102 protein-coding genes, 4 tRNA genes, 3 rRNA genes, 1 pseudogene and 1 riboswitch (2 of these 111 only partly in view) are annotated in these 115,343 nt (G+C 39.5%); of the genes and pseudogenes, 58 read left to right on the top strand and 52 right to left on the bottom strand.

Annotation, left to right across the window (positions count from 1 at the left end):
• The 7 genes from pepQ to FFU37_RS15535 form a co-directional block, all read left to right on the top strand.
• A protein-coding gene (pepQ, locus tag FFU37_RS15505; protein WP_004335183.1) for a Xaa-Pro dipeptidase crosses the window boundary here: on the top strand, positions 1–935 show its 3' portion. The gene continues 388 nt to the left of window position 1, outside the view; 935 of the gene's 1,323 nt are visible here — the last part of the coding sequence; the start codon falls outside the window, past its left edge; it ends in the stop codon at positions 933–935.
• Positions 936–1,021: 86 nt separating this feature from the next.
• Positions 1,022–1,636: a YigZ family protein gene (locus FFU37_RS15510; RefSeq protein ID WP_004335181.1), complete on the top strand. Its 615-nt coding sequence runs from the start codon at positions 1,022–1,024 to the stop codon at positions 1,634–1,636.
• Between the two features lie 96 nt (positions 1,637–1,732).
• A complete protein-coding gene (locus FFU37_RS15515; RefSeq protein WP_004335179.1) occupies positions 1,733–3,184 on the top strand; it encodes a TrkH family potassium uptake protein in 1,452 nt (483 codons plus the stop codon).
• A gap of 44 nt (positions 3,185–3,228) precedes the next feature.
• Positions 3,229–3,888, top strand: a complete 660-nt coding sequence (locus tag FFU37_RS15520; RefSeq protein WP_039486472.1) for a flagellar brake domain-containing protein — start codon at positions 3,229–3,231, stop codon at positions 3,886–3,888.
• A 465-nt stretch (positions 3,889–4,353) separates the two neighbouring features.
• Entirely contained in the window at positions 4,354–4,566 is a 213-nt protein-coding gene (locus FFU37_RS15525; RefSeq protein ID WP_138489864.1) for an EF-hand domain-containing protein, read from the top strand.
• Positions 4,567–4,706: 140 nt separating this feature from the next.
• A complete protein-coding gene (locus FFU37_RS15530; RefSeq protein ID WP_004335174.1) occupies positions 4,707–4,919 on the top strand; it encodes an EF-hand domain-containing protein in 213 nt (70 codons plus the stop codon).
• Between the two features lie 75 nt (positions 4,920–4,994).
• Complete coding sequence (locus FFU37_RS15535; RefSeq protein ID WP_024597191.1) at positions 4,995–5,210, top strand: EF-hand domain-containing protein; 216 nt, start codon at positions 4,995–4,997, stop codon at positions 5,208–5,210.
• Positions 5,211–5,291: 81 nt separating this feature from the next.
• Here the strand turns inward: FFU37_RS15535 and trkA are convergent, their stop codons facing one another.
• From trkA to def, 4 genes are all read right to left on the bottom strand, one after another.
• Entirely contained in the window at positions 5,292–6,668 is a 1,377-nt protein-coding gene (trkA, locus tag FFU37_RS15540; protein ID WP_004335170.1) for a Trk system potassium transporter TrkA, read from the bottom strand.
• An 86-nt stretch (positions 6,669–6,754) separates the two neighbouring features.
• Positions 6,755–8,050, bottom strand: coding sequence for a 16S rRNA (cytosine(967)-C(5))-methyltransferase RsmB (gene rsmB, locus FFU37_RS15545; protein ID WP_004335167.1), 1,296 nt, complete (start codon positions 8,048–8,050; stop codon positions 6,755–6,757).
• A complete protein-coding gene (gene fmt, locus FFU37_RS15550; RefSeq protein WP_138489865.1) occupies positions 8,043–8,996 on the bottom strand; it encodes a methionyl-tRNA formyltransferase in 954 nt (317 codons plus the stop codon). The genes rsmB and fmt overlap by 8 nt, the downstream gene beginning before the upstream one ends.
• Positions 8,997–9,017: 21 nt before the next feature.
• On the bottom strand, positions 9,018–9,524 hold the full coding sequence (gene def, locus FFU37_RS15555) for a peptide deformylase (protein WP_138489866.1): 507 nt from the start codon (positions 9,522–9,524) through the stop codon (positions 9,018–9,020).
• A gap of 118 nt (positions 9,525–9,642) precedes the next feature.
• On the opposite strand from def, the gene FFU37_RS15560 reads away from it, so the two are divergent.
• The 6 genes from FFU37_RS15560 (at position 9,643) to hemF (ending at position 14,590) form a co-directional block, all read left to right on the top strand.
• Positions 9,643–10,761, top strand: coding sequence for a LysM peptidoglycan-binding domain-containing protein (locus FFU37_RS15560; protein ID WP_138489867.1), 1,119 nt, complete (start codon positions 9,643–9,645; stop codon positions 10,759–10,761).
• 31 nt (positions 10,762–10,792) lie between these two features.
• Positions 10,793–11,884, top strand: coding sequence for a DNA-processing protein DprA (dprA, locus tag FFU37_RS15565; protein ID WP_004335159.1), 1,092 nt, complete (start codon positions 10,793–10,795; stop codon positions 11,882–11,884).
• A 1-nt stretch (position 11,885) separates the two neighbouring features.
• A complete protein-coding gene (locus FFU37_RS15570; protein WP_138489868.1) occupies positions 11,886–12,359 on the top strand; it encodes a DUF494 family protein in 474 nt (157 codons plus the stop codon).
• 114 nt (positions 12,360–12,473) lie between these two features.
• Entirely contained in the window at positions 12,474–13,049 is a 576-nt protein-coding gene (locus tag FFU37_RS15575; protein ID WP_004335155.1) for a DNA topoisomerase family protein, read from the top strand.
• A 25-nt stretch (positions 13,050–13,074) separates the two neighbouring features.
• Positions 13,075–13,638 (top strand): L-threonylcarbamoyladenylate synthase type 1 TsaC, encoded by a 564-nt coding sequence (gene tsaC, locus FFU37_RS15580; protein WP_138489869.1) that lies wholly within the window; start codon positions 13,075–13,077, stop codon positions 13,636–13,638.
• A gap of 1 nt (position 13,639) precedes the next feature.
• Positions 13,640–14,590 (top strand): oxygen-dependent coproporphyrinogen oxidase, encoded by a 951-nt coding sequence (gene hemF / locus FFU37_RS15585; protein ID WP_138489870.1) that lies wholly within the window; start codon positions 13,640–13,642, stop codon positions 14,588–14,590.
• 63 nt (positions 14,591–14,653) lie between these two features.
• Here hemF and FFU37_RS15590 read toward each other — a convergent pair whose 3' ends face one another.
• Positions 14,654–15,091, bottom strand: a complete 438-nt coding sequence (locus FFU37_RS15590) for a group II truncated hemoglobin (RefSeq protein WP_004335148.1) — start codon at positions 15,089–15,091, stop codon at positions 14,654–14,656.
• A 53-nt stretch (positions 15,092–15,144) separates the two neighbouring features.
• Between FFU37_RS15590 and aroE the strand changes: the two genes are divergently transcribed.
• Together aroE and FFU37_RS15600 are read left to right on the top strand one after the other, a co-directional pair.
• Positions 15,145–15,969: a shikimate dehydrogenase gene (gene aroE / locus FFU37_RS15595; RefSeq protein ID WP_138489871.1), complete on the top strand. Its 825-nt coding sequence runs from the start codon at positions 15,145–15,147 to the stop codon at positions 15,967–15,969.
• Complete coding sequence (locus FFU37_RS15600) at positions 15,966–16,220, top strand: DUF1488 family protein (protein WP_004335144.1); 255 nt, start codon at positions 15,966–15,968, stop codon at positions 16,218–16,220. Before aroE ends, FFU37_RS15600 begins: the two co-directional genes overlap by 4 nt.
• Here FFU37_RS15600 and FFU37_RS15605 read toward each other — a convergent pair.
• Positions 16,212–16,757, bottom strand: a complete 546-nt coding sequence (locus tag FFU37_RS15605; protein WP_002959868.1) for a gamma carbonic anhydrase family protein — start codon at positions 16,755–16,757, stop codon at positions 16,212–16,214. The genes FFU37_RS15600 and FFU37_RS15605 overlap by 9 nt on opposite strands.
• A gap of 584 nt (positions 16,758–17,341) precedes the next feature.
• Between FFU37_RS15605 and FFU37_RS15610 the strand changes: the two genes are divergently transcribed.
• The 7 genes from FFU37_RS15610 to FFU37_RS15640 all read left to right on the top strand — a co-directional run bounded on the left by FFU37_RS15610 (position 17,342) and on the right by FFU37_RS15640 (position 25,064).
• Positions 17,342–18,877 (top strand): 16S ribosomal RNA (locus FFU37_RS15610).
• A 76-nt stretch (positions 18,878–18,953) separates the two neighbouring features.
• Positions 18,954–19,030 (top strand) — tRNA-Ile (locus FFU37_RS15615).
• A 50-nt stretch (positions 19,031–19,080) separates the two neighbouring features.
• A tRNA-Ala gene (locus tag FFU37_RS15620) sits at positions 19,081–19,156 on the top strand.
• A 306-nt stretch (positions 19,157–19,462) separates the two neighbouring features.
• Positions 19,463–22,352: ribosomal RNA gene (locus FFU37_RS15625) — 23S ribosomal RNA — on the top strand.
• A 144-nt stretch (positions 22,353–22,496) separates the two neighbouring features.
• A 5S ribosomal RNA gene (rrf, locus tag FFU37_RS15630) occupies positions 22,497–22,611 on the top strand.
• The 16S, 23S and 5S rRNA genes sit together here with 2 tRNA genes alongside, the layout of an rRNA operon.
• Positions 22,612–23,409: 798 nt before the next feature.
• On the top strand, positions 23,410–24,603 hold the full coding sequence (locus tag FFU37_RS15635) for a TonB-dependent receptor (protein WP_138489872.1): 1,194 nt from the start codon (positions 23,410–23,412) through the stop codon (positions 24,601–24,603).
• Positions 24,603–25,064: a hypothetical protein gene (locus tag FFU37_RS15640; RefSeq protein ID WP_138489873.1), complete on the top strand. Its 462-nt coding sequence runs from the start codon at positions 24,603–24,605 to the stop codon at positions 25,062–25,064. Before FFU37_RS15635 ends, FFU37_RS15640 begins: the two co-directional genes overlap by 1 nt.
• Before the next feature lie 40 nt (positions 25,065–25,104).
• Here FFU37_RS15640 and FFU37_RS15645 read toward each other — a convergent pair whose 3' ends face one another.
• Positions 25,105–27,198, bottom strand: a complete 2,094-nt coding sequence (locus tag FFU37_RS15645; RefSeq protein ID WP_138489874.1) for a putative bifunctional diguanylate cyclase/phosphodiesterase — start codon at positions 27,196–27,198, stop codon at positions 25,105–25,107.
• Between the two features lie 259 nt (positions 27,199–27,457).
• Here FFU37_RS15645 and FFU37_RS15650 point away from each other — a divergent pair, with 259 nt between their 5' ends.
• The 8 genes from FFU37_RS15650 to FFU37_RS15685 all read left to right on the top strand — a co-directional run bounded on the left by FFU37_RS15650 (position 27,458) and on the right by FFU37_RS15685 (position 33,482).
• The gene (locus tag FFU37_RS15650; RefSeq protein ID WP_033020991.1) at positions 27,458–28,390 is read left to right on the top strand and encodes a hypothetical protein; all 933 of its coding nucleotides are present in this window, start codon (positions 27,458–27,460) and stop codon (positions 28,388–28,390) included.
• Between the two features lie 26 nt (positions 28,391–28,416).
• Positions 28,417–29,316 (top strand): DUF350 domain-containing protein, encoded by a 900-nt coding sequence (locus tag FFU37_RS15655; RefSeq protein ID WP_024597420.1) that lies wholly within the window; start codon positions 28,417–28,419, stop codon positions 29,314–29,316.
• A 3-nt stretch (positions 29,317–29,319) separates the two neighbouring features.
• The gene (locus FFU37_RS15660; RefSeq protein WP_138489875.1) at positions 29,320–31,041 is read left to right on the top strand and encodes a polyamine aminopropyltransferase; all 1,722 of its coding nucleotides are present in this window, start codon (positions 29,320–29,322) and stop codon (positions 31,039–31,041) included.
• Between the two features lie 79 nt (positions 31,042–31,120).
• Positions 31,121–31,534, top strand: coding sequence for a YjfI family protein (locus tag FFU37_RS15665; protein ID WP_004335098.1), 414 nt, complete (start codon positions 31,121–31,123; stop codon positions 31,532–31,534).
• Between the two features lie 24 nt (positions 31,535–31,558).
• On the top strand, positions 31,559–32,251 hold the full coding sequence (locus tag FFU37_RS15670) for a PspA/IM30 family protein (protein WP_004335088.1): 693 nt from the start codon (positions 31,559–31,561) through the stop codon (positions 32,249–32,251).
• A 74-nt stretch (positions 32,252–32,325) separates the two neighbouring features.
• Positions 32,326–32,964: a DUF4178 domain-containing protein gene (locus FFU37_RS15675; protein WP_138489876.1), complete on the top strand. Its 639-nt coding sequence runs from the start codon at positions 32,326–32,328 to the stop codon at positions 32,962–32,964.
• Entirely contained in the window at positions 32,961–33,281 is a 321-nt protein-coding gene (locus FFU37_RS15680) for a hypothetical protein (protein WP_138489877.1), read from the top strand. Before FFU37_RS15675 ends, FFU37_RS15680 begins: the two co-directional genes overlap by 4 nt.
• A gap of 15 nt (positions 33,282–33,296) precedes the next feature.
• Entirely contained in the window at positions 33,297–33,482 is a 186-nt protein-coding gene (locus tag FFU37_RS15685; RefSeq protein WP_033020990.1) for a hypothetical protein, read from the top strand.
• 29 nt (positions 33,483–33,511) lie between these two features.
• Here FFU37_RS15685 and FFU37_RS15690 read toward each other — a convergent pair whose 3' ends face one another.
• The 5 genes from FFU37_RS15690 to FFU37_RS15710 form a co-directional block, all read right to left on the bottom strand.
• A complete protein-coding gene (locus FFU37_RS15690) occupies positions 33,512–33,913 on the bottom strand; it encodes a hypothetical protein (protein WP_138489878.1) in 402 nt (133 codons plus the stop codon).
• A 10-nt stretch (positions 33,914–33,923) separates the two neighbouring features.
• Positions 33,924–34,457, bottom strand: a complete 534-nt coding sequence (locus tag FFU37_RS15695; protein WP_138489879.1) for a hypothetical protein — start codon at positions 34,455–34,457, stop codon at positions 33,924–33,926.
• A gap of 109 nt (positions 34,458–34,566) precedes the next feature.
• Positions 34,567–35,943, bottom strand: coding sequence for a class II fumarate hydratase (locus tag FFU37_RS15700; RefSeq protein ID WP_138489880.1), 1,377 nt, complete (start codon positions 35,941–35,943; stop codon positions 34,567–34,569).
• 11 nt (positions 35,944–35,954) lie between these two features.
• Positions 35,955–36,320: a hypothetical protein gene (locus tag FFU37_RS15705; RefSeq protein WP_239022706.1), complete on the bottom strand. Its 366-nt coding sequence runs from the start codon at positions 36,318–36,320 to the stop codon at positions 35,955–35,957.
• Positions 36,321–36,421: 101 nt separating this feature from the next.
• On the bottom strand, positions 36,422–36,607 hold the full coding sequence (locus tag FFU37_RS15710) for a hypothetical protein (protein ID WP_004335065.1): 186 nt from the start codon (positions 36,605–36,607) through the stop codon (positions 36,422–36,424).
• Positions 36,608–36,807: 200 nt separating this feature from the next.
• Here FFU37_RS15710 and FFU37_RS15715 point away from each other — a divergent pair, with 200 nt between their 5' ends.
• On the top strand, positions 36,808–37,398 hold the full coding sequence (locus tag FFU37_RS15715) for a DUF938 domain-containing protein (protein WP_004335062.1): 591 nt from the start codon (positions 36,808–36,810) through the stop codon (positions 37,396–37,398).
• On the opposite strand, the gene FFU37_RS15720 is transcribed toward FFU37_RS15715, so the two are convergent.
• The 4 genes from FFU37_RS15720 to FFU37_RS15735 form a co-directional block, all read right to left on the bottom strand.
• Positions 37,375–38,514, bottom strand: a complete 1,140-nt coding sequence (locus tag FFU37_RS15720) for a GNAT family N-acetyltransferase (RefSeq protein WP_138489881.1) — start codon at positions 38,512–38,514, stop codon at positions 37,375–37,377. The two genes, FFU37_RS15715 and FFU37_RS15720, sit on opposite strands and share 24 nt — an antisense overlap.
• A 6-nt stretch (positions 38,515–38,520) precedes the next feature.
• Positions 38,521–39,909 (bottom strand): alpha/beta hydrolase, encoded by a 1,389-nt coding sequence (locus FFU37_RS15725; protein WP_138489882.1) that lies wholly within the window; start codon positions 39,907–39,909, stop codon positions 38,521–38,523.
• Positions 39,899–42,619, bottom strand: a complete 2,721-nt coding sequence (locus tag FFU37_RS15730) for an ATP-binding protein (protein WP_138489883.1) — start codon at positions 42,617–42,619, stop codon at positions 39,899–39,901. The genes FFU37_RS15725 and FFU37_RS15730 overlap by 11 nt, the downstream gene beginning before the upstream one ends.
• Before the next feature lie 72 nt (positions 42,620–42,691).
• On the bottom strand, positions 42,692–43,147 hold the full coding sequence (locus FFU37_RS15735) for an Lrp/AsnC family transcriptional regulator (RefSeq protein WP_024604725.1): 456 nt from the start codon (positions 43,145–43,147) through the stop codon (positions 42,692–42,694).
• A 136-nt stretch (positions 43,148–43,283) separates the two neighbouring features.
• Between FFU37_RS15735 and FFU37_RS15740 the strand changes: the two genes are divergently transcribed.
• Together FFU37_RS15740 and FFU37_RS15745 are read left to right on the top strand one after the other, a co-directional pair.
• Positions 43,284–44,453 (top strand): PrnB family protein, encoded by a 1,170-nt coding sequence (locus tag FFU37_RS15740; protein ID WP_138489884.1) that lies wholly within the window; start codon positions 43,284–43,286, stop codon positions 44,451–44,453.
• A 1-nt stretch (position 44,454) separates the two neighbouring features.
• On the top strand, positions 44,455–45,579 hold the full coding sequence (locus tag FFU37_RS15745) for an aminotransferase class V-fold PLP-dependent enzyme (protein ID WP_138489885.1): 1,125 nt from the start codon (positions 44,455–44,457) through the stop codon (positions 45,577–45,579).
• Here FFU37_RS15745 and FFU37_RS15750 read toward each other — a convergent pair.
• The 4 genes from FFU37_RS15750 to FFU37_RS20325 all read right to left on the bottom strand — a co-directional run bounded on the left by FFU37_RS15750 (position 45,563) and on the right by FFU37_RS20325 (position 46,769).
• On the bottom strand, positions 45,563–46,051 hold the full coding sequence (locus tag FFU37_RS15750; RefSeq protein WP_024604723.1) for an RNA-binding protein: 489 nt from the start codon (positions 46,049–46,051) through the stop codon (positions 45,563–45,565). The genes FFU37_RS15745 and FFU37_RS15750 overlap by 17 nt on opposite strands.
• A 124-nt stretch (positions 46,052–46,175) precedes the next feature.
• Positions 46,176–46,268: transfer RNA gene (locus FFU37_RS15755), tRNA-Ser, on the bottom strand.
• A gap of 51 nt (positions 46,269–46,319) precedes the next feature.
• A tRNA-Ser gene (locus FFU37_RS15760) sits at positions 46,320–46,410 on the bottom strand.
• Between the two features lie 218 nt (positions 46,411–46,628).
• Positions 46,629–46,769, bottom strand: a complete 141-nt coding sequence (locus tag FFU37_RS20325) for a hypothetical protein (protein WP_004335040.1) — start codon at positions 46,767–46,769, stop codon at positions 46,629–46,631.
• A gap of 325 nt (positions 46,770–47,094) precedes the next feature.
• Here FFU37_RS20325 and FFU37_RS15765 point away from each other — a divergent pair, with 325 nt between their 5' ends.
• The gene (locus FFU37_RS15765; protein ID WP_033020981.1) at positions 47,095–47,964 is read left to right on the top strand and encodes a diacylglycerol/lipid kinase family protein; all 870 of its coding nucleotides are present in this window, start codon (positions 47,095–47,097) and stop codon (positions 47,962–47,964) included.
• 37 nt (positions 47,965–48,001) lie between these two features.
• Here the strand turns inward: FFU37_RS15765 and FFU37_RS15770 are convergent, their stop codons facing one another.
• On the bottom strand, positions 48,002–48,931 hold the full coding sequence (locus FFU37_RS15770; RefSeq protein WP_138489886.1) for a DMT family transporter: 930 nt from the start codon (positions 48,929–48,931) through the stop codon (positions 48,002–48,004).
• Between the two features lie 103 nt (positions 48,932–49,034).
• Here FFU37_RS15770 and FFU37_RS15775 point away from each other — a divergent pair, with 103 nt between their 5' ends.
• Positions 49,035–50,477 (top strand): aminotransferase-like domain-containing protein, encoded by a 1,443-nt coding sequence (locus FFU37_RS15775; RefSeq protein WP_138489887.1) that lies wholly within the window; start codon positions 49,035–49,037, stop codon positions 50,475–50,477.
• Positions 50,478–50,714: 237 nt separating this feature from the next.
• Here the strand turns inward: FFU37_RS15775 and FFU37_RS15780 are convergent, their stop codons facing one another.
• The gene (locus FFU37_RS15780) at positions 50,715–51,509 is read right to left on the bottom strand and encodes a YggN family protein (protein WP_033030970.1); all 795 of its coding nucleotides are present in this window, start codon (positions 51,507–51,509) and stop codon (positions 50,715–50,717) included.
• Between the two features lie 387 nt (positions 51,510–51,896).
• Between FFU37_RS15780 and FFU37_RS15785 the strand changes: the two genes are divergently transcribed.
• Positions 51,897–52,082, top strand: coding sequence for a PA3496 family putative envelope integrity protein (locus tag FFU37_RS15785; protein ID WP_007579801.1), 186 nt, complete (start codon positions 51,897–51,899; stop codon positions 52,080–52,082).
• Positions 52,083–52,200: 118 nt separating this feature from the next.
• Here FFU37_RS15785 and FFU37_RS15790 read toward each other — a convergent pair whose 3' ends face one another.
• The 3 genes from FFU37_RS15790 to FFU37_RS15800 all read right to left on the bottom strand — a co-directional run bounded on the left by FFU37_RS15790 (position 52,201) and on the right by FFU37_RS15800 (position 53,772).
• The gene (locus tag FFU37_RS15790) at positions 52,201–52,698 is read right to left on the bottom strand and encodes a glutathione peroxidase (protein ID WP_138489888.1); all 498 of its coding nucleotides are present in this window, start codon (positions 52,696–52,698) and stop codon (positions 52,201–52,203) included.
• A gap of 73 nt (positions 52,699–52,771) precedes the next feature.
• On the bottom strand, positions 52,772–53,071 hold the full coding sequence (locus FFU37_RS15795; protein ID WP_004335020.1) for an AzlD domain-containing protein: 300 nt from the start codon (positions 53,069–53,071) through the stop codon (positions 52,772–52,774).
• Positions 53,068–53,772, bottom strand: a complete 705-nt coding sequence (locus FFU37_RS15800) for an AzlC family ABC transporter permease (RefSeq protein WP_033030968.1) — start codon at positions 53,770–53,772, stop codon at positions 53,068–53,070. Before FFU37_RS15800 ends, FFU37_RS15795 begins: the two co-directional genes overlap by 4 nt.
• Before the next feature lie 107 nt (positions 53,773–53,879).
• Between FFU37_RS15800 and FFU37_RS15805 the strand changes: the two genes are divergently transcribed.
• The 4 genes from FFU37_RS15805 (at position 53,880) to FFU37_RS15820 (ending at position 58,044) form a co-directional block, all read left to right on the top strand.
• The gene (locus tag FFU37_RS15805; RefSeq protein ID WP_138489889.1) at positions 53,880–54,536 is read left to right on the top strand and encodes a cytochrome b/b6 domain-containing protein; all 657 of its coding nucleotides are present in this window, start codon (positions 53,880–53,882) and stop codon (positions 54,534–54,536) included.
• Positions 54,537–54,624: 88 nt separating this feature from the next.
• Positions 54,625–54,712: riboswitch (cyclic di-GMP riboswitch) on the top strand.
• A gap of 96 nt (positions 54,713–54,808) precedes the next feature.
• Positions 54,809–55,372, top strand: a complete 564-nt coding sequence (locus FFU37_RS15810) for a hypothetical protein (protein ID WP_004335009.1) — start codon at positions 54,809–54,811, stop codon at positions 55,370–55,372.
• Between the two features lie 137 nt (positions 55,373–55,509).
• Entirely contained in the window at positions 55,510–57,585 is a 2,076-nt protein-coding gene (locus FFU37_RS15815; RefSeq protein WP_138489890.1) for a S9 family peptidase, read from the top strand.
• Positions 57,586–57,645: 60 nt separating this feature from the next.
• Complete coding sequence (locus FFU37_RS15820) at positions 57,646–58,044, top strand: hypothetical protein (protein WP_033020977.1); 399 nt, start codon at positions 57,646–57,648, stop codon at positions 58,042–58,044.
• A 22-nt stretch (positions 58,045–58,066) separates the two neighbouring features.
• Here FFU37_RS15820 and FFU37_RS15825 read toward each other — a convergent pair whose 3' ends face one another.
• Entirely contained in the window at positions 58,067–58,819 is a 753-nt protein-coding gene (locus tag FFU37_RS15825) for a LytR/AlgR family response regulator transcription factor (protein ID WP_004334999.1), read from the bottom strand.
• 238 nt (positions 58,820–59,057) lie between these two features.
• On the opposite strand from FFU37_RS15825, the gene FFU37_RS15830 reads away from it, so the two are divergent.
• Complete coding sequence (locus tag FFU37_RS15830) at positions 59,058–62,000, top strand: TonB-dependent receptor domain-containing protein (RefSeq protein ID WP_138489891.1); 2,943 nt, start codon at positions 59,058–59,060, stop codon at positions 61,998–62,000.
• Between the two features lie 283 nt (positions 62,001–62,283).
• Here FFU37_RS15830 and FFU37_RS15835 read toward each other — a convergent pair whose 3' ends face one another.
• Positions 62,284–62,757 carry a Dps family protein gene (locus FFU37_RS15835; protein ID WP_004334993.1) on the bottom strand — a complete coding sequence of 158 codons (474 nt, stop codon included), beginning with the start codon at positions 62,755–62,757 and terminating at the stop codon, positions 62,284–62,286.
• Positions 62,758–63,091: 334 nt separating this feature from the next.
• On the opposite strand from FFU37_RS15835, the gene FFU37_RS15840 reads away from it, so the two are divergent.
• The gene (locus tag FFU37_RS15840) at positions 63,092–63,301 is read left to right on the top strand and encodes a hypothetical protein (RefSeq protein WP_024597139.1); all 210 of its coding nucleotides are present in this window, start codon (positions 63,092–63,094) and stop codon (positions 63,299–63,301) included.
• Here FFU37_RS15840 and FFU37_RS15845 read toward each other — a convergent pair.
• Together FFU37_RS15845 and FFU37_RS15850 are read right to left on the bottom strand one after the other, a co-directional pair.
• Positions 63,298–63,903, bottom strand: coding sequence for an alpha/beta fold hydrolase (locus tag FFU37_RS15845; protein ID WP_004334986.1), 606 nt, complete (start codon positions 63,901–63,903; stop codon positions 63,298–63,300). The two genes, FFU37_RS15840 and FFU37_RS15845, sit on opposite strands and share 4 nt — an antisense overlap.
• Before the next feature lie 183 nt (positions 63,904–64,086).
• Complete coding sequence (locus tag FFU37_RS15850; RefSeq protein WP_024593828.1) at positions 64,087–64,623, bottom strand: YaeQ family protein; 537 nt, start codon at positions 64,621–64,623, stop codon at positions 64,087–64,089.
• Between the two features lie 91 nt (positions 64,624–64,714).
• Between FFU37_RS15850 and ylqF the strand changes: the two genes are divergently transcribed.
• A complete protein-coding gene (ylqF, locus tag FFU37_RS15855; RefSeq protein ID WP_004334981.1) occupies positions 64,715–65,659 on the top strand; it encodes a ribosome biogenesis GTPase YlqF in 945 nt (314 codons plus the stop codon).
• A 440-nt stretch (positions 65,660–66,099) separates the two neighbouring features.
• A complete protein-coding gene (locus tag FFU37_RS15860; protein ID WP_138489892.1) occupies positions 66,100–69,549 on the top strand; it encodes a PAS domain-containing hybrid sensor histidine kinase/response regulator in 3,450 nt (1,149 codons plus the stop codon).
• 22 nt (positions 69,550–69,571) lie between these two features.
• On the opposite strand, the gene FFU37_RS15865 is transcribed toward FFU37_RS15860, so the two are convergent.
• Both FFU37_RS15865 and FFU37_RS15870 read right to left on the bottom strand, forming a co-directional pair.
• A complete protein-coding gene (locus FFU37_RS15865) occupies positions 69,572–70,225 on the bottom strand; it encodes a response regulator transcription factor (protein WP_138489893.1) in 654 nt (217 codons plus the stop codon).
• 100 nt (positions 70,226–70,325) lie between these two features.
• Positions 70,326–72,614, bottom strand: coding sequence for a TonB-dependent receptor (locus tag FFU37_RS15870; RefSeq protein WP_138489894.1), 2,289 nt, complete (start codon positions 72,612–72,614; stop codon positions 70,326–70,328).
• Positions 72,615–72,902: 288 nt separating this feature from the next.
• Between FFU37_RS15870 and FFU37_RS15875 the strand changes: the two genes are divergently transcribed.
• Genes FFU37_RS15875 through FFU37_RS15895 form a run of 5 tightly spaced genes read left to right on the top strand, consistent with a single transcriptional unit; the run spans position 72,903 to position 77,541 of the window.
• Positions 72,903–74,204 carry a GntP family permease gene (locus FFU37_RS15875; protein ID WP_138489895.1) on the top strand — a complete coding sequence of 434 codons (1,302 nt, stop codon included), beginning with the start codon at positions 72,903–72,905 and terminating at the stop codon, positions 74,202–74,204.
• Between the two features lie 8 nt (positions 74,205–74,212).
• Complete coding sequence (locus FFU37_RS15880; protein WP_138489896.1) at positions 74,213–75,385, top strand: E22 family MetX-like putative esterase; 1,173 nt, start codon at positions 74,213–74,215, stop codon at positions 75,383–75,385.
• A gap of 9 nt (positions 75,386–75,394) precedes the next feature.
• Positions 75,395–76,156: a 3-hydroxybutyrate dehydrogenase gene (locus tag FFU37_RS15885; RefSeq protein ID WP_138489897.1), complete on the top strand. Its 762-nt coding sequence runs from the start codon at positions 75,395–75,397 to the stop codon at positions 76,154–76,156.
• Positions 76,157–76,165: 9 nt separating this feature from the next.
• Positions 76,166–76,885 (top strand): CoA transferase subunit A, encoded by a 720-nt coding sequence (locus tag FFU37_RS15890; RefSeq protein WP_138489898.1) that lies wholly within the window; start codon positions 76,166–76,168, stop codon positions 76,883–76,885.
• Complete coding sequence (locus tag FFU37_RS15895; RefSeq protein ID WP_138489899.1) at positions 76,885–77,541, top strand: 3-oxoacid CoA-transferase subunit B; 657 nt, start codon at positions 76,885–76,887, stop codon at positions 77,539–77,541. The genes FFU37_RS15890 and FFU37_RS15895 overlap by 1 nt, the downstream gene beginning before the upstream one ends.
• A 287-nt stretch (positions 77,542–77,828) precedes the next feature.
• Here the strand turns inward: FFU37_RS15895 and FFU37_RS15900 are convergent, their stop codons facing one another.
• Positions 77,829–80,807, bottom strand: a complete 2,979-nt coding sequence (locus tag FFU37_RS15900; RefSeq protein ID WP_138489900.1) for a DUF3857 domain-containing transglutaminase family protein — start codon at positions 80,805–80,807, stop codon at positions 77,829–77,831.
• A 239-nt stretch (positions 80,808–81,046) separates the two neighbouring features.
• Here FFU37_RS15900 and FFU37_RS15905 point away from each other — a divergent pair.
• The 3 genes and pseudogenes from FFU37_RS15905 to FFU37_RS15915 form a co-directional block, all read left to right on the top strand.
• Positions 81,047–81,250 (top strand): annotated as a pseudogene (locus FFU37_RS15905) (HTH domain-containing protein); the annotation flags it as partial.
• A gap of 206 nt (positions 81,251–81,456) precedes the next feature.
• On the top strand, positions 81,457–83,541 hold the full coding sequence (gene fusA, locus FFU37_RS15910) for an elongation factor G (protein WP_004334977.1): 2,085 nt from the start codon (positions 81,457–81,459) through the stop codon (positions 83,539–83,541).
• Positions 83,542–83,897: 356 nt separating this feature from the next.
• Positions 83,898–84,329, top strand: a complete 432-nt coding sequence (locus FFU37_RS15915) for a hypothetical protein (protein WP_138489902.1) — start codon at positions 83,898–83,900, stop codon at positions 84,327–84,329.
• 65 nt (positions 84,330–84,394) lie between these two features.
• Here the strand turns inward: FFU37_RS15915 and mdoH are convergent, their stop codons facing one another.
• The 14 genes from mdoH to FFU37_RS15985 all read right to left on the bottom strand — a co-directional run bounded on the left by mdoH (position 84,395) and on the right by FFU37_RS15985 (position 100,898).
• The gene (gene mdoH, locus FFU37_RS15920) at positions 84,395–86,356 is read right to left on the bottom strand and encodes a glucans biosynthesis glucosyltransferase MdoH (RefSeq protein ID WP_138489903.1); all 1,962 of its coding nucleotides are present in this window, start codon (positions 86,354–86,356) and stop codon (positions 84,395–84,397) included.
• Positions 86,328–87,947, bottom strand: a complete 1,620-nt coding sequence (locus FFU37_RS15925; protein WP_138489904.1) for an OpgD/OpgG family glucan biosynthesis protein — start codon at positions 87,945–87,947, stop codon at positions 86,328–86,330. Before FFU37_RS15925 ends, mdoH begins: the two co-directional genes overlap by 29 nt.
• Before the next feature lie 331 nt (positions 87,948–88,278).
• Entirely contained in the window at positions 88,279–91,005 is a 2,727-nt protein-coding gene (locus FFU37_RS15930) for an ExeM/NucH family extracellular endonuclease (RefSeq protein ID WP_138489905.1), read from the bottom strand.
• 127 nt (positions 91,006–91,132) lie between these two features.
• On the bottom strand, positions 91,133–92,143 hold the full coding sequence (gene hemB, locus FFU37_RS15935; RefSeq protein ID WP_024597079.1) for a porphobilinogen synthase: 1,011 nt from the start codon (positions 92,141–92,143) through the stop codon (positions 91,133–91,135).
• Between the two features lie 12 nt (positions 92,144–92,155).
• Positions 92,156–94,009 (bottom strand): sensor domain-containing diguanylate cyclase, encoded by a 1,854-nt coding sequence (locus FFU37_RS15940; RefSeq protein ID WP_138489906.1) that lies wholly within the window; start codon positions 94,007–94,009, stop codon positions 92,156–92,158.
• Positions 94,009–94,794, bottom strand: a complete 786-nt coding sequence (locus FFU37_RS15945; RefSeq protein WP_138489907.1) for a TatD family hydrolase — start codon at positions 94,792–94,794, stop codon at positions 94,009–94,011. Before FFU37_RS15945 ends, FFU37_RS15940 begins: the two co-directional genes overlap by 1 nt.
• Entirely contained in the window at positions 94,794–95,309 is a 516-nt protein-coding gene (locus FFU37_RS15950) for a hypothetical protein (RefSeq protein ID WP_138489908.1), read from the bottom strand. Before FFU37_RS15950 ends, FFU37_RS15945 begins: the two co-directional genes overlap by 1 nt.
• Before the next feature lies 1 nt (position 95,310).
• The gene (tatC, locus tag FFU37_RS15955) at positions 95,311–96,051 is read right to left on the bottom strand and encodes a twin-arginine translocase subunit TatC (RefSeq protein WP_004334958.1); all 741 of its coding nucleotides are present in this window, start codon (positions 96,049–96,051) and stop codon (positions 95,311–95,313) included.
• Positions 96,052–96,099: 48 nt separating this feature from the next.
• The gene (gene tatB, locus FFU37_RS15960) at positions 96,100–96,432 is read right to left on the bottom strand and encodes a Sec-independent protein translocase protein TatB (protein ID WP_024597077.1); all 333 of its coding nucleotides are present in this window, start codon (positions 96,430–96,432) and stop codon (positions 96,100–96,102) included.
• Positions 96,433–96,437: 5 nt separating this feature from the next.
• Positions 96,438–96,686, bottom strand: a complete 249-nt coding sequence (tatA, locus tag FFU37_RS15965) for a Sec-independent protein translocase subunit TatA (protein WP_004334954.1) — start codon at positions 96,684–96,686, stop codon at positions 96,438–96,440.
• An 80-nt stretch (positions 96,687–96,766) separates the two neighbouring features.
• A complete protein-coding gene (gene ubiB, locus FFU37_RS15970; RefSeq protein ID WP_138489909.1) occupies positions 96,767–98,368 on the bottom strand; it encodes a ubiquinone biosynthesis regulatory protein kinase UbiB in 1,602 nt (533 codons plus the stop codon).
• A 9-nt stretch (positions 98,369–98,377) separates the two neighbouring features.
• The gene (locus tag FFU37_RS15975) at positions 98,378–99,061 is read right to left on the bottom strand and encodes a ubiquinone biosynthesis accessory factor UbiJ (protein WP_138489910.1); all 684 of its coding nucleotides are present in this window, start codon (positions 99,059–99,061) and stop codon (positions 98,378–98,380) included.
• A gap of 11 nt (positions 99,062–99,072) precedes the next feature.
• A complete protein-coding gene (gene ubiE / locus FFU37_RS15980) occupies positions 99,073–99,828 on the bottom strand; it encodes a bifunctional demethylmenaquinone methyltransferase/2-methoxy-6-polyprenyl-1,4-benzoquinol methylase UbiE (protein WP_024597074.1) in 756 nt (251 codons plus the stop codon).
• Positions 99,829–99,911: 83 nt separating this feature from the next.
• Positions 99,912–100,898, bottom strand: a complete 987-nt coding sequence (locus FFU37_RS15985) for a GGDEF domain-containing protein (RefSeq protein ID WP_004334947.1) — start codon at positions 100,896–100,898, stop codon at positions 99,912–99,914.
• Positions 100,899–101,232: 334 nt separating this feature from the next.
• Between FFU37_RS15985 and FFU37_RS15990 the strand changes: the two genes are divergently transcribed.
• Positions 101,233–103,011 carry a DUF885 domain-containing protein gene (locus tag FFU37_RS15990; RefSeq protein WP_138489911.1) on the top strand — a complete coding sequence of 593 codons (1,779 nt, stop codon included), beginning with the start codon at positions 101,233–101,235 and terminating at the stop codon, positions 103,009–103,011.
• A 175-nt stretch (positions 103,012–103,186) separates the two neighbouring features.
• The gene (locus FFU37_RS15995) at positions 103,187–104,668 is read left to right on the top strand and encodes an FMN-binding glutamate synthase family protein (RefSeq protein WP_138489912.1); all 1,482 of its coding nucleotides are present in this window, start codon (positions 103,187–103,189) and stop codon (positions 104,666–104,668) included.
• Between the two features lie 46 nt (positions 104,669–104,714).
• On the opposite strand, the gene mtnK is transcribed toward FFU37_RS15995, so the two are convergent.
• Positions 104,715–105,932, bottom strand: coding sequence for an S-methyl-5-thioribose kinase (gene mtnK / locus FFU37_RS16000; RefSeq protein WP_138489913.1), 1,218 nt, complete (start codon positions 105,930–105,932; stop codon positions 104,715–104,717).
• A gap of 129 nt (positions 105,933–106,061) precedes the next feature.
• Here mtnK and mtnA point away from each other — a divergent pair, with 129 nt between their 5' ends.
• Positions 106,062–107,090: an S-methyl-5-thioribose-1-phosphate isomerase gene (gene mtnA, locus FFU37_RS16005; protein WP_138489914.1), complete on the top strand. Its 1,029-nt coding sequence runs from the start codon at positions 106,062–106,064 to the stop codon at positions 107,088–107,090.
• On the opposite strand, the gene FFU37_RS16010 is transcribed toward mtnA, so the two are convergent.
• The 4 genes from FFU37_RS16010 to FFU37_RS16025 form a co-directional block, all read right to left on the bottom strand.
• Positions 107,079–108,143, bottom strand: a complete 1,065-nt coding sequence (locus FFU37_RS16010; protein WP_004334940.1) for a RelA/SpoT domain-containing protein — start codon at positions 108,141–108,143, stop codon at positions 107,079–107,081. The genes mtnA and FFU37_RS16010 overlap by 12 nt on opposite strands.
• Positions 108,144–108,272: 129 nt before the next feature.
• Positions 108,273–108,815, bottom strand: coding sequence for a 1,2-dihydroxy-3-keto-5-methylthiopentene dioxygenase (locus FFU37_RS16015; RefSeq protein ID WP_138489915.1), 543 nt, complete (start codon positions 108,813–108,815; stop codon positions 108,273–108,275).
• Positions 108,812–109,498: an acireductone synthase gene (gene mtnC / locus FFU37_RS16020; RefSeq protein ID WP_004334938.1), complete on the bottom strand. Its 687-nt coding sequence runs from the start codon at positions 109,496–109,498 to the stop codon at positions 108,812–108,814. Before mtnC ends, FFU37_RS16015 begins: the two co-directional genes overlap by 4 nt.
• Positions 109,495–110,124 (bottom strand): methylthioribulose 1-phosphate dehydratase, encoded by a 630-nt coding sequence (locus FFU37_RS16025; protein WP_138489916.1) that lies wholly within the window; start codon positions 110,122–110,124, stop codon positions 109,495–109,497. Before FFU37_RS16025 ends, mtnC begins: the two co-directional genes overlap by 4 nt.
• Before the next feature lie 108 nt (positions 110,125–110,232).
• Here FFU37_RS16025 and FFU37_RS16030 point away from each other — a divergent pair, with 108 nt between their 5' ends.
• From FFU37_RS16030 to FFU37_RS16040, 3 genes are all read left to right on the top strand, one after another.
• Positions 110,233–111,375, top strand: a complete 1,143-nt coding sequence (locus FFU37_RS16030; protein WP_138489917.1) for a methionine aminotransferase — start codon at positions 110,233–110,235, stop codon at positions 111,373–111,375.
• Positions 111,363–112,136: an amidohydrolase gene (locus tag FFU37_RS16035; protein WP_024606305.1), complete on the top strand. Its 774-nt coding sequence runs from the start codon at positions 111,363–111,365 to the stop codon at positions 112,134–112,136. Before FFU37_RS16030 ends, FFU37_RS16035 begins: the two co-directional genes overlap by 13 nt.
• Positions 112,137–112,211: 75 nt before the next feature.
• Positions 112,212–113,627: a mannose-1-phosphate guanylyltransferase/mannose-6-phosphate isomerase gene (locus FFU37_RS16040; protein ID WP_138489918.1), complete on the top strand. Its 1,416-nt coding sequence runs from the start codon at positions 112,212–112,214 to the stop codon at positions 113,625–113,627.
• A 29-nt stretch (positions 113,628–113,656) separates the two neighbouring features.
• On the opposite strand, the gene FFU37_RS16045 is transcribed toward FFU37_RS16040, so the two are convergent.
• Positions 113,657–115,343, bottom strand: partial view of a response regulator gene (locus FFU37_RS16045; protein ID WP_138489919.1) — the 3' portion only. 470 nt of this gene lie beyond the right edge of the window; the window shows 1,687 of its 2,157 coding nt (coding positions 471–2,157); the start codon falls outside the window, past its right edge; the stop codon is at positions 113,657–113,659.

Here is a 115,343-nt window from a genome sequence, read left to right on the forward strand (position 1 = left end):
GTGAATACATTGAAGTAGCGCAAGCTCTTGGTTTTAGTATTATGAACCCTGAGCCTGTACTTAACTATTTTCATTACCACCGCGCTTATAAAACGCAGTACGAACTTGAATGTTTACGCAACGCTAACCGCATTGCAGTAGATGGGCATAAAGCTGCACGCGATACATTCTTTAATGGTGGTAGCGAGTTTGATATTCAGCAAGCGTACTTAATGGCGACACGTCAAAGCGAAAATGAAATGCCGTACGGCAACATTGTTGCGCTTAACGAAAACTGCGCTATTTTGCACTACACGCACTTTGATCCAAAAGTGCCACACACCCACAACTCATTTTTAATTGATGCCGGTGCAAACTTTAATGGTTACGCTGCTGATATTACTCGTACGTATGATTTTAAAAAGCAGGGTGAGTTTGCTGAGCTTGTACAAGCGATGACTGTTCAACAAATCGAGTTAGGTAAAGGTTTAAAGCCGGGTATGCTTTATGGAGATTTACACGTTGAATGTCATAATCGTATCGCACAAATACTTAGTGACTTTAAAATTGTTAACCTACCCGCGGAGGAAATTGTTGAGCGTAAAATTACATCTACTTTCTTCCCGCATGGACTAGGACATCACCTAGGTTTACAAGTGCATGATATGGGCGGTTTTATGAGTGACGAAAAGGGCACACATCAACCATCGCCAGAAGGGCATCCGTTCTTGCGTTGTACTCGCCTGATCGAAAAAAACCAAGTGTTTACTATTGAGCCAGGTTTATACTTTATTGATTCACTGCTTAGTGATTTAGCGCAAACCGATAATAAGCAGTTTATTAACTGGGAAAAGGTAGAGTCATTTAAACCATTTGGCGGCATTCGTATTGAAGATAACATTATTGTTCACGAAGATAGCCTAGAGAATATGACGCGTAATTTAGAACTCGATTAATTTCTATAAAGACGAGTTAGCGAATAAACGTTAAAATATGCATATGAACGGGGCCTTTAGGCCCCATTTTTAATTGAGCTTTTAATATGTCTGAATATAAATATCCTGCTGCTGACGTTTTTCATCAAGAAGAAATAAAAAAAAGTACGTTTATAGTCCACATTGCACACACCCCCGATTTAAATTCAGCAAAAACATTTATTAAAAGCATTGAAGAAAAGTATAGCGATGCACGCCATAACTGCTGGGCACATGTGGCAGGCAACCCCGGTGGCAGCCATGTTTATGGTTTTTCGGACGATGGTGAACCAAATGGCACTGCAGGAAAGCCTATGTTAAATGTGCTGGTGGGTTCGGGCCTTGGCGAAATCACTGCCGTGGTGACACGTTATTTTGGCGGCATAAAATTAGGCACCGGCGGGCTAGTACGTGCTTATGGTGGCTCATTAAATAATGCACTAGTAAAATTGCAAACGGTGCTTAAAGTTCCCAGCGTTGAAATTACTGGGAGTAGTGAGTACAGCATGCAAGGCGCGATTGAGCAGTTATTAAAAACAAAGTATCAAGTGCTTAATATTGATAAGCAATTTACTGCTAATATTGAGTGGGTGATTACAATCGATAGCCGTGAAGCTCAGCAAGCAATCAAAGATATTTTTGATTTAAGTCACGGCGCAGTTGAGTTAACTATTAAAGAGTAATAACCTACACAAATTGCATATAATGCATACTGACCCTATTTAATTTGGTTGATACTACTCAGCCTGAATTTACTAATAATAAAAGCGACAAGCTAAATGCAATTTCGTACCATCATAAAAATTCTTGGCCAACTTGTTGCGCTGTTTAGTATTACCATGGTGCCTCCGGCACTGGTGTCTTTAATATACAAAGACGGTGGTGGTGTTCCCTTTGTTTTAGCATTTATCTTTAGTGTTGTTATTGGCATGATGGCTTATTACCCAAACCGCCATGAAAACGGTGATTTAAAAGCACGTGAAGGCTTTTTAATTGTTGTTTTGTTTTGGCTGGTACTTGGGGCGTTTGCGTCCTTGCCGCTTATCTTTTTACAAGAACCTAACTTATCGCTCGCCGATGCGGTATTTGAAGCATTTTCTGGCTTAACAACCACCGGCGCTACAGTACTTACCGGTATTGAGTATTTACCCAAGTCGGTATTGTTTTATCGCCAGCAACTCCAGTGGTTTGGCGGTATGGGTATAATCGTACTCGCTGTTGCTATACTCCCAATGCTAGGTGTTGGTGGTATGCAGTTGTACCGCGCTGAAATACCAGGGCCTGTAAAAGATTCTAAAATGACCCCGCGAATTGCCGATACTGCAAAGCACCTTTGGTATATTTATGTGTCGTTGACTATTACTTGTATGCTGGCTTATTGGGCTGCAGGAATGGAGTGGTTTGATGCTATATGTCATGCATTCTCAACGGTGGCGATAGGTGGTTTTTCTACTTACGACGCCTCCATGGGGCACTTCGACAGCCCTGTAATTAACTTTATTTGTGTGTTCTTTTTAATTATTGCCGCTGTTAACTTCTCCCTGCATTACGCCGCAGTGGCCAGTCGTAACATACAAGTTTATATTAGAGACCCAGAGTTTAAGGTGTTTTTGTGTATTCAATTAGCGCTGGTGGTTATTTGTTTTACTGTACTTTCCTCTAACGAAATATTTGCTAATGGCGATGAAACCCTCGATCAGGCGTTATTTCAAGCTGTTTCAATGAGTACAACAGCAGGCTTTGCTACTGATAACTTTTCAACATGGCCTTTGTTTTTACCTATTTTACTTATATTTTCGAGCTTTATTGGTGGCTGTGCAGGCTCTACTGGTGGTGGTATGAAAGTAGTGCGCGTATTTTTACTTTATTTGCAGGGCGTGCGTGAGCTTAATCGTTTAGTGCATCCTCGTGCTATATATTCAATCAAGCTGGGTCGTAAGGCGTTGCCAGACAAAGTAGTAGAAGCCGTGTGGGGATTTTTCTCTGCATATGCGCTTGTATTTATTATTATTATGTTAGCGCTTATGGGCACGGGTATGGATAACATAACTGCGTTCTCAGCCACTGCGGCTTGTTTAAATAACTTAGGGCCTGGTTTAGGAGATGTAGCGTCGCATTATGGTGCTATAACCGATGGTGCTAAATGGTTGCTTACCATTGCAATGGTGTTTGGTCGTTTAGAAATATTTACTTTATTAGTGTTATTTACGCCTACTTTTTGGCGTGGATAAACGAGCGGCTTAAGTTTTAAATTACGAACTATTGGGAAAGGGATATGCCAACAAATTTAGAAAAGCTAAAGCATATAAGTGTAGGCAGCTTAGTCGACCTAGAAATATTAACACCTACAAGCAGTAAGCGTGTTAAAACTGAATTAGTTGGTTTACTCGATAAACAGTTTATTATTTTAAATTATCCCAATGCTAAGCGTTTACCTGCAGCGAGTGACTATTTACGTGATGGTGTAATGGTTGTTGTAAGAGCACTGATTGAAGGCAGTGGCGGGCAAGTTATTGCGTTTCGCCAGCAAATTATGTCAGTAGCCTCTCATCCCGCTAAACTCGTCTTTATTAATTTTCCTAAGCAAGTGCAGCTATTTGCGCTACGCTCGCAAACACGCATACCTACCTTGTTACCTGCAAAGCTAAAACTAAGTGACGATAGAGTGCTTGAAGGCCTTATTAAGGACATTTCACTCACTGGTGTAATGTTTGATATTAGAGGCGATCAGCAAGCTGAAGGTATTAAAGATATGCAATGCACTGTCGTACTCAATAGTAGTGATAAAGATTTTGAAGGTGAAATTTGCAGTGTTAAAGAGCATGCCGCAGGTGTGCACTGCGGGATTAAGCTACTAGCAAGCGAGGATGAAATGAAAACCTTTATGAAAGAGCATTTTATAGACCCATCTGCGCTTGAGCCCACCGTTGAATAAATCGTTTTTCGCTTATTTGCAACAAAATGGCGTTTTAAGTGAGTATTTATAAAGTATTTTTTTGTTTTTATATAATTAAAAATATTATTCAAATAAAACAATGTTTTACGTATTTTTTATTATGGCTTGTTTTTTGTTGTTATAGCTACTTCGTTAAAATTAACCTTAACTATTTTTTAAAATCCCTCCTTTTATAGCTCTATATTTTAAAATGTATCTTTTTATATAAACATAACTATTTGTTTTTAATAACTTTAGTTTTTTACCTCTAAAGCGTGTTGCGAAAAGGCAACAGTAATAACTCTGAAAATTCCTACTTATTGTACGTTTTGTTTTTAACTTATTGAAAGTTAATGACTTTTAAATGTTGGCATTTAAGTTGTAATAGTCAGTGTGTACTGAACGAAATCGTGATTCAAAGTGAAATACTTAATCGCACACACATAAATTTGAAGGATACATATTATGAAAAGCATTAATAAAATTTTAGCACTTATCGCTATTGCATCTTCTTCAGCCGCTTTTGCAGCAACAGATTTTGACACACTTGATGTAGACGGCAGTGGCACAATTAGCCAAGCAGAAGCATCAGTAGACGCAAAATTAATGAGCATGTTTTCTGAGCTTGATACTGACCAAAATGGTGAGTTATCAAAAGAAGAATTTTCAGAAGCTTAATTAAAAAGTATTTATCCTGAGTTGCCAAAGACAACCTAAGTAGGCAAGGGAGCTTACGAAAGAGGATAACAAGGAAGTTAAAAATTACGTTTTAAGTTAAACGAAGCAATTTTTTTGATAGAACATTGAAGGATTAAGTTATGAAACATTTAAATAAAGCATTAGCACTTATAGTACTAGCATCTTCTTCCGCTGCATTTGCAGCATCAGATTTTGACAGCCTTGATATCGATGGTAGCGGCACAATTAGCCCAAGCGAAGCGGCAGTCGATACAGATTTAATGGCTGAATTTATTGAGCTAGATACCGACGGTAGCGGCGAGCTTTCTAAAGAAGAATTCGCTAATTACTAATCTTTTTTCAGATTAAACATTTTTCACAGTCAGGGATCTTTGAAAAGGACTTCCCATATTACTAGGAATATTATTATGAAAACATTCAATACAACACTTGCAGTTATCGTTTTAGCATCTTCATCAGCAGCATACGCAGCAGTGGACTTTGCCTCTTTTGATGCAGATGGCGACGGTGCGATTACAATGGAAGAAGCAAAGGTTAACCCTCAGCTTGTAAAGATTTTTGATGATTTAGATACTGATGGAAATGGTGAAATCTCTAAAGAAGAGTTTTCAAAAGTACAGTAATCAATATTCGAAGATACTCCACTAAAGCCGCCTTAGTCAGCGGCTTTTTTGTATTTTAAATTAACTAATTAGCGTAACTAGTTAAAGGAATATAGCACTTACTTGGAATAGTTTTTCTACAACGGTAATATGTTTTTTGTCGATTAAAAACATAATGACATGATCGCCCGACATAATAATTGTATCATCGTGGGCTATCAGTACATCGTCATTACGTACTATTGCGCCAATAGTTGTACCCGCTGGAAGTTTTATGTCGGCAATCGCGCGACCAACAACTTTAGATGTGTTTTCATCACCATGAGCAACCGCTTCTATGGCTTCTGCCGCACCTTTACGCAGTGAATACACGTTAACAATATCACCACGGCGCACATGTGTTAGTAATGCTGATATAGTTGCTTGTTGTGGCGATATGGCAATATCTATTTCGCCGCCTTGTACCAAATCAACGTAAGCTCCACGTTGAATAAGTACCATGGTTTTTTGTGCGCCCATACGTTTTGCAAGCATGGCTGACATAATGTTTGCTTCATCGTCGTTGGTTACGGCAATAAATACATCGACTTGTTCAATATGCTCTTCTGAGAGCAGTTCTTGATCAGATGCGTCACCACAAAAAACGACCGTATTATCGAGCATTTCTGAGAGCTGCTCGGCACGTTCTTTACTGCGTTCAATTAGTTTAACGGTGTGGTTTTTTTCAAGTGAGCGGGCAAGGCCTGCCCCAATGTTACCGCCACCAGCTATCATAATTTTTTTGTACGAACGCTCAAGTTTTTGTAGCTCGTTCATTACTGCGCGTATATGTTTTGTAGCGGCAATAAAGAATACTTCGTCATCGGCTTCAATAACGGTGGTACCCAATGGTTTTATTGCTTTACCTTGACGATAAATAGCGGCAACACGAGTCTCTACATTAGGGATGTGTTCTTTAAGTGCAGATAACGCATAACCTACAAGTAAACCGCCATAGTAAGCTTTTACGGCTACTAAGGAGAGCATGCCATCAGCAAACTGCAATACTTGCAGAGCACCAGGGTAGTCAATTAAACGGCGAATATACTTAGTGACCAGTGCTTCGGGAGCAATGTAATGATCGATTGGTAAATCATCGTTTTGAAATAGTTTTTCGCGGTATTTTAAATATTGCTCTGAGCGAATGCGGGCAATTTTAGTGGGCGTTTTAAAAATACTGTATGCCACTTGGCATGCAACCATGTTCACTTCATCTGAACTGGTTACCGCTATAATCATATCGGCATCTTCAGCACCTGCACGGCGTAATACATCAGGATGCGCGCTGTGGCCCATAACCCCTTGTAAGTCGTACTTATCTTGAAGTTCACGTAATCGGTTACCGTCTATATCAACAACGGTAATTTCGTTTTGTTCGCCAACTAAGTTTTCAGCAAGCGTAGCACCAACTTGCCCGGCACCGAGTATAATTATTTTCATTATTTACCCGTGGTATTGATCATAATTTAATTAAAAAAATAGCCATTTAATGTTTCATAAATGGCTAACTATTTAGTGTACGGCTATTAGGCTTTTTTAACTAGCTTAGCGTAATAAAATCCATCACTTTCACCGGGCAGTAACTGCAAACCTGGCGTTGTTACGGTATCGTTTTCGTGTAGAGGTATATGTTCTACATCATCATTATTAGCTAAAAACTTAGCAACTTGCTGTTGGTTTTCTTGTGGAAGAACCGAACACGTAGCATATACCAATGTGCCACCTGGTTTTAACAGTGGCCAAATGCTATCAAGAATATCGCTTTGTAACTTAGCTAAGTCTTCGATGTCTGATGCGCGACGTAACCATTTTATATCAGGGTGACGGCGAATTACACCAGTGGCCGAACAAGGCACATCAAGCAAAATACGATCAAATAATTTTTCATCCCACCAGGTATGTGGTTGCGATGCATCGCCACATTGTAGGTCTGCACCTAAGCCAATACGAGTTAAGTTTTGCTTAACACGTTCAAGACGAGTTGAGTCGCTATCAAGTGCAAGTACATCTGCATCAGCAAGCTCTAATATATGACACGTTTTTCCGCCAGGGGCTGCGCAGGCATCCAAAATATAGTCGTCTGCTTTAGGTTCTAAAAAGCGGGCTGCCAACTGTGCTGCAGCATCTTGTACTGAACATGCACCTGTATCAAACTCAGGTAACGAAAATACATCACGTGGTTTGGCAAGCTTAATCCCATCAATAAAATCAGGGTTTAAGGTGTGTTCAATATCGTTAGCGCTAAGCATGTCGCTGTATTCTTGCGTGCTAAATTGGGCTTGATTGACACGAAGCCACATTGGCGCTTGTTGCTGGTTTTCTTCAAGTAGTGCTTCCCAGCTATCTGGGTAGGCTGTTTGCACCTGTTTAATAAACCAATTTGGATGGTTGTATAAACATACCGGAATAAGCTTCGCTTTTTCTTCAAGCTCAGCTTGTTGACGCTGAAAGCTACGTAAAATGGCGTTTATCAGCCCTTTTAATCCTAAAGCGCGTAGTTGAGCCAGTGCGTTAACTGTTTCTGAAATGGCAGCATGAGGTGGTACGCGCATATGCTGCAGTTGATAAATACCTACGTATAATAAAAACTGAAATATTCTACGTTTACCTTTTAATGGCTGCTCTACTAAGTGTTGGCAGTAATTTTCAAGGCTCGGTAAGTAGCGTAAAACGCCATAACAAATTTGCTGTAGCAACGCTTTATCTTTAGGCGGCAAGCCTTGGCTTGCAAATGGAAGTTCTTGATTAAGCGATGCGCCTTTATCAACTACGTTATATAAAGTTTCAGCGGCAAGCGCTCGTACGTTTGGAACATTACTCATTGTTTTCGCCTAATATTGTGCCAGGAGTAACCCAGTCACTACGACCATTTAAAAAGTCGTTAATTGCCATTGGTTTTTTACCTTGCGGCTGTAATTGCGTAATACATAAAGCGTGTTCGCCACACGCCACTACTACGCCATTTTTGTCGCTTGATAAAATTTGCCCAGGATCACCTGATTGCAGCATAACCTGCGCTTGATGAATCTTTACTGTTTGCCCACCCATTTGGGTAAAGCACATTGGCCACGGGTTAAAAGAGCGAATGTTTCGCTCGATTTGAAGCGCACTCATGGACCAGTCGATATTAGCTTCCTCTTTAGAAAGCTTTTTAGCGTAGTTAGCAAGTTCATCGTTTTGAGGTTCAGGGGTGATCTCACCATTAGCTAATTTATTAATGGTTTCAATTAACGCATCTGGACCTAGCTCAGCAAGCTTTGTATATAAGCTTGCGCTAGTTTCTGTTGTGCTAATAGGGCAGCGGCTTATATGTAGCATATCGCCGGTATCTAGCCCTTCATCCATTTGCATTATTGTTACGCCGGTTTGTTCATCACCTGCCCAAATTGCGCGTTGAATAGGTGCAGCACCGCGCCAGCGCGGTAATATAGAGCCATGCACATTTAAACAACCTAAACGTGGCGCTTCTAAAATAGCTTTAGGTAAAATTAAGCCATATGCTACAACAATCATAATGTCGGCATTTAAGCTTGTTAGCTCAGCTAGTGCTTCATCATTTTTTAATGACTGTGGCTGAAAAACCGGTAAGTTGTGCTCAAGCGCTAGCTCTTTCACTTCACTGGCTTTTAATTTTTTACCACGACCTGCAGGGCGATCTGGCTGGCTATATACACCCACTATTTGGTGTTCGCTTTGTATCAGCGCTTGTAAATGACGTGCGGCAAAGTCCGGCGTACCGGCAAATATAATGCGTAATGGTTGAGTCACTGAGTTTTCCTAAGGTGCTTATTACTGTTCTGCAAACTTGGCTTCTTTTTCAAGCTTTTTACGAATACGTTGGCGCTTTAATGGAGATAAGTAATCAATGAATAGCTTACCTTGAAGGTGATCTAGTTCATGTTGAATACAAATAGCCAATAATTCATCTGCATCTAGTAAAAATTCTTCACCGTTTTCGTTAAGTGCAGCGACTGTTACTGTTTCTGCGCGATCTACTTTTGCATACGAGTTAGGTACTGATAAACAGCCTTCTTCGCTAACGGTAGAGCCGTCTTTTTTAATGATTTGTGGATTAATTAATACCAGTGGCTCATTGCGCTCTTCTGATACATCTATAACAACGATTCGTTGATGAATATCTACTTGCGTGGCCGCAAGACCAATGCCATTTTCATCGTACATTGTCTCTAGCATGTCTTTTACAATTTGGCGTACTGTGTCATCAACTTGTACAACATCTTTTGCTACAGTACGTAAACGTTCATCTGGAAATCTTAAAACTTCTAACCTAGCCATAGTTACCTTTTTCACTTGTGCTTAATTTAGGGTATTGTATGCTCTTATTTTAGCCATTCGCGTTCACCTTTAACAGGTTTTGGGCAATAATAATGAAAAAACAATACAAGGAAGCTCGATGAAATCTCCACTACTTGCAATCATGCTTACGTTAAGCGCTGCGTTTCCCGCAGTTGCTGATGTACTTAAAATAAAAAAAGACGCACCAAAACAGTATGTTGTAAAAAAAGGCGATACACTTTGGGATATTTCTGGCATCTATTTAGATGAGCCTTGGCTATGGCCTGAACTTTGGCAAATGAATCCACAAATTGACAACCCACACCTAATTTACCCCGGTGATGCATTAGCGTTGATATACGATGCAGATGGAAACCCACGTTTAGTGATCAATAAAGGATATAGAAAGCTATCTCCTCAGGGTCGTATTACACCAAAAGGGCGTGATGCTATTACTACTTTGCCGCTTGAAATGATCAAACCTTATATCAGTTACGAGCAAGCAATGAACAGTGACGATATTAAAGGTAAACCTTATATTTTAGGTGCAAACGAAAATACTAAAACACAAACGCTAGGCCATATTTTATATGTTAAAGGCGACTTACAAGTACATAAAGCATATGCCATTTACCATAAAGGTGACCCCTACACTGACTTAACCGGTGAGGTGTTAGCAACGCGTGCATCTTATGTGGGTATAGCACGTGCTTTTAGAGCGGGCGATGAGAAAAATGGCGTGCCTTCATCATTACGTGTTGAGTCTGTTAAACGAGAAATTCAGCAAGGTGACTTTTTAATGCCGGCAATGGAAGGCCAAATGCTTCCTGCGTACTTTGATATACACCGTCCTTTAGAACCTGTAACAGGTAATATTATTGCTTCACCACGCGAAGTTAGAGAATTCAGCACAATGGATGTTGTGGTGCTAAACTTAGGCAGTGAACAAAATATAGAAGCGGGTCATGTATTAGATCTAGAGCGTCAATCACCAACGGTTATTGATGGTCCTCGTGGCCCTCGTTACCCAGAAGATTCTAGTAAATATGAGAAGCTTTTATCTGATGTGAGCCAATTATTTGGTGATGAGTCTGACGAACAAAACACAACGTGGACCATGCCTAAAGAAAAAGTTGGTGAGCTAATTGTCTTTAAAGTGTATGACAAAGTAAGTTATGCATTAATAACTAAAAACCAGCACCCAATTCGCATTGGAGATATTGCAGTTATTCATTAAGAAGTAGCGAGTCGGTGCTCTAGGAGAGAGCATGGATCAGTCATCTGGCAAGCTAGCCCACTGGCTTGCCTTTTATATGTGTAAAGGGTTGGGTATAAAAACCCTTTTAGCACTATCTACAAACTATTCCCTTGGGTCGTTATTCGACTTATCTCATGACAAGCTTTTACAGCTTGGGTTAACCGCTAATCAAGCGAGTAATTTACTCAACACCAATTGGCAACAAGTCAGTCATTATGAGCAATTAATAGCGCTGAACAACATTACTGTTGTCTGTATTTTTGATGCGCTTTACCCAGAAGATCTCCGGCAGATTGCCAGTGCGCCTTTATTACTATTTTGCAGGGGAGATGTCTCGTTATTATCAACTCCGCAGATTGCAATTGTTGGCAGCCGTAATGCTACACCTACCGGGCTTGAAATAGCCTCAGAATTTGCATACGAGTTAACTTTGGCGGGTATTACGGTTACTTCAGGTATGGCGCGGGGAATAGATGGTGCAGCACACAAAGGCTCTCTTGCTGGTACAGGTAAAACCATAGCGGTGCTTGGTACTGGGGTTGACATTTACTATCCCAAACGCCATAAACTATTAACAGACCAAGTTTTAGAAAACGGCCTGCTGGTGAGTGAGTTTTTACCAGGCACAGCAGCTCATGCGCACAACTTTCCGCGCCGTAATCGTATTATTTCTGGGTTATCGTTAGGAGTGCTTATTGTTGAAGCTGAAATTAAAAGTGGTTCGTTAATTACAGTACGCTATGCGCTTGAACAAAATAAAGAGGTATTTGCAGTACCGGGTTCTATTAAAAACCCGTTAGCGCAGGCAAGTCACTTTTTAATAAAGCAAGGTGCTAAGCTGGTAGAAAACGTGGCTGACATTCTTGATGAGGTGAGTTTCACTTACGACAATAATGTATGTAATAAAGAGCAGCCGATTCAAGCCAATTCTCAATGTGAGGTTTTAAATAGTATTGGCTTTGAAGTAACCAGTGTAGATGACATTGTGCGTCGTGCGCAGTGGCCAATAGATAAAGTACTCAGTAGGTTGCTCGATTTAGAATTAGACGATCAGATTGAGCGAGTGTTAGATGGTTACATCAAGTTAAGCGCAGGAAGGTAATATGTTTGATATTCTTTTGTATCTTTTTGAAAATTACATTCATAGCGAAGCGGATATATTTGCAGAGCAAAATGAGTTAACCGATGAGCTACTGCGTGCGGGCTTTAATAAGCCTGAGATATTTAAAGCTCTTGATTGGTTAGAGCAACTAGCCGATTTACAACACAGCGATGAGTCTCCTTATCTTATTGCTAACCCTAAAGATGCTGTGCGTATATTTACCGATAGTGAATGCAAAAGGCTCAGCACTGAGTGTCGTGGCTTTTTAATGTTTATTGAACAAATAGGCGTAATTAACAATGTAACACGTGAAATGGTAATGGACTGTTTAGCCTCTCTCGATAAACCAACTATAAGCCTAGAAGACTTAAAGTGGATTGTACTTATGATCTTGTTTAACGTTCCTGGCTCTGAAGAAGCATATGAGCAAATGGAAGATTTGATTTTTGATGAACCCAGCGAACTTCTTCATTAGAGATAATTATCTTAATTGTACTCAAATTACTTAAAAGGATAAGCACGGCATTGCTTGTATCTTTAAGTGGTTTGGGTATATTAGGCGAAAATTCACCAACCTATTAGGATCACCATGAGTAAAATCGACCATTCGCTTTTCTCGGCGAACAAGCACGCCCTCGAAAAAGAATACGAGATATGCCCACAGTGTGGTTCAGAGTTAGTGATCCGCAATAGTAAATCTGGCCCTTTTTTAGGATGCGCAAGTTATCCAAAATGCGACTTTATTAGGCCGCTGGCACACCACGACAGTAACGAAATCAAGATATTAGAAGATTCAGCATGTCCTGAGTGTAGCAAACCGCTGGTGGTTAAAAATGGCCGCTATGGTATGTTTATTGGGTGTACGGGTTATCCAGAATGTCATTATATTGCTAACGAAAATGAAGAAAAGCAAAGCGAAGATACTTTGCCTAGTTGCCCTAAATGCAAAAAAGGTCATTTAGTCGCGCGCAGTAATAAGTTTGGTAAAGTATTTTATTCTTGTGATTGCTACCCAAGTTGTAAATACACGCTTAATAATAAACCGGTTGAACATCCGTGTCCTGAATGTGACTGGCCTATCGTCATAGAAAGAAATATGGCAAACGGCATATTATTGCAATGCCCACAAAAAAGCTGCATGCATAAGCTCACCCCAACTGAATAACGTTTAATTATATCTGGAGACTACTTTGTCAGACCTTTCAAATACGCCCACTGCAATAACATGCTTAACGCAAGGCGAAGTTATTTTATACCCAACAGAAGCTGTATATGGTTTAGGTTGTGATCCAGATAATCAACAAGCCGTTGAGGCACTATTAGCTATTAAGCAGCGCCCGGTTGAAAAAGGGCTTATTTTAATCGCTGATAACTACGGACAATTATTAAAATACGTAGATGATGCAAAAATACCAATGGATAAACGCGCTGATATTTTTTCGAGTTGGCCTGCTGCAATTACATGGGTTATGCCTGCATCTAAAAATACGCCTAAATGGCTCACAGGGCAGTTTGATACCATCGCGGTAAGAGTAACAAACCATCCAACAGTAAAGCGTTTGTGCCAAGAGTTTGGTAAGCCATTAGTATCAACCAGTGCAAACTTAACCGGTCAAGAAACGGTAATTAGTATTGAGCAAGCCAAAGCGCAATTTACAGAACAAGTTGGCTTTTACATTGACGAGCCGTTAGGTGGCAATACTCAACCAAGCACAATAAAAGACGCCATGACGGGCAAAATATTTAGAGGTTAATATGCAAAGCGAATTATTAAATCAAGTAAAAGCATACTTTATGGCTTTGCAAGACACTATTTGCCAAGGTTTGGAGGCTGCAGATGGCAGTGCTAAATTTATAGAAGATAACTGGCAGCGAGCAGAAGGTGGTGGTGGTCGTACACGCGTAACCACTAATGGCACTGTAATAGAGCAAGGCGGAGTTAATTACTCTCATGTATTTGGCGCTTCAATGCCAGGTTCGGCAACAGCGCACAGACCAGAGCTTGCAGGACGCAGCTTTCATGCGTGTGGTGTGTCGTTAGTTATTCACCCTAAAAACCCTCATGTACCAACAAGTCATGCCAATGTGCGCTTTTTTATAGCCGAAAAAGAAGGCGAAGAGCCAATATGGTGGTTTGGTGGCGGATTTGATCTCACTCCTTTTTATCCAGTATTAGAAGACGTACAGCATTGGCATCAAGTTGCTCACGACATTTGTGCGCCATTTGGTAGTGAAGTTTATCCAAAATACAAAACATGGTGCGACGAGTACTTTTATTTAAAGCACAGAGATGAGACTCGCGGAGTAGGCGGTTTGTTTTTTGACGATTTAAATGAACTTGGTTTTGAAAAGAGTTTTGCGTTTATGCAATCGGTGGGTAATGGCTTTTTAGATGCTTATTTACCTATTATTGAACGTCGCAAAAATGACGAATACACAGAGCAACAACGTGATTTTCAGCTTTATCGTCGCGGACGTTACGTAGAGTTTAATTTAGTATGGGATAGAGGCACTTTATTTGGATTACAAAGTGGCGGGCGCACAGAGTCCATATTAATGTCTATGCCACCACTTGCACGCTGGGAATATAACTATAAACCAGAGCCAAGTAGCCCAGAAGCTAACCTATATCAGTATTACTTACGCCCGCAAGAGTGGCTAACTAGTAAACCAAGTGAGCTGATAGCCAGAGAATGGCAATTATAAAAATTAAACAATAATCAAAAAGGCGCTAATTAGCGCCTTTTTGCATTGTGGCTAAATATAAATTTAATGCTGATTGATCATGTGCGTTGCTAGTTGAGAGAATGATTGCTTTAATCCTTCACGTAACAACGGATTGTCTATTTCTATATCCAGCGTTTTATTCATGCAGTACATCCACTGATCGCGCAATGCTTTATCTACAGTAAAAGGCATATGTCTTTTACGTAGCATTGGCTGGCCATGTTTTTCAGTAAATAGGTTTGGCCCGCCTAACCAACCAGATAAAAATTCAAAAAATACTTGGCGAATTCGATCTAATGGCAGAGGATGCATATCATATAACGGTTTAGCGTATTCATCTGACTCCATTATGTCGTAGAATCGATTGGAGATAGCTCGCGCCCCTTTCTCTCCACCTATTATTTCATACGGTGTTTTTTCAGGAGTAGGAGCCTGTTGCTCGGGAGCCGGCTTAGATTTAGAAAAAAGTCGTTTAATCATATTACTTATCATTGTTAATAGGCAGTTTATAGCTGCAAAGAGGTTGCTTTAAAATGGACAAATATGCGGTTTTTGGAAATCCAATTAAACATTCAAAATCCCCCGCGATACATAAACAATTTGCTGTATCACTGGGTGAGCAAATCGACTATCGCGCAATATTAGCACCTATCGATAACTTTGAAAAAACAGTATTGTCTTTTTTTGAGCAAGGCGGTGTGGGTGCTAACGTTACAATGCCATTTAAAGAGCAAGCTTATGCGATGGCTGATGAGCTTACGCCATTAGCCAAAATAGTAGGGGCTGTTAATACATTAAAAAAACGAGATGATGGCTCATTACTCGGTGATAACACCGATGGTGTGGGCTTTGTAAATGATTTACTCGCTAATGAAGTAGCCATAAGTAATAAACGCATTTTAATCATAGGTGCGGGCGGTGCTGCTCGAGGGGTTATTTTACCTTTGTTAGAGCATAACCCTCAGGAAATAATAATAGTTAATCGCACAGCACAAAAAGCCAAAGAACTCGCAGAGCTGTTTACCCAATATGGACCAGTATCTGGCTTTGGTTTTGATGATTTACCGGTAAGCGATTACTCATTAATTATAAACTCTACCTCTAGCAGTATGAATAACGAACTTCCAGCACTTGATAAAAAACACATAACTAACTGTGAAGTCGCTTATGACATGTTTTATTCACTGCAAAATACCATTTTTATGAATTGGATTGCACAGCATAATATTAACGCTAAGCTTTTAGATGGCAGTGGCATGTTAGTTGGCCAAGCTGCTCAAGCATATTATGTATGGCGTAATAAAATGCCAAAAATACTTCCCGTCGTTGATGCGCTCAAACAAGGAACGCTTAAATGAATCAGGCAATACAATTTATAGATAGGCTAGAGTTTAGAGAGCCCGATCATCAGTTAGTATTTTTTGCACAAGTTAGTGGCATGCTTGTGGAGTGTGTAATAGAAGTAAATACACTTAAACTAACAGACGAAAGTCACGCAACAGAGTATTTTGAAAAGTATCGTTTTGATTACGAAGAACGTGCCGAGGAGCTTATCGAAGAAGAGAGCTATAACTCGGCAGGCCAAATTGAAGTAAGCTTATTAACTTAAATTAGCTATTTCAGCTAAGTACTCATCTTTAAGTGATACATAGTTATCGGCAGATATTTTTAAAAAGGCAAGTTCTTGCTCCGTTAGAGGGCGGGCTTGCTTAGCCGGACTCCCTACATATAAGTAACCAGACTCTAAGCGTTTGTTTGGTGGTACCAAAGAGCCGCCACCTATAATTACATCATCTTCAACAACCACGTTATCCATAATAATAGCGCCCATACCTACAAGTATACGGTTTCCTAATATACATCCGTGCAGCATTACCTTATGACCTACAGTTACATCGTCACCTATAATAAGTGGATAACCATCTGGATTGCTTTTAGTTGCACGAGATAAATGCAATACACTGCCATCTTGTATATTGGAGCGTTTACCAATACGTATATAGTTAACATCGCCTCGGGCGGCTACTAAAGGCCAAACACTACTATTATCACCTAAAGTAATATCACCAACCAAAACTGATGACTCATCAATATAAACAGACGAATTAAACGAAGGAGTTACACCTTTATAAGAACGGATTGCCATATTTAGTACCTTTTAGATAATAGTTATTAGCTTTGAGTGTATCAGCAAGGTTATTTTTGTACCATAAAAGGCACCGTTTGGTTACAAAACTATCAGTTTCAGGGGGTTTAGTTCAGATACTGACCGAACAGCATCTTTTTTTACTTTTTCTTTAAAAAAGTACTTGCGTAAAAATCTGTTCTCCCTATAATGCGACCCCACTGAGACGGGAAACGCCGAAGCATAGCAAGGCACGAACTACTCACAGAGTTAAATAAAACTTCGGTTTTAAATTATCGAAAGAAAGTTTAAAACAAAGTGTTGACTCGAAAAATAAAGGGTGTATTATTCGCATCCCTTGAGGCGCTAAAGCGGCTCAAACGTTCTTTAACAATATAAAGCAATCATCTGTGTGGGCACTCGTACAGATTGAGTTCTAACAGCCAAACTACTTAGGTAGCGAGGCAAACAAATTAGAGTCTCAATTGAAAACTGAGTGACCAACAGAATAGTTATTTCGGTAATTATTCGGCACAGTCAATTCAATATCGAAAGATATTAAAAAATTCAGAATTCATTGAGCTGTCGAAAGACATAAAACTTTTTAATTGAAGAGTTTGATCATGGCTCAGATTGAACGCTGGCGGCAGGCCTAACACATGCAAGTCGAGCGGTAACAGAAAGTAGCTTGCTACTTTGCTGACGAGCGGCGGACGGGTGAGTAATGCTTGGGAACATGCCTTGAGGTGGGGGACAACAGTTGGAAACGACTGCTAATACCGCATAATGTCTACGGACCAAAGGGGGCTTCGGCTCTCGCCTTTAGATTGGCCCAAGTGGGATTAGCTAGTTGGTGAGGTAATGGCTCACCAAGGCGACGATCCCTAGCTGGTTTGAGAGGATGATCAGCCACACTGGGACTGAGACACGGCCCAGACTCCTACGGGAGGCAGCAGTGGGGAATATTGCACAATGGGCGCAAGCCTGATGCAGCCATGCCGCGTGTGTGAAGAAGGCCTTCGGGTTGTAAAGCACTTTCAGTCAGGAGGAAAGGTTAGTAGTTAATACCTGCTAACTGTGACGTTACTGACAGAAGAAGCACCGGCTAACTCCGTGCCAGCAGCCGCGGTAATACGGAGGGTGCGAGCGTTAATCGGAATTACTGGGCGTAAAGCGTACGCAGGCGGTTTGTTAAGCGAGATGTGAAAGCCCCGGGCTCAACCTGGGAACTGCATTTCGAACTGGCAAACTAGAGTGTGATAGAGGGTGGTAGAATTTCAGGTGTAGCGGTGAAATGCGTAGAGATCTGAAGGAATACCGATGGCGAAGGCAGCCACCTGGGTCAACACTGACGCTCATGTACGAAAGCGTGGGGAGCAAACGGGATTAGATACCCCGGTAGTCCACGCCGTAAACGATGTCTACTAGAAGCTCGGAGCCTCGGTTCTGTTTTTCAAAGCTAACGCATTAAGTAGACCGCCTGGGGAGTACGGCCGCAAGGTTAAAACTCAAATGAATTGACGGGGGCCCGCACAAGCGGTGGAGCATGTGGTTTAATTCGATGCAACGCGAAGAACCTTACCTACACTTGACATACAGAGAACTTACCAGAGATGGTTTGGTGCCTTCGGGAACTCTGATACAGGTGCTGCATGGCTGTCGTCAGCTCGTGTTGTGAGATGTTGGGTTAAGTCCCGCAACGAGCGCAACCCCTATCCTTAGTTGCTAGCAGGTAATGCTGAGAACTCTAAGGAGACTGCCGGTGATAAACCGGAGGAAGGTGGGGACGACGTCAAGTCATCATGGCCCTTACGTGTAGGGCTACACACGTGCTACAATGGCGCATACAGAGTGCTGCGAACTCGCTAGAGTAAGCGAATCACTTAAAGTGCGTCGTAGTCCGGATTGGAGTCTGCAACTCGACTCCATGAAGTCGGAATCGCTAGTAATCGCGTATCAGAATGACGCGGTGAATACGTTCCCGGGCCTTGTACACACCGCCCGTCACACCATGGGAGTGGGTTGCTCCAGAAGTAGATAGTCTAACCCTCGGGAGGACGTTTACCACGGAGTGATTCATGACTGGGGTGAAGTCGTAACAAGGTAGCCCTAGGGGAACCTGGGGCTGGATCACCTCCTTATACGATTTAGAACTTATTTGTTCGTAGTGTCCACACAGATGATTGTTATTGTAAAGAGAACAACACTTATTGTTTTGGGTCTGTAGCTCAGCTGGTTAGAGCGCACCCCTGATAAGGGTGAGGTCGGTAGTTCAAATCTACTCAGACCCACCACTTCTTGTCTAATCAAGAAGATGGTTAAAACAGTAAGTACCAGCATATGTGGGGCTATAGCTCAGCTGGGAGAGCGCCTGCCTTGCACGCAGGAGGTCAGCAGTTCGATCCTGCTTAGCTCCACCACTTTTACTTCTTAAAAATAAATATTCTTTATCGGGCCATTAACCGCCTGAGAATAGAGTGTGTTTAATTTTGAGAGGTTTTTGTATCTCTTGCTCTTTAAAAATTTGGAAAAGCTGATAATAAAATTCTGATAGATACTTTGTATTTATCAAGAGTTTTCAAAAGTAAAAAAAGAATGGTAGCAGTACCATTCAGTGCCATTTAGTTAACTCTTATGAGTTGATTGATTGGTATCTACTTTAGTATTCAATATTAACTTCTGGCGAAGTTAAACTGTCACAAAACAAAGACCCGTTTGGGTTGTATGGTTAAGTGACTAAGCGTACACGGTGGATGCCTTGGCAGTTGGAGGCGATGAAGGACGTATTAACTTGCGATAAGCCTAGTCAAGCTAGTAAAAAGCGCTTGAGACTAGGATTTCCGAATGGGGAAACCCACCTGCTTGCAGGTATCGTTAACTGAATACATAGGTTAACGAGGCGAACGCGGAGAACTGAAACATCTAAGTACCCGTAGGAAAAGAAATCAACCGAGATTCCGAAAGTAGCGGCGAGCGAAATCGGAACAGCCCTTAAGCTTATTATGTGTTAATGGAAGGCTCTGGAAAGTGCCACGATACAGGGTGATAGTCCCGTACATGAAAAGACATTTTAAGTGAAATCGAGTAGGTCGGAGCACGTGAAACTTTGACTGAATATAGGTGGACCATCATCTAAGGCTAAATACTCCCAACTGACCGATAGTGAACCAGTACCGTGAGGGAAAGGCGAAAAGAACCCCTGTGAGGGGAGTGAAATAGAACCTGAAACCGTGTACGTACAAGCAGTAGGAGCCCACTTGTTGGGTGACTGCGTACCTTTTGTATAATGGGTCAGCGACTTATATTTTGTAGCGAGGTTAACCGAATAGGGTAGCCGTAGGGAAACCGAGTCTTAACTGGGCGATTAGTTGCAAGGTATAGACCCGAAACCCGGTGATCTAGCCATGGGCAGGTTGAAGGTTGAGTAACATCAACTGGAGGACCGAACCCACTAACGTTGAAAAGTTAGGGGATGACCTGTGGCTAGGAGTGAAAGGCTAATCAAACCGGGAGATAGCTGGTTCTCCCCGAAATCTATTTAGGTAGAGCCTCGGACGAATACTTACGGGGGTAGAGCACTGTTAAGGCTAGGGGGTCATCCCGACTTACCAACCCTTTGCAAACTCCGAATACCGTAAAGTAATATCCGGGAGACACACGGCGGGTGCTAACGTCCGTCGTGAAGAGGGAAACAACCCAGACCGCCAGCTAAGGTCCCAAAGTCATAGTTAAGTGGGAAACGATGTGGAAAGGCCCAGACAGCCAGGAGGTTGGCTTAGAAGCAGCCATCCTTTAAAGAAAGCGTAATAGCTCACTGGTCGAGTCGGTCTGCGCGGAAGATGTAACGGGGCTAAACTATGCACCGAAGCTGCGGATTCAGAATTTATTCTGAGTGGTAGGGGAGCGTTCTGTAAGCGGTTGAAGGTGTACCGGGAGGTATGCTGGACGTATCAGAAGTGCGAATGCTGACATGAGTAACGATAATGGGAGTGAAAAACTCCCACGCCGGAAGACCAAGGGTTCCTATCCCATGTTAATCAGGGTAGGGTAAGTCGACCCCTAAGGCGAGGCCGAAAGGCGTAGTCGATGGGAAACAGATTAATATTTCTGTACTCGATATAATTGCGATGGGGGGACGGAGCAGGCTAAACAAGCATGGCGTTGGTAGTCCATGTGAAAGTGAGTAGGTTGGCGACTTAGGTAAATCCGGGTTGCTATTAAGACTGAGACACGAGACGAGTCACTAAGGTGATGAAGTTGTTGATGCCATACTTCCAGGAAAAGCCTCTAAGCTTCAGATTATATGGAATCGTACCCCAAACCGACACAGGTGGTCAGGTAGAGAATACTAAGGCGCTTGAGAGAACTCGGGTGAAGGAACTAGGCAAAATCGTACCGTAACTTCGGGAGAAGGTACGCTCCTATCTGTGATGAGACTTGCTCTCTAAGCGGACGGGAGCCGCAGTGACCAGGTGGCTGGGACTGTTTATTAAAAACACAGCACTGTGCAAAATCGCAAGATGACGTATACGGTGTGACACCTGCCCGGTGCCGGAAGGTTAATTGATGGGGTTATCCTTAGGGAGAAGCTCTTGATCGAAGCCCCGGTAAACGGCGGCCGTAACTATAACGGTCCTAAGGTAGCGAAATTCCTTGTCGGGTAAGTTCCGACCTGCACGAATGGTGTAACCATGGCCACGCTGTCTCCACCCGAGACTCAGTGAAATTGAAATCGCAGTGAAGATGCTGTGTACCCGCGGCTAGACGGAAAGACCCCGTGAACCTTTACTACAGCTTGGCACTGAACATTGAACCTACATGTGTAGGATAGGTGGGAGACTTTGAAGCAGCGACGCTAGTTGTTGTGGAGTCAACCTTGAAATACCACCCTTGTAGTTTTGATGTTCTAACGTTGGCCCCTGAATCGGGGTTACGGACAGTGCCTGGTGGGTAGTTTGACTGGGGCGGTCTCCTCCTAAAGAGTAACGGAGGAGCACGAAGGTTGGCTAAGTACGGTCGGACATCGTACGGTTAGTGTAATGGTAGAAGCCAGCTTAACTGCGAGACAGACACGTCGAGCAGGTACGAAAGTAGGTCATAGTGATCCGGTGGTTCTGAATGGAAGGGCCATCGCTCAACGGATAAAAGGTACTCCGGGGATAACAGGCTGATACCGCCCAAGAGTTCATATCGACGGCGGTGTTTGGCACCTCGATGTCGGCTCATCACATCCTGGGGCTGAAGTCGGTCCCAAGGGTATGGCTGTTCGCCATTTAAAGTGGTACGCGAGCTGGGTTTAGAACGTCGTGAGACAGTTCGGTCCCTATCTGCCGTGGGCGTTTGAGAATTGAGAGGGGTTGCTCCTAGTACGAGAGGACCGGAGTGAACGAACCGCTGGTGTTCGGGTTGTCATGCCAATGGCATTGCCCGGTAGCTACGTTCGGAACTGATAAGCGCTGAAAGCATCTAAGCGCGAAGCAGGCCTCGAGATGAGTTCTCACTAGACTTTTAAAGTCTCTGAAGGGCCGTTGAAGACTACAACGTTGATAGGCAAGATGTGGAAGTGGTGTGAGCCATTAAGCTAACTTGTACTAATTACCCGTGAGGCTTAACCATACAACGCCAAACGCGTTTTATGCGACAGTTTAGACAGAAGTTAATATGACTAAAGTAGATATTTACTGAAAGACTTAAAAAATATTATCAGATATTTTCCAAATTCAGTTAGTGCGCAGAAATACGTATTAACGCCCAAATTTGCTTGGTGACAATAGCGTTTTGGACCCACCTGACTCCATGCCGAACTCAGTAGTGAAACGAAACAGCGCCGATGATAGTGTAGCATTTGCTATGTGAAAGTAGGACATTACCAGGCTTCAAATAAGAGAAACCCGTTACAGCAATGTGACGGGTTTTTTGCTGTCTGGGATTTAGTAAATAGCCAAGAGCCCAAACCGCACTCAGCAGTGAAACAAAACAGCTCGAAGGCGAGCCCCGGCCGATGATAGTGTAGCATTTGCTATGTGAAAGTAGGACATTACCAGGCTTCAAATTGTAGAAAGCCCGAATCTAACGATTCGGGCTTTTTTACGTCTGCAGAAAATTGAAATGTGCGCAATTAACATACACTCATATCGCGACACAAAGGTAGTGTAGCATTTCACTGTGGCTCTCCACCGCTGTGGGCACTACGACACTACCAGGCTTCAAATTTTAGAGAGCCCGACTAGAAATAGTCGGGCCTTTTTACGTCTGCAGAAAAGTAAAATGTGGTGAATTACTCACATATCACATTATAATTTAGCTAATTTACACTCTACCAAACACTTATATTAAGCACTCAATCTCGGTGAACGAGATAAATTAAGAATCAGTTTGATCCCCTACTTAGTTGATAAGTATCTATATAAATACAGTTAAGCTCTATCTCAATAATACTAAATGGGATTGAGGTAAAAACAGTGTTACCTAGGTGCTTAATACTCTTATAGAACACATATATTGTGCCAACATGTAATTCATTGACTATAATGATTAATCCTAGGTCGCGGTAAAGAGCGCTACTTAAAATAATTAAATAATTGATTATCCGAACTGGTGAATTATTTCCTTGTCAGCATAATTAATCTTCATTGTACTTTGCATAATTCAACAAAGGATTTAATTTTCTCTGATGCGATATAAAATATCTTGGTGCTTACTTTTTACCACTATGCTTACTCATTTTTCAGCTTTTTCTAATGAGTTAGAATTTTCTGGTTATGCTCGAGTTATTGGTGGTTACTTAGACGAAAAAAATGTCGAATTTAAGGGATATGAAGACAGTATTAAATTTTCTCCATCTAGTTTAATTGGATTCCAAGGCGAGTATCAATTTGATGATAAGTGGTCTGCAACAGCCCAAGTTTTGCTAAGAAGCAATAACACAACAGCTTCTGATAACTCAGGGTTAGAGTGGTTATATTTAACATATACGCCAACTGATAATATTCAGATAAAACTCGGAAAATTACGCACACCTTTTTTTACTATGAGTGACTTTTCTGATGTTGGTTTTGCGTACCCATGGATCAATCCACCTCAACAAGTCTACGATACTTATTTATTTAAAACATTTAATGGCATAGATGCTGTTTATAAATTTGGTGCAGAAAACTTTGATTTGAGCTTTGAAGGTTACTATGGTGAAGAGTCGGGTGATATAGGGATTGGCGCCTTAAGAACGGGCTTTGAAGTTGATAACCTTTTAGGATTCATTGGTAAGATTAATATTGAAAACTTAGAATTTAGAGTCTCCCGTTATAATGGGAATATCAAGCTTGATATTGATGAGATAAGACAGCTAGAAAATGTGCTTAATAGCCTTAATTTTACAAAAAGCGCCAGCTCGGTAAAAACAAAAGGTAGAGCACATGCAGACCAATTTGGCGTAATTTACGACAATTTAGATTATTTTTTTAGAGGTGAATGGGTCCGCATTAAAACTGATTTAGGGATAGTGCCTATAATTCAAAGCTATTATTTAACTGCCGGTGTTAATCATGCTCCTTTTACTTACCACTTAACATTTGCAGATAGCGACGTAGAAACTCGTTCTGCTGAAAATGAAATTCCGTTAGGTATTAATAGCGACTTAGATCAACTTGCATATGGGTACAATCGTATTTTTGATGAATCTACGCCTGATTCAATTAAGAGTTGGACGGTTGGTGTACGCTGGGATGTGTTGCCAAACCTTGCCTTAAAAGCTGAGTTTTCAACCCTAGAAGGCGACGATGTAAAAGACTCGTTTTTCGTTACTCCTGATGACTCTGATTTTGATAAAAAAACTAATCTTTATCTTATTGGTTTGGATTGGGTGTTTTAATGATATTTTTTAAACCTATTAATAACATTAAAAAAATAATGATGCTCTTTGTAGTCGCTAGTAGCCTATTAGGTTTTAGCGTTTCAGTTTATGCAGAAAATACAAACCCCTCGAACGTCATTATTGTAGTAAATACCACAGATAAAAACTTATCTTTTAGTAAGCAACAAATTCGCCATATTTACATGGGCGGAGCTATGAGCAGACAATTTAAAGCAGTTAACCTATTTGTCGGCAATCCGCTTAGAATAAATTTTAACACTAGGATGGTAGGTCTTACTGAATCTAGAATACAAGCTTATTGGGCCCAAATGCGATTCACGGGGCGCAGCAAGCCCCCTGTTGAATTTGAGTCTACAGAAGAGGTTATAGAGTACTTACTAACCGTCGAAGACTCAGTAGCTTACCTTCCAGCAGGAATTACTATACCTAAAGAGCTCACCATAATTTCACTAAATTAAAAGTAAGCCGTTTAGTTAGAAAAGCATCAATTGCACTGAGTTATTTTGAAGTTATTGTTAGTTCTTTAAATAATATTTTCGCTTGTTCAATTGCGTGTGGTAGTTGGGCAATGCACACTGGTTTTGCAAAGTAATAGCCCTGCATTTCATCACTACCATTTGATACTAGGTAGTTAGCTTGATCGGTTGTTTCAATCCCTTCGCTACATATTTTTAAACCAAGGCGTTGGCCTAAATCGAGTATTGCTTGTAATACTGCAGTGTCTTTTGCTGAGCTTGCATATTGATTTACAAACATTCGATCTATTTTTAATGTATCAATTTCAATTTTAGTAAGGTAACTCAATGAAGAGTAACCTGTGCCAAAGTCATCTAATGCAATTGAGCCTCCCATAACTTTAACTTGATTAAAAAATTGATTGGCGTTTTCAAAATTTTCTAAATAGCTTGATTCTGTTATTTCAAACTGAATATTTGAAATATCGACGCTATGTTCAAGTAGTTTACTTTTTACAGTATGAATGAAGTTATGATCTTTTAAGTCATGGCTTGAAAGATTCATGGAGACGAGTACATTATTCCCCATAAGTTGTTTCAGCATTTGCATATCTTTAAATACTTGTGTGATCACCCATTGAGTAATCGCTTTTATTTTACCTGCTTGTTCCGCTATAGGTATAAACTCACCAGGAGAAACAAAGCCTAGCTCTTTGCTTTGCCATCTTATTAAGGCTTCTAAGCCTTGAGCTTCGCCTGTATTCGACATTTTAAGCTGATAAAATAACTCAAATTCATTTTTCGCTATTGCGTGAGATATTAAGTTAGCGACTTGCGCTTTTCGTTTGTTATCTTCAAGCATTTTATGGTGGAATATTGTATATGCGCCTTTGCCTTTTTCTTTTGATGTGTACATTGCAATATCGGCATTACTGATAAATGTATTTATATCAAATTCAGCTTCTTTGGCACTCGCAATACCAATACTAATACCCGCTGGTACGTCCCACTCATTTATAGTAAATGGCTCTTTCATACCCTCAATGATACTTTCAGCAATATCTATAACAATAGATTGCTCAGTGATATTAGGTAGCATAATTAAAAACTCATCACCGCCTAAGCGTGCAATTATGTCGTTACTACGCAGATAACTTTTCACTTTTTTAGCCACAGCTTGTAAAAGCATATCTCCGGTTTCATGGCCTAGGGTGTCGTTAACGCCCTTAAAGCTATCTACATCAAAGAACATAATCGCAACGTCTCGGTCGTTACTTTTACTACTAGCTAGTTCGAGTTTGAGTAGGTCCATAAAAAACATGCGATTAGGTAAACCTGTTAATATATCGTAGTTGGCGAGGCGCTCCATTGAATGCGTTTGTACTAAAAGTTGTGCGGTGTGTTTATGATTGGTTTGAACTTGGGAGTCAATTGTTTGTAGTAATGCATTAATGTCGTTACCAAGTTGAGATACTTCATCATGACCAGTGACTTGGTATTGAAGCTTATAATTTGTTGATTTTTCAACTTTCTGTGTGAACTTCGAGAGCGCTAAAAGTGGGCTTAATAAACGCTGATATATCCAAAATGAAATAATAATGGTGAGTGCAATAATTAAAACAACAAATGGAGCTGCACTATAAAAAAGGCTAATTTTACTTTCATTCAATGGCTTTTTAAAGTCTTGCACAATGAGCAAATATCCAATAGGAAACTGCTCCTCCCCAATTGCCTTTAAGGCCACTAGTCCTTCATTGGTTATTGTAACCGCATAAGGTAAATCTTTTGGTTGAATACTTATAAGTTCAGGCTTAAAGCTCTCAAGCTCTAAATAGTTAGGGTGGACATACGATTGGATTAATTGCCAGTCAGCGTCAAATACATTAACAAACTTAATGTGTTCATATCGATCAAAACCGAGCAATTCGGTGGTTATAGAGAACAAATCAACTTGCTCAGACATAACACGTAATAAGCTATCTGAAATATTTGAAGACATTGCATCTAAGTTTTGCTTAACAGATTGGCGATATAAATCTTCGTGTTCATTAATTGCGAGGAAAAAAACTAAATTTGCGCTAAATATAATTAAAACCGTTGTTATTATAATAAATTTATATCGAATACTATGAAGCATCAAATCTAACCCTTAACCATCATTTAATTATGTTTTAGTTATTATTGTGTAATCAGGCAATCCATAATTACAAAAAAGTTACTGACTACGCCCTTTGTAGCACTAAAAGCCTAACATTGAGAATGCTTTTAAATTCATATACTAAATATAGCTGTTTATTTAATTTTGTACTGACTTACTTTGTTGCAATTTCATTCTTGGTTTAATAAGTGACCTGTGTAAAACTACCTAAGTTAATTTAGTAAATCAGGTGACATGAATGTCGAATATTAAAGCTTGGAAACTTATAAGCCTGTTTTGTTTGTTCGCAGTGCTTATGGGTTGTCAATCTAAAGAAGAGCAGCTGCAACAAACAATTCAAGAGTCTATTAAAAAAGCAGATACAGAGCTGTCACAGCTTGGTACTGCGCTTGATAATGGGAATGTGCGCAATGCTGTATTACTTAAAGAATATGGCGAGCTCCTTAAAAAACAACAACCAGAGCTTACAAAAGTTGTTGATGTAATTACCCTTGATGCAACACGCCGAGGCGCACTTTATAGTGGTTTAACACAGCGACTTAAAGATATTAAAGGAACTTACTTAATTCCTCCTTATGAAGATACGTTGCATAGCATTGATTTGTTGCGTGATGCGTCTAAACCTACGCTATTTTCTGATGCGTTAACCGATCCTATTAATATGCTAGCTGATATGTCCAAAGGCACTTTAGCGCGTGTAGGCGCAATTAGTAAGCAAGCTGAAGGTGAGGGTGTTGGTAACCAAATGGTAGGTAACCCTAACTATGGTAACTGGCAAACAAATAGTAATGGTATTAGCTTTTGGCAATGGTACGGCATGTACCGTATTTTAGGCGATGTATTTGACCGTGTTGAATATGGTAGTTGGAGCAAGCGCCGAAAGTATAGTTATTACAATGACTATGGCCGTTCGCGTTATTCAAGCCCTAAACAAATTAAAACCCAAAGCGCGCTAGAAACACGCACGCGCCAAACATACCAACGCCAAGGTAAGCAGTTTACAAGCCCTTATGCGAGTAAAAAAACAGGTGCATCCGGTTTAAGCCGTAGTAGTTATACGCCACCAAAAAGCCGCAGTAGTTATTCTCGTTCGAGCAGTTATAGCAATAGCTCAGGATCGGTGCGTGATAGCGGTAGCAGAACCTCTCGTGGCGTGAGCCGTGGTAAGTAAAAGAATAAAGTTGGAGTTAGAATAATATGTATGAATTTAATGGAATAACTATGTGGTCGCTACAAGCATTGGCGATTGATTTTGCAATTATTGTTTTATTATTTGTAAGCCTAAAATATATAAAAGGCTGGGTTTCAAACTTACACGCAAATGATGAAATAACAGAGCGTGATAACTTTGCTTTTGGTATTAGCTTTGCCGCTGGTTTAGTGGCACTGGCGATTGTATTAACAGGTGTAAGTAGTGGTGCTTTTGCTGCAACACTGCAGCAAGAAGCACTGCAAATGTTAGCTTACGGCGCATTAGCAATTGTACTTATTAAGTTGGGTCACTTTTTTCAAGATAAAGTAGCGCTTCGTAAAGTAAGCCTGCACGACGAAATAGTTAAAGGTAACGTTACAGCTTCAATTATTGATTTTGGTCATGTTGTTAGCGTTGCAATAGTTATTCGCTCAGCACTTTTATGGGTGGCTACTGATGGCTGGCATGGCCTTCCAATTGTAATTGCTGCCTTTATTATAGGTAGTGTTGTATTACTACTTGTTAGCCAATACCGAGTGCAGTTATTTAAGCGTACAAACAAAAGTGGCGACTGCCTACAACAAGCAATTGTTGATGGTAACTTAGCTGTGGGTATTCGTTACGCTGGATTTTTAATAGGTAGTGCATTAGCTATTACAGCTGCAACGGGTGTTGCGCCATACGCTGCTGATAACATTAATGCGAGTTTACTATACTGGGCTATTAGCGCTGTAGTGAGCCTTGTCGCATTTATTATTTTGCACTTAGTGACAATTAAAATAATTTTATCTGGTTGCGATATTTCCGATGAAGTTAATCGTCAAAAAAATGTAGGTGTAGCAGCTATTTCTGCGGCAGTATCATTTGCTGTAGGTATCACTATGGCAACCTTACTAGGCGCATAATCAGTGTCATCAACCAACACTCCCCCAAGTAAGTCTCGCTTACTTGGGCACGATATATTACTAATTACTGTTATGGCCGTGCTTGCTGGGTGCGGCCTTATTTATGAATACTTACTATCTCATTATGCGGGGCGTGTACTTGGCTCAGTAGAAAGCGCTATTTACGCCATGATCGGTACTATGATTGTAGCAATGGGCTTAGGCGCTTTTTTAGCGCGCTGGTTTAAAGATGCATTTACCGCTTTTGCTTGGCTAGAAAGCATTATTGCTTTGGTTGGCATGGGCTGCATTTTAGCGATAGCGGGTGTAATAGCTGTAAGTTATTCTCTTCCTCATTTATTTTCGAGCATTTTTAATTTACCCCCAGATGTTGTACTTAATGGTTACGTATTTCAAAAGCTACAAGAGTGGTCACGTTTTCTACCTTATGTTTTTGGTTTAATACTGGGCTTATTTATTGGTATGGAAATACCGCTTATAGCGCGTATTCGTCAGCATGTTTATGGTCGTTTTTTAGAAAACAACGCAGGGACTATTTATGGTGCCGATTATATTGGTGCTGGTATTGGAGCCGCCATTTGGGTAAGCATCATGCTCTCAATGCCTATAATGCAAGCTGCGGCGTGGACGGCGTTATTTAATATTATCGCTGGGCTCGCGTTTTTATGGCGTTACCATGCCCATGTGCGCTTTGCTAAGGCACTTTTAGTTTGCCATATAGTACTGTTGGCATTGTTTGGCTTTATTTTAGTATTTGGCAGTAGCTGGATGAACAATCTAAGTAATGTTTTATACAAAGATAAAGTAATTTATTCGCAAGCAACCAAATACCAGCACGTAGTTTTAACCGAAAGATTAAGCAAAAACCAACCTCAGCCAATTACAGATTTATATTTAAATGGGCGTTTACAGTTCTCAAGTATTGATGAACAAATATATCATTCAATGTTGGTTTATCCTGCAATGCTTGCCTCTAACAGACACGACCGTGTATTAATAATTGGTGGTGGTGACGGGTTAGCGCTTAGAGATGTTTTAAAATGGCCTGTAAGCGAAGTAACGCTAATAGATTTAGACGCGCAGCTTCTCAATTTATTTGGTCATAAAGACGGTGACTTTACGCCACCAGAGCACATCAATAAGCGATTACTACAGCTAAACAATAAATCGATGCATGACTCGCGGGCCAACATAATTGTGGGTGATGCATTTTTAGAAGTTGAAAAGCTACTTGACCAATCTAAGCAGTTCGACACCATCTTAATTGACTTACCGGACCCAAATCACCCTGATCTAAATAAAATGTACAGTGACTACTTTTATAATCATGTACGTCAGTTATTAGCACCCGATGGCGCAATGGCGGTTCAATCAACTTCACCTTACCACGCTAAAAAAGCGTTTTTAAGCATTGCTAAAACAGTTAAAGCCGCAGGGTTTGAGTATGTTGAGCAGTATCAGCAAAACATACCTTCGTTTGGGCAGTGGGGCTGGACTATAGCCACTAAAATGGGTCAGTCGGCCAGTGGCCGTATTAATGATGCGACGGCTATGCCTGTGCCATCAAGGTGGATCAGTAAAGAATATTTATTGGCAAGTTTTGTATTTCCTAACCACTACTTTGAACAAGTTAAAAGTATTGAGGTCAATAGGTTAGGATCTGGTCAGTTGTATGATTACTACCGAACTGCATGGCAAATAGAAAGCGAATTGTATAAAAACTAATAAAACATGGTTGACATAATATGTCGACCGTGAGAATCTTAACTCAGACATAATATGTCAAACGACAAAAGGCAGAGACATGGAATTAAATGAACTTTCAATAAAATTAGCTTCTTTTGAAACTGAAGGCGCTAACTTTGAGTCTTTCTTGATTGCCAACCCAGGCGAGCAAGATGTTTTACAAGTCATTGTTGATGGAAATGATGAACTTCCAATTTTTGTTACACAAACGCAAGAGCAGTTGTTATGTATTAGCTACTTGTTTGACGAAGATGAAGTTAAGAGTGAATTACGCAACGAGTTAAACGAAACATTACTACGTTTAAACGTGCCAATTCCACTGAGTGCATTTGCTAAAATCGATAACAAATACGCGATTTTTGGTGCACTGTCGGTAAATTCATCATTAGATGACGTTACCCACGAACTAGTGACATTAGCCGATAACGCTATCGATGCACTAGAAGCCGTGACCTTGTATTTAAACGATTAATAGCCAGTTAGTGGAGTTAAGATTATGAGTATTTTAAAAAAATTATTTACAGCAGTACGTGGCGGCGCTCGTGAAGCAGGCGAAGCAATTGTAGACAAAAATGGCATCCGTATTTTTGAGCAAGAAATTGCAGACGCGCAAAATGCACTTCACCGCGCTAAAAAAAGCCTTACAGAAGTAATGGCTAAAGAAATGCAAACTAAGCGTAAAATTAGCGCTGTAGATGCATCAATCGCGGAACACGAAGCGTATGCAGGCCAAGCGCTTGAAAAGGGCAACGAAGCGTTAGCATTAGAAATTGCAGAAAAAATTGGTGACTTTGAAGCTGAAAAAGCCGAAAACGAGCAAGTATTATCTGGCTTTAGTAACCATATCGTTGCGCTTAAGCAGCAAGTTAAAGATGCTGAAAAATCAATTAAAGAGAATCAGCGCCAGCTTACAATGGTTAAAACCACTGAAAGCGTACAGCAAGCAACAATGGCTGTTAACAGCACGCTTAATACAAACAGCTCGTCTATGACATCGGCTCGTCAATCGCTTGAACGCATTAAACAGCGTCAACAAGATCGTAGCGACCAGCTTGGTGCTGCAAAGCAACTTGAGTCAGACGTAAATGGCGATGACTTAAAAGCAAAAATGGCTGAAGCAGGCATTGGCGACACAAGTCCAAAAAGTGCTGATATTTTAGCTCGCATCAAAGCGAAGCAAAATAGCTAACCATTACGTTTATACTTTAAAAAGGTAACCGAGTTTTGCTCAGTTACCTTTTTTGCTTAGAAGGCAGCCTTCCTATGTTTAATTTTTTCAAATCTAAAAAAGAGCCAGAGCGTCAGCTTAATCATCCGAGCGAGCTTAAAAAAGGCGACATGTTTAGCGTTATCGACTCATTTGCTTATCCGGCATGGTTAAAAGGTGAAACGCTACGTGTTACTGATATTCAGACTTACCAATATCAGCACAGCAGCGATACTGAATTTGTACTTGAGACAAATAGCGGCCAAGTTGTATTTTTACAAATTGAGCAAGATGACGGCGAGCAGTGGGCTAACTTTTCTATAAAAATTCAGCGAAACGAAGTTGAAGAGATATTTGGCCTTGATGAGTTTGCGCGTATTTTTGATGAAGAGTCGTTAACCCACATTACAGTGCAAAATACACCAGAGCGCTTTATGCCGTTTTTAGCTAAAAGTTATCAACAAAGCGAGTCGCCTTATGTGTGTTATTTCCATAATAAAGATTACCGCAACCAAACATTGCCTCGCTATGAGCAAGAAGGTGGTGAACCATGCGAAATGATTTGTTTAGCATCAGATAATGAAGGCTTTGGTTTAAATATCGAAATTTGGGATGGCGGCGAAACCGAAGTATCGCTAACGCTCATGCGTCCAATGTCAGACATTATAGACTTGTTTCCTGGAGATGCTAAGTGAGTGATGCTAAAGACAAGTGGTTGCGTCAGGAACAAGCTGTACGTGCCACACAAATGGCATTTGATCTAAGCAGCGAAGTTCAAAAGCTGATAAAAAAGCAAGCTATTGACCAAGAGTTAACGCCGTCAGATATGATCCGTAAAATACTTGGCTTAGATGTAAAATCTAAAAAAACGCGTCAACGTTTATCGTTTAATTTAAATGATGATGAGATTGCGCAACTAGCCAGTCGCTTTGATGTCCCAAGTGATGATAAGCGAGCCGTAAAACAAAAAGTAGCTGACTTACTAATTGCTCACACTAAAAAAACTAAGTAGTTGCACTAGATTATTATGAATATTACTCTAATTGCTTATCTACTTATTTTTGCGTTGTTTGGTACTGCGGCGAGTTATTTTGTACGCTTTATTTATGCATATTGGGTGCTTAAAGCAATGCCCATGAAGTACATTATAAAAGCGGGTATTTGCGTAGTGCTGGTTGTTGTAATTTCAGCGTTAATTCCGTATTTAAGTTAACGCTGAGATTAAATTATACGCGACCGTTTTTATTTTATATCAAACGACTGGCATTGGTGATTAATACACAGCGATTGCACTTCAAGTACAGGAGAACAATCGGTTAAGCCTTGTGCTTTATTTTGTATTTTTTCTTGTTTTGTTATTTGTTGAGCAAGCTGTTCTGCTTCTTCTTGAGATGTGTTCAGCGTTGAATAAACAGCATACTTACTCGGTCCGCCGCATGCGCGGGCGCCCACTTCAAGTACTTTACACTGAAAGCTTGCGGTGCAGCTGTTATTACTCACCATGTTACTAAGATCATAGTTTAAGTCAGACAAGTTTTTATTTTGCTCATTTGACGTCACAGTACTAGCACAACCACTTAGTAATAAAATGCTGCTAGCAATGCTTAAAATTGATAGTTTAATTGCTGATGGTAAACAACTCATAACGTTATCCTTAAAATGCACTTACCGCTGAACCTTCAAGTTTAACACATTTATTTTCAACACACTGCGTGCTTGGCGTTGTTAAATGCTGACAAATGCTCATCATCCCTTTTTGTGAATTATAACTACTTTCAAGCTTAGTAATTTTGTCGCTAAGGGCTGCTACTTGTTTTTCAGACGCTGATTTTGTTGAATACACAACAAAGCTGCTTGGCCCGCCACACGCGCGACTGCCTACTGCACTTATTCTGCATTGAGTGCTGGTATCACATTGCTTGTCTGTAATTAGCGTATTTAATTCGGCTTTAGCTGTTTTTATATCGTCTATTGAAACGTTTTTTAAATCAGCTTTTGGTATTTTTTCAGCAACTACGTTCTTTTTAGTATTTTCTTGTAATTGAGTGTTTTCTTTTAGCTTTTGTAGCTCTTGCTTTGGCGCTTCAGTTTCTGAGGTTATTGTTACTTGCTGCGTTTCAGTTGGCGTTTTATCTAAGCATGCAGTTAAACAAAGTGGTAAAAGTATGGCTAACAATGGGGTACGCATAACAAACCTTGATAGTGATGAAATATTCATCACTATCATACACGGTGCATTTTTTACGGCAATAAAAACTATATTATCAAGTAATTAAAGCCGTGCAAAATATCGTTTATTAAAGTCCACCCTGCGTTAGTTTGGTGGGATTAAGTAGCTTTTCGAGTTCACTGCGTGGTAAATCGGTTTCTTGTTCGGCTACATCAATAATAGGGCGGGCTTCCTTATAAGCCTGCTTTGCTATTTTTGCTGCTTTTTCATAACCGATCACCGGATTGAGCGCAGTCACTAAAATTGGATTTTTAGCGAGTGCTTTATCTATATTAGGCTGATTTACTTTAAAGCTGGCAATGGCTTTATCGCCCAATGCTTGTGCGCTATTGGCAAGTAATTCTATGCTTTGCAAAATATTATACGCAATGACTGGCAGCATAACGTTTAGCTCAAAATTACCCGCTTGGCCTGCTACTGTAATGGTCGCGTCGTTACCGATTACTTGTGCGCTTACCATGGCTGCGGCTTCTGGTATTACCGGATTTACCTTGCCAGGCATAATAGACGAGCCTGGTTGAAGTGCTTCTAACTCTATTTCGCCTAAGCCCGCAAGTGGCCCTGAGTTCATCCAGCGTAGGTCGTTCGCTATTTTCATTTGTGCTACAGCGAGTACTTTTAATCGCCCCGAAAGCGCTACTATGGCGTCTTGTGAGCCGATGTTATAAAAAAAGTTACTACTAGGCGTAAATCTAATGCCTACATTGGCACTCAGGTTTTCTGCAAATTTGGCTGCAAACTTAGGGTCTGCATTTATTCCTGTTCCAACAGCTGTACCGCCTTGTGCCAGTTCGCATACACGCTCTAAGCTATGTCTAATTCCTGCTGCGGCATGATTAACTTGTGACTGCCACGCACTTAGTGTTTGATCAAATGTAACAGGCATTGCATCCATTAAATGCGTACGGCCCGTTTTAACTATATGGCCTACTTCAGCTTTTTTCTTTTCTAGGCTTTGCGATAAGTTTTCAAGCGAAGGAAGTAATTCATACACTACATTTATTGCGCTACTGAGTGCGATAGCAGTAGGGACTACATCGTTAGAACTTTGCCCCATGTTTACATCATCATTAGGGTGAATGCTTTCACTGCCTAATCGGCTAGCAAGCGTTGCAATAACTTCGTTGGCATTCATATTTGAGCTTGTGCCCGAACCTGTTTGAAAAATATCAACGGGGAAATGCTCAACATGCTCGCCATCAATAATACTTTGACAAGCTTGCTCAATAGCATTTGCTTTGTCTTTACTTAAATGGCCAAGCTCGCAGTTACTTTGCGCAGCAGCTTGTTTTATATAAGCCAGTGCAGTGATAAATTGCTTTGGCATAGATAAGCCACTAATGGCAAAGTTATTAACTGCTCGTTGTGTTTGCGCCTGATAAAGCGCATCAGTAGGTACTTGTAGCTCGCCCATGCTGTCTGATTCTGTTCTAAAGTTGCTCATAAGTGTGCTCCTTAAAAAGGGTTGAATTCGTGACTAAGAATACGAGCTTCACGCTCAAGTATTAAAAATTGTGCAGTATTGTTATGCACCTTATAAAACCGTTTTAATGCTAATAATGGTTTGTATAGCTGCTCTAAACATTGTTTACGAATAGCATTATGTATAAGAGGGTCGCACATTTTGTTCATAATTTCATGGTGTGTGCGCCTAAGATAAAACTCTTGAAGCAAGGGATTATGTTGTTGCTCAAATTTTTTGGCGACGTTAAGGGCGGTTTCTATGTAGTCGGCAACGAGCATGGGTGCATGCATGCCAGGTCTTAAGCAATGACAAGAGCGTTCTTGATGGTAACGATGCTGGGCATAATTTGAAGACATAAAAAAACCGACTCAACTTAACGATAATAGTTATCATTACATTTAATCGGTTTCAGTGTAAACAGTTATTATAAAAATTATTTGCGATACTAATTTGAGTATTAATTGTAGCCAAGAATAAATATCTGATCTGTTTCATGTTTTGTCATCGCCTGTTGATTATGTTTAGGGTGCGAAAGTAAATCGATTACTGTAGCTCTCATATCAACGGCGTAACTATGATCGTCGGCGGTTTTTTCGGTTATAGCAATGGCCGCGTCTACAGCGGTATAAGGGGGTATATGCATAATTTTATCCTTTGAAATTTAATATAAGTTAAACCCTTTAGTGGGTTAACAATATAAAAGCATATTACGTACCAACCATAATGAGCCAGCTCAACCATATGATAGTTATAGTATTTAAAAATTACCTTTTTTTCATCACGACAAAATAAGCTAAATTTGCTTTACTGTTGTGCATTAATCTACAATTTTGGTGCACAGTAATGACAAAGCCATTTTCACAAGCCTGTGAAAACAATAAAACCCCTATTTTAGAGCAATTAAAGGACGTATTAAAAAATACTAAAACAGTACTCGAAGTCGGATCAGGAACCGGCCAGCATAGTGTGTTTTTTGCAGAGCAATTACCACATTTACAATGGCATACAAGTGATCGCGCTATAAACCACGAAGGGATTAATTTATGGCACCGCGAAGCTAATTTAGCTAATTTACATGCACCACTTGAGCTTGATTTAAATAATGAATGGCCTGTAGATAAGGTTGACGCTATTTATACTGCAAACACATTTCATATTGTAAGTTGGCAATTAGTTGAACGTTTTTTTGACGGTGTTAAACGTCACTTAAATAGCGACGGTATGTTGTGTATTTACGGACCATTTAAGTACCAAGGTGAATTTACCAGCCCAAGTAATGATGACTTTAGTGCCTTTTTAACAGAGCGCGATCCGTTAAGTGGAATAAGAGATTTTGAAGCAGTTGAACAGCTAGCTAAGCAAGCAGGGCTTACGCTTATTAGCGATACTGCCATGCCTGCAAATAATCAGTTACTCGTTTTTAAACGGCAGTAATGAGCTACATTGCTCTTTATATATATCAATATGGCCGCGTTCACGCTTTAAGTAGTCGCTTATTGCATTACTGAAATCGCCATCAACAATATGGTGAGCAGAGTAGGTAAGTACGGGTTCAAATCCGCGTGCTATTTTGTGCTCACCTTGTGCTCCCGAATGAAAGCAGCTGAGTTTATGCTTTATTGCAAACTCAATACCTTGGTAATAACATAATTCAAAGTGAAGCGAATCTACTTCCTCACTTGCTCCCCAGTAGCGCCCATAAAGCGTATTCTCACCTACTAAACTAAGTGTTGCAGCAATCACGTTGTCGTCTTTTTTGGCCAGCATAATAACGAGGTTATTAGCCATTAATGCATGTAAAAGCGTAAAAAACTCCATATTTAAATAGCCCAAATGACCAGATCGCTTTAAGTAGGTACGCTGATAAAACTCACAAAACAATTGCATTATCTCGGGCGTAATTTGCGTTCCTTGCAGCCATTCAATATCAATATTTTGTTGCGCTATTTTAGCTCGCTCTTTTTTAAGTGACTTACGTTTTCGTGAGTTAAGTATTTGCAAAAAATCGTCAAAGGTTTCAAAACCTTTATTAAACCACTGAAATTGCACACCCACTCTTAGCATGGCATGTTGCTCAGTTAATGATGTTGCTTGGGCTTGGTCGCAAAAATTAACATGCCACCCCGACCACCTTTGCTCAGCACTGTGTATATTAAGTTGCTCTGTAATGTACTGATACACCGCATTTGGGTTAGCGTGCTCGATAGCAATACGCTTGCCTTCAATAGGGCTAAAGGGAATGCCAGATAGCCACTTGGGATAATATTCTAAACCGTGTTTTTCGTATGCCTCAGCCCATGCCCAGTCAAATACGTACTCGCCGTATGAATGACTTTTTAAATACCCAGGTGCAAGCGCAATGAGCGTATCATCTTCAAAAATAGCGAGGTGATGGGGCTGCCAACCGCTTTTTTGTGTTACGCATTGGCTTTGCTCAAGGGCATATAAAAAAGCATGTTGAGTAAATGGTTCATCACCAAATAAACGTTGCCACTGCGCCTGATCAATCTCATTAATACTGCTAAACCATTGGTGCGAAAACGTTCCCATGACTACTTACCTTGTAGTTGTTCTAAGCTGTTCTACGTTTTTAATAAACGTACTAATTTGCTTTTTAAGCTCGGTAAAATGAGGATTATAAGTTAAGCGTTGTAAAGCCGGATAGTGTTTTAAGTTGGCGCTTGTACGCTCTCCTAGTTGTGGATTTTTTGTTGTTTTACATGTTTTATACAGGGACTCGTCGTTAATAAAGCTGCCACAATTACGATAGGTTGCGTTAATTCCATAATGTGGATTTTGCGGTGAGTTAACAACAGCAATATGCGACATACCATGAACTTTTTTACACTGAGGCGTTGTGCACTGCGGATTATTTACTGTGTAGTCACTAGCAAAGTCTGGCGGTAAAATATCAGTGCTTCCATAAAGTACTAAAGTATCGAGCGGCTTATATTTTACTGAATTATCTTTGTGTAATGCACTTAATAATTTTAGCGTGGCACGCGTATCTATCGTGGTATCAATATCGCTAAGTACACTAAAAATAGGTAATTTAAGTGCAGAGCGTTTGTTTAAGCTACTTACGCTTGCAAGTGACATTGCATCGTACGATGCGGCAGCTGCATTTAAAGGAAATGATTCATACTTAGCAAAGTCTACATCGGCGTCTTTATCTATCCAATTAACAAAGGGTATGGCATCAATCCACTTTGCTATCCAGCCGTACTTATTATGTGGCTCAGAGCCTGGCGAATAAAGCATAAGCGCTTTAATTTTGGGTGAAACAATGTGCTTGGTTGCGTAATCAATAAGTAACGCTGCACCGGTAGAGTAACCTGCGAGTATCACCTCATCAAAGTCTTGTACCGAGCGTTTAATACCGTATTTTATTGCCTGTTGCCATTGGCTAACCTCTACATTGAGTAATGCACTTGCGGCGCTTCCATGTCCTGGTAATAAAATAGTACGCACAGTATAGCCTTGTTGATAATACACTTGTGCTAAATCGTGATACGTAAAGGGGGAGTCAGTTAGCCCGTGAATTAGTAGTGCAACTTTATTACTATTTGGATGCGTAAGCTCAAAAGGGGTAATAATATCTGCAATAGTAGGGTCAGGTTTTCGCGTACCTTGTGTTACTAATTGCTGGTACGTTTGTGTAATAACAGGGCATGGCATATCTGCACGTGGATTGGTTTTATTTATATGTTTATATGCAAAATCTAAGTAATCGTTAAATGGTAAAAGTGCGTGGTAATTAAAGCGCTGGTGGTTGTGCTCTTTTTCAAAGCGTAATAAGCCTTGTTGCTTACTTTTTGTTATAAATTTAAAGTCGCTCGCCTGCGAGATACAGTTTTGAGCGACAGCAATATGCGAAAAAACACTTAAAACAAAACCAAAAGCGACTCTTAAAACTATTCTTAAAATTAAACCACTATTGTTCATTAACTTCTGCATATTGGACAAGACACTCGGTTAGCTTAATGAGTTCAAGCGGTTTTGCAAGGTGCTGGTTAAATCCAACGGCTTGTGCATGTGCTTTATCCTCTGGCATAACGTCGGCAGTTAAAGCAATAATCGGGAGCTCTTGTTCAGTTTTAAACTGGCGGATCAGTGCCGTTGCTCTATAGCCATCCATTACAGGCATTTGGCAATCCATAAGCACTAAGTCAAAATGCTGCTTTTTAACTATATCAACGGCCAGTTCGCCATTTTCTACTATATACGGCACAATTCCTAACGAGCCAAGCATCGCTTTAATAACCATTTGATTTACTGGGTTATCCTCTGCGACCAAAATATCTAGCGAAGTAATATTAGTATTATCAAATGTAATAACATGTTCTTTTTTAGGTTCTGTTGTTTCTAATCGCATTGAAAATGTAAAAGTAGAGCCTTTATTTACTTCACTTTTAAGTGTTATGTCAGCCCCCATTAATTGGCTTAACTCTTTCGCTATGGTTAAGCCAAGGCCTGTACCACCAAACTGCCTTGAGGTAGAACTATCCGCTTGGGTAAATGCGTTAAATAATTTTTTATGTTGGCTCGGTTTTATACCTATGCCGGTATCACTAACGGTTATAACTAGCTGTACTTTATTGGCGGCAGTAAACTCTGTTTCTATGTTTAAAGTAACGCTGCCTTGGCTTGTAAATTTAATCGCGTTACTACATAAATTAAGTAATATCTGCTCAATTCGCATAGGATCACCAATAAACCAGGTATCTAAAGGTAGCTTTGAGTTAACTTGCCATTTAATACCTTTGTTAACGGCGCTTTGCTCAAACATATTGTTTATGCGTGTTATTAAAGCACCTAAGTCGAATGCAATAGATTCAATAACTAACTTTTGGGATTCTATTTTTGATATATCAAGAATGTCATTAATTAAGTTTAATAAGCTTTTAGATGCTGAGTTTATTTTATCTAAATAGCCAATGAGTGTACTTGCATTGTCTGTTTCTCTAGCAAGTGAAGAAAAACCAATAACGGCGTTTAATGGTGTGCGTATTTCGTGGCTCATATTCGCTAAAAATTGGCTTTTAGCCTGATTAGCTAAATCGGATTGCTTCTTTGCTTGTGCGAGTGAGTGTGTACGCTCTGCAACTTGACGTGTAAGCGCTATTTGTTGCTGATTAAACAGCAGTAAAACCATTAAAATTAAAGAACATACGGCAACTTGAAGTATGAGTAATAATAAAGTTAGTTGACTATTATGTTGTGTTAAAAAGCTTTCTTTAAGGGCTAGTTTTACAATCCATTTTTGCCCTGCAAAGTCCACATCAAACGACATTAAGCGGCTGCCTTTCGCTTGCTGAACATTTTGAGAGTAATTACTATAAAACGGCGGAGTGTTTGTATCTTCGTATATACCAATCGAAAACATATCAGACTGTTCTTTAGAAATTGCCTGCTCAATAATACTACGCACTAAAAACACACCAGTGGCATAGCCTTTAATTGTTTTTTCATCACTATGCTGGGAGTACACAGGGGCAAATAATAAATAGGCTGGTTTAGGTTGTTTGGTTTGCACCAACTGAATTATTTTAGTTCCTACTGGCATGTACTTTATAGCGGGGTTAAGCAGAGAGTTTTTTCGATCAGGGTTTGAAAATACATTAAAGCCAATAGCTTTTTGATTACCATTAAAAGGAGCTATGTATTTTACTATCACAAGGGGATCGCTACTTTCAAGAGGTTCGCCAACTACATCAATATCTAAATGATAAATGTTTGATATTTCTTGGGCAAAGACGTCGCGTTGATCTTGAGGTATTTTTGCGTTCCACGATAAGGCGTTAATAAATGCGTGTTGAGTTAGTAACTGGCTAGCATAAGAATAAAAATCTTGCTGGCTTAGCATGGGAGATGACTGTACCTGACTTGCTAGACTCTGCACTGCGATAATACTACGATTTGTATATCTATAAAGGCTGTTTTCTATAACATGGACTTCACGTTCAGCAATTTTAATAGTGTTTATACGATTTTCTTGATCGTATAACTGCGTTGTTACCGCGACTGATAAAAATAAAATAGAGCATACTGCAATTGTCGGAAACGCCGATATATTATGTTGATTAGACTTTTGTGGTAATAAAGAAAGTAAAAGCGGAGTCGCAATTAATACTCCTAATGTATCACCAAGCCACCAGTAAGTAACATTCTTCCAATGATTATCAACACTGTAAACCGAGTTGAATTGGCTTAAGGCAAATACGCCAAAGTTAGCCGAAATTAAGCTGACCAATATTGCTATAACAAGGATAAAATAAATTATATTCTTGCGCTTTTTAAAGCGCAGTGGGTGCCCAAGCCAATACTTTAAAAGAGCTGCGCCGACCATTGCCTGTATAACAACACCAAAGGCGATATACATAGCCTCGTTAAATGAGTTACCGACCAGGACTAGCTCATGAGCTGAACTGTCAAAAATATTAAGGTTAAAGGCAATTGCAGCTACAAATAAAGGCGGGATAAAGCGCCACCACCAAATATAACAACCGACTAGTGCTATGCCGGCAGGTAACCAAATTGGAATTATTTGCGAGTTAAAAGCAAGTTTAGTGAGTGCTATGCCGACTAAAAAATATGCTAAAGCAAACATGATGTAAAAAATAATGGAATGATTTTTAGAGTTAAAATTTTTCACATAAGGTCCAAGCAATTATTATTGTCGTTTTGAAATATCAGTATAGCTAACAGTAAGTTATTTTGGTTATTTTTATAAAGGTAACTGTTTTTTGCTAAATGACTGCTTTAACACAACTGTTGATTCTATATTTGCGATACAGCTTAAGCCACCTAGTTGATGTTTCACAAACGTTTCGTAGCTCTCAAGATCATGTGCAATGATTTTTAATAAATAATCATAGCTCCCTGATATTACACAACACTCTAATACATGTGGTAATTTTTCTACATGTTGCTCAAATTGCTCTGCAGCACTTACCGAGTTTTGGCTTAATCGTACAAACGCATATACCAACACATTAAGATTAAGTGCTTTGGGATTTATGGCGGCGTGGTAGCCGGTAATAATGTTTTCTTGCTCTAACTTTTTTATACGCCTTAAACAAGGTGTATCCGATAGGTTAATACTGCCAGCTAAATCTGAAACCGACATACGAGCTTGGCTTTGCAGTGCAATGAGTAATTGCTGGTCTTTTTTATCTAACATAGTTGTCGGCTTTTATTAATTATTTTTATATTTGTAGTGATTATTGCTAAGTATTGCAGTTTTTACTAATTTTTTTGGCGTTTTACCCTCATTGAACTCTGTTAGGATTTAACTATAAAAATAATAGAGCACACCAATGAACACACATACCGCTATTTTCGATCACTGGATACGAACAGAGTTTGTCACTTTAAATAGTGAATTAGAGCAGCTTTATTGGCAGCAAACCGATAAAGCATATGTAGAAGGAATAGGTGAGGCCTTAAAGCAACAATTAGAAAAAGAAGGCAACGCACTAATTAGTAATTTATTAGCCGAGGGAAACACAGATCAAGGTTTTGATAGCGCTTTTGACTTACTCGGTAACGTAGGATTATTTATGGCAGCGTGTAGGCGCCATGAAATTACTGAGCCAAGCAGAGAAAGTACTTCTCCACTAATTGAAGCCTCAGCGCTTGCTATGCATATAGGCGCATCCATTGGCGTAACCCCTCGTTTTGCTACCGCCCACTTAACTACTCATAACAAAGCACTTAACGGTATTTATAAACGATTTACCAATTTACCTGATGAAAAGCTGTTTCTTGATTATAACACTCAAGGTATTTTGGCCTATAAACGTGCAAGTGATGCTTTATTAAAAATATTGCCGTTAGGTATTTCACACCCCTTGTGTGGTGAGTTATTAAAAGTAGCTAAACAAGCGCTTATAGATGTAATTGAGTCAAACAATGCACTTTATTCTGAGCTCGATACAGATCGCTTTTTTAACTGCGTTCGCCCTTATTATAAACCGTACCGTGTAGGTAAAGAGGTTTACAGAGGGGCAAATGCTGGTGACTTTGCAGGTATTAACGTGATTGATATGCTGTTAGGGCTGTGTAGTGCAAACGAGCCTAGTTACTCGCAAATGCTGGTGGATAAGTTTTTATATATGATGCCAGAGGATCAACAAATCCTGCGAGAAGCCATGCGTATGCAAAGCTTTATGGATGACTTTTTACAAGCAGAGCAATATAAAAATACAGATTGGTTTAAAAGCCACGCAACGTTATTTATCCAAGTGTGTAAATTACATGGCGACACCGCAGTCGGTCATCATAATCAACTGGTTGAAAAGTTTATTGCTCAGCCCTCAAAAAATATGCAACAGCAGCATATGAGCAAGGTAACAGCAAGTGGTCCGCCGCTTAATGTGTTACTTGATTCGCTCGAAAAATTAAGAGATAGGCGAGCCAGTGCCAAACGCGACGATATAAAAACACGTTTTGACGATCTAAACACACTTAAAGAATGGGTTAAATAGCATGCTTAAAAATGATTTTTGTATGGCTGATGGCTGTTATTTACTAAACCACTCGGTAGGGCGTCCTCTTAAAAATACGCAGCAATATTTAGCACAGCACTACTTTTTACCGTGGGAGAGCTCAAATAAAGAACCTTGGCAACAATGGCTGCCCGCAGTTGAGCAATTTACTACCGCGCTTGGTAAGTTATTTAATGCGCCTAGTTCGCAGTTTTGTCCTCAGGCTAATTTATCAAGTGGCTTAACAAAGTTGCTTATGTCGCACCCTCGATTACAGCAAAAAAATTGTAAAGTGCTTATGGCGCAAAGTGATTTTCCGAGTATGGGTTTTGCAATGCAAAAAGCGTTGCCAAAGTGCGCGCAAATCATATTTATACCTGAGCACGAAAACCTAACTGATATTAGTGTTTGGCAGCGTTATATAACCGCCGACATCGATTTAGTTTTTATAAGTCATGTATATTCAAATACAGGTGTACAGGCGCCTGTGTACGATATTGTAGCTATAAGTAAATTAACCAATAGTTTATCAATAGTTGATGTTGCTCAGTCAGCAGGTGTTATACCGCTTGATTTAAGCGTGCTCGATGCTGACTTTATGATTGGCTCAAGCGTTAAATGGTTATGTGGTGGCCCAGGTGCAGCTTATTTATGGGTTAACAAAAATCAAATAGAGTATTGTGAGCCTAAAGATGTGGGTTGGTTTTCGCATCAAAATCCATTTGAGTTCGATATTAATAATTTTGAATATAACAGCAGTGCGCTTAAATTTTGGGGTGGCACCCCTTCTGTAGCGCCTTATATTATTGCCGCAAATAGTATTACCTACTTTGCAGAGCTAACAGCTCACAAGGTAAGGGTGCATAACTTAGCGATGCTTACGCTTATTCATGAGCAACTAGCTGAATATGTTGCATCACCTATGAGTGGTGATAAATGTAGCGGGACTGTTATTTTGTTTTTTAACAAGCAGCAAGACCATGTACTTACAGAGCTTAATAAAGCGAAAGTCAGTGTAGATGCTCGCAAATTTGGAATACGAGTATCGCCACATGTTTATAATACTCAAGAAGACGTTGCGCAGTTTATTTCTATAGTAAAACGAGCGCTTAAGGGTTTTGGCTAAGCTGCTGCTTTCTTTGCTTTAATGACTCTATTTTTTGCTGCGTTTGACTAATTGATGCGTCGTAGGCTTGTTTTAATGAGTTTGTTTTAGTTGCGATAGCATCAGCAATAGACGAAGCGCCTAAACGATTGGCCTTATCTTGGGTCATATAATCTATTTGTTGTTTTTTAGCTGCGTATTCTTTTTGGCTTTGTTCAATAGATAGCTCAAGGCGCTTTATTTCACGCTCTATTTGCTGAACCTCTAAGTAGTCATCAACAGAGGTATCGGTTATACCTTTACCGGGCGTAGAGCTTTTATATGCTTCAATTACATTTATATCTTTTAGAGTAATAACTTGTGCATCTTTAGCGCAAGGCGTTTGGCTAAAAGTAGGAACGCCCTTAATTACACACTTATACACTGTTGTATTTTGTGCCAAGGTAAAAAATGGTGCTGCCGCGCAAAATGATAGCAATATGAACCGGATCATAGCTAAACCTAAAAGTGGCTAAAGTTGTGTTAATAATGCCCTAAGTTATTACTAGGCACAATTTGTTTAATTTTTATAAAATTTAGGCACAAAAAAACCACAATTAAGTGGTTTAAATTAAGTATGGTGGAGAGGGAGGGATTCGAACCCTCGATAGAGCTACAAACTCTATACTCCCTTAGCAGGGGAGCTCCTTCGGCCACTCGGACACCTCTCCAACGCATAACCGGTTGTATTGATGGAGTAAAAAAAGCCACCAATTAAAATATGGTGGAGAGATAGGGATTTGAACCCTAGATGGGCTATAAACCCATGCCGGTTTTCAAGACCGGTGCATTCGACCACTCTGCCATCTCTCCGTGACGCAGAATAATACTTAGGTGATACCGCTGTGTAAATAGCAAAATGACTGTTTGCCTAAAAAACATACGTAAATGAGGTTTTTTTTGTAAATAAGGGGAAATTAAGGCAATTTTTAATAAAATAAATAGGTTGCAGCAAACAATGGGAGCTAAATAAGTGACTTCATTTAGTGGTTGAGTGTTCGCTGCACCGAAAAATAATCATGGTTGGGTGATTATTTATATTGAGCTGCACCGCTAAGTGCTAGTCTTTTACCAATAGTGTTAAGTTTAGCTAACATTCTTGCTTTACGGTTAGTTGGTTTAACGGCTACTTGCGCTGCTGCTGTTTGATTTAATGTATTAATTGGTTTCATTATTTTGCTCCGGTTGTATCTGTTGAAATCGCGTGCATTTTGCACGTTGTTTGATTAAAAATACAACGATAAAAATTGAGCCTGAGGGATTAGTTAAACTAATCTGAACTGATTTTATTAATATGCGATTCAGTAAATTGCATTACTGTTTTTGCATAGCTATTTATATGGCGGTTGGTTTTAACCCCTTTGATGTTGGGGTTTTTGGTTTTTTAATTTATTTTTATGCATTTTATACAATGTTTTTTGATTATTTATTCAGATTAAAAAAATTTAATTAAACGTTTGTTATCTCACTCTAAAATACATTGCTGGAAACAAAAGCTTGTCACTACTAATAATTATTAAACCAAGTATCAAAAAACAGAGCCAAAAATCATTGGCATGGCTTAAAAACATCTGTAAAAAACGCAGCTTTTCTTATTGTATATTTACTACAACGGGAAGCTTTGACGATGACTGCGCTCAAATAAGGTTGTTGCTGAGTAAATTTACCAAAGTAGTTGCACTAGGTGGTGATGGGACATTGAACTTGGCGGTTAATGCGCTAATAGGGAGCAGTTGTTCGTTAGCATTATTACCTTGCGGTACAGGTAACGATTTCTCCAGAGGGTTTAATTGCAAAGAAGATGATTGGCGAAAGGCATTATTTAATACACCGACAGCAATTGATATAGGGAAAATTAATAGCCGCTATTTTATTAATATTGCAGGGGTAGGATTTGATGCTCATGTGATTAAAACTATTAACGATAAAGCTAATTTTTCATCTTTTGATTACAGTTGGACGAGTATCAAAGAGCTATTTTATTATCAAGCTCAGCAGTTACAAGGTACGTTTAATAACGATGCTCGGCAGTATCAAAATTTAATTACTGTATTTGCTAATCATAAGTACTTTGGTGGCGGGCTAAAAATAGCGCCAAAAGCGGATTTAATTGATGGCCAGCTTGAGTGTTATCAAATGCGATCGGGTGGGCTTTTTTATAATGTAATAAGCTTTATTAAGTTATTTTTTAAGCGTCATGAGTATATAAAAAACCTTACCTATAGTCGCTTAAATACAGCTTCCATAAATACTGAAGGGCTATTGATTGAAGCAGATGGTGAGCTGATAGGTAAAACTCCTGCAGTTGTTAGTGTGCATGGACAAGCCTTACTTTTTCATATGCCAATAAAAAAGCGCCTACAGTAAAGTAGGCGCTTTTGCGTTAGTTGCGTTAATAACGCGTCTAACTGGGGACGGAGCCACTTTTAGCTATTGCTCTATTAGCTAAAAAGGCGTTAATTCGTTTTGTTGGGGTAAGCACAATGGCGTTACCTAATAGCACTAAGCTAAACCCTGCAAAGGTATTTGCGTGCCATTCAAAGCCTTCAAAAAAGCTACTCAGTGTTACTGCCACTAATGGGAATAAAACAATAACGTAGCTGGCTTTTTCAGGGCCTATATTTTTTAGTAGTGCAAAGTAACAACCAAAAGCGATTACGGTGCCAAATATTGATAAATAAAGTAATGATAGCCAGTAGCTAGTTGGGGCGTTTAAACTAAATTGCACATCGTTCATTAATACATATAAAGCTAAGCCTATAGCACTATATAACATGCCCCATGCATTGCCCTGCAATACGCCAATTTGCTTACGAGAATTACGAACGCTTACCATGTTGCCCAATGAAGCCACAAAGGTGCCACCAAGGGCAAGTAGTAACCCGACCAATGCACCGTTACTTAAGTCGAACTGCTGTAACTGTGGCCAAAACAGACACGTAATACCTAATACAGCGAGTGCGGCACCGGTATAAATTCGTTTTGAGATAGGCTTACCAAAAAATAGTCGAGTGTTAACTATGTTCATAACCAGCAACATTGAAAAGGCGATAGAGGTCATAGCGGAGGTTAAGTAATTTTGTGCCCAGTAAAGCATTAAGTAATTTAAGGCAAAATTACAAAGAGCCAACAAAGCAAAAAAGCCATGATCGATTAATGAAAAGCGCATATCCGGTTTTTTGTACGCTACATATAACCACATTAAAAGCGCTGCAATAGCAAAGCGATAAAATAACGATAGCTCTACCGCAATATCACCTAGCTGAAATTCGATGGCTAACCAAGTAGAACCCCAAATTAAAACGGTTGTAATGTATAGCGCTGCACTTTTCATGGTTACTCTCCAAAGCCCGATTGAATGGCTATTTTAAGACCTATCTGTATACTTACCATATACAGAAAAGTAAAAATGTAACCTATACAGATTTGGATGCGTGATGATAAGACAAAAAAATAGCCAGGGGCATGAGTTTCTATATCAACAAGTTATTCAGTTGATCAGAGATATGAGCGCCCAGCAGGTTTTACTCCCTGGCGAAAAACTTCCATCACTGCGTAAAATGGCAGATAACTTAAACATTAGTATTCCGACAGTGAAGCAAGCTTATCAAACACTTGAAGATCAGGGGTTAGTAGAGGCACGTGAAAAATCAGGGTATTTTTTAAAAGTCGTTAGCATGGCGCATAATTTACCTAAGCGAGTTAAATTAAGTCGCGAACCTGTTGTGGTAAATAAACAAGCCTTAATAGAGCAGGTATACAGTGCGATTCATCAAGCTAATGTAGTTCCTTTTGGTATCGCTAACCCAATTGCTGCTGCACCTACCGATAAAGCACTGGCCAGAAATATGCGCCGAGTAATGACTACAGCTGGCAGTAAAGCTATTAACTATGGACCAACAGATGGGTTTGTGCCGCTGAAAAAGCAATTGGTGCATCGCTATTTAGATTTTGGTATTGGTATAAATATGGACGAGCTTGTGATCACCAATGGTGCGCAAGAAGCCATGGCTATTGCACTTAAGTGTGTGACAAAGCCAGGCGATGTAGTTGCCATTGAGACGCCTTGCTATCACGGGATTATCGAGTTAATAGAAAGCCTAGGGCTTAAAGCGCTCGAAATACCACTGTGCCCAGATAATGGTATTTGGTTAAGTGATTTGGAACGCGCTTTAAATGAGCATGATATAAAAGCGTGTTTATTCTCGACTGCAATTAGTAACCCTGTGGGCAGCTTTATGCCTGATACAAACAGACAGCAGCTGGTGGAGCTACTTGAAAGTCATGACGTAGTGCTTATTGAAGATGACGTATATGGCGATTTATATTTTACGGCAAAACGTGGCACACCTGCTTTAGCGTACTCTAAAAAAGGATTAGTGATTAGTTGCTCATCTTTTTCTAAAACGGCAGCGCCGAGCTATCGTGTAGGTTGGTTAGTTGCGGGTAAATTTGCAACGCAAGCAAGGCGATATAAAAGAGCACTAAGTTGCTCTGCTTCTTTAATAAACCAATGGACGTTATCTGAGTTTATTGCCTGCGGCGAGTATGACCGTAACTTAAAGGTACTTAGGCAACGCCTGCGCGATAACAAAGAGCGTATGCGATGGTGCTTACAACAAGCTATGCCAAAAAATACACGTATAAGCGATCCAAAAGGAGGCTGCGTTATGTGGCTAGATTTAGGAGGCGAGTACGATAGCCAAACATTGTTTTTACTTGCGCTTGAGGTTGGTATTAGTATTACCCCAGGGCTTGTTTTTTCGGCCTCTAATAAATATAAAAGCTGCGTAAGGTTAAGTTATGGTGTGCAATGGAGCGCGCAAATTGAGCAAGCAATAGTTACATTGGGTAAGCTTACTTTATTAGCTAAAAAGTAATACCAATCTGCTTATATATGGGGTCTATTTAACGTTAAGAAAATTACGCTAGAACTAGGCAAAAGTTTTTGTATCTAGTTGTTCTAAATAAAAAATTTTAACGAAGTTATAGTGCAATTTAATTCGTTAAATTGATCAAAGATTTATGCAGGTTGGTATAAGTTTGCGAAACACAAAAAAGCAGCATTTAAGTAAACTTAAGTGCTGCCAAAGGGATGTTAAATAACGTTTGCTGTACTAATTTTGTTTAAAGCTAAATAACTGGTAACCTTCAAGCTCAGGCACTTGCATTACTAATTGCTCTTCTTGTTTTGCAATATCAGCAAAGTTTCCACATAAAGAGTTGGCACGTTCTTCAAGTGCGCTTGCATGTAGCTCTACTTTTTCTTCTATTTGTGCACCCATATTTTCCATACGTTGTTCAAAGGCATCCATATCACCGCCTGAACCAAGTAACTCAGAACCTAAAGCTACTAAAATACTGCCCATTGATTGCATCACTGCTGATTCAACCGCTGTTTCTATCTGCTGCTCAAATTGTTGTTCAAAGTTTTCGCCAAATTGATTAAAACTTTGTTGGCCCATCACAAATGTACCTTGTTGGTAAAATGTGTTTTCTACTTCGATTTTAATGTCATCCATAAGCTCAGACATATTATCAAGACCGTCAATATTAAATGCATTGCCTACTTCTTCTAATGCTACTCCGGCAATTTTAACACCCTCAAGCGCTATATTAGCTACTTCAGGTAATTGAGTGCGTAAGCTATCAGAGTACTTGGTTAGCGCGTCGCGCTGCGAACTATTCAGCGCTACAAGTTCGCCATTTACGGTTAAGTCACCATGGGTATTAAACTGCATGGTTTTATTGTTGGCGGTAAAAATTTCCAATTCGTTTGGCTTAATGCGCACATCATTTTTAAATTCGACGTTACATTCATCATTACTAAATGAAATTGCAGAATCGTTATCGTTATGAGCCATAGCGGCTGGTGAACAAATTAATGCGCTAACTAATAGTAATTTTTTCATGTTTGTTCTCTACTTTTTGTTGATGACGATTAATTAATAACAAGTTTGATGCCAGTTTTATTTTTTAATATAAAACATATGCTTAACTGTTTTTGTTTGTTTTTTAGTAAATGAAATTAATTAATAAATAACTATTTTTTAGTCAAATTGGCTAACTAATAAAAATTAATAAATTTTATTTATCGATACGATGAAAAACTCTCACTTTCCTCAATTCAAATTTAGCGCTATTTATTCACATTACTGACATGAAGACTATTTACAGTAGTCACGTGGCTTTATTTTGATGTTAATTTGCACAGCATTTTGACGTTAAACATTTTAATTTTACCGACTATTGCGATAATAAAATCCTTAGTTGGTCTCAAACACTTTATGGAGTGGGTTGTGGGTAAGACATTTAGTTACGATGCGCTAGATGACGATTTTGTTGAAGACGAGTACGAAATGCTCGGCCGTAATCAACACGATAAGAACAAGCAAAAGGTTAAAAAGAAGTTGGAAGACTACCTTGAGCAAAAACGCTTGCGTAAAAATCTAGGCGAAGACGATTTAAGCGATTACACCGATTAAATTTCACTAGTATAAATAAAATACCAATTAATATTGAGAGTTTAAATGTGCAGTTATGCGTATGTTTAAGTTTCAATAGTATTGGCAATAAAGAGGCCTTGCGCCTCTTTATTACTTTTTAAAGCGTGCTTTTAGCCTGTGCCAAAGCTTTTTGAATTGTAAGTTCTAGCTTTTCGGGTTTAGTAAAAGGTGCATAACGTTTAATTGGCGTGCCATCTGCGGCAATTAAAAATTTAGTAAAATTCCACTTTATTTTACGTGTTAAAAAACCAGGTAAAGCCGATTTTAAAAAACGAAAGACTGGGTGAGCATGCTTACCGTTTACATCTACTTTGGCCGCCATTAAAAAATTCACACCAAAATTAATTAAACATCCTTGCTCTATTTGTGTAGCGTCGCCGGGTTCTTGCTGACCAAATTGATTACACGGAAACCCTAAAATAACTAAACCTTGGCTGGCATATTTATTATGCAAAGCTTGAAGCGACTCGTATTGGTAGGTAAATCCACATTTACTTGCGGTATTAACAATAAGCACAACCTTACCTTCAAAATCACTAAAGTTAATAGGTTGACCCTGCAAGCTTGTTGCGCTTAATTGATGGAATTTGTGCATATTGGCGTCTTTTTTATTATTGTTATCGGTATTTTAACCTGAGTACAGTATTTCATAAAGTATAAAGAGCGCTCTAATTTAAAATCAGAAATAGCCCCATACCGGCAAGCGTTGTGTAATAAATATTATGTGTTTTATAGGCAACAATGATGGCGACTATCGCTGCGCTTAAATAAGGGTTTTGCCAGTTTAAGTTAATGCCATCTTCATTCAAAAACACGATAGGCACCCAAATTGCTGTAAGCACCGCAGGTGCGCTAAAGCTTAAAAATTGCTGCATTTTAGGGCCTACTTTAAACGGTAAAGCGCGGTGTAAAAATAAATAACGCGTAAAAAATGTAATGCACGCCATGAGTAAAATAGTTGTCATCATGGCGTTGCTTCCTTTTTAGCGGTTAGCCTTGCTGTGCTATAACCTGCGGCCATTGCCAGCAGCGCTGAGCAAACAAGCCATAACTCAAATCCGGTACTTTTTAAAAGCGTTGCGCTAACGCCTGCTACAATTACCGTAACGAGTGAGGCCAAATTTTTGATTCCCGGAATAACCAATGCGATAAACGTGGCAGCAATCGCAAAGTCGAGCCCTAAATTAGTTAAGTCGGGCAGCATTGTGCCCGCTACAATGCCAATTAACGTCCAAATATTCCATGCAATATAAAAGCTAAAACCAGCGCTCAATGCGTATATTAAGCGTGTTTTTGTTCTATATGCTTTTCGATGATGAGAAAACGCAAATAGCTCGTCGGTTAAAACAAAGCTCACCGGTAAGCGCCAACGCATAGGTTGATCAATGACCTTATGACGCACAGCTAAACCGTATAAAAAGTGCCGAGAGCTAATAATAAATGTTGTGAATAAAATTGTGAGCAATGGTGTGTTGCCCGCCATAAGTTCAATCGCAACAAGCTGTGCAGAGCCTGCAAATACTAATAACGACATTGCTTGGGTTTCAAAGGCGCTAAAACCATTTTGAATCGCTAAAGAGCCGCATAAAATACCCCAAGGAACAACGGCTAAACACAGTGGTAGCATATCTAAAAAGCCTTTTAAAATAGCTTTTTTAACTGGTTGCATGATATTTACTCTCACGGCTTGTAGAATGGCTCATAAGGATACCTTAATATTATGATGTTAAAGTAGTTAACAAATTAAATAATACTGTTTTTTTAAGGATAGGCACAATGACGACGTTAAAAGTGTGGGATGGGTTTATTAGATGCTTTCATTGGTTTTTGGTTGTAAGTATTGCAGTGCTTTATTTTAGTATTGAAGAGGGCATGATTGAGCTTCACTTTGTTGCAGGTTTTTTTACTTTAGCACTTATATTAACACGTTTAATATGGGGTGTTATTGGTAGTAAAACCGCGAGATTAAGTGGGTTACTGCACTCTCCTAGTGCTATTTTAAAGGCGCTAAAAACACCAAGCGAATCGTTAGGCCATTCGGCACCCGGTAGCTGTATGGTGATAGTGTTTTTTATATTGATCATAACGCAACTTGCAAGTGGCTTAATGAGCAGTGATGGTATTTTAACTGACGGGCCGCTTACTAAATATGTGTCTAGCGATACGATTGATTTTGCCAATTGGCTACATGAGCTGAATTTTGACATTTTACTTTATGCTATTGGCTTGCACGTATTGGCTATTATCATTTATAGAATAAAAGGCAAACCGCTAGTTAAGGCGATGATCACAGGCTCAAAAGAGTTAAAAGCGGATGACTCTGAGGCTAAAGTAACAAAAGCGTCTTGGCCTGCGTGGTTAATATTTATATCTTTATTGGTGTTGCTGGTATTTACATGGGCGAAAGAGCCTTTAACTTATTTGTTTAGTTAAAAACACATTAAACCAATCTTAAAAGGTTGGTTTTTGTTTTTGGTTACATTCTTTTGTTTGATTGTTATGCGGGGTCGAATTATAATCGCCGCATTGCTGGCAAACTAGCCGAAAGGTTAGGACGCAAAGTTTCCGGTCTAAGGCTTTTTAAAAGCTATGGTAGCGGGACTACTGCATAACGTGTTGTTATGTATCACTTGCCCTCAGTGTATTTTTTGTGTATCCATAGTGTATGGATAAGATTTTGTAACTCTTAAGGTGTTGCCGTGTTTATGCATACGTCGTTGGCCTGTGGAAAGTGGTCAACAATAGGTTGCTTAAATCATCATACCCAATTATTTATTGGTGATGTGGTGAGTGTAACCTTTTACGACATGCAAGGAGAGCTGGTTAGTTTATCATTTGATTACAAGATCACCTCGCTTGAGCAAGGTGAGCCTCACGCATGGCCACGTTTAGTTGCCGAGCATATTAATGTGCATGTTCCTCTGGTTAGCGCAGGTAAAATGACCGAACAGGGTTTAATTGTAGCCTATAGAAATAATGAAATTTTTGCTTTGCAAAGCAGTGGTATATGTAAAGCACACGTCGACTTTCATTGTATTGCAAAATGCGATGAGCGTGTTGTTAATAACCTTGATACTTATGATTACGTGTACCCTGAAAATTGTGAAAACTATAATGCGGGTACAAAGGTATTGCAGCCAAAAACTGGGCATGTATATCAATGCAGGCCTTGGCCATTTAATGAGTTTTGCCGCACGAATGACGATAATAATTCTATGTTCGAACCCGGTGTAGGGCAAAGCTGGGCTATGGCTTGGCAGCAAATATAAAGCTTAAATTATCTTCCCAAAGGTATAGCGGTTTTAGTAATGAAGCGTTTACCGTTTTAGCCCATCCAACTATTGGATGGGCTTTTTTATTTTTATGATAAACTGCAAATCACATTATTTTTTTAATTGGTTTTGTTGTGTCTCGTCCTGACTACTCTTTAAGTTTATTACCTAATTTCCCGATTGCTAAACAGCAAGCCCATACATTAAGTACTCATAATAAGATACGTACCGATAATTACTATTGGATGCGCGATGACGATCGTCAGGATGAGCAAGTACTTGCGCATTTACATGCTGAAAATGCGTACTGCGATGAACAGTTAGCTGCTATGAAGCCACTACAAAATACACTTTTTGAAGAGTTAAAAGCACGCATTGTAAAAGATGATAATTCGGTACCCGTTAAAGACGGGAAATACTGGTATCACTCAGAAGTTCGTGGTGATGATGAATACTCGCGTCATTATAGAAGTACGAGCATAAAGGCCGATAATAAAGAGCTTTTACTCGATGTGAATGTATTAGCTGAAGGATTTGAGTTTTTTGAGCTAGGAGAGGTCGCACTAAGCCCATGCGAGCAGCTTATGGCTTACTCTGAAGATACTGAAGGTCGTCGTATTTATAATGTTCGCTTTAAAAGCTTAGCGACCGGTGAAATGCTACCTGATGTACTTGAAAATACAGAAGGACAAGTTGTTTGGGCTAACGACAATAAAACTATTTTTTATGTAAAAAAAGATTTAAAAACGCTATTAGGATACCAAGTATTTAGGCATGAGCTTGGCAGCGAGCAAAGCCAAGACGTAATGGTCTACGAAGAGCAAGACAGCAGCTTTTTTATGGGACTTGGTAAAAGCCGCGATGAAAGCTTAATTATTATTGATTTAGCATCGACAGAGACCAACGATACATGGGTGCTTGATGCTAATAAGCCCACTGGCGAATTTAAAGCATTAACGCCACGTGAAGATGGCCACGAGTTTGACGTAGATAAGCTAGGTGACACATTTTATATTGTGACTAACTGGCAAGCTAAAAACTTTAGATTAATGACGGCAACAAACGAAACAATTGCTGATAAAACACAATGGTTTGAGCATACAGCTCACAGAGAAAATGTACTGCTTGAAGGTGTAGAGTTATTTAATGACTTTTTAGTATTGAGTGAACGCGAGCAAGGGCAAGCTCGATTTGTAGTTGTTAATAGGCAAGGGGATCGTATGGCACTTGAGTTTGCCGATCCTTGTTATTATGCTGCAATAGCAATGAACCCAGAGCCAGACACACGCACTGCGCGTATTTATTACTCAAGTTTAACAACACCAGGCTCTTTATATGATGTTGATTTAGCAACTGGCGAAAAAACACTACTTAAACAGCAAAAAGTACTCGGTAGTTTTAATGCCGATGACTATCAGTCGGAGCGATTAATGGTAACTGCTCGCGACGGAGTTAAAGTACCTGTATCAGTTGTTTATCGAAAAGACTGCTTTAAAAAAGATGGCTCAAATCCGTTATTTCAATACGGCTATGGTGCGTATGGCTATACGATTGATCCAAGTTTTTCAAGTTCATCGCTGAGCTTGCTCGATCGTGGTTTTGTTTATGTAATAGCACATGTTCGAGGCTCTGAAATGCTAGGTCGCGAGTGGTACGAACAAGGTAAAAAAGAGCATAAACAAAATAGCTTTAGTGACTTTATTGATGTGACAAAAGCGCTTGTTGCACAAGGCTATTGTGATAGCAGCAAGGTATTTGCCTCAGGCGGCAGTGCAGGTGGTTTATTAATGGGGGCGGTTGTAAACCAAGCGCCAGAGTTATATTGCGGTGTTGGCTGTCATGTACCATTTTTAGACGTATTAACTACGATGCTTGATGAAAGTATTCCGCTCACAACAAATGAATATGATGAATGGGGTAATCCAAATGAGCCTCAGTTTTATGATGTAATTGAAGCTTACTCGCCGTATGACAATATTCGCGCCCAAAACTATCCGAACATACTCGTTACTACCGGTCTTCATGACTCACAAGTGCAGTATTGGGAGCCTATGAAGTGGGTTGCAAAAATGCGTGAACTTAAGACTGATAGTAATATTTTAGTATTTAAAACCGATATGGATGCAGGGCACGGCGGTGCATCAGGTCGCTTTAAAAGTTTAGAGGAAAAAGCACTCGAAATGGCCTTTTTTATTGCTTTATTAAATTAACTGCAAAATCGGAAAATTGTATTATCCTATATATAGAAGTTGATATATGTAAGGCGATTTATGTTTGGAGCACATGGTGAATTTCAAATTTGTTCACAGCCCCCTCAGATGTATTTAAAATTGAAAGGGAGCTTTAACAATGAAGGCATTATGCTGTTGACTAATGGCGTTGTTCAGGAGTTGAGCACTCATCCTGAAAATACGATTAAGTTTGTGGTTGTTAATTTAAAAGAATTTGAGCTGTTAACTTTGGATGGCCTTGATTCATTAGAGGCCTATTTTGCCGGTGTAAAAGAACGAGGCTATCAACGAGTTGATTATATAAACATTAATATCATAGCTAAAAATATGTTTGAAAAAGTATGGAAAAATAGCGATGTAGAAGTTAATTTTTATAAAGACACCGAAAGCTATTTATTAGTGCACCCAAATGACAGTTATATAAAACAGAACTGGTAACTAACATGAGTATTATAAACCGCTATTGAAGAGGGCTTATAATACTCTCTAAACACCCTTTATACCGCCGTGAAAGGTTTAAACACATATCGTTTTTCAGCCTTACTCTATAATCGCCACTGTCAGTAGGCATCAGTTCGCAAATAGCTTGTTTTCTTACCAGCGTTGAGCGATGAATGCGAACAAATCCTTCTGGTTCTAGTTGTTGTTCAATATTTTTCATGGTTTCGCGATGTAGTACCGGCGTATTACCTTGGGTAAAATGTAGCTCTACATAGTTGCCCGCGCCATTTATCCAAATAATATCATTGATATCAATTAGCCTTACCTTACCTACATCTTTAACCACAATATGTGATGATGGCTTTTCAGCTTGTGTGGTTTGCTGGTATTGGCGTTCGGCCGCACTTGCAATCGGGCAAAGGTGAATCAGCTTATCAAAGCATTTATCAATACGTGATGCAGTTGAATCTAATATTAAAAAATCTACAGCGCCAACTTCAAAGGCAAAACTCGCAAAATGTCCCGATTGAGCAATAATGACTAACTTCAGCTTTTTAGCAAGCTCAGTTAAATGCACTATTTGCATAGGGTCAGCTAGGTTGGTTAGTTCGTAAAACAGTACGTTGTATTGATCTGTGTCTATTTGATCTAATCTATTTGTTTGAAGAAAAGATTGAGATTCAAAGTGCCGGTGATCTTGCACACGCTTTGTTAAAAATGTTGCAAACTTAGTGTTACTAACAAAAGTTAATGCATGAAAAGAAGCGATCATTATTTTATATCTCTTGCTGTATATAATAATAAAGACCGTGCTTAGCGGAAAAACTGTTATGAAAAGTACAATATATTTATAAAATAATTGTGACGTACTGATTCATCCCATAAAACCTGCTATTCGTACCAAAGACTACGCCTCATAAATAATGCCCGTAGAGTGTTTAAATAAATCCCCTTACTGTAATCCGCGAAGTAACCATTTAGTTACAAAAATAACAATTCAGGGGAATTATATGACATTAACTAACAAAGGTAGCGCGCGATTATTTAAAAAATCGTCGTTAACAGTTGCGCTAAGCAGCGCGATACTTGCAAGCTTTTCATTTCAAGGTGTTGCAGCAGAAGATGACGAAATAACTAAAATAGAACGCGTACAAGTTACAGGTTCTCGAATTCGTTCAGCTGAGGCAATGTCATCGGCTCCTATTCAAGTTGTAGATAGTGCTGCTATTGATGCATCAGGGTCGTTAAATATTCAAGACTTATTATTAGAGAACCCTGCATTTGGTACACCAGCTATTAGCCGTACTAACTCAAACTTTAATACCGCAAGTGCGGGTGTTGCTACTGTTGATTTACGTAATTTAGGCTCTAACCGCACATTGGTTTTAGTGAATGGTCGTCGTTATGTATCAGGTGTACCAGGTAGCTCTGCTGTCGATTTAAATACTATTCCGAGTCAATTCATCGAACGTGTTGAAATTATGACAGGTGGTGCTTCATCTGTTTATGGTTCTGACGCTGTTGCTGGTGTAGTTAACTTTGTACTAAAAGATGATTTTGAAGGTATTGAATTCGAAGGCCAATATGGTGAATCAAGCGAAGGCGATGATGAATCACGCCAATTTAACTTTACCTCAGGCTTATCAAGCTCAGATGGGAAAGGGCACGCGATGTTCCATCTTGGGTATTCTGATCAAGGTGCTGTTTTTTCACGTGACCGTGACCGCTCGGCAGTAGACCAATTTTCAGGTATCTTCTTTGAAGATGATCCAGTAGCAAACCCGGGCTCTGTATTTGATGCTGTAAGCCCATTTTTATCTTCATTTCCGCCACAGGGTCGCTTTAGCGCTGGGGATGAAACATTTACGTTTAATGATGCAAACACCCTACAAAACTCGTTTAGTACTAACGGTGGCGATGGCGTAGCTGCAAATGGTTTTAACCGAAGTGGCGTACGTACGATAGCGATACCTACAGAACGTTACTTATTTGCCTCAAATGGTAGCTACGAGCTAAGCGACAAGCATAGCTTTTTTTATGAAGGTACTTACGCTGCAACAACAACCGTTTCTGAATTAGAGCCATTTCCTTTTGCCTCTGACGACATCTATGCAAATGGCCAAGTACCAATTGAATTTAATGTAAACGGTGAAATATTGCGTAACGCATTTGTACCTGATGATATATATAACGCAGCAACCGACACCGATGGTGATGGTATGCGTGATATCTTTTTTGCAAAGCGCTTAAGTGATATCGGTAACCGTGGAGCACGAGCTGAGCGTGATACATTCCGTTTAGCACTAGGCTTTCAAGGTGAAATAGCAGATGGTTGGTTCTACGATACTTACTATGTATACGGTAAAACAAAAGAGCAGCAAGTTTCTGGTGGTTTAGTTAACGTACAAAGCTTTCGTCAAGGTTTAGAGGCTGTTATCGATAGCCAAGATTTAGATGGCGATGGTATTACTGATGAGGCTATTTGTATCGATGCGACAGCACGTGGCTTTAACTGTGCGCCGGTAGACATTTACGGTTTCAATTCGCTATCGCAAGGTGCTATTGATTTTGTAAGTGCACCTAGCTCACTTTCAACGTCGGTTGAGCAAGAAATCATTGGTGGTAATATTTCAGGTGATTTATTTGATTTACCGGCAGGTACGGTAGGTATCGCTGCTGGTTTTGAATACCGTGAAGAGTTCTCACGTAGTGAGTTTGATGCTCTACAGCAAGCTGGCCTTAATGCGGGTAATGCAATTCCAGCAACAGAAGGCTCGTTTGATGTAACTGAATATTATGTAGAAGCAAACATCCCCGTGCTTGATTCTGTAACAATGAATGCAGCAGTTCGTTTGTCTGACTACTCAACAGTAGGCAATACTGAAAGTTGGAACGTGGGTGTAGATTGGGAAGTAATGGATAGCTTACGTTTACGTGCTACCCGTGCACGTTCAACACGTGCTCCAAATATCGATGAACTATTTTCTCCACCTTCACAAACTTTCCCAAGTGGTTTAAACGATCCATGTTTAGGTGTTACTAATAGTGGCGGTGGTGCTGCAGGTGATGCTTGTCGTACAGATGTTGGTGTTACAACTAATATCACTTCAAATGGCGAGTTCACGCTTAACCAGTCTGACTTACAAGGTATTAGTGGTTTTAACCGTGGCAACCAAGATTTAAAAGAAGAAGTTGGTGACTCTGTTACAGTAGGTTTAGTATTTACACCAGAAAATCTAATATCAGGCCTAGACATTACGCTTGATTACTTTGATATCGAAATTACAGATGCAATCGTATCAACACCTCGTCAGTTTATTCTTGACCAATGTTATGGTGGTGGCGATACAAGCTTTTGTGACTTTGTAACTCGTCGTAGTGCGCCATCAGGTAATAATAGTGCTGGTTCACTAGAGTTTATTGACAGTGGTGTATCTAACAGTGGTGGTTTAGGTACAGAAGGTGTTGATTTAACACTAACGTACTCTACTGATATTGGCCCAGGTGCGTTTAGAACTCGCCTTGCTTATACTTACCTAATTGATGGTTATAGCATCCCACTTCCAGGCGCTGATAAAGATGAGTTTGCTGGAGAAATTGGTGCATCAGAGCATAAAGCTAACTGGAACTTTGGTTATAAACTTAACGACTTTGATTTTAACTGGAGCTTAACTTACATTGGCGCTGCAGACTTTGATGATCAATTCTTAAGTGGTTTTGGTATTGCTCCAGGTGGAGTAGGGATTGGTTCAGTGACATATCATGATGTTCAAGCAAGTTACCATATCAGCGATTCAACAGAGCTTTACGCTGGTGCGAGTAACTTATTTGATAAAGAGCCACCACGCATTTTATCGGGTGTGAGCGGTTCAAGTACTGGTACTGAAACAGATGCAGGTACGTATGACCCAATTGGTCAATCATTCTACATAGGTTTTAGAAGTAAATTCTAACCAACAATAACGACACTAATATAGTTACTTAATTAGTAACGTTCACAAAGCCTCAGTATTGCTGGGGCTTTTTCATGGGGAAAAATAATGTAGTAGTAATGCTTATACATTGTTTATCCCAATATATGAGCATTACACCCACTTAAACCCAAAACAACGCCACTGGTAACAGGGGCGTTGTTTAGTATGGGGGGGAGGCTAATATAGTAACCGAATCGCTTGATTATTTAACGATTTATCCCTATTTGTGGCCCTCTTCATTGAGGGCTTTTTTTTTGCTGGTTTAGTCTAAGTAAGCCTTTAGCATCCAAACCAGTTTTTCTTGCTCTGAGATGTAATCGCTCATTAGTGAGGCTGTACCTTCATCGTCTGCATCACCAGCTTGGCTTAAAATATCACGCTGCATGTGAATTAATGTACTGTAACCAGCAAGTAGGTTTTCTACGGCTGTAACACCATCACTAATACCTTTAGCTTCTTTAATTTTACTTACTTCAAGGTAATCAGAAAATGCATGTAGAGGTGCGCCATCTAACGTTAAAATACGTTCTGCAACTTCATCTACTTTTAGAAGTAGTAGGTTATAAATTTCTTCAAACTTAACGTGTAGTTCAAAAAAGTTACGGCCTTTAATATTCCAGTGAAAGCCACGCGCGTTCATGTATTGAATCTGGTAGCTACTCAATAATGTATTGAGTGACTTTATGATGTCTTCGCTTTTTGCGCTGTTTAGACCAATTGCGTTTACATGTGACATAACTTGCTCCTGAATAACCGTTTGTTTGTGAACTTGTGATAAGTATTACTAATTTCGATAAATTAGTAAAATCGTTTAAATGTATCTAGTTAATAGTTTTAACCTATTAGCTGTTTTTGATACCTGTATTCACTTTAGACTATTAATAGAAATGGGACTGATTAATAAAAATACTACCCCTCAAAAATAAATAAAACCCAGAAGTATATAAATCATGATCTAAAACAAACTTTATTTAAGGTAATAACTTAGCTATTTTTTTATTGATGCAGGTCAAAAATCATCCACCCTAACGGCGCATAATAATGTTGTCGAAATAATTAGGAGAGATAACATGCATGCAAAAACAGCGAAACAAAATAAAGCAGAGTTAATCGTGGTAGGAATTGCAGTCATCGCATTTGTGCTTGGGCTAGTAGCGCACTTAGCAGGAGCAAGCTTTGCGAACTCAGATTTTTTTGGTTACATTGCGGCGCCCATTCCGCTGATACTGGCTGTGATATTTTTAATTAGTTATAAAATAGCAGCCAATGCTGAGGATTAATCTTTCTCGTTTAAGCACTTTAAAATGTAATCGAGTACTTGGCGCGAGTAAATCATACTGGTATGGCTTAAATGAAACACTTTGTGTTCGGCCATACCTTTAAGTTTGGTTTCATCTAGTAATACGGTGCCATCTGACTGGCTACCTTTGACTATTAAAGGCATAAGCCCAATAGGTAAATCGCCTGCGATACTATAAAGCTTAGCTTTAAAAGGCCAATTACCATTTTTAGTAAGCAAAAACTCAACACTATTTTTTAAAAATGATTCAAACCCTTTTTGCTTCATTTTTTGCGCTATATGGCTGCCTTTATGTGGAGTACCCAGTGTAATTACCTTCGTAATATTCTGGCTAGCAGGAGAGTTTGCCTCTAGATAAGCACGTGCAATCAGCCCTCCCATTGAGTGGCATACAAGCGCTGCAGGTTCGTTAGAAATACACTCATCAATTTGTGCAAATATGGTATCGCGGTGAGGGTCGAGCGTATTGTAGGTAATGTTTAATACCGTCATACCCGACTCTTCAAGTCGTGAACAAAGTGGGCGCATAACAAAGCCAGACATATACAAGCCATGTAAAACAATAACGTGTTTAACTTTCATATGCTCCCTAATACCAATTTTATTAAAAACATGATCATTCTAGCGTATTAAATAATCCGCTACCTGCGTTAAAAATTATTTATATAGAACAACTATATGTCATAATTTTCGCCTTGTTATCGACTTATTTATTTGTCGCTATAATAGATAACTAATTTAATGCAATTGGTATAACTACCGTAATTACATTAACTGTAGCGGTTTTATTTCAATATTGGTTGTATCGGTATTTACCCATACTTCACCATCTTGAATGGTAATGGCGAGCTTAATTCCACGATCAACCAAAGCAGCAAGTGCTTGTGTTGCTGCGTAATCAAGGCTAAAAATACTTAGATTTTTAAATTCATACAATTTAGGTTGATGTTTTTGCCACCAAATTGCTTGATTGTTTTCACCATAAGTATACAGCACCACTTTTTTAGATTTATTACAGGCTTTTTTAAGGCGTTTCTCATCTGGTAACCCAAGTTCAACCCATAGTTCTATTTCTTCACTATAGCTTACATGCCAAAGTTCAGGCTCATCATCAGCACTTAACCCTTTAGTAAATTCTAAACCATCACAGCTATTTAGCGCAAAAGCGAGTAAGCGAATCATCAACCTTTGGTCGGTTTCTGATGGGTGTTGAGCCAAGGTTAAATTAAAATCTTGATAAACGTGGCGGTCCATATCGCTAAGCGATAACTGCACTTTCATAATGGTGGATTTAAGAGCCATAACAACTAATCTGAAAAAATTTGCGCCAGTATAGCGCAATTAAATGAATTGCCAGTTAAAATAGCGGTTAATTATACGTTAGGAGTTAAAAATGGCTATCCAGTGGTTCCCTGGGCACATGAATAAAGCCCGCAATGAAATTAAAGAAATAATGCCACAAATGGATGTGATCATTGAAGTGCTTGATGCGCGCATTCCCTACAGTAGTGAAAACCCGATGGTGGCAACCTTGCGTGAAGGTAAGCCGGTCATCAAAATTTTGAACAAAGCTGATTTAGCTGATCCTAAAATGACTCAAATCTGGAAAGATTATTTTGAGCAAGAAAACGGTGTTAAAGCGATTTCTTTTGGGCATGATAAAGCAGCTGAAGTACACCGTATTAATGAGCTTTGTAAAAAGCTAGTGCCGCATAAAGTGGGTGCAGATAAGCAAATTAAAGCCATGATCATGGGTATTCCTAACGTGGGTAAATCTACGTTAATTAATGTATTGGCTGGGCGTATAGTTGCAAAAACAGGTAATGAGCCTGCTGTTACTAAAGCGCAACAACGCATTAAGCTTGAAGACGGTATTATGCTTTACGATACGCCAGGTATGTTGTGGCCAAAAGTAGAAAACGAAAACTCAGGTTATCGCTTAGGCGCTACCGGTGCCATTCGTGATACAGCACTTGAGTATGAAGAAGTAGCAAGTTACACAGCTGAGTACCTATTGCGTGCATACCCTGAGTTATTAAAAGCGCGTTATAAAATAGATGAATTACCACAAAGTGATTGGGAATTTGTTGAAATGGCGGGTAAAAAACGTGGCTGTATTCGTGGTGGTAACCAAATAGACACATACAAAATGTCTGAAATACTAATCAACGAATTACGCGACGGTATCATTGGCCGTATTACTATGGAAACTCCGCAAATGCGTGAGGAAGAAGAAGTAATGGTTGCTGGTTTACGCGCTGCAGCAGAAGCTAAAAAGGCAGCTAAAGAAGAAGAGAAAAAACAACGCCGAGCACGCGCACGTAAAAACCGTCGTTAATTGATTTAGTTTAATTTAACCAACTAAATTACAGACATAAAAAAAGCCCGTAAGGGCTTTTTTAGTTTCATATCTACCGTCACCGATATGAGCAATGTAGCAAGTAAAATAGTAGGGCGGTTACTCATCATCAACATCAAGGGGCGTTGCGGTTCATAACAAGTAACCATAGCTGTTTACGTGCGCCACACGTTGTTTCAGGGTCGAGAAACAAATCAATTCATTCCTTAACAAGTGGTATGCAATCCGTCTTGTTGATATTGATTATCAGTTAGATCTAACTATCTGTCAACAGCTAAATGCAAATAATTCTTATTATTGATGAGTTTGTTTTTTATTCTCTTTTAAAACGATAACTTAGCACTAAAGTGGGTGCTGCTATTTTTAGTAAAAACACTTATGCTGATTAAGTAATCAATAAATACGATAAGAATAAAAATATGTTTTCTATTTGGTTTATTAGCTTAATTGCGCTGGCGTATCTCGGTATATTATTTGCGGTTGCCGGCTGGGCGGATAAGCGTAAAGTTTTACCTTTTAAAGGATTAACTTATGGTTTGTCTTTGGGGGTGTATTGTACCTCATGGGCTTTTTATGGCACGACGGCGCAAGCTGCGAGTAATGGTTGGTGGTTAGCGCCTACATATGCGGGTACCATTTTATTATTTATTTTTGGGTGGCAGCTCTATGGCAGAATAGCCCATATTTGTAGACAACAAAAATTAACCTCAATGGCCGACTTTATATCAACCCGTTATGGTCAATCTTCTAGTTTATCTGGTTTGATATCGCTCATTTCTGTGATTGCTATTGTGCCGTATATTTCACTGCAGTTGAGTGCTACCGCACAAAGTATTAATTTATTAACCAATCGCGCGCCCACACAAAACAATATGGTTTTAGCTGATAGCACCTTTTATATTACGTTGCTGCTTGCTTTATTTGCTATTTTATTTGGTGCTCGTAGGTTAAAACCGAGCGAGCATAACCCGGGTTTAATTGCTAGCATTGCGTTTGAATCGGTGGTTAAACTGCTCGCATTTATTGGGGTGGGTCTGTATGTGTGCTTTGTAATTTTTGACAGTCCCAGTGATTTATTTTTAAAAGCGCAGCAATTAAATGTACCTCAACAAGTCCAAGCTACTAAAAGCCCAGTGTATGTTTATATTGCGCATACGATACTAGGTGTTTTAGCTACGTTGTGTTTGCCTCGGCAATTTCATATGGGTTTTATAGAAAATAATAACGATACTGAACTTGCCAAAGCTCGATGGTTATTTCCCATTTATTTATTACTAATAAACCTATTTATTTTACCTATTGCTTACGCAGGCCTTGTTTACTTTAATGGTACTGACGTAGGGCACGACACTTTTGTATTGGCTCTCCCAATGGCGAGCAACAACGCCGGCATTACATTACTTGCATTTTTAGGTGGTTTTTCAGCGGCTACAAGCATGGTAATTGTGTCGTCCATTGTGCTTTCTGTAATGATCACCAATGATTTTATAAATCAGTTTATTTTAAGGCGCTCGCAGCTCAACTCAAGTAGCCGAGGACTTGATAAAAACAATCTATTACACGCCCGTAAAATAGTGATTGTGTGCATATTACTGCTTAGCTATTTTACGCATCGTGTATTGGGTGAGAGTAATACACTTGCAAATGTTGGATTGATGTCATTTACTTTGGTTGCACAATTTGCTCCCGCTATGATTATTGGCCTTTGGTGGCGACAAGCGACCTGTAAAGGTGCTCAACTTGGTATTTTAAGCGGCTTTATTATTTGGGGGTATACTCTATTAATACCGAGCTTAGCGAGTGGCTTAGGTATAGATGGGGTTTGGCTTAGTCAAGGGCCTTGGCAAATAGCATGGCTGGCCCCTACCAACTTGCTTGGTTTAAATTTAGATAGTGTAACTCAAGCATTACTGTTATCGCTTGGGTCAAATTGTTTGGTATATTTTTTAGTCCCTTTATTTAGCCAAGCGTCTTTAGCTGAGCGTTTACAAAGTAATAAGTTTATTTCGCAGTTACTTGAACCGCGTTTAAATACCGCATTACAACCACTTAATTATGAAGATCTGGGAGCTTTGCTACAGCGATTTGCTGAAAAAGAAGCAAGCCAGTTACTTGTTGCACAGTACTTTCCCGCTGATCAAAGTAAATGGAAGCAACCAGCTAATACTGATTTAGAGCAAATTGTTGAACGAGAAATGTCGGCAGTAATAGGGGGAGCATCGGCTAAATTAATTTTAGATGTGGCTAAAAATGAGCAGCGTCAACCTCTTGAGCAAGTTGCAGAGTTTGTTGATGAAGCTAGCCAGGTACTTAAATTTAATCGCGACTTATTACAGTCAACCATCGAGAATATTCAGCAAGGTATTAGTGTTGTAGATAGTGAATTAAAGCTTGTTGCGTGGAACCAAGGCTATAAACAGATGTTTAATTATCCTGATGATGCACTTTACATTGGTCGACCAATAGCTGAAATCATTAGGTATAACGCAGTGAGAGGGTTGTTTAGTTCCCATAATTTAAAAGTGGAGGTAAGTAAGCGCCTAGCATATTTAAAAACTGGTAGCGCCTATAAATTTCAGCGTTTACATAGCGATGGTCGAGTGTTTGAAATGCAAGGTAATCCACTACCTGATGGTGGCTTTGTAACAACGTATACCGATATAAGTGAGTTTGTAAAGCAGCAAAAGGCGCTTAAACAAGCCAATATTAGCTTAGAAGAAAAGGTTAGTGCACGAACAGCTGCGTTAACACAAGCTAACGAACAACTATCCCAAGCTAAACAAGTTGCTGAGCAGGCAACGGTAAGTAAAACACGTTTTTTTGCAGCGGCCAGCCACGATTTGCTACAACCCTTCAATGCGGCGAGTTTATTTTGTTCACTCATGAACGAAAAAACACAAGATACAGAACTAGCAGAGCTTGCACTGAATATTAAAAATTCACTGAGCAGTGCAGAAGAACTGCTTTCGAGTATTTTAGAGTTAACTAAGCTTGATGCAGGTGCGTTTAAAGTAGAGTTAGGTGAGTTTGCTATTAAATCCTTGGTTGAACCTTTGCAAAATGAGTTTGAAGCTTTAGCAAATGAAAAAGGCTTGGGTTTTATTGTTGAATCAAAAAATGTAATGGTAAAAACGGATAAAGCTTTATTAAGACGTGTGTTACGTAACTTATTAAGTAATGCAATTCGTTATACACAACATGGTGAAATTCGCTTCAGAATGCTTGTTGAAAGCGATCAATTGGCTATTTTAATAGAAGACACCGGGGTAGGTATTGCTAGTAAAGATCAACATTCAATTTATCAGGAGTTTAAGCAACTTGGCGATAAGCCTAATGCCGAAGGGTTAGGTTTAGGACTTGCAATTACAAAGCGTATTTGTGACTTATTAAATATTAGTTTAGTGATGGGCTCAGAGCTTGGTAAGGGTACGCAGTTTACACTTAACCTACCTTGCGCCACTGATTTAGTGCCAACCCAAATGAATAATACAGTGAAAAACCCTGAAACAGAGCTTGGTAAGTTACGTATTTGGTTAATCGACAACGACGAGAATGTACTCAATGCGCTCAAGCAATTATTACAAAACTGGGGATGCGATATAGCGACCGCAACAGGTTTAGCGCAGCTACAAGCATTACAAGCTAAATTACCAGTGCCGCAATTACTTATTATTGACTATCAATTAGATGATGGAATAACAGGCCTTGATGTTATTCGTAAAGCGAAGCTTTGCCACTTACCTATTATTGTTAACACAGCTAATCATGATGAGGTTATTCGAGAAAAGGTACTCGATGCGGGCTATCCATTGCTCTACAAGCCTCTTAAAGCACCCGCACTTAAGCGAATGATTAAGCGCCTTACTTAAGTTGATTACATTAACATGCAACTTATTCGGTTTTACCAACTTGTGATAATTGGTCAAATAAAATGCCTGCTTGTGTACGGTTATATACATTAAGTTTACGTAAAATAGCAGATACGTGTTGTTTTATAGTGGTTTCTTGAATCGACATTTCAAAGGCTATTTGTTTGTTTAAAAGCCCTTCGGCGATCATGGCCAAAACACGATATTGCTGTGGAGTTAGCTTTTCAAGATTACTAGAAAACTCGCTTTGCTCATCATTTACTTGCACGTCGTTTAAATCAATATCAGGTGGGAGCCAGTTATCTCCATTTAGTACATGGGCAATAGCTTGGCTTATTATATCGAGCGATGATGATTTAGGAATATAACCTGACGCACCAAGTGTCATGGCTTGTTTTATAATACTGGGTGTTTCGTTGGCTGATACCATAATAACCAATATGTCAGGATATTGATTACGTAGTTGCGAAAGAGCTTGCAGCCCATTGGCGCCAGGAATGGTCAAATCTAAAAATACGAGCTCTATCTCGGGGTGCGCGCTTAGTAATGTAAACAAGCCCTCTATATCGCTAGTTTCTTTAATATATTCTTCAGGAACAGAGGTTGCTGCCGCTTGTCGTAGGGCGCTGCGAAATAGGGGGTGGTCATCGGCAATTATAGTATTCACTGCGCTCATCCAAAGTTACTCCAAGTACTTTACTTATAAGTGATTTTTAAAAATGAAACAAGGCTTACACGACAAGAGGAAGGTGTCGTGTAAACCTAGTTACTATTATTTAAAATCGATAGCCAACGGTAAGTGACACGCTACGTGGATCGCCATAATAGCCAATTAAGGTATTATCGCCACCAAGTCCAGGGGTGTACTTACTCACATTTTGTGGATCTGAAGGATCGGGCGCGACAAATTGATAACCACCTATCATATACTCTTCGTCCGTTAAGTTTTTAGCATATAAGCCTGCATTCCAGTGTCCGTCAGTGCTGTACCAGGTAATGCCGGCATTGAGTAAGCCGTAACTGTCTTGGGTTAGTAGGCTGTCTTCTTCAAATAACGCATACTCACCTCTATGGTAGTAATTACTATTAAATACAAAGTCACCCATATCAGTATATAAACGATATGTTGCACCCAAATTGAAGGTTAAGTCGGGAGTGTTCGATACAGTAAAACGGTCTGATTTATCAAATGCTTCACCGGTCTCGGGGTTGGTATCAATAACATTATCGAAGGTGCTGTCTATATAACCTAAAGAGACGTCAAAAGTGAGTGATTCAGTAGCAATGTAGGTAAGTTCTACTTCAATACCGTCTGATGTTGACTCGCCAATATTACCTAGTCGTTGGTTTAAATCAGATGCATCATCGCCCGGTAGTACGGAAATATACTGACGGTCTTTATGATCTAAAGTAAATAGTGTAATGTTTGCACGAAGATTGTCGTTCCATTCGCTTTTCATTCCTATTTCAAACGAGTCTACAATTTCGGGCTTTGCTGCTGGTTCTGCTACGGTAGCACGCGGGTTAAACGTGCCTGACTTAAAGCCTTGGGCATAGCTTGCAAAAAATAGAATGTCGGTGTTGTACTGGTATTCAACACCTGCACGAGGAGTAAAGCGCGACCAGTCTTCATTATCATCAAGTACAGTAGGGACAAGTTGCCCTTCAGGTCGAACGTACCCTGGTATCCAACCAGACTCTGGATAAACCGTAGCAAACACCAAGCCATTGTTAACAGTTGCTTCTTTACTATCTTGGGTATAACGAGCGCCTAGGGTTATTGACCATTGCTCGTCAAAGTCATAGGTGCCTTGTATGTAAGCAGCTTTGCTGGTTGAGTTACTACAACCGCTAACTTCTCGGGTAAGCCCAGCAGCACCTAAGCTTTTACCTAGTTCTTCTAATATAGCTTCAAATTGGCCGCAAGACTCACCATCGTAATAATATAAACCTGATACGAGTTTGTAATTATCACCTTGGTGGTTTATCTGGAGTTCATGTGTGGTTTGTTCATCATCATAAATAGCAGGCACATCAAAGATACGAATTGAGGTGTTATCAAAATCAATATTAGTAGGAGAGTAACTGTCGCGATTAGAGCCAACATACTTGATACTGGTGCTATTACTTACATCCCAGCGGGCAGTGAAGCTGTAGCCTTCAAGTTCTACGTTATTTTTTGTTGGAAGGCTGGTGTATGAATCGTACTTGCTATCAGGCACTGGCGCATCAGTTAATAAGCTTGGTAATAGTCGGTAACCCCCTTTTGAGTTTGAATCGTCTTTAGTTTTATCCCATGTGAGTTTAAAAAATAGATCGTCGGTAGGCGTGTATTCAAGAGTCACTCGTGCCGCAGTAACATCTTTATTGTAGTTCTCACGGTCTTGATTATCGAGTGCAGATGTTAAAAACTCACCAAACCCATCTCGGTTTAGAGTAGCAAAGCCAAAGCCGACATAAAGTTTTTCATCAATAATTGGTAGTTGACCTGTCACTTTTAAATCTTTTTGGTTGTAACTACCGACCGTACCTTGGAGATTAAGTGTTGCATCACCGCTCATTTCTTTGGTCACGTACTTTATAGCGCCACCTATGGTATTTTTACCATAAAGCGTGCCTTGTGGGCCACGTAAAACCTCTATTTGTTGTACGTCGAGCAAATCAAGCACAGCACCTTGCGGGCGAGCTAAGTAAACATCATCAATATAAATGCCTACGCCTGGTTCGTATCCCCAAAGAGGGTCTTGTTGGCCTACACCACGAATAAAAGCAGTGATTGTAGAGTTTGTACCGCGGCTAGCTTGCAAAGTCGTATTAGGTGAAAATTGCTGGACTTCTGTCATCACGCTAATTCCATTTTCGGCAAGTTCTTGCGCACCTATTGAGGTTACTGCTACAGGGACTTCTTGTAAGTTTTCAACTGTTTTTCGAGCGGTTACCTCTATACGTTCTAGTTCACCTTTTTTTGCTGTAGCTTTCTCTGCTGCAACACTATTAAAGCTGCTTGTTATAGCCAGTGCTACTGCAACAGTGAGTAAGGTTGGTTTGTATTTGAGCTGATTCATAGTGTGTTCCTATTTATTGTTATCACAAAAATGCTTAACTCGCGTCACCTAAGTTCACTGTAGAAGATTGCACCTTAAATAGAATTAGTACCATAGTGCTATACGTTAAAGTTTTACTTTAAAGCCTTTTGAATTCATGATGTTATATTATTTTTTATAATGGATAGTACCTTAGTGTTATGTATTTATGCGGCAATAGCAGTAACACTCAAGGTAACCAAGTATGAAGGTTATAAATATTACTCGCGTGTCACCTCATCGTGTAATAACAATAAATTAGGAACCTCTATGCTGAGCATGATAGGACTATTAGGCGGGTTAGTACTGCTAATTATTTTAACGCTACGCGGCGTTAATTTGTTTATTGCCGCACCTGTATGTGCACTGCTTGTGGCGCTTACAAGTAATATGGCGATTTTTCCGGTAACGGACTCTGTTAATTTTATTTCGGCTTATATGGATGGATTTGCTGGCTTTCTGAGTGCCTGGTTTTTTATGTTTTTGTTGGGTTCTTTATTTGGCAAATTTATGGAAGATACCGGCGCTGCAGATAGTGTAGCTAGTTATATTGTTGGTAAGTTAGGGATGAAGCATGCGGTTTTAGCGGTAGTTATTGCGTGCGCTGTTTTAACCTACGGAGGAGTTAGTGTATTTATAGTCGCGTTTTCGGTATATCCCATGGCGCTGAGCTTATTTAAAGACGCTAACCTGCCTAGGCGCTTTATACCAGCGACCCTGGGATTTGGTTCGGTTACTTTTACAATGACCTCTGCAGGTTCACCTGAAATACAAAACTGGATACCGGTCAAATACCTTGGAACCTCACCTTATGCTGCGTGGGAAGTAAGTTTAGTTGTAGCTGTATTTATGGCGACAGTAGGCTATTACTGGCTAAATAAAATGATAAAAAAAGCTATTGCAAAAGGCGAGTGTTTTGAAGCACGCGAAGATGACCCTGTATTGCTTGAGCGAAAGCGCCCACACCCAACAACAGGCGTTATACCTTTATTTGTTGTTTTACTCCTGTCGTTTTTTTTACACGATGTGTTACAGCAAACGGCATTAATAGTTGCGTTATTAGGTGGTGTTTTAAGTATTGTCATTATTAATTATAAATACTTTTATAATATGTCGGCTGCAATAAATGTAGGTACTACAGGGGCTTTAGTGGCTATTGGTAATACTGCTGCGGTTGTTGGGTTTGGCGCTGTAGCTAAAGTATCGCCTGCTTTTACAGCGGCGGTAGATGCAATGACTCACATGCCAGGTAATGAATTAGTCGGTGCGGCAGTGGCCGTGAGTGTGATTGCAGGGCTTACCGGTTCTGCATCGGGCGGGCAAGCTATCGCATTGCCACTTGTCGCTCCGCAATATTTAGATATGGGTGTTAATCCTGAGCAGTTACATAGAGTGGTTGCGATTAGTTCTGGTGCGCTCGATACCCTCCCGCATAATGGTTATGTAGTTACGACCATACGTGCAATTTGTAAAGAAACCCATCAACGTGCCTATTGGTCTATGGCTGCTCTTACGGGAGTGGTGCCTGTAGTAGGCGTAGTGCTTGCTTTGTGTTTATTTATTTTCTTTTAGGATGAATCATGAAAATTAAAATTATATTGCTCCTATTTATATTGTTGTTAAGTAACGCCGTTTATAGCGAAACAATATTGGTGAAAAAGCAGCATTTTACCACTGAAGATTTTACAACTGTGTCGGGGGCTACTTTGCCAAAAGTAGACGTAGGCTGGGAAAGTTACGGTAAATTAAATAAAAATAAAGATAACGTTATTTTAATTACTCATTATTTTTCGGGCACGTCACACGCCGCAGGTAAATACAGAGCTGATGATGCACTTGCCGGTTATTGGGATGCGTTAATCGGCCCAGGTAAAGCAATCGACACTAATAAATATTTTGTAATTAGCTCAGACACTTTGGTCAATGCAAACTGGCATGATCCTAATGTAATTACCACGGGGCCAGCTTCTATAAATCCTAAAACAAATAAACCTTACGGGTTAGACTTTCCGGTAGTGACAATTACTGATTTTGTTGAAGTGCAAAAACGCTTACTCGATAGTTTAGGTATTAATAAACTGCATGCCGTAATAGGTGCCTCAATGGGATCGTTTCAGGCACTGGAGTGGGCGGTACGTTACCCAGAACAAGTAGAGCGCTTGGTACATGTAATTGGTGCGGCAACCATGGATGCATGGACTGTGTCGGCACTAGAAAAATGGGCCATGCCAATTCGTTTAGATAAAAACTGGCAGCAAGGTAATTACTATAATAAAGAACGACCACTTGCAGGGCTTACCGCTACGCTACTAAACATTACTCAAGATGCTATGCATCCGCTTATTTATAACGCCAGTTTCCCTAATTTTGAGGTGCTAGATGACGGCGCACTGCAAGATATTCGTACCTTACCAAAAGTAAACCAGGTTTTAGAGGCTAGAGCATTAGCAAAAGCTAAGCTACAAGATGCAAACCATGTTTTGTACTTAGTGCGAGCATCGCAGTTATTTACCGCAGGTAGATCAGCCAATTTAACTGATGCCCTAAAAAAGGTGCAGGCAAAAACCTTATTGCTACCTGCCACTAATGATTTATTACTACGCCCCGAAAATGTCCGCAAAATGGACTCAATAATGGATGAACTAGGTAAAGAGGTCACTATTTCTGAAATTGCGGGTGGTTGGGGCCATTTAGATGGGCTGTTTTCAATTTCGCCTAAAGCGCAGCAAATTAGTGAGTTTTTAGCCAACTAGGAGGCTTGCATGAGCAAAACAATTTTAATAACCGGTGCCGCCAGCGGTATTGGCTTATATATAGCAAAGCAATTAGCAGCAGCGGGTCATCATATTATAGTAACCGACCTAAATGCAGCGCACGCAAAAGAAGCGGCAGAGGGTATTGTTACTAATGGCGGAAAAGCCCAAGGTTATGCATTAAATGTGGCCGACAGCGAGGCAATTACCGCTTTTTTTAATCAGTTATCGCAAGCTGTTGATGTGCTTATAAATAATGCCGGCCTTCAGCACGTAGCAAAGCTTGAGGAATTTCCGGCTGATAAATGGCAATTTTTGCAGCAAGTAATGTTAGTTGGGCCTGCAATGATGACCCAAGCGGTATTGCCTAAAATGCGCGAACAAGATTTTGGCCGAATTATTAATATTGGCTCTATTCATGCCATAGTAGCCTCTAAATATAAGTCGGCTTATGTGGCCGCCAAACATGGCTTAATTGGCTTTAGTAAAACCATAGCGCTTGAAACAGGGGATGCCAATATAACCATTAATACCGTGTGCCCTGCGTATGTAAAAACACCGCTGATAGAGCAGCAAATTGCCGCACAAGCCAAAGAGCATAACTTATCTGAGCAACAAGTAATCGATACTATTATGCTAGCACCCATGCCTAAAAAAGCATTTATTGGTTTAGATGAAATACACCATACGGTAACCTTTTTAATGGCTGATGCGGCGCGAAACATTACCGCACAAGCGATAGCAATAGATGGCGGCTGGACCGCACAATAGGAGCTAACAATGGCAGGATTCGATAAGGTAGTAAGTAGTTACAGCGAAGCAATGGCAGGGCTTGAGGATGGCATGACAGTGATTGCCGGTGGTTTTGGCTTGTGCGGTATACCGGAGGGACTTATTGGCCAAATTAAACGCCAAGGTATTTGCAATTTAACTGTGGTGTCTAATAACTGTGGCGTAGATGGTTTTGGTTTAGGCGTGTTACTAGAGGATAAACAAATATGCAAAATGGTGGCCTCGTATGTGGGTGAAAATTCCTTGTTTGAACAGCAACTACTCAGTGGTGAGCTAGATGTAGAGCTTACTCCACAAGGTACACTGGCTGAAAAAATGCGCGCTGGTGGCGCGGGTATTCCTGCTTTTTATACCGCCACTGGAGTAGGCACACCAGTGGCTGAGGGTAAAGAGACACGTAATATTAATGGTCGAGATTACTTACTAGAGCACAGTATTATCGGTGACTTTGCCATTGTAAAAGCGTGGAAAGCGGATCGCTTTGGTAATTGTATTTATCGCCATACCGCGATGAACTTTAATCCTATGGCCGCCACCACAGGTAAAATAACCGTACTCGAAGTAGAAGAAATTGTAGAGCCTGGGGAGTTAGAGCCAAGCCTAATACACACTCCCGGTATTTATATCGATCGGGTTATAAAAGGGGTGTTTGAAAAACGCATAGAAAAAGAGACCACCCAAGCAGCAAAGCAATTAGGAGCAAACTAATGGCATTAACACGTGAACAAATCGCCAAACGAGTCGCGATGGAATTACAAGATGGCTATTACGTTAATTTAGGCATTGGGATCCCTACCTTAGTAGCTAACTATGTTCCCGATAATATTGCGGTAATGCTGCAATCAGAAAATGGCCTGCTGGGTATGGGGCAGTATCCTACTGCCGATGCGCTCGATGCTGATATGATAAACGCCGGTAAAGAAACCGTTACTGCCGCCACTGGCGCAGCCATTTTTAACTCAGCCGAAAGTTTTGCGATGATCCGCGGTGGTCATGTTGACTTAACCGTATTGGGCGCCTTTGAAGTTGACCAAAACGGTAATATTGCTAGCTGGATGATTCCCAATAAATTGATAAAAGGTATGGGCGGTGCGATGGATTTAGTGGCCGGTGCAAAAAACATTATTTGCACCATGACCCACGCTAACAAGCATGGTGAGTCAAAATTACTTAGTGAATGCAGCTTACCGCTTACCGGTGTGGGGTGTATTAATAAAGTAATTACCGACTTGGCCTTACTGGAAATTAAAGATGGTGTATTTCATTTATTAGAGCGCGCCCCCGGAGTGAGCATAGAAGAAATTCAAGCTAAAACACAGGGGCGTTTAATTATCCCTAAAAACACACCTGAAATGACATTTTAATAATAGCTTACTGTCGTTATTAATTAAGCCCGCATTGTTGCGGGTTTTTTATAACTTAAAAAACTATAAATTCAAGATTTAATAATTTGATATGGATTTTTATTATAAAAGCATTGATCTTTCAGAGTTAAAATTAATTCAAGCTAGGAATGATTTTATCGCCACCCAAGACAGCTACTGCTTTGACATAAAATTAAATAGTCTCTTGTAAAACCTTAGCCCCTAAAGATCAACAGCCTTTAATTTATGGCTAAAAATATTCGTACTTAACTGGATATTTTAAGCCACTAACGCACTTTATTTGCTGTTATACGTAAATTAATCTGCTCCACTAGTACTTTATCCTGCTTGTTTAGACGCCCTACAATGAGCAAGAAATCACTACCGTCAGTTTTTATTACTTTAATGCTTGTGTTATCAAGTTTGGTTTTACCGTATGTGGTTTCTATTTTTTCTATGTCTTTAAAGTGACTAAGATCTGATTCAAGCTTACCGTCATCGTTTTTGTAGTAACTAAAAATATAGTTCTCGGTTATTCCGTTACCGTCTTCTCGGTAATCAAATACTGCATCGCTATAAAAATAGAGTATTTCTTCGTTTTCAGGTGTTAGGCGATTACGTTTTAAAAAGTGTACTTGGTAAGGCCATAAACTATCGCCTTTTATAATTGCAGCATTGGGTAAAATATTTACTTCTTGAAGTACGCCCAAAAATAATAGAGGTGCAAACGCAAGCGAGATTAAATACTGTCTAATTCGCCAGTGCGAGTTGTGATGTAGGGCTTCTTTACTTATATCGGTTTGCTCAATGTAACTAACTAGGGGCAACCATAAAAATGGCATTATACAAATCACTATGGTTGCGTATTCGTCCATACGATAAGCAAAGGCGCTGGCAAGTACCATTAGCCAGAGTGTTAAGGCAGTCCAGTTAGGCATTACTCTATTTTTGTTTAACTGTTGTTGGCTGTGCTGTGCAAGTGCGCGATACAAAGGGTAATACCATAAAAATGCAAATATACCTCGAGCAATAGGCATAATACTTGAGTTATCGCGCTCTTTAATGGCCTTAAAGTTACGATAACTCCAGTAGTTAACAAATATGCCTAAACTTAAAATACTGTAAATAATAAACTTACTTACAGATACAGCATAAAATGGACTATCTTCAAATTTAACTTTTTTTGCTGACTCTAATCGCCAATCGGCGAAAAAGAATATGAGCACTAAAATATAGCCAGCCAACAGATATTTAAGCCAGCTATAACCAAAGCTATCTAGCACATCAGCTGTTGTTTGAGGCGTTTCGCTCGCCTTTGCATATTTTAGAATAGGGTAATGAGTTGCTGATATTAACTTTTTACGCTGTGCTAAATAATCATCTATTTGATCCGCTTTAATATGATCTTGTTTTGCGTAATAGTTATAGCTCAGTGTTAAAACATTATCATTAAATTCAGTAGTTGTTTTTAGATTGAAGTAGTCGTTGTCAATTTCTTCTTGATCGCTATCAAATCCCCAACCTTTTTCTGCAAAATGTAGTTTTATTGTGGTGTTAATTATATTGGGGTAGTCAAAGTAAAGTGGGTCGGTACGATTTACCTGCTTTGGTTCGTAAACGCTATTTTGTATTTCACTCGCATAAAAACTAGCTTCGTAGCCTTCGTCTGTTTTTTCCCAAAATTCACTAATTAAATACGATTCTTTGGTTATTAGTTTGCCCGTTTTTTCTTGCTCACTAATTGCCATTGCTTCATTGATTGATAAGCCATTTAAAAAGCCTTGGTAATACTCGAAATAAGATTTAGCAACGCTATTTAGACCACTGCTGGCTATATTGTTTCTTCGGTGAATTGCTTCAAATTCAGCATAAGTGTACTGGGTTTCAAAACGTGATGGCTCAGATACTTTTTCAGCAATAAAAAAGTTATCCTCTACAGATACATTTGTATGTACAGGTTTTTGCGCCATTGAAGTTAAGGTGGTTTCACCTTTATCAATAATTAGGGCATAGCCATAATCAGGCTGTGCTAAATATTCGAGAGTACCTCGTTGGTAGCTAACCGTAGGATCGAGCCAGTAGCGTTTTCCGTTTTGTTTAAGCGTAACAATTACGTGATTAAATACACTTGCAGAAGGTGGAAGTTCTTTTAAACGTTTGGTTTCCTCTGTATCAACTAGCGCAGGGAAGGCCTCTATATCCATCGCTTTTAATAACGAGATAAGCAGTACTGTTTTATCTTTGCAATCGCCATATCGTAGCGAAAGCGTTTCTGAAGCTGATGTTGGTTGATGCGAGTTAGTGCCCATTTCAAGCCCTAAATATCGAACTTCGTCTTGGCTAAAGCTCAGTGCTGCTGCAATTTTATCTGATGTTTTTGTGTTTTTTGCTTTTATTTTTTCAGCTATATCCAAAATGCTGCTTGGAGTTTCTATGGCTGATTGATAAAGCGGATATGCCCAGTTAACTACCTGACCCCAATCGTCAAACTCAGAAAAATAAACTTGTGTATATGGGTCGTACCACGTTGGGGTTTGAGAATTCTGCTCCAGTAAAGGTTCTTCAAAAAGAGTTATAGAATAATCTTTGCCATATTTGTTAAGCGTTTCTTGAATATCAGCTGCGCCGTTTATTGTATTAATATGTAAAGGCGTTTGTTTACCCCAAAGTACACGCATATTTTGTTGCACTACGGGTACCGACCAGTTCAGCGTGCGTCTTGTACTAAACTTATTAGCATATATAGGGTTGCTGCCTGTCACTGTGTAGCTGTAATCGAGTATGTCGCCACTGCGCATATCATCAATAATAATATTGAGTGATAAGCTACCATTATAAATACGCTCAGCTAACTCAGATTCACCCTGTATAATCGTCATTCTCGCGCTACCAAGCTTATCAATGCGCTCATTATTTCTGATAATCGTTAAGCTATTTAGTGTTAGCGACTCGTAACTTGGATCAAAATCAAGACTAAGCTGGCTTATATAATCAACACCACTTTGATTTAAAGCTTTCATAACCAAACGTGTATAGCGTTGCTGTTTTTGCCTGCTCGGTATATAGGATTGGTTATCGAGTAACAAATAAAGTGTGCCGTCACGTACCTTGGTTATGTCGGAATGCTTGGGTTGCTCAATAATATGTGTATTAACCCAATTAGCTGGTTTATCTATTTTATATTGCTGCGCAAAAATATTATGAGAGAAAATTAATAAGGTAAGTGCAATTAGCCAAGAGCTGAGTCGAAGGAAGTTCCATTTCATTGTGGGGTCTTATAGTTGTTTTTATAAATACTATTGAAGGAATAATGTACCAAATTTAGGCTTTTTTGACAATGAGATGTTAATAGAATCCATCGACATATTTATAATTATGATAATGAATAAGTTCAGCTCAATTTAGCTTATTATTTATAGGCATGGGTTATAAATACAATGAAAGCATAAAGGTATTTAATTATCTCTAAAAATGGCTTTGCTGTTTGTCTTATTGCTCGGCACACATTTTACTTTGCAAAATACACTATGCTTTTATAAAGCACGCAACCACTGCATTTACTGCTCAGCAAATGGGCGATTTGGTCGGTGTTAGTCGCTCTACAGCACGCCGTTACTTAGAGTATTTGCTTGAATCAGGTAAGTTAACAGCGGATCAAAGTTACGGCAGTATTGGCCGCCCTGAACGTTGCTATAAAATAGCGAAGTAACTTGGTGTATCTGAAACTTAAGTATTAAACGCTATTAATTTCAATGCCTTGCGTTTTTTTTGTTATGTTTGATATTTAATAGATTCTGACGATAAAAAAAATATGTTGAATTGATTGCATTTTAAGCGGCTTGTATGGTGATGTTCGCATTAAGTGATGTTATACTCCTGCCGAATAATTTATCGACTTTATTAAGAGTAAAATTAATGGCAGATTTATCGAAGTACAGAAACATTGGTATTTTCGCGCACGTTGATGCGGGTAAAACCACGACTACTGAGCGTATCCTAAAGCTTACTGGTCAAATCCATAAAACAGGTGAGGTTCATGATGGTGAATCTACTACTGACTTCATGGAACAAGAAGCTGAGCGCGGTATTACTATCCAGTCTGCGGCTGTAAGCTGTTTCTGGAAAGATCACCGTTTTAACGTTATCGATACTCCTGGTCACGTTGACTTCACAGTTGAAGTATACCGTTCACTTAAAGTATTAGATGGCGGTGTTGGTGTATTCTGTGGTTCTGGTGGTGTTGAACCACAATCAGAAACTAACTGGCGCTATGCTAACGAATCAGAAGTTGCACGTATTATCTTTGTAAATAAATTAGACCGTATGGGTGCTGATTTTTACCGTGTAACTGAGCAAGTACGTAAAGTACTTGGCGCGACTCCACTAATCATGACTTTACCAATCGGTATCGAAGATGAGTTTGTTGGTGTTGTAGATGTTTTAACTAAAAAAGCGTACGTATGGGATGACACTGGTCTTCCAGAAAACTACGAAATCACTGACGTTCCTGCAGACATGGTAGAAAAAACTGATGAATACCATGAAATGCTTATCGAAACTGCTGTAGAGCAAGACGATGACCTTATGGAAGCGTACATGGAAGGTGAAGTACCTTCTATCGAAGATATCAAGCGTTGTATCCGTAAAGGTACTCGTGACCTTGCTTTCTTCCCTACGTTCTGTGGTTCTGCTTTCAAAAACAAAGGCATGCAACTAATCCTTGATGCTGTTGTTGACTACTTACCTGCTCCAACAGAAGTTGATCCTCAACCTCTTATGGATGAAGAAGGTAACGAAAATGGCGAATTCGCAATCGTATCTGCTGACGAACCTTTCAAGGCGCTAGCATTTAAGATAATGGATGACCGTTTTGGTGCATTAACTTTCGTACGTATCTACTCAGGTAAGCTTAATAAGGGTGACACTATCCTTAATGCGTTTACTGGTAAAACTGAGCGTGTTGGCCGTATGGTTGAGATGCAAGCAGATGACCGTAACGAATTAACTAGCGCACAAGCTGGTGACATCATTGCTATCGTAGGCATGAAAAATGTGCAAACTGGTCACACTCTATGTGATCCTAAGCACCCAGTAACACTTGAGCCAATGGTATTCCCAACTCCAGTAATCTCGATTGCTGTACAGCCTAAAGATAAAGGCGGTAATGAGAAAATGGGTGTTGCTATCGGTAAAATGGTTGCAGAAGATCCATCTTTCCAAGTTGAGACTGATGAAGATTCAGGCGAAACTATCCTTAAAGGTATGGGTGAGCTTCACTTAGATATCAAAGTTGATATCCTTAAGCGTACTTACGGTGTAGACCTTATCGTTGGTCAACCACAGGTTGCTTACCGTGAAACTATCACTCGTGAAATCGAAGATAGCTACACGCATAAGAAACAATCTGGTGGTTCTGGTCAGTTCGGTAAAATCGACTACCGCATCAAGCCAGGCGAAGTTGCTTCAGGCTTCACGTTTAAATCATCAGTTGTTGGTGGTAACGTACCTAAAGAATTCTGGCCTGCAGTTGAGAAAGGCTTTAAGTCAATGATGGGCGAAGGTGTTCTAGCTGGCTTCCCAGTATTAGACGTTGAAGTTGAACTTTTTGACGGTGGTTTCCATGCCGTGGATTCATCTGCAATCGCGTTCGAAATCGCTGCTAAAGGTGCTTTCCGCCAATCGATCCCTAAAGCGGGCGCACAACTTCTTGAGCCAATCATGAAAGTTGACGTGTTCACTCCAGAAGATCACGTTGGTGACGTAATCGGTGACCTTAACCGTCGTCGTGGTATGCTAAGCGACCAAGAAGCTGGTTTAACTGGCGTTCGCATTAAAGCTGACGTTCCGTTATCAGAAATGTTCGGTTACATTGGTTCACTACGTACAATGACATCTGGTCGTGGTCAGTTCTCTATGGAGTTCTCACACTACGCACCATGTCCACAAAACGTAGCTGACACAGTAATCGCTGCAGAAAAAGAGAAAAAAGCTGCTAAGTAATTAGTTTCTTAACTCTTTAAAAAAACCCGCACATGTTGCGGGTTTTTTATTGCCTATAATTTGGTTTTATTTTTTTAGTTATTTATAACTACTTTTTATTATTAATTAATCCTATATAACTAATTAATAAAAAGGTACTAGAGAGCAATTTATTTACATTAATTATTTAATCGATTGCTTTATATAAGGTTTATTGTGAATAGAGTGTAACTTGTTGAATTTTGGTAGCTTATATTGATGCTTTACGATACGTAATGTAGAATATCAGCACTTTTAGACTAGAGCTCTAAAGTCAGATAAGGAAGTCTCCGAAGCAGAGACGTTTACATAGTAATTTTATATAAGACGTAACTATAATGAAATCTATTAAATTGGCACCAAACTGGTGGCTACAATTTACAAAATGCGTTTTCGCATTCAGCCTAATATTTTTAATTCATATTATATTTTCTGAGAACCTAGAAGTTGTTTTTTTCACTGCATCACCAGTTCTATTGATTATTATTGCTTTCAATATTCTCCATCTTCGTTTTTTACATTGTTACAGAGCAGGAATTTGTTATACACGTCTATGCACAGAGCGTTATATCAATAGTGAAGAAATTACTTTTGTATCATTTAGCTCGTTTTTTCTTTTCACCATTTTTAAAGTAGAGCTGGAGAATGGTAAAACTTTTCATTTTTATAACTGGCAACTAGATGATGAAACGCAATCAGCTATTTCTAAAATGTATTGTAATAAGTTAGCTAGAAAAATTGAAAATATTAGCGGCAAATGCAGCGCGTGATTTTTAATTTAGGTAGAAAAAAGGAGCAATTAATTGCTCCTTTTTTGTTTTTATTTTATAACGCGCTAATTAAACTTTTTTATAGCCTTAGCTTTTAGCGCTTTCATCTTTAGCCTGCGTGGCTTTTTAAAAGATTGTATAGGCATTGATACCATATGCTCTTGTGGCAGTGCCGGAGTTGTTTGTGGGTAAGTTCCTTCCTCTGGCACGGAAATCTCTTTTAGATGTACTTTAAGCGCCTCTAGAGTTGAGTCGTTATCAACTTCACTAGGGCAAATAAATATACCTAACTTTCTTAGCTGTACGCCGAGTTTGATACTACTGGTGTAACGGATAATTGGAGCACCTAATACTAAGCCTAATAATATAGGTGATAGCCACCAAAAGAATACAGGTGTGAAGTAGTAGGCTGTGCTACCCCATGCTATAGCCACAATAGTAGAGAATAACGTATAACCAAACGCTTCTTTCCACGGAACCATACGACCTTCGCGCGGTTGTGCATCCCACTTCACTTTTTTACCTAAAAATACGCAAAGTACAAAGTAAGCATGAAATACCATCATTAATGGCGCAACAATAATAGCAAATACAGTTTCAATAATTGAACCTAGAATTAATTTAATTGAACCACCAAAGCGTTTGTTTCTATGTATTAGGGTGACTATTACGCCCATTAATTTAGGCATTAATAAAATAATAATAGTTAAATACAAGAGTGAATCAATAAGATCGGTTTTAGCTATTTGCCATGTAGGAAATAATTGATAAACACGGTTAAAGTACACATCGCTATTTAATGCGCGCGTTACTGCATCAATAGTACTTAGCGCTAGCATTGAGAGCCAAATTAGTGATGAAATATAAGCGGTTGCACCTAATAGAAAGTGCAGCTTACTCATTAATTTTAATTTAGATGACGATAGTAAACCTAAGTGCTGAATATTACCCTGTACCCAGCGTCTATCGCGTACAGCATAATCTAGAATATTACTTGGTACTTCTTCGTAGCTGCCTTCAATATCTGATAGTAATAGTACATCCCAACCTGCACTATGAAGTAGTGATGCTTCTACAAAGTCATGACTTAAAATCTCACCGCCAAAGGGTGCGTTACCTTTAAGTGTTGGCAAGCCACAGCACGTTATAAATGCTTCAACTCTAATGATTGCATTATGACCCCAGTAATTGGCTTTATCTGTTTGCCAAAATGCTGAGCCAGTAGCGAGCATTGGGCTATATAGCACTGACGCAAACTGTAAAAAACGACCAAAAAAGGTATCTTGACGAACAGGTATTGGAATCGTTTGGATCAGGCCTGCTTGTGGGTTGTTTAGCATGCTTGTAGTAAGTTCTAACATACATTTACCGGTCATTACGCTATCTGCATCAAGCACAATCATATGGTCGTAATTACTTCCCCAGCGCTCACAAAAGTCGGTTAGGTTACCTACTTTGCGGTGTTTGTTATCTTCGCGACGACGATAAAAAACATGCTTTGCTGTATCCCCTAAACGTTCGCACAATGCATGCCATGCACTTAGCTCGTTTTTAACTATTTGAGGGTCTTGTGTATCGCTTAATAAATAAAAATCAAAATTATCAAGCTGACCAGTTTCTTTTAACGATTGTAGACTTACTTCAAAGCCCGCGATAACACGGTGGGTATCTTCGTTATAAATAGGCATTACAACGGCGGTTTTCTGAGCGTTAATTGCCTCGTTATTGAACTTAATTGGTTTAATACGTTTTAACGTAAGCGGGTCAATTCGAAACAACTGTAGTACAAAGCCGATTGTGCCACTACAAAAAGCCGTTACAATCCAAGCAAATGTGATTGAGAATAATACTAAAAGGGCATACTCAAGTAATGTCATACCGTTTGAGCTTAAAATCTCAAACATAATAGATATGCCGTAGCCTGATGTGCCAAGTGCCGCAATGGCAAATAGCCATACTCTTAGTGTTTTGAATGGCATTGGAGTGCCCCTACCTTTATTACTTGATGTCATTTGGGTACCAAACATAGCTCCATACCTCGCTAATTTCTTTGTCACGTAGTTTTAACGATAAACGCATATCAACGGGTTGATCGTCCTGTGGTGCAATTTTAAAGGCTACACGCCATCCACGTGAATCCGGAAGTTTTTGTACATTCACGTCGGTTACTTCGCCTGTTGTAAGTTGAATGTCGGCATCTAGTTTTAACTGTTTAGACAGTTTATTTATTTCTGATCCAGTAAAATCAACAGTAAATTGGCGGTGGCTTTTTGGTGGTGGGTTGTCCTCACCAGGTAAAGCGGCGCTACCAATTCTTGTACGTAGTACACGTGCTTTCTCGTGCTGAGTTAAAACTGAATTAAAGGTCGTCATTTTGTAGCTTAATTTTAATGAATCTCCGGCCTTCATTGGTTTTTCTGGTACCCAGTAACTTACGATATTGTCGTTAGTTTCTGTATCAGTCGGTATTTCTACAAGCTCTACACGACCATTTCCCCACTCACCTTGTGGTTCAATCCATAGGCTAGGGCGGTCGTGGTAATGTGCTTCTGTGTCTAGATAGTTATTAAAGTCTCGGTCTCGTTGAGCTAACCCAAAACCTTTTGGGTTATTGTACGAAAATGAAGTAACGCTGAGTTGTGATGGGTTGTTAAGAGGACGCCATACCCACTTGTCATCAGCAGATTGAGTTAATAGGCCGTCCGAGTCATGAACTTCAGGGCGATAGTCATCAAAAAATTTGGTGCTGTTTTCGCCGTGATAAAACATACTCGTTAATGGTGCTACACCTAGTTTTTTAATATCTTTACGCGCAAAAATCTGCATATCAACATCAACTAGCATATTAGTTGTAGGGTCGACGCTAAATTTGTACGCACCAGAAATAGATGGACTATCCAACAATGCAAAAATGGTGATTTGTGTTTGCTCTGGCTTTGGTTTAACTAACCAAAACTCTTTGAACATTGGAAATTCTTCACCCGAATTCTCAGCAGTATCAATGGCAAGGCCTCTTGCTGATAAGCCATAAACTTGTTGAGGGCCAACGACTCTAAAATACGATGCTCCCTGAAATACCATTACTTCGTCTTTATACTCGTTAGTATTTAATGGGTAATGTAAGCGAAATCCAGCATGGCCTAGTTGAGTGCCCGCCACACTTTTAGCTATTTCTTCTTGTAGTGGTGCAGCAGTGCCATCGTATTGGTAAAATTCAGTGCTGAAAGGTAAGCGGCTACGTTTAGAGTCGCTATCAACAGTATTTATTGTTACGGGTGTTTTATATAAAAAACCAGGGTGGAATAATTGCAGCTCGTACAGGCCTTCATCTTTCCACACCGCTTTGTCTTTTTTAAATCGAATTGAACGGTAGTCTTGATAATCAATATTATTTAGCGCTTCAAGCTCGATGTTTTTAGGTGCCACATATTCTTCGCTTGCTAACTTTTTAGCGCGAGCGCTAATTACATCAAATAAGCTACTTTGTGGAATTGCTACATCAACAGTTGCAGCAATCGCTTGGTTGCTATTGCCCCAAGTCGAAAAAATAATAAGTAGACCCAGTAGTGGTGCTGACTTTTTTTGCCATTTAGGCAAGTTTTGGGTTAGTTGTTTCATTCTCATTCCTTTATAAAAACACGACTTATTTTTACGTTTAGGGTAAATATTGATTTGTTTTGTAAGTATCTTCTAATTTACTTAAAGCAAAATGTGAACCTTTATAAAAGTTCATATTTTTCAATAGGAAAAACCAATATACGTAACTCACTGAGGTTTTTGCTGTGTAAAATTCACTCAATCTTATGTAGTTGTTACTGATTAATTACTAGAAGACTCACTAATCGTATGAACATATTACGGGGAGTTTAATGAAGCTTGTCTGAATTACATTTGTATAAAATAAAAAAAGCCGCAAAAGCGGCTTTTTATATGTTTAGATTTTACTTAATTATTTCTTTTTAAATCGACGCACTATTGATAGTGGTGCTAAAAGAAGTGATAACCATAGTAATGAACCTGCATCATTGTCATCATCTGAGCGTAAGTTATTTACCTTAACGGCTACTTTTTCAATGTTTGATAAGTTACCAGCACTATCTTGAGCTTGTACTGTTAAAGTAATACGATTTTCGAATTCGTAATCAATCTCTCCAGCAACAATTAACTGCCCCTCATTGTTAATAGAAACGCTGTCATTATCAGATGTAATAAATTTAACAACAGGTGATTCATCGGCATTTGGATCACTAAAATCGAGCGTGCCGATAATTGTACCAATTGGGCTGTTTTCATCAATTGCAAAAACTTGATCAGCTGCAATTACAGGTGTCTGCTCTTCTGGCGTTAAAGTAATTTCAGATTTGATATCAATGATCACAGGGTCATGGTCTGATGCACGGTATGCACTTTCAGAGTACAAGCTAGATTGTTGACCTTCGCTTTTAAACTCTACATTGTAATCAAGTGAAATAGGTTCATCTGCGTTGATATGCCAATCTGTTGCAGCGACAACTTTGCTAAGTAATGATTGTGTAGCTACTGCATGGTCTAAACTTCCTGCACGACCAGAAAAGCTATAAGAATAACCAAGTGTATCACCATCAATTTCAGCAACTACATTTTTGTAGCCTTTATCAGCAAATGCACGTATTGGATCTTCCATTGCGTAAGCATTCATATCGCCGACTAAAATAGTATCTTCGTCATCAACACCGGTTGGTTTGCTATCAAGCCAACCTGCGAATGCATTAGCACCTTGCGTGCGTATTTCATTCCAACAGCCTTGGCCATCAGCTAAATCTGCATTATTTCCAGAAGCACTACCACAACTTTTAGATTTAAGATGTGACACAGCAACAGTAAATACTTCATCAGTTTCTATTGATTTAAAGCTTTGTGCAATTGGAGCACGGTTACTAAAATCAAATGGAGCCTCAGTTGTAATGGCAGCAGTGCCTACTTCTTCTACTTTGTTAGCACGATAGATAAGTGCGGTAGTAATTGCATCGGTACCAATTTGATCTACGTTAAAATCAACAAATGCATAGTTGTTAGCACTATCTGCATCATTTAATGCATCTACTAAGCTAGCAATTGCACTAAATTCGCCAAAGCCATCATTCTCAATTTCCATTAAACCAACAACATCGGCTTCAATAGCGCTAATGGCACTTACAATTTTAGCTTCTTGACGAATAAATTCAGCTTCAGTATCTGCACCTCGAGATGTAGGGAACCCTCCGCCTTGGCCATCACCATTGAAGTAATTAAGTACGTTAAAGCTAGCTACACGTAAATCTGCTTCAGCATTAAGTTCAGGCGCATCTTCACGTGCATTTGTTGCAATAAACGAAGGCGCTAAAGTTGGGTGAATTCGGTAAAGACCGAAGCTATAAGCAAGTGCCCCTGTCACAGTATTAACAGTATCGCCAGTTCGTAAAGTATTTTCTGCCGATAAGCCTGGAGTTGGATAAGCTGTAGGGTCTAAGTTTTGTACTGTAGAGCCATCATCTATTAAAATCTTTTTAAGTAGATTTTCAGTTTCAACTGCATTAGCAGCATCGCCAGGTAACGCAACCTGGGTACCTTGGTACAAGCGCTCTGTTGCTAATTCAACTTCACCATATCGACCAAGACCAAAGTTATTAGTCACTACTAATGGTTGCTCTAATGTGACTAACATACCTTCAAAAGCTTCTAAATCAGTTGTATTAGCTAAAGGTAAAGTGATTTTTGTAGCTGCTGCAGCTAAACCAGTGCCACACACCGCAACTTGGCTAACACTGCCAATTTGTGTTGCATCAAAATATTCTTCAACAGTACCTTGTACACGTACATGGTCGCCTACATTCACGTCAGTATCTGCAAAATATACAAATACACCTTCAGAGGTAAGTGGGTCTGCATCTATATCAGCAGCCAGTGAGTTAACAAAAAAGCCTTTTAATTGTTCATCACCTTGGAAATCGGCGCTTACAACACCTTCAAGTTCTACTAATGTACCTACAAGTGGGCTAGCAGAGCCATCACCTTGAATAGCATTTATTAGTGTTTTTTCTGCACCACAAACAAGTGGTTCAAGTGGCTCTGGTTCTGGAATTGGTTCAGGTGTTGTTCCACCATTACCTGCATGTGAACCTAATCCATCGAATGCATCAATTTCAAAGCTATCCCACTCTACACTTGGATCAAAAGTTGTGGTTGCATCTGTACGACCACTGGTAATAGCATCTTTACGGCGAAGAGTTTGGTTTTTTGCGGAAACACCGTTTCCTTCCCATGTTGCTTGTACTTCGTATTGACCAAAGCTATCTACGATATTACCGTTTTTAGTTAGTATTAGAGTATCGTCACCATTAAACCCAGTAACGCTGTTTTCCAAATCGGCTTTGGCTTTTAAATCATCAGATGAGCTCGGATTGACAATTACAATAGTAGAATTAGCAGCAAGTGTTCCTGTAAGGTCTACAGAATTACCTACTTCACTTTTACCATTTGAATACAAGCTAAGTGTATACCCTTCAAGAGAAAGCTCCGTATCAGCATTATTATAAAGCTCAATTGCTTTATTATTACTGCTTCCCTCTATATATTCTGAAATGATTAGATCAGCGGATGCTGGTGCACTGAGACTTGCTATAACAAGTGCGAGTGGTGTTATTTTTGTTTTAAACATTTTTTTATTATTCCCGTGTATTAATCCCAAAATGGGACACCAGTTTAGAGAATAAATATGACGGAAATAAAACAAAAATGTAAACGAATGTAAATAAAAGGCGGTTTGACCGCCTTTTAATAGAAAATTACTTTTTAGCTAGATATTTTGCGGCTTGCTTAGCAAAGTAGGTTAATATTCCATCGGCTCCTGCACGCTTAAATGCAAGTAAAGATTCCATTATTGTTGCCTCTTCACTTAACCAACCGTTATCAATTGCTGCTTTGTGCATTGCATACTCGCCACTTACCTGATATGCGAAAGTAGGTACACCAAATTCGTCTTTAACACGCCGTACAATATCTAAATAAGGCATACCGGGCTTTACCATAACCATATCAGCGCCTTCTTGTAAGTCTAATGCGACTTCACGTATTGCTTCATCAGAGTTTGCTGGATCCATTTGGTAAGTTTTTTTATCAGCACCTTTTAAGTTACCAGCAGAGCCTACAGCATCTCTAAATGGGCCATAGTAGCTAGATGCGTATTTAGCAGAGTAGGCCATAATTCGAGTATGAATAAACCCATCAGCTTCAAGTGCTTCGCGAATAGCACCAATACGGCCATCCATCATATCAGAAGGGGCAACAACATCAGCACCAGCTTCTGCATGGGAAAGTGCTTGTTTAACTAAAATTTCAGTAGTGACATCATTAATAACATAACCTGAATCATCAATAATACCGTCTTGGCCATGCGTAGTGAAAGGGTCAAGTGCTACATCAGTAATCACACCCAACTCAGGAAAAGCTTCTTTTAACGCTCTTACGGTACGTTGCGCTAAGCCATCATCGTTATATGCTTCTTCGGCAAATAATGATTTTTTATCCGCAGGCGTTACCGGAAAAATAGCAACGGCAGGTACGCCAAGTTCAACGAGTTCTTTTGCTTCAACAAGCAGTAAATCAATTGATAGGCGCTCAATACCAGGCATTGATTCAATTACCTCGCGGCGATTTTTACCATCAAGTACAAATACAGGGTAAATTAAATCATTTACGCTAAGCTGGTTTTCAGCCATTAAGCGGCGAGAAAAGTCGCTGCGGCGCATTCTGCGCATGCGAGTATATGGGAAAAGGTCTAATCCTGATTGGGCCATATTAATATGCTCCTACTGTGGTAATGGAAAAGTGATTACTTGATTACGGCCATGCTGCTTTGCGTAATAAAGTGCTTTGTCGGCGCACTCAGTAAAAATTTGAGGGTTGCTAACATCATCAGCAATGCTGGTGTATACACCAGCGCTAATAGTAAATTGAATATCATTATTGGCAACCGTTACTGTACTTACTGAGATATCAGCTCGTATTTTTTCAGCTATGTCTTGTGCGCCTTCACTAGGGGTATTAGGTAATAGCACAACAAATTCTTCACCGCCATAACGGGCAACTTCATCGAGTGGTCGTTTTAAATGGTCTTTTATAAGGTCAGACACTGCTTTAATAACTTGATCGCCTATGATATGGCCGTACGTGTCGTTGATACTTTTAAATCGATCTATATCAAGCATAACAATGCTAAGAGGAGTTTGTTCTCGACGAGAGCGACGAAGCTCCATTACCAGTTTTTTATCAAAAAAGCGTCTGTTTTTTATTCCAGTCAATGCGTCTTCAGTATTTAGTAACTCAAGTGAGCGGTTTTTTTCTTCAAGCTCTCTAAGCGTCACTTGTAATTCAAAGGTGCGCTCGTCCACCTGAGATTCAAGTTCTTGGCGAGTTTTTTCTTGTAATTTTAAGCGCTCTTTAAGTAGTGTATCTTGTGCTGTGTTTTCAGCAATCAAGGTTTGTTGGGCAATCACTTCTTCATCGCGTTGTAAAATAAATAACTTCATTACGCTGTAGCATAAGCAAAAAGTGCAACCAAAAAAGCATGCAAATACAAATGCAAGCGTACTTCTGTCAAAGGCGTATAGGCCCATTACTGCAACAGTAAAATAAAGCATTACCACCAAGAAAAAAACCAATACAAGTAATAGTGCTTTGTTTGGTTTAGAAGGCGTTAAACGCACGCACATAAACGTAGTTACAATATAAAAGCCTAAAACGATTGAAGTAGTGATTAAACAAAGTAATGTAACTATGTTGTTTGGAAGTAGCCAAATAAATAATAACGAAATGGCTAAAGCGTTAACTACAACTTTTTGAATAGTTAGCAGAAGTGAGGGTCTGGGATGGCAAACTTGCTTCTGCAAAGGCAAAAACATTAAAGTGATAAGCATAAGTAATATAGGGATCATAACTTGCTGTAATGCAGGCAAATTAGGATGAACGTACCTTAAGCCAAAACCACAAAGGTAGGCTAATACACTGCCTAATGTGAGAGATATAACTCCAGCATAAACAAAATAGCCTTTACGTGAAAAACCATATAAAACTATGCAACTCACACCCAAAGAAAATATAAAACCAATCAATAAGCCATAGAGTAAATTGAGTTTTCCTTTGTGTGCCAAATAAGCTTCTGGTTGCCACAGCGTTAAAGGGACTCGCAAGCCTGAACTATTCGCCACTTTCATTATAATAAGCGTTTCGCTATTTGCAGGGCTGAGCAGTTTAACTAATAAAGACTCACTTTTAATTGTGCGCTTATATAAGGGGTAGGCATCACCAATTTGAGTATAAGAAAGTAATTGCGAGTTATGTAATTGATATACTTGAACGTCGTTTAGCAAAGGATTGTTTAGTGACAATATTTGCTCAGTATTATAACTAAGTGTGTTTTTTATTTTAAATTTTATCCATACAGGACGCTGCTCTAGTCCTAAATTAAGGGGTTTTCCTGTGTTTTTTTGCCACTGTATATGGCTACTTTGTTGTGCGCTTAATAGCGACGTTGGTTCAAAAGAGTAATACAGGTTATTAATGTTTTGAGAGTTAAAATCGTGTTTTATTATTACTGGGTTTGCGAAAGAGCAAAAAGTGCAAAGGAATACTAATAGGCTTAAAAGTGCCTTTGCATAGGCCATTAACGATCTTCTAAACCAAAAACACGGTGAAAGTTTTCTGTAGTTTTACGGGCCACAACTTCTTCATCTATTTGATAAAGTTGTGCAACCGTTTGACAGATATAAGGAAGCAGGGCAGGTTCATTTTTACGTGATTTAGGTTTTGGCTTAACTGTTCGTGGAATTAAAAATGGTGCATCAGTTTCTATTAATAATCGATCTAGAGGAATGCTAGGCACTAGCTGTTGTAACTCTTTTCCACGCCTTTCATCACATACCCAACCCGTTATACCAATATATAGACCTAAATCTAAATATTGCTTTAGAGCTGCTGAGTTACCCGTAAAGCAGTGGAGTACACCGCGAATATTAAACTCATTTAATATACTTAACATGTCGTCACTTGCATCACGTTCATGCAAGTAAACAGGTAAATCTAATTTTTCAGCAAGTGCTAATTGGCGCCTAAAAACACTGCGCTGTACATCGCGAGGCGAAAAGTCGCGGTTATAATCAAGGCCACATTCACCAATAGCGATAACATGCTTACTATTTGCAAGTACAGTTAGTTGTGCTTCTAGTTCATTAGTGGCTGATTTTGCATCATGTGGGTGGATACCCGCCGTAGAATATTGAAGATGCTTTGTTGCAAGTTCAAGTGATTGCTGACTGCTTGCAATATCACAACCAATAATAAGCATATTTGTAACACCCGCTTCATTGGCACGGGTAATTACATCGTGATGCTGCTCATCAAATTGATGATTAGTTAAGTTAACTCCAGCATCAATTAACGTATATGACATTACTTAGTACGTTTAACGCGAATAGAGCGGTTTTCACCGTCAATTTTAAGTAAAAATGAGTTAAAAACACCACGGCTAATTACAATCGTATCGTTCTTTTTTAAACGCATGCTGTCAGAGCCAATTTGACGCCATTGTTGACCGTTATCTAGCGAAATAATTAACTCGCCGTAAGCAGCTTCTTCAACTGAAGCAACCATCGCTTTAATTTCAGCGTCTTTTTCTGTCTGTGATTTTTTGTACTCTAACCCAAACTCATCAGCTGTTTTTTTCACTTCTGTTGGTGTTGTGGCTACTGCCTGAGGTACATTATTAGCTGTTGGTGGTGTGAGCGTTTTTGTTACTGATGGCTTAACCAGCGACTTACCCGCGATGGTATTATCGTAACAAAGTAAGCGGTTAAAATCGTTTTCAATAAAGCTACATGCTTGTAACGCTTGAGTATTAAACTCTGTTTGCGCAGCAAAAGTCGGTGCGCTTAATAAAACCAATAGTGAGAGTAGTTGTTTTTTCATTTTATTCCTCAGATTCTTTTTGTGGTTTAGCGGTATAAAACTTTGCTAAAATTAGACCTAGTTCAAACAGAAGAAGCATCGGAAATGCTAGCAATGTTTGTGATAATACATCAGGCGGTGTTAAAAACATCGCGACTACAAAAACACCCACGACGATATAAGGGCGCTTTTCTTTTAAGCTTTTTGTTGTTGTTGCGCCACTCCAGCATAGCAACATAATAGCCACTGGAATTTCGAAAGCGACACCAAATGCAAAAAACAACTTTAATACAAATCCTAGATAACTACTTATGTCAGGTGCAAGGGTCATCATTTCGGGACCGGTACTTGTAAAAAATCCTAAAATAATTGGCAGAACTACAAAGTAACAAAAGGCTATGCCGCCATAAAATAATATTATACTTGAGGCGAGAATAGGCATGAGCATTTTCTTTTCGTGCTGATATAAACCCGGCGCTATAAACCCCCAAACTTGATGCAATATCCATGGAATCGACGCAAATAAAGCGACAAATAAAGTAAGTTTGAAAGGTGCAAAAAAGGGAGCTGTTACATCGGTTGCAATCATGGTTGCCGTACTTGGCAAATGCGAGACTAGCGGCTGTGCAACAAAAGCATAAATATCATTCGCAAAATATACTATGGCAATAAAAATAACAAAAATGCTTAGTAGTGCTTTTATTAGCCGATCACGCAACTCAATTAAATGAGCTACAAACCCTGATTTTACTTCCTCAGCCATTATTTTTTATACCATGTAGTAAGTTGACCACAAAGTGAGAAATAAATTTCACTTTTTCTCATCAAGTTGTTGGTTATTTGATGTATCAGATTGTTGTTTCTTGTAGCTGTGAGTAACTGATTCAGCCGCTTTTTGTAGCTCTGTTAGTGAGCTTTGTAACTCAGGGCTTAAATCTTTTAATTCTTGCTGTTCTGCTTTTTTAAGGTTTTCGTGCAGCTCATGGATTCGAAGTTCTTCACTTACTTCGGCTTTTACTGAGTTGGCAAGTGATTTAGCGGTTTTAACCCATTTACTCACTGTTCTAATCGCAACAGGTAAGCGCTCAGGGCCGAGCACCACTAAACCAACAATAAAAATAACAACAAGTTCCCACATGCCCATACTAATTAAACCTTATTGTTATCTTTGTTTTTTTCAGTATCGGTTGAGTTGTCAGCAGTGTTTTTTTCTGATTGTTGAATTTGCTCGGATTTCTCTTTCTCGCTCATTTGATCATCCGACATTGCTTTTTTGAAGCCCTTTACAGCGCCCCCAATATCGCCACCCATACCGCGTAGTTTTTTTGTGCCAAAAAGTAAAACTATGATCGCTAAAACAATTAATAATTGCCAAATACTAATACCACCAAAACCCATGGTTTTCTCCAATATATAAAACGGTTAAATGTTTATTTTAAATACTAATTATACGCTCACTAGCGCAAATAGCACCCAGTTTATGCGCTGCGCCATGCCGCTATAAAGCTAATAGCCGATAAGCTTATTGCAAGACTTGCAGCTATTAAATCGTGCTGTAAATAACAAAGTGTTGCCATAATCATTGTAGCACTACCAAATAAACTCAATATTAAAGGTTTATGAGATACCTTTTGTTCTTGAGGTTGAATGTGTGGTGCACGCTTTAAATTTTGATAAATTAGATCCGGTAACTCAGGCATTTTTTCAGCCCAAAATGGCAAGTTAGCATACATTTGCTTCAGTACTGATAGCGGTCCAACTTGTTGCTTTACCCATTCTTCTAAAAAGGGCTTAGCTGTTTTCCATAAGTCGAGTTGTGGGTAAAGCTGACGCCCCAATCCTTCAACGTATAATAAAGTTTTTTGTAGTAGTACTAATTGCGGCTGTACCTGCATGTTAAAACGACGTGCAGTATTAAATAGATTTACGAGTACGTGCCCAAATGAAATTTCGGCCAAAGGTTTATTAAATATAGGCTCGCAAACTGTGCGAATCGCAAATTCAAATTCTTCAATGCTAGTATCTGGTGGTACCCAACCAGAATCAACGTGTAGCTGTGCAACTTGGCGATAATCACGATTAAAAAAGGCGATAAAGTTTTCAGCTAAATAGCGTTTGTCTTCTTTGCTTAACGTACCAACAATACCGCAATCAATACCGATATACATTGGGTTTTCAGGGTGCTCTCGAGAGACGAAAATATTACCCGGATGCATGTCGGCATGAAAAAAACTGTCTCTAAACACCTGCGTAAAAAACACTTCTACGCCACGCTCAGCAAGTAATTTCATATTAGTGTTTTGCGCCATAAGTGCATCGGTATCAGAGACGGGAATGCCGTAAATACGCTCCATCACCAGCACATTGCTACGGCTGTAATCACTGTAAACTGCAGGGATGTATAATGAATCAGAGCCTTCAAAATTGCGTTTTAGTTGAATGCCGTTGGCACCTTCTCGCATTAAGTCGAGCTCGTCTAGGAGTGTTTTTTTATATTCTTTAACTACTTCAACCGGGCGTAAACGCTTTGATTCGTTATGGACTTTTGCAAGTACCTTTGCGAGCTTTTCCATCAACGCTAAATCGGCATTAATTTGCTCGTAAATATTGGGTCTAATAACCTTAATTACGACATCTTGCTCAATGCTTTGTTCATCAATAAGTTTTGCTGTATGTACTTGCGCTATAGATGCAGAGGCCAGTGGAGTTTGTGAAAACTCACTAAATAATTCACTTATATCGTTAATTTCGAGTGCTTTTTCTATTATTTTTTGTGCAAGCTCGCCTTCAAATGGTTGAACTTGATCTTGTAAAAAAGCAAGCTCTAAAGCGATATCATGAGGGAGTAAATCACGACGAGTAGAGAGCATTTGACCAAATTTGATCCAAACAGGACCAAGCTCTTGCAATGCTAAACGTAAACGTAGCCCTGCCGGTTTTTCTTTGTGCTGATTACGCAGCCAAAATAAACTACCACGGGCTATTTTACCAAACCAAGGCACCTTATGCTTTGGAATTAGCTCGTCTAGTCCATAGCTAAGTAACGTTTTGGTGATGTTATATAAACGTGCAGTCGACACAAAAAATCCTTAGCGGGTGTTTGAAGGTAAAAAAGAATTTAAGAGGGCGTTAATGCGTTGCTCAACGGCAGCGACTTGTCCTTTGAGTTCTCTATTTTTTTGTTTAAATTGCTCAAGTTCTAATGGATGAATAGTAATTGCGAGCTCATCTTGGCATAAACTTGTAAGCATGGTACTTATTTTAGTATTGGTTTTGCTGCTCTTTTGTTTTAGCTCTTTTAAGTGCAGGTATAACTGCTGAGCGGGGGCATCGCCAATGTATTTAGAAAGTTGTTCAGGCCAATCAATATCAATACCTGAAAATGCATTGCTATAAGTTTGCGCAATATTTAAATCGCCTTGTAAGTCGAGCTTATCTTGGCGAATTAATTGGGTAAGCATTGCAGGGTTTTTGAGCGCTAAAAGTGTCTCTATATCTGCGCTGATCATACAATCTGCATTTTCATTGCTTTGAGCGCTGTATAAGTGTAATTGATCAGCACTATAAACGAGTTGGATGCTTTGTTGCCAATCTCTTATTTCAACTACTAAGCGCTTATGTTTAACGGCGTTTAGCTTTTGAGATAATTGTGGGTCAAGGCTAAGTGCTTGATTTAGTACACGCTCAATAAGCGAAAGTACAAAATTAGGTAACATAAAAAACTCAGATGACATTGCACCATTATTGTTTTTTGTTATTTTTTCAAGCGCCATAACTGCTAGCCTTAATATTTAAAACCACGATGCAGTGCAACAATTCCGCCTGTGAGGTTTTGGTATGTTGTTTGTTCAAAGCCCGCATCTTCCATCATCGCTTTTAATGTGTCTTGATCTGGATGCATACGAATAGACTCAGCTAAATACTTGTACGATTCACTGTCGTTAGCAACTAGCTTACCCATTGTTGGCAATAAATTAAATGAGTAAAAATCGTAAGCCTTACTAAGTACGTCATGCTCTGGTTTTGAAAACTCTAAAACAAGTAATCTGCCGCCTGGCTTTAAAATACGGTACATAGAGCGTAATGCTTTGTCTTTATCGGTAACGTTACGTAAGCCAAAGGCAATAGTGATCACATCAAAGCTATTATCTGGAAATGGCAGCATTTCTGCATTCATTTGTACGTAGTCAATATTGCCTACTAAGCCAAGATTGTGTAGTTTTTCACGACCAACCTTAAGCATAGATGAATTTATATCGCCCAAAACAACTTGACCGGTCTCGCCAACTAGTTGACTAAATTTTGCCGTTAAGTCGCCAGTGCCACCGGCTAAATCGAGTACATGATGGCCTTTACGAACACCTGAGCTTGCAATAGTTTGACGTTTCCATAAACGATGCACACCAAAAGACATTAAATCATTCATTACATCGTATTTTGCAGCTACTGAGTGAAATACATCAGCAACCATAGAAGCTTTGTCGCCCTCGGCTACTGTTTTATAACCAAAATGCGTGGTCTTTTGTTCGGTTTCGTTCATGATTAATCTCTATCGTGACAATAGAGGTTAGTGTACTTTATTGTACGCAGTAGGTGCAATTTGAATATGATTTATCAGGTAATTTATTGCCCAGCAGTGTAGCTACTTTGCCCTAATGACCGCGCTTTAAAAGCCGCATGAGACGCTTTTTTAGCTAACTGATTAAAATCATCTTCTTGTAGATGTTGAGCAATTCCTAGAGATAAGCCAATACTAGGTAACTTAATCCCTGTTTTTGAACTAACAAAGCGAAGCTTTTCGACTCCATTTCGGACTTTTTCAGCTATAACATTGGCTGTTTCTGGGTCTATATCGGCGAGTAAAACAGTAAATTGATCTTTAGCTGTGCGGCCAGGCAAGCCACTTTGAAAAACATATTTTTGCACTTGTTTAGCTACTTTATTCAAAATAACTTCACCAATTATATCACCGTAATTTTCAGTAAAGTGATCAAGGTTATCTATTTGAATCGCAATGGCGCAAATAGACTTTTTTTGATTAGTCCATACTTGAGTTTGTTGCGTTAAATAATGGCGTTTATAAAGCCCTGTTTGGCTATCAATAATATGTTGTTTACGAAGTTGATTTAGCTGCTTTTTTGTTTTTTCGTGTAGTTGTTTGGCTTTACTTAGTTCTTGCTTAAATTGCTTGTGTTGATTTAGTAATTCGGCGGTTTGATTATGAAGTACTTCAAGCGCTTGACGGCTTTGTTCTATGTTGTTCTCATCTAGTGAATGTACGCATTCGCTCACCTGACCCGCAAAGCGAATTATCTGTTTTTCAGTAGCTTGAGAATTTTGAGAAAGTGAACTTATAACACCATCAACATTTTGAATCATGTTGACTTGCTCTGTGTGACCGGTATTTAAAAATTCAGCATGGAGCTGTTCAATTAAAACACTGTCTATATTATCTTCAACCGCAATAGCGCGGTCTAAGGCTTTGTTCAGCTCAAGGTTAGTTTGGCTAGTATAGGTATAAACAACTTGATAATTGAGCGGCGTAGGAGAAAGTGCATAGCGCTCTAAAAACACACACACTTTAGTCATCTTCTCTTGTGCAATAGCCATGGAATCATGGAACATCATTTTAAATACCAACTAAGTACGCATAAGTGCAAATTTTAAAATATCTCATTCCATGAGGCGGTTATGCGTCCGAGCTTTTTATTATTTTTTTATACAGTAATCATTATCCGCGCTATTTAAAAGCAAAAACGATAGTTAGGGAACTTAAATTTTACTTTAGCAGCCCAATCGCTGTTTTTCTCATCAATTCGGCTGGTTTTTACTTCTGTTAACGTATGTAGCATTATTTCAATATGCTAGTTTGTCTCATTTACTTGCTATTTCTTTAGCCTACGATAGTTTTATGCAATCTATTGCATCATCAAGTTAAATAATAATGAATCTTTTTTTACCAAAAACGCTTCGCCAAACGCTTCTTGGCATAACTGCTTTATGTTCGTTAAGTGCATGTCAAATAACCACACCCAATGCGAATGAGCAGTTTACTCAAGTGGCACAATCTATTGTTCAATATAGAGAAAGTATAAACCCTTATAACAGTTCAAAAGGGGTTGATGGCTATTTACTTGCCAATTTATCGCCAGAATTTCTAGCAGAGCAGTACAAAAGTAATACTCAATTATTAGCAGACTTAGATGCCGTAGATGCAACTAAGCTTAGTGACGAAAATCAAATTAACTTAAGTATTATTCGTGCTCAAGTGCAAAATAGCGTAGACGAATATGTGTTTAATGCGCATTACATGCCGCTTACATCTGAGTATGGTTTTCACTCCGGTCTGTCGTACATCGTTAACAGTTCTCAATATAAAAAAGAGCAAGATTTAGAGACATACCTTGCACGTTTAGCACAAATTCCCCGCTTTTTTGAGCAAAATATATATTGGATGAAAAAAGGGCTCGAAACAGGTCTCACCCAACCAAAAGCAGTTTTAGAAGGATACGAAGACTCCATAAGTACTTATATTGTTGATGATGTAACTCAATCAGAATTTTATAAACCGTTTTTAGCTAACACTGCCAGTTTAAGTGAGAGTGACTTTTATGCACTTCAACAGCGAGCTAAAGTTGTTTTAAAAAATAAAGTAATACCAGCATATAAAAGCTACTTAACGTTTTTTACTGAGCAATACCAACCGGGCGCCCGCACAAGTATTGGTATTTCAGAAACCCCTAATGGCAAAGCTTTTTATAAAAACCGTGCTAAGCATTACACCACTACCGACATGACACCTAAAGAGATCCACGAGCTAGGCTTAAAAGAAGTTGCTCGCATTCGAGGTGAAATGGAAGCTGTAATAAAAGAAGTTGGTTTTAAAGGCTCATTTGCTGAGTTTATTCACTTTTTACGTACTGACCCACAGTTTTACGCAACAACACCTGAGCAACTTTTGAAAGAAGCATCTTACATTGCTAAAAAAATGGATGCACAGCTGCCTAAGTTATTTCATACCTTACCGCGCAAACCTTATGGCGTGGCACCGGTGCCCGCAAGTATTGCCCCTAAATACACAACAGGTCGGTATTCTGGCTCTAATCGAGATGATGAAGCTGGATACTACTGGGTAAATACTTACGCTTTAGATAAGCGCCCTTTGTATGTTTTAGAAGCATTAACGTTGCACGAAGCAGTGCCAGGTCATCATTTACAAATATCACTTAATGCAGAGCTTGAAAATTTGCCGAGCTATCGTCGTGATGCTTATCTTTCGGCATTTGGCGAAGGTTGGGGGCTTTACTCTGAATATTTAGGTTTAGAGGCAGGCTTTTATCAAGACCCATATAGCCGTTTTGGTCGCTTAACTTATGAGATGTGGCGAGCAGCACGTTTGGTTGTTGATACAGGGATGCACATGTATGGCTGGAGCCGCGAGCGAGCTATGAACTTTATGAGCGAGAACACCGCGCTTTCGCTGCATAATGTTAAAACAGAAACTGACCGTTATATATCTTGGCCAGCTCAGGCACTGTCATACAAAATTGGTGAGTTAACTATTAAACGTTTACGTGTTGAAGCAGAGCAAGCGCTTGGACCAAATTTTGATATTCGCGAATTTCATCATCAGGTTCTTCGCCATGGTTCAGTGCCCTTGTCAGTATTAGAAACACAGGTACGTTTATATATAAAAAATGAGTTAACTAAGCTGCAAAATTAGCTTTGTAGGGCTTATAAACCTTGAACAAACAAAGGTGTTGTGTCATTTTGACCGCAACACCTTTTTTATACCACAGACCTAGTAATGTAGTTTATTTTAGCGACTCCAATCGTCAAAATATTCACATACTACGCAATAGGTATTATTTAAAAATATAGCCATCAAGGGGCCTTAGATGAGCAATTTCATTATGTTTAGTATTGACGTATTTGCGAGTATTTTTATTATCGCACTTGGGTTAATTGTGCTTACTGTTATTATTTTTTACTTTCGCGATATAACACAAACAAAACATGCTATTAGGCGTAACTACCCAGTAATTGGCCGCTTTCGATATTTTTTTGAACGCCAAGGTGAATTTTTCAGACAATACTTTTTTGCCCTCGATCGAGAAGAAATGCCATTTAACCGCGCTGAGCGCAGTTGGGTTTACCGCGCAGCAAAAGATGTCGATCGCACCGCTGCATTTGGTTCAACACAAAGCTTAGAAGTGACGGGTACGGTTATGTTTATGAACTGTGCTTTTCCTACTTTAGATGAAGAAGCACTCGACCCGAGTAATGTTACTTTAGGTCCGTATTGTAAAACACCTTACACCACTAATTCGTTATTTAATGTGTCGGGCATGAGCTTTGGTGCGCTTTCAAAGCCTGCTGTGCGCGCTTTATCAAAAGGTGCTAAATTGGCGGGTTGCTGGATGAACACAGGTGAAGGGGGCTTAAGCCCTTACCACCTTGAAGGTGGCGCCGATCTGGTATTTCAAATTGGTACAGCTAAATATGGTGCCCGAGACGAGCATGGAAACTTAAGCACCGAAAAACTTAAAGAAATAGCAGCTCACGAACAAGTCAAAATGTTCGAGCTAAAAATGAGCCAAGGTGCAAAGCCAGGTAAAGGCGGTATGTTACCAGGGCGCAAAGTTAACGCCGAAATAGCTAAAATTAGGGGTATTCCAGAAGGGCAAGATTCGATTAGCCCAAATGGACACCCTGAAATTAAAAACCCAGCTGATATTCTCGATATGATTGCCACTGTACGTAATGCCACAGGAAAACCAACAGGCTTTAAAGCCGTTATTGGTGATTACACCTGGTTAGAAACGTTATTTGCAGAAATAAATCATCGTGGCATTGAGTCGGCACCTGATTTTATAACAATTGATAGTGCTGATGGTGGTACGGGGGCTGCACCGCAGCCGCTTATGGATTCGGTGGGTTTACCTCTTCGCGAAAGCTTGCCACTTGTAGTTAATATGCTTGAAAAGCACGGGCTTAGAGATCGCGTGAAAATTATTGCTTCGGGTAAGTTAATCGTCCCTTCAAAGGTTGCATGGGCATTAGCGCTTGGTGCTGATTTTGTTGTATCGGCTCGTGGTCATATGTTTGCACTGGGTTGTATTCAGGCAATGCAATGTAATAAAGATACCTGTCCAACCGGGATCACTACGCATAACGAGCGTTTGCAACGCGGCTTAAATGTAGCTGATAAAGCGCAACGAGTAGCTAACTATAATAAATACATTCATTACGGAGCCGGTTTAATTGCTCACTCATGCGGTGTAACAAGTGCACGTGAGTTGGCTCGTAAGCATGTACGTATAGTGCAAGAAAGTGGGCTTTCAGAGCCGCTTGATAAAATTTATGAAAACTACAAGTAAGTTTTAACTAACTAGAAGGCGCTTATAGCGCCTTTTTTAATGCTTGTTAGTTTAATTGGCTTATTAATAAACTAAAGAATGCTTCTTTGTTGTTGCATGTTTGTGCATTTAAAATAAGTTGCTCGCCTAGTGCTAATGTTTGTTTTTGCACTGTAAGGCGCGCATTGTCATCACTAATACTATCTATATCGCTTACGTGCGCAAGCCCAATAGTACGCCTAATTAACTCAGCACCACAGTAACCTGCAGCATCTTGCAATACGTTTTTCATAAAGTATTGCGCATAGCCTACTGGCGCTAGTGATTCATCTAATGTTTTAGTGCGTATTAATTCAAGCCATTGCTGCTCAAATAAACTATAGGTGTCTACGATACAGCTAAGTAAATGTGTTTGGTAATTACGACGTGCTACAAAGTCTTCAATATGCCCTGCTTGTGCGCAGTAATTCAATAGTAAATTACCAATAAAAGAGCCAATATCGAACCCAATAGGCCCAAAAAAGCCAAACTCCGGGTCAATCATCTTTGTATGATTACAATCAACAAAAATGCTACCGCTGTGCATATCACCATGAAGTAATGTTTGCGGGTTAGATAAAAAATTAGCTTTTAGTTTTGCTATTTCTAACTTCAATGCGTTGTTTTTTTGTATTGCGTCAACTTCGTTTTGTAGTTGCTTTGGGTAGTTATTGCGTTCGTGCTCAATGTACGGATCGCTAAAAAATAAGTCTTCCGTGATTTGGCAAAGCTCAGGATTAGTAAATTGGCTAACGAGTGCTTTTTTAGTTTGCGCGGTTAAGTAAAAATCTGAATTATAAAAGCCGGTGTGGCTTAAGTAGGTCGCTACGTGCTGTGCCAATTTAGGGAATTGCTCTGCATTATTTTGTGCAGTACGCAATATTTGTAAATTACCTAAATCTTCTAAAATAGTCAGCGCTTGTATTTCACTATAATGTAAAACCTTAGCAGTATAAGTAGGGCAAATAGCACCATGGTTAAGTAAAACTTGTGCTTCTATACGGGCTCTATCAAGTGTTAATGGCCACGACTCACCCACGCAACGCGCGTAAGGCAGAGCTTGCTTTAAAATAACACTATTGTTTTGCTCATCAGTAATTCTAAATACTAAATTAAGATTGCCATCACCAAACTCATATGCCGATAAGGTTTGTCCGGAATCGAAAAAATTACATTGTTTAGATTCAATTAATGTCGATACGTAATCGATAGCGCGCTGTGCATTAAAAGCAACATAGTTAGTCATGGTTTAAATCTCAAAAATCAGCTTCTAAGCATTCTATACCTTTAAATGTTTAGATGTCTACAAGTCTAACTTGAGAGTTATTCAAAGTGGTGTAAAATAACATTACGCATTTTTAATACCTTAAGCATTATGCAAAACTTAATCGCAAGCAGTTTAAAATATGAAAACGGGTCGCTTAGTGTGCTCGACCAATATTTACTACCTCACCAGCAGGTATGGCATCAGTGCCATGATGTAGAAACCATGAAAGAGCTGATCATTAACTTAAAAGTGCGTGGAGCTCCACTTATTGGTTTAGGCGCGAGCTTGTTAGTGGCGTATTTAGCTGAGCAAGGGGTAGTGAAAAGTGAGCTTGAAAAAGCAATCAATGAACTAGAAGCCACTCGTCCAACGGCGGTTAATTTAATGCATTGTATGGCGGCATTGCGAAAAGCTTTAACGCAAAGCGATTATGTTGCCGGTATTGTTAGTACTGCTGAGCGGTTGTTTATTGAAGATATTGAGCTGTGTGAACGAATGGCAAACCGTGGTGCCGAGCTTATAAATAGTGGCGACAACATATTAACTCATTGTAATACAGGGGCGCTTGCAACCGCTGGTATTGGTACTGCACTGGGTGTTATTTACAAAGCGCAGCAAAAACATGGCAACGTACATGTGTGGGTTGATGAAACACGACCATTATTACAAGGCGGCCGCTTAACGGCCTTTGAGCTTGAGCGCTGGGAAATACCGTACACATTAATTTGCGATAATATGGCGGCAAGTTTAATGGCTGCAGGTAAGGTGGATAAAATAGTAGTAGGGGCTGATCGTATTGCCGCCAATGGTGATTTTGCTAATAAAGTAGGCACCTATAATTTAGCCGTACTTGCGTATTTTCATAACATTCCATTTTATGTAGTTGCGCCTATTACCACGCTTGATACCAACACCGCGTGTGGTGGTGATATAGAAATAGAGCAACGTAATCCTCAAGAAGTGCGCGGAGTTAGCGGTAGCTTTGGTGAGGCTTTATGGGCGCCCACTAATGCTAATGTATATAACCCTGCATTTGATATAACGCCGGCAAAGCTGGTTACAGGGTGGGTGTTAGATACTGGTGTGTATAACCAGCAACAAGTATTAATGGGTAAACTTAAAGAGCTAACTCAATAATATGCGACTGAATTCTGAAAGAAACTCAGAGGTACTATTTAGGTAGTTGGGGTAGGCTTTTTCTATAGATTTCAAGTCGCTCCCTGCTACCAGAAGCACGTTATTGTGAGTTTGTTTTTCTTGTTCGGCGTAATGTGTTAGAGCTTCTTGCTTTTTATTCTCTGCATATAAAAAGACTCGACCCATTTGTGTTTCTGTGTTGTGAACGAGTAAAGCAAAGCCTGTATCTTTCGATTTATTTTTAATTTCGTCAACTTGGAATGCGCGATTAAATGCATCAAGCTTATGAAATGCGGCTAGCTTTTTATTTAGTGCCGAAAGCTCATCAACAAAGGCCTGCGATTGTTGTGAACTTAATTGATTTGAACCATCTTTGACTGCAAGAAACTCACCCATGATAAAAAATAATCGCTTCCAATCTGTGTCGGCTGCTTGGGGATTAGTTTTTAGTGTTTCTTTTTCAATAATATCTACAATTTCAACAGTAGTAGCCCAAAGGTGCTGAAGCCTAGTGCGTAACTGAACTTCAATTTGAAAGCCTTTATAATCGTGAGATTTTAAATTGTTATAACTTTTATAAACACGATGAATACCTCTATAGCCTGTCGCTTTTGGGTTTTCAATATAATCATATGATTTAACGCTATGAACTGCTCTACTCGAATCTAAACTGGCGTTGAGTTGATATAGATGCTCTAGATTATCTAAGATTACTCGGCAGCCACCTATGTCGTGCATTCGCTTCAGATTTATTGCGTTTTCACTTTTACCATCCAACGAGGCTCTTTGTAACTTATCTATAATAGTTGGCAAGCGTTTTAAGCGTCTAACTATGGTCGCCGATTCTAGCAAATGAAGCTTTTTTACATGTTTCCATACAAGATTTTTAATAATAGTCAGCGGATATAAATGTGCTGCACGATAGTTCTGTACAACCTCTATTGCAAAGTCAAAATCACCTTCATTTTTACGAAAAATACGACCAGCCTTTTCAACTTGCTTACGTGAGTAGGCTAGTTGTTGTTTAGACTTTTGATATTGTTCGTTCACCATTAGAAAGTTACTCTTTATCAGCTGCATTACTAAAATAATATTACAGAGTTAAGTGATTGAAGTCATCCTGCAAATAGCATAAATACGCTTATAGAAAATATAGTGTAGGCATGCGTGCACTGAGCTTTATTAATCGAGCAAGGGAAATTGCTCTGCAATAGACGAGTCAGTGCTTTTTGCCACCCAGCCCTCTGTATTGTTAAATAAGCGAATGGCAGTAAACTCAGGGTCGCTTCCCATATCAAACCAATGCGGGGTAAGTTCAGGCACTGAAATTAAATCGCCTTGTTGGCAAAGCACCTGATAAACCTTATTGCCTAAATGTAGGCAAAATAGCCCTTGGCCTTTTACAAAAAAACGCACTTCGTCTTCACTATGGGTATGTTCAAATAAAAACTTTTTGCGCAGCTCTGATGCGCCAAGATTACCTTTAGCTAGAGATATAACGTCTACTGTTTGATAGCCATTTTCGGTTTTTAACCGATCTATATCGTTTTTGTACGCACTAATAATTTGCTCATGGGTGGTGTGCTCATTAATATCTGCATTTGCTTGCCACTGTTCAAAACGTACGTTTACTTTAGCTAGTTGCTTTGCAATATCATCAGCATTTGATGTGCTTACAAGTGCTTTGCTTGCATCGTTGTCAGCATATACTGTTAATTGGCTCATACTAATTGCTCCAATTTAAATTGGCTAAAGTCATTAATATAAGGGTGAGCTTTAGTGCTTGCTTGCCCATCACGAATTAAATGTAGTGTTTTTAAGCCTGCAGCTTGCGCGGCATCAAGCTCGCCGGCTACATCACTTAAAAAGAGTATTTCTGCTGCTTTAAACGGTAACAGCTCCACAATGGTGTTATAGGCCATTTGCTCTTGTTTTGCGCCAACTTTGGTGTCAAAAAAGTCAGTAAACAAGCTGCGAATGTCACCATAATCACTGTATTTAAAAAGTAGCTGCTGCGCTTTTACTGACCCTGACGAGTACACATATAAAGCTATATCGTTGTTGTACTGAGCTTGTAAAAAATCAAATGCATCTGGGTATAAATGACCTTTAAAATCACCGTGTTCATACCCTGTTTGCCAAATTAAGCCTTGTAATTGCTTAAGTGGAGTGATTTTTTTATCTTCATCAATCCAGGTAAGTAAAGTGCTAATGACTTCTTCAATATCGGCGTTTGGCTTTTCGATAAGCGCTTTTACGGCACTAATTTGCTCAGCTACATCTGGCTTATTAGCATTGGCACGTACAAAGGTAGGTAACTGTTTTGCTGCGTAAGGAAACAACACCTCTTTAACAAACGAGATACGGGTTATTGTGCCTTCGATGTCGGTTAAAATGGCTTTAATCATTTAGTTACTCCCGCTTGAATACCTATTATTTTTAGGCGTTCTAGTTCGCAGCTAAATAAAAACTCTAAGGCTTCTAGGTGGCGACGAACTTCATCAATATTACGTCCTACTGCATATAAACCATGGCCACGTATCAGTACGCCATGCTCTATCGGCGTATGTAAATGATGGTCACTAACCAGTAGGCTTAATCGGTCAATATCTTGATCGTTATCGAAAATAGGAATGCTCAGCGTTTCTAAATGCGAAGTAAAGCCGCTCAGTGCTTTTTGCATTTCATACCCTGTTAAATCAAACTGATGCCCTTGGGTAATTTGCGACAGTACGGTAGCGGCTACAGAGTGAGTATGCAAAACACACTGCGCATCAGGTATAAGCTGATACAAACTTAGGTGTAATTGTGTTTCTGCCGATGGTTTTACAGCTCCTGCTAGGCGCTCGCCTTGGTGATCTAATTGCAAAAAATGCTCTTGCGTCAGTGAGCCTTTATCGTGCCCACTTGCTGTAACAACAAAGCCAGTGCTAGTACGAGCTGAAAAGTTTCCGCCTGTTGCGGGTACCCAGCCTTTTTGGCTAACCCATTTTCCGGCTTCAATAAGTTGTGAAATAGCGGTATTGTTTTGCATACATTCCTCACTAATGAGCGTAAAGTTAATTGTTTTTAGACGGCTATACTTCTGTTTTAAGCAATGATAGCATCGCTTTAAGCGCAAAACCATCATTAAGGGCATCACGTGTTTGAAAGTAAATTACCAAATTTAGGCGTTAGTATATTTAGCCAAATGAGCGGGTTGGCTAATGAGTTTTCGGCAATTAATCTCTCTCAAGGCTTTCCTGAGTTTGATGCTCCTGATCTTTTAAAAACGCAGTTAAATTATTATGTGCAGCAGGGCGTTAATCAATATTCACCTTCAAGTGGTGTACCACGATTACAGCAACAAATTGCTGATTTAGCAAAGCGCAAATATGCAGCTGATATAAACGCAGCTGATCAAGTGACTGTTACCTCAGGTGCAACAGAGGCATTGTTTGTGGCTATTCAAACAATTGTGCGCCCCAGTGATGAAGTGATTGTATTTGACCCTGCATATGACTCTTACCAACCGGCAATTGAACTCGCTGGCGGAAAGTCGGTACACATTGTTTTAAGTGCGCCAAATTACACTATTGATTGGCAAGTAGTAAGCCAAGCAATTACTAAAAATACCCGTGCAATTATTATAAATACGCCTCATAACCCAAGCGGTAAAATATTACAGCCACAAGATATAAAAGCGCTTAAAGAGTTAGTTGGTACTCACAATTTATATGTAATAAGCGATGAGGTATATGAGCACATTACATTTGATGAACAACCGCATTTAAGTGTATTACGCGATGATGAATTATTTACCAAAAGCTTTGTTGTATCGAGTTTTGGTAAAACGTTTCACAGCACGGGCTGGAAAATGGGTTACTGTATTGCACCTGCCGATTTAGCTGTCGAATTTAGAAAAATTCATCAGTACGTTACGTTTTCTAGTTTTACCCCCGCACAGCATGCGCTTGCCGATATGCTCGAGCAGCAAGGCGAGCATATAGATGAGCTAAGCGGGTTTTATCAGCAAAAACGCGACTTATTAGCGAGCCATTTAAGTAATAGTCGTTTTAAAATTTTACCTAGCCAAGGCACTTACTTTTTATTATTAGATTACAGTGATGTATCGGATTTAAACGATGTTGAATTTTGCCATTGGTTAGTTGAGCAAGCCGGTGTTGCGGCTATTCCGTTAAGTGTTTTTTATCAAAATCCACCAACCGACAAAGTAATTCGTTTATGCTTTGCTAAAAACGACAACACTCTCATAGAGGCTGCGCAAATATTATGTCAACTTTAACCATTACAGCATTGCAAAGCTCGCTTTATTGGCTTGATAAAGATGCTAATTTAGCCATGTTTAATAAGCAGCTTGAAGCAATTACGCATCAGCCCGATCTTATTTTACTGCCCGAAACATTCTCGACTGGCTTTGCTATCAATTTAGATTGTGCAGAGCCTGAAAACGGTAAAGTACTGACGTGGTTAAAGGCGCAGGCTCATAAACATAATGCGGTTATTGCCGGTTCGGTACTTGTTGCACAAGGCGATAAAAAAGCGAATCGGTTTTATTGGGTAAAACCCGATGGTGAGGTGAGTTATTACGATAAGCGCCATTTATTTCGCTTAGGCAGCGAGGGCGATTATGTTGTAGCAGGGCAAGCGCGCAAAGTTTTTGAAATCAATGGTTTTAAACTATTACCGCAAGTATGCTATGACCTGCGCTTTCCGGTATTTCAACGTAATAATAACGACTACGATGTAATGATAAACGTAGCAAATTGGCCTGCTGTACGCCGCCATATTTGGGATACGTTACTTATGGCGCGTGCAATGGAAAACCTATGTTACGTAGTAGGTGTTAATCGCGTGGGGGAAGACGGTAATGGTGTGGCGCACAATGGCGGTACAGCGGTATACGACTTCAAAGGCGATGCATTAACTAAAGCGCAAGATGACGCAGAGCAACTAGTTACTATAACACTTGAAAAAGCGCCTCTGGATGAGTTTAAAGCAGCGTTTCCTGCCTATTTAGATGCAGACTCTTTTACATTAATATAAACACGTTAATTTAGCGCAGAGCCAATAAAGTGTTAAAATAGTCGCTGATATTTTTGTTGGCGGCTAATGTACATTATGAACACTTTAATCACTCCTGTAATTTTAGCTGGTGGCATAGGCTCTCGCTTGTGGCCGCTTTCTCGCCAAGCGATGCCTAAACAATTTTTACCACTATTAAATAAAAACACGTCATTGCTACAAAGTACGTTGGCGCGTGTTTCTAATAAGTTGTTCGATAATGCTATTTTAGTGTGTAACGAACAGCACCGATTTATTGCCGCCGAGCAAGCTGAAAGCTCAATTCCTACTGCATTATTACTCGAACCCAAAGGTAAAAACACCGCGCCTGCTATCGCATTAGCCGCCCATTATGCACTACAAAATGGGATCACTGGTCCGCTATTAGTGATGCCTGCCGATCATCATATTGAAAACTTTGATGTATTAACAGCTAAGCTCTCAGAAGCTGTAAAACTTGCTGAGCAAGGTAAGTTAGTGACGTTTTCGATTACTCCTACAGAGCCGCATACCGGTTATGGTTATATAAAACAAGGCGCGGCTATTGCCGGTACGGGTTGTTACGATGTTGCTCAATTTAAAGAAAAGCCTGACTTAGATACAGCGAACCGTTATTTAGCTCAAGGTGGTTATAGCTGGAATAGCGGCATGTTTTTATTTACCCCAGCGACCTATTTAAAAGAGCTCGAGCGGTTTGCGCCAAAAATAGCAACGAGTGTCGCTGCAGCAGCACAATTTACTAAAGATTTAGGGTTTACCCGCCCAAGCAACAGTGCGCTTGAACACTGCCCAAGCGATTCAATTGATTACGCCATTTTAGAGCGCAGTAATAACGTAGTTGTTATGCCTGTTGATTTAAAATGGAGTGATGTAGGTAGTTTTTCATCCCTTGATGCGCTTACAAAAAAAGATGAAAACGGTAATAGTTTAAATGCTAATTATATGGCTCAAAAAAGCACTAATAATTTAGTTATTAACGAAGCTGAACACACTATTGCCACGCTTGGAGTTAGCAATTTAGCAATTATTCATACTCATGATGCCACGTTAATTGCAAACCAAAATGAGCTAGATTCTCTGCCTTTGTTGCTTAAGCAAATTACTACAACACAGGCTGATAAACTTAAGCATCATCAAGTGGTTTTTCGCCCGTGGGGGAATTACCGTACTTTGGTTGAAGGCACTGGCTTTAAAGTTAAAAAAATTACTGTTAACAGCGGTGCTAAGCTTTCGACGCAGCGCCATCAGCATCGCGCTGAGCATTGGGTTGTGGTTTCGGGTATTGCAGATGTGTGTATTAATGAGCAAGTGTATACGCTAACGCACGACCAATCGTGTTATATCGCGGCTAAGCAAATTCATAGTTTGGCTAATAATCAAAAAGAGCCGTTAATTGTCATTGAAGTGCAAACCGGTACTGTACTTGATGAAAGCGATATAGAGCGATTTGATGATAAATATGGAAGAGGCTAATCATTAGCTTTTTTAAAGCTAATTCACTATTACTCTAACTGCCCACGCACAAACTTTAAATATTGCTCTAAGCTGCGTTGCCACAGATCTAACGCTTCATCAAGCATATCGTTATGTGGCTTTTTATCAAGTAAACGACGCTCTATTTTTTTAAGCTCAATACCATAGCGGTTAAACCCTAATTGCAGAGCCGTACTTGCTTGGCGATGTAAAAGTTTAATGCATTGCTCTGGTTGTTGGTCAATAAGCTTTTGACAGCGAATTAGCTTGTTGCGCGCCGAGAGCACAAACTCATTATAAATCGACGATACTTCATCTTCACTAAATGAGCTGGTGAGTGTTTCGGCCGCTGTTTTGTCATACAAGGTATCAATAAGCTCTACTGCAATGCTCGCAGTTTGATTAGATTGAGAGTCGCTAAGTGCTTGGCGAAGCTTTTCATGCTTAATAGGCTTGCCTACAATGTCTTTTATTCCTAATTCTAAATACTCTTTTACCTCGTCAGGACTAAGGCTTGCAGTAAACGCGAGTACTGGCGTTCGTTGATTTTTATGATCAATGCGTTTTAGACGTTTAAGTACTTCTTGGCCTGTTAAATCAGGTAGGTTCATATCAAGCAAAACAACATCGAAGTGGTGGGCTTGCATGAGCTCTATGGCGCTTTTTCCATCTTTTGCGAGCTTAATTTTGTGTTCATCGTCGGCCATAAATTCTATAGCAATTTTTTGATTTAAATCTAAATCTTCAACCAGTAGTACATCAAGACCTGTTAAGTAATCTTTAGTTTGATGGCGCTGCTCTACAAGGCTTAATTCACCTAAAGTAAAAGTAACGGTAAAGCTAAATACACTACCAGTACCAAGCTGGCTGGCTATTTCGAGTCGGCTACTGAGTTTTTCAAGCAGGCGACTGGTAATAGCTAAACCAAGGCCGGTTCCGCCTTTTTCTTTGCCTGCGCTACTTTGTACATAAGGTTCTGTTAAGTAGGCTATCTCATCATTTTCAATACCTGGCCCTGAATCTTTTACACTAATTTTTATCGTGTGCTCAAGTTGTTTTTCTAATACTAAATCAACCTGAATTTTAACGGTTCCGTGATCTGTAAATTTAATAGCGTTACCGACTAAATTAATAATTATTTGTCTAAGTTTTTGTTGGTCGCAGTAATAACAGGCTTGCTCAGGGATATTATAGATAAGCTCAAATTTTAGCTGCTTTTGCTCGGCCATAGGGCTTAGTAATAAACATAAATTATTAAGCCATGTTTTAAACTCTACATCTTCTTCGTAAAGCGCTTCGTCACTTTGATCTAGGCTCGCGTAATCAAGGACCTTATCTACCAATAAATTAAGTGATTCGGCAGAATTTATAATCGCCTCGCAATAGGCTTTATTGCGGGGATCACTTGTTTGGTTCATAACAAGTTGGGCGCTGCCTAAAATACCGTTTAGTGGGGTGCGAATTTCGTGGCTTATTGTTGATAAAAAGAGCCCGCGTATTTCTAAGTCTTTTTGTGCTTTATCGGCGAGTTTATTGAGGTGCTGCTCTCTGCGCTCATTACATAATAACGCCATACCTGCAGCATAAAACATGGGTGCAATTACGCCATTTAAAAATAATAAAGAGCTAAACCAGCCGTTTACTAAAAGATTTTTTTGTTCAATGTTATCCATAAATAACGAGCGGCCAATAAAGCTCAAAGCAACAAGCGTTAAA

The sequence above is a fragment of the Pseudoalteromonas distincta genome, assembly GCF_005877035.1.
GTDB classification, from domain to species: domain Bacteria; phylum Pseudomonadota; class Gammaproteobacteria; order Enterobacterales; family Alteromonadaceae; genus Pseudoalteromonas; species Pseudoalteromonas distincta.

Bases quoted from the DNA above. Each gene is read 5' to 3' on its own strand.
- aroE (WP_138489871.1), top strand. From the start codon at position 15,145: ATGGACAAATATGCGGTTTTTGGAAATCCAATTAAACATTCAAAATCC.
- tatB (WP_024597077.1), bottom strand. From the start codon at position 96,432: ATGGGCATGTGGGAACTTGTTGTTATTTTTATTGTTGGTTTAGTGGTG.
- rsmB (WP_004335167.1), bottom strand. From the start codon at position 8,050: ATGAGTAATGTTCCAAACGTACGAGCGCTTGCCGCTGAAACTTTATAT.
- FFU37_RS15845 (WP_004334986.1), bottom strand. From the start codon at position 63,903: ATGAAAGTTAAACACGTTATTGTTTTACATGGCTTGTATATGTCTGGC.
- FFU37_RS15840 (WP_024597139.1), top strand. From the start codon at position 63,092: ATGCATGCAAAAACAGCGAAACAAAATAAAGCAGAGTTAATCGTGGTA.
- FFU37_RS15635 (WP_138489872.1), top strand. From the start codon at position 23,410: ATGCGATATAAAATATCTTGGTGCTTACTTTTTACCACTATGCTTACT.
- FFU37_RS16015 (WP_138489915.1), bottom strand. From the start codon at position 108,815: ATGAGCCAATTAACAGTATATGCTGACAACGATGCAAGCAAAGCACTT.
- FFU37_RS15600 (WP_004335144.1), top strand. From the start codon at position 15,966: ATGAATCAGGCAATACAATTTATAGATAGGCTAGAGTTTAGAGAGCCC.
- FFU37_RS20325 (WP_004335040.1), bottom strand. From the start codon at position 46,769: ATGAAACCAATTAATACATTAAATCAAACAGCAGCAGCGCAAGTAGCC.
- FFU37_RS16035 (WP_024606305.1), top strand. From the start codon at position 111,363: ATGTCAACTTTAACCATTACAGCATTGCAAAGCTCGCTTTATTGGCTT.
- FFU37_RS15915 (WP_138489902.1), top strand. From the start codon at position 83,898: ATGAAATCTATTAAATTGGCACCAAACTGGTGGCTACAATTTACAAAA.
- FFU37_RS15690 (WP_138489878.1), bottom strand. From the start codon at position 33,913: ATGAGTTGTTTACCATCAGCAATTAAACTATCAATTTTAAGCATTGCT.
- FFU37_RS15715 (WP_004335062.1), top strand. From the start codon at position 36,808: ATGACAAAGCCATTTTCACAAGCCTGTGAAAACAATAAAACCCCTATT.
- FFU37_RS15895 (WP_138489899.1), top strand. From the start codon at position 76,885: ATGGCATTAACACGTGAACAAATCGCCAAACGAGTCGCGATGGAATTA.
- FFU37_RS15510 (WP_004335181.1), top strand. From the start codon at position 1,022: ATGTCTGAATATAAATATCCTGCTGCTGACGTTTTTCATCAAGAAGAA.
- tatC (WP_004334958.1), bottom strand. From the start codon at position 96,051: ATGGCTGAGGAAGTAAAATCAGGGTTTGTAGCTCATTTAATTGAGTTG.
- FFU37_RS15720 (WP_138489881.1), bottom strand. From the start codon at position 38,514: ATGGGAACGTTTTCGCACCAATGGTTTAGCAGTATTAATGAGATTGAT.
- trkA (WP_004335170.1), bottom strand. From the start codon at position 6,668: ATGAAAATAATTATACTCGGTGCCGGGCAAGTTGGTGCTACGCTTGCT.
- FFU37_RS15645 (WP_138489874.1), bottom strand. From the start codon at position 27,198: ATGCTTCATAGTATTCGATATAAATTTATTATAATAACAACGGTTTTA.
- mtnC (WP_004334938.1), bottom strand. From the start codon at position 109,498: ATGATTAAAGCCATTTTAACCGACATCGAAGGCACAATAACCCGTATC.
- FFU37_RS15665 (WP_004335098.1), top strand. From the start codon at position 31,121: ATGGAATTAAATGAACTTTCAATAAAATTAGCTTCTTTTGAAACTGAA.
- FFU37_RS15945 (WP_138489907.1), bottom strand. From the start codon at position 94,794: ATGTCATATACGTTAATTGATGCTGGAGTTAACTTAACTAATCATCAA.
- FFU37_RS15700 (WP_138489880.1), bottom strand. From the start codon at position 35,943: ATGAGCAACTTTAGAACAGAATCAGACAGCATGGGCGAGCTACAAGTA.
- hemB (WP_024597079.1), bottom strand. From the start codon at position 92,143: ATGGCCCAATCAGGATTAGACCTTTTCCCATATACTCGCATGCGCAGA.
- FFU37_RS15570 (WP_138489868.1), top strand. From the start codon at position 11,886: ATGTTTGATATTCTTTTGTATCTTTTTGAAAATTACATTCATAGCGAA.
- FFU37_RS15695 (WP_138489879.1), bottom strand. From the start codon at position 34,457: ATGCGTACCCCATTGTTAGCCATACTTTTACCACTTTGTTTAACTGCA.
- FFU37_RS15880 (WP_138489896.1), top strand. From the start codon at position 74,213: ATGAAAATTAAAATTATATTGCTCCTATTTATATTGTTGTTAAGTAAC.
- tatA (WP_004334954.1), bottom strand. From the start codon at position 96,686: ATGGGTTTTGGTGGTATTAGTATTTGGCAATTATTAATTGTTTTAGCG.
- FFU37_RS15835 (WP_004334993.1), bottom strand. From the start codon at position 62,757: ATGTCACATGTAAACGCAATTGGTCTAAACAGCGCAAAAAGCGAAGAC.
- FFU37_RS15670 (WP_004335088.1), top strand. From the start codon at position 31,559: ATGAGTATTTTAAAAAAATTATTTACAGCAGTACGTGGCGGCGCTCGT.
- FFU37_RS15825 (WP_004334999.1), bottom strand. From the start codon at position 58,819: ATGATCGCTTCTTTTCATGCATTAACTTTTGTTAGTAACACTAAGTTT.
- FFU37_RS16010 (WP_004334940.1), bottom strand. From the start codon at position 108,143: ATGGTGAACGAACAATATCAAAAGTCTAAACAACAACTAGCCTACTCA.
- FFU37_RS15925 (WP_138489904.1), bottom strand. From the start codon at position 87,947: ATGAAACAACTAACCCAAAACTTGCCTAAATGGCAAAAAAAGTCAGCA.
- FFU37_RS15800 (WP_033030968.1), bottom strand. From the start codon at position 53,772: ATGCAACCAGTTAAAAAAGCTATTTTAAAAGGCTTTTTAGATATGCTA.
- FFU37_RS15990 (WP_138489911.1), top strand. From the start codon at position 101,233: ATGAATCTTTTTTTACCAAAAACGCTTCGCCAAACGCTTCTTGGCATA.
- FFU37_RS15640 (WP_138489873.1), top strand. From the start codon at position 24,603: ATGATATTTTTTAAACCTATTAATAACATTAAAAAAATAATGATGCTC.
- FFU37_RS15535 (WP_024597191.1), top strand. From the start codon at position 4,995: ATGAAAACATTCAATACAACACTTGCAGTTATCGTTTTAGCATCTTCA.
- FFU37_RS15590 (WP_004335148.1), bottom strand. From the start codon at position 15,091: ATGATTAAACGACTTTTTTCTAAATCTAAGCCGGCTCCCGAGCAACAG.
- FFU37_RS15950 (WP_138489908.1), bottom strand. From the start codon at position 95,309: ATGAAAAAACAACTACTCTCACTATTGGTTTTATTAAGCGCACCGACT.
- FFU37_RS15830 (WP_138489891.1), top strand. From the start codon at position 59,058: ATGACATTAACTAACAAAGGTAGCGCGCGATTATTTAAAAAATCGTCG.
- FFU37_RS15975 (WP_138489910.1), bottom strand. From the start codon at position 99,061: ATGGCGCTTGAAAAAATAACAAAAAACAATAATGGTGCAATGTCATCT.
- FFU37_RS15685 (WP_033020990.1), top strand. From the start codon at position 33,297: ATGAATATTACTCTAATTGCTTATCTACTTATTTTTGCGTTGTTTGGT.
- FFU37_RS15875 (WP_138489895.1), top strand. From the start codon at position 72,903: ATGCTGAGCATGATAGGACTATTAGGCGGGTTAGTACTGCTAATTATT.
- FFU37_RS15725 (WP_138489882.1), bottom strand. From the start codon at position 39,909: ATGAACAATAGTGGTTTAATTTTAAGAATAGTTTTAAGAGTCGCTTTT.
- hemF (WP_138489870.1), top strand. From the start codon at position 13,640: ATGCAAAGCGAATTATTAAATCAAGTAAAAGCATACTTTATGGCTTTG.
- mdoH (WP_138489903.1), bottom strand. From the start codon at position 86,356: ATGTTTGGTACCCAAATGACATCAAGTAATAAAGGTAGGGGCACTCCA.
- FFU37_RS15860 (WP_138489892.1), top strand. From the start codon at position 66,100: ATGTTTTCTATTTGGTTTATTAGCTTAATTGCGCTGGCGTATCTCGGT.
- FFU37_RS15575 (WP_004335155.1), top strand. From the start codon at position 12,474: ATGAGTAAAATCGACCATTCGCTTTTCTCGGCGAACAAGCACGCCCTC.
- fusA (WP_004334977.1), top strand. From the start codon at position 81,457: ATGGCAGATTTATCGAAGTACAGAAACATTGGTATTTTCGCGCACGTT.
- ylqF (WP_004334981.1), top strand. From the start codon at position 64,715: ATGGCTATCCAGTGGTTCCCTGGGCACATGAATAAAGCCCGCAATGAA.
- FFU37_RS15795 (WP_004335020.1), bottom strand. From the start codon at position 53,071: ATGATGACAACTATTTTACTCATGGCGTGCATTACATTTTTTACGCGT.
- FFU37_RS15745 (WP_138489885.1), top strand. From the start codon at position 44,455: ATGCTTAAAAATGATTTTTGTATGGCTGATGGCTGTTATTTACTAAAC.
- FFU37_RS15655 (WP_024597420.1), top strand. From the start codon at position 28,417: ATGTATGAATTTAATGGAATAACTATGTGGTCGCTACAAGCATTGGCG.
- FFU37_RS15940 (WP_138489906.1), bottom strand. From the start codon at position 94,009: ATGGCCTATGCAAAGGCACTTTTAAGCCTATTAGTATTCCTTTGCACT.
- FFU37_RS15850 (WP_024593828.1), bottom strand. From the start codon at position 64,623: ATGGCTCTTAAATCCACCATTATGAAAGTGCAGTTATCGCTTAGCGAT.
- FFU37_RS16040 (WP_138489918.1), top strand. From the start codon at position 112,212: ATGAACACTTTAATCACTCCTGTAATTTTAGCTGGTGGCATAGGCTCT.
- FFU37_RS15520 (WP_039486472.1), top strand. From the start codon at position 3,229: ATGCCAACAAATTTAGAAAAGCTAAAGCATATAAGTGTAGGCAGCTTA.
- FFU37_RS15530 (WP_004335174.1), top strand. From the start codon at position 4,707: ATGAAACATTTAAATAAAGCATTAGCACTTATAGTACTAGCATCTTCT.
- FFU37_RS15705 (WP_239022706.1), bottom strand. From the start codon at position 36,320: ATGTCTTCAAATTATGCCCAGCATCGTTACCATCAAGAACGCTCTTGT.
- FFU37_RS15790 (WP_138489888.1), bottom strand. From the start codon at position 52,698: ATGCACAAATTCCATCAATTAAGCGCAACAAGCTTGCAGGGTCAACCT.
- FFU37_RS15605 (WP_002959868.1), bottom strand. From the start codon at position 16,757: ATGGCAATCCGTTCTTATAAAGGTGTAACTCCTTCGTTTAATTCGTCT.
- FFU37_RS15735 (WP_024604725.1), bottom strand. From the start codon at position 43,147: ATGTTAGATAAAAAAGACCAGCAATTACTCATTGCACTGCAAAGCCAA.
- FFU37_RS15650 (WP_033020991.1), top strand. From the start codon at position 27,458: ATGTCGAATATTAAAGCTTGGAAACTTATAAGCCTGTTTTGTTTGTTC.
- FFU37_RS15740 (WP_138489884.1), top strand. From the start codon at position 43,284: ATGAACACACATACCGCTATTTTCGATCACTGGATACGAACAGAGTTT.
- FFU37_RS15900 (WP_138489900.1), bottom strand. From the start codon at position 80,807: ATGAAATGGAACTTCCTTCGACTCAGCTCTTGGCTAATTGCACTTACC.
- FFU37_RS15515 (WP_004335179.1), top strand. From the start codon at position 1,733: ATGCAATTTCGTACCATCATAAAAATTCTTGGCCAACTTGTTGCGCTG.
- FFU37_RS15675 (WP_138489876.1), top strand. From the start codon at position 32,326: ATGTTTAATTTTTTCAAATCTAAAAAAGAGCCAGAGCGTCAGCTTAAT.
- FFU37_RS15775 (WP_138489887.1), top strand. From the start codon at position 49,035: ATGATAAGACAAAAAAATAGCCAGGGGCATGAGTTTCTATATCAACAA.
- dprA (WP_004335159.1), top strand. From the start codon at position 10,793: ATGGATCAGTCATCTGGCAAGCTAGCCCACTGGCTTGCCTTTTATATG.
- FFU37_RS15985 (WP_004334947.1), bottom strand. From the start codon at position 100,898: ATGGCTATTGCACAAGAGAAGATGACTAAAGTGTGTGTGTTTTTAGAG.
- FFU37_RS16025 (WP_138489916.1), bottom strand. From the start codon at position 110,124: ATGCAAAACAATACCGCTATTTCACAACTTATTGAAGCCGGAAAATGG.
- FFU37_RS15865 (WP_138489893.1), bottom strand. From the start codon at position 70,225: ATGAGCGCAGTGAATACTATAATTGCCGATGACCACCCCCTATTTCGC.
- FFU37_RS15770 (WP_138489886.1), bottom strand. From the start codon at position 48,931: ATGAAAAGTGCAGCGCTATACATTACAACCGTTTTAATTTGGGGTTCT.
- def (WP_138489866.1), bottom strand. From the start codon at position 9,524: ATGGCTAGGTTAGAAGTTTTAAGATTTCCAGATGAACGTTTACGTACT.
- FFU37_RS15870 (WP_138489894.1), bottom strand. From the start codon at position 72,614: ATGAATCAGCTCAAATACAAACCAACCTTACTCACTGTTGCAGTAGCA.
- FFU37_RS15710 (WP_004335065.1), bottom strand. From the start codon at position 36,607: ATGCATATACCCCCTTATACCGCTGTAGACGCGGCCATTGCTATAACC.
- FFU37_RS15995 (WP_138489912.1), top strand. From the start codon at position 103,187: ATGAGCAATTTCATTATGTTTAGTATTGACGTATTTGCGAGTATTTTT.
- FFU37_RS15930 (WP_138489905.1), bottom strand. From the start codon at position 91,005: ATGTTTAAAACAAAAATAACACCACTCGCACTTGTTATAGCAAGTCTC.
- FFU37_RS15885 (WP_138489897.1), top strand. From the start codon at position 75,395: ATGAGCAAAACAATTTTAATAACCGGTGCCGCCAGCGGTATTGGCTTA.
- FFU37_RS15525 (WP_138489864.1), top strand. From the start codon at position 4,354: ATGAAAAGCATTAATAAAATTTTAGCACTTATCGCTATTGCATCTTCT.
- FFU37_RS15750 (WP_024604723.1), bottom strand. From the start codon at position 46,051: ATGATCCGGTTCATATTGCTATCATTTTGCGCGGCAGCACCATTTTTT.
- FFU37_RS15805 (WP_138489889.1), top strand. From the start codon at position 53,880: ATGACGACGTTAAAAGTGTGGGATGGGTTTATTAGATGCTTTCATTGG.
- FFU37_RS15810 (WP_004335009.1), top strand. From the start codon at position 54,809: ATGCATACGTCGTTGGCCTGTGGAAAGTGGTCAACAATAGGTTGCTTA.
- FFU37_RS15820 (WP_033020977.1), top strand. From the start codon at position 57,646: ATGTTTGGAGCACATGGTGAATTTCAAATTTGTTCACAGCCCCCTCAG.
- mtnA (WP_138489914.1), top strand. From the start codon at position 106,062: ATGCAAAACTTAATCGCAAGCAGTTTAAAATATGAAAACGGGTCGCTT.
- FFU37_RS15780 (WP_033030970.1), bottom strand. From the start codon at position 51,509: ATGAAAAAATTACTATTAGTTAGCGCATTAATTTGTTCACCAGCCGCT.
- FFU37_RS15890 (WP_138489898.1), top strand. From the start codon at position 76,166: ATGGCAGGATTCGATAAGGTAGTAAGTAGTTACAGCGAAGCAATGGCA.
- mtnK (WP_138489913.1), bottom strand. From the start codon at position 105,932: ATGACTAACTATGTTGCTTTTAATGCACAGCGCGCTATCGATTACGTA.
- ubiE (WP_024597074.1), bottom strand. From the start codon at position 99,828: ATGAACGAAACCGAACAAAAGACCACGCATTTTGGTTATAAAACAGTA.
- FFU37_RS15560 (WP_138489867.1), top strand. From the start codon at position 9,643: ATGAAATCTCCACTACTTGCAATCATGCTTACGTTAAGCGCTGCGTTT.